The organism is Poseidonibacter antarcticus (assembly GCF_003667345.1).
Lineage (GTDB): Bacteria > Campylobacterota > Campylobacteria > Campylobacterales > Arcobacteraceae > Poseidonibacter > Poseidonibacter antarcticus.
In genome coordinates, this window is sequence record NZ_RCWF01000001.1 from 288,357 (window position 1) to 403,699 (window position 115,343).

114 protein-coding genes, 3 tRNA genes and 1 other RNA gene (2 of these 118 cut by a window edge) are annotated in these 115,343 nt (G+C 26.0%); 55 read left to right on the forward strand and 63 right to left on the reverse strand.

Annotation, left to right across the window (positions count from 1 at the left end):
* The 8 genes from D9T19_RS01395 to D9T19_RS01430 form a co-directional block, all read right to left on the reverse strand.
* Positions 1-970: the 5' portion of a Kae1-like domain-containing protein gene (locus D9T19_RS01395; RefSeq protein ID WP_228197940.1), read on the reverse strand. Its footprint begins 581 nt before the window's first position; 970 of the gene's 1,551 nt are visible here — the first part of the coding sequence; its start codon is at positions 968-970; the stop codon falls past the left edge of the window.
* Complete coding sequence (locus tag D9T19_RS01400; RefSeq protein ID WP_121626409.1) at positions 936-1,523, reverse strand: HyaD/HybD family hydrogenase maturation endopeptidase; 588 nt, start codon at positions 1,521-1,523, stop codon at positions 936-938. Before D9T19_RS01400 ends, D9T19_RS01395 begins: the two co-directional genes overlap by 35 nt.
* A gap of 46 nt (positions 1,524-1,569) precedes the next feature.
* A complete protein-coding gene (locus tag D9T19_RS01405) occupies positions 1,570-2,250 on the reverse strand; it encodes a cytochrome b/b6 domain-containing protein (RefSeq protein WP_121626410.1) in 681 nt (226 codons plus the stop codon).
* A 19-nt stretch (positions 2,251-2,269) separates the two neighbouring features.
* A complete protein-coding gene (locus tag D9T19_RS01410) occupies positions 2,270-4,012 on the reverse strand; it encodes a nickel-dependent hydrogenase large subunit (protein WP_121626411.1) in 1,743 nt (580 codons plus the stop codon).
* A 2-nt stretch (positions 4,013-4,014) separates the two neighbouring features.
* Positions 4,015-5,247 carry a hydrogenase small subunit gene (locus tag D9T19_RS01415; RefSeq protein ID WP_121626412.1) on the reverse strand — a complete coding sequence of 411 codons (1,233 nt, stop codon included), beginning with the start codon at positions 5,245-5,247 and terminating at the stop codon, positions 4,015-4,017.
* Between the two features lie 292 nt (positions 5,248-5,539).
* Entirely contained in the window at positions 5,540-6,904 is a 1,365-nt protein-coding gene (locus tag D9T19_RS01420; RefSeq protein WP_121626413.1) for a nickel-dependent hydrogenase large subunit, read from the reverse strand.
* A 2-nt stretch (positions 6,905-6,906) separates the two neighbouring features.
* On the reverse strand, positions 6,907-7,800 hold the full coding sequence (locus D9T19_RS01425; protein ID WP_121626414.1) for an NADH-quinone oxidoreductase subunit B family protein: 894 nt from the start codon (positions 7,798-7,800) through the stop codon (positions 6,907-6,909).
* The gene (locus D9T19_RS01430) at positions 7,790-8,386 is read right to left on the reverse strand and encodes a TetR/AcrR family transcriptional regulator (RefSeq protein WP_322900260.1); all 597 of its coding nucleotides are present in this window, start codon (positions 8,384-8,386) and stop codon (positions 7,790-7,792) included. The genes D9T19_RS01425 and D9T19_RS01430 overlap by 11 nt, the downstream gene beginning before the upstream one ends.
* 304 nt (positions 8,387-8,690) lie before the next feature.
* Between D9T19_RS01430 and D9T19_RS01435 the strand changes: the two genes are divergently transcribed.
* Positions 8,691-10,202 carry an alanine/glycine:cation symporter family protein gene (locus D9T19_RS01435; protein ID WP_121626416.1) on the forward strand — a complete coding sequence of 504 codons (1,512 nt, stop codon included), beginning with the start codon at positions 8,691-8,693 and terminating at the stop codon, positions 10,200-10,202.
* 57 nt (positions 10,203-10,259) lie between these two features.
* Here D9T19_RS01435 and D9T19_RS01440 read toward each other — a convergent pair whose 3' ends face one another.
* Together D9T19_RS01440 and D9T19_RS01445 are read right to left on the reverse strand one after the other, a co-directional pair.
* A complete protein-coding gene (locus D9T19_RS01440; RefSeq protein ID WP_121626417.1) occupies positions 10,260-11,606 on the reverse strand; it encodes a sodium-dependent transporter in 1,347 nt (448 codons plus the stop codon).
* A 167-nt stretch (positions 11,607-11,773) separates the two neighbouring features.
* Complete coding sequence (locus D9T19_RS01445) at positions 11,774-14,347, reverse strand: bifunctional aconitate hydratase 2/2-methylisocitrate dehydratase (RefSeq protein ID WP_121626418.1); 2,574 nt, start codon at positions 14,345-14,347, stop codon at positions 11,774-11,776.
* 327 nt (positions 14,348-14,674) lie between these two features.
* Here D9T19_RS01445 and D9T19_RS01450 point away from each other — a divergent pair, with 327 nt between their 5' ends.
* From D9T19_RS01450 to D9T19_RS01460, 3 genes are read left to right on the forward strand one after another with little or no spacing between them, the layout of a single operon-like run.
* A complete protein-coding gene (locus D9T19_RS01450; protein ID WP_228197941.1) occupies positions 14,675-15,118 on the forward strand; it encodes a YiiD C-terminal domain-containing protein in 444 nt (147 codons plus the stop codon).
* A 48-nt stretch (positions 15,119-15,166) separates the two neighbouring features.
* Complete coding sequence (locus D9T19_RS01455) at positions 15,167-15,421, forward strand: hypothetical protein (RefSeq protein ID WP_121626420.1); 255 nt, start codon at positions 15,167-15,169, stop codon at positions 15,419-15,421.
* A 1-nt stretch (position 15,422) separates the two neighbouring features.
* Positions 15,423-16,502: a YeeE/YedE family protein gene (locus D9T19_RS01460; RefSeq protein ID WP_121626421.1), complete on the forward strand. Its 1,080-nt coding sequence runs from the start codon at positions 15,423-15,425 to the stop codon at positions 16,500-16,502.
* A 17-nt stretch (positions 16,503-16,519) separates the two neighbouring features.
* Here the strand turns inward: D9T19_RS01460 and D9T19_RS01465 are convergent, their stop codons facing one another.
* Together D9T19_RS01465 and yddG are read right to left on the reverse strand one after the other, a co-directional pair.
* The gene (locus D9T19_RS01465) at positions 16,520-17,293 is read right to left on the reverse strand and encodes a TrmH family RNA methyltransferase (protein ID WP_121626422.1); all 774 of its coding nucleotides are present in this window, start codon (positions 17,291-17,293) and stop codon (positions 16,520-16,522) included.
* 14 nt (positions 17,294-17,307) lie between these two features.
* The gene (gene yddG / locus D9T19_RS01470; protein WP_121626423.1) at positions 17,308-18,198 is read right to left on the reverse strand and encodes an aromatic amino acid exporter YddG; all 891 of its coding nucleotides are present in this window, start codon (positions 18,196-18,198) and stop codon (positions 17,308-17,310) included.
* 155 nt (positions 18,199-18,353) lie between these two features.
* Here yddG and D9T19_RS01475 point away from each other — a divergent pair, with 155 nt between their 5' ends.
* A complete protein-coding gene (locus D9T19_RS01475) occupies positions 18,354-19,121 on the forward strand; it encodes a M48 family metallopeptidase (protein WP_121626424.1) in 768 nt (255 codons plus the stop codon).
* Positions 19,114-19,413 (forward strand): NINE protein, encoded by a 300-nt coding sequence (locus D9T19_RS01480; protein ID WP_121626425.1) that lies wholly within the window; start codon positions 19,114-19,116, stop codon positions 19,411-19,413. Before D9T19_RS01475 ends, D9T19_RS01480 begins: the two co-directional genes overlap by 8 nt.
* Before the next feature lie 50 nt (positions 19,414-19,463).
* On the opposite strand, the gene D9T19_RS01485 is transcribed toward D9T19_RS01480, so the two are convergent.
* Entirely contained in the window at positions 19,464-20,174 is a 711-nt protein-coding gene (locus D9T19_RS01485) for a YebC/PmpR family DNA-binding transcriptional regulator (protein WP_121626426.1), read from the reverse strand.
* Between the two features lie 113 nt (positions 20,175-20,287).
* On the opposite strand from D9T19_RS01485, the gene pgp3 reads away from it, so the two are divergent.
* The 5 genes from pgp3 to D9T19_RS01510 all read left to right on the forward strand — a co-directional run bounded on the left by pgp3 (position 20,288) and on the right by D9T19_RS01510 (position 25,740).
* Positions 20,288-21,139, forward strand: coding sequence for a peptidoglycan metallopeptidase Pgp3 (gene pgp3, locus D9T19_RS14765; RefSeq protein ID WP_121626427.1), 852 nt, complete (start codon positions 20,288-20,290; stop codon positions 21,137-21,139).
* Between the two features lie 161 nt (positions 21,140-21,300).
* Positions 21,301-22,026: an MlaA family lipoprotein gene (locus D9T19_RS01495; protein WP_438942772.1), complete on the forward strand. Its 726-nt coding sequence runs from the start codon at positions 21,301-21,303 to the stop codon at positions 22,024-22,026.
* A gap of 2 nt (positions 22,027-22,028) precedes the next feature.
* Positions 22,029-22,628, forward strand: coding sequence for a Tgt2/MlaC family protein (locus D9T19_RS01500; RefSeq protein ID WP_121626428.1), 600 nt, complete (start codon positions 22,029-22,031; stop codon positions 22,626-22,628).
* Entirely contained in the window at positions 22,629-25,127 is a 2,499-nt protein-coding gene (locus D9T19_RS01505; protein ID WP_121626429.1) for an efflux RND transporter permease subunit, read from the forward strand.
* A 202-nt stretch (positions 25,128-25,329) separates the two neighbouring features.
* The gene (locus D9T19_RS01510; RefSeq protein ID WP_121626430.1) at positions 25,330-25,740 is read left to right on the forward strand and encodes a ModE family transcriptional regulator; all 411 of its coding nucleotides are present in this window, start codon (positions 25,330-25,332) and stop codon (positions 25,738-25,740) included.
* On the opposite strand, the gene D9T19_RS01515 is transcribed toward D9T19_RS01510, so the two are convergent.
* The 9 genes from D9T19_RS01515 to D9T19_RS01555 form a co-directional block, all read right to left on the reverse strand.
* Complete coding sequence (locus tag D9T19_RS01515) at positions 25,737-26,366, reverse strand: HAD family hydrolase (protein WP_121626431.1); 630 nt, start codon at positions 26,364-26,366, stop codon at positions 25,737-25,739. The genes D9T19_RS01510 and D9T19_RS01515 overlap by 4 nt on opposite strands.
* A complete protein-coding gene (locus D9T19_RS01520; RefSeq protein WP_121626432.1) occupies positions 26,363-27,475 on the reverse strand; it encodes an aminotransferase class I/II-fold pyridoxal phosphate-dependent enzyme in 1,113 nt (370 codons plus the stop codon). Before D9T19_RS01520 ends, D9T19_RS01515 begins: the two co-directional genes overlap by 4 nt.
* A gap of 2 nt (positions 27,476-27,477) precedes the next feature.
* On the reverse strand, positions 27,478-28,065 hold the full coding sequence (locus D9T19_RS01525) for a TlpA family protein disulfide reductase (RefSeq protein WP_121626433.1): 588 nt from the start codon (positions 28,063-28,065) through the stop codon (positions 27,478-27,480).
* Between the two features lie 71 nt (positions 28,066-28,136).
* On the reverse strand, positions 28,137-28,430 hold the full coding sequence (locus D9T19_RS01530; protein WP_121626434.1) for a hypothetical protein: 294 nt from the start codon (positions 28,428-28,430) through the stop codon (positions 28,137-28,139).
* Between the two features lie 41 nt (positions 28,431-28,471).
* On the reverse strand, positions 28,472-29,653 hold the full coding sequence (locus D9T19_RS01535; RefSeq protein WP_121626435.1) for a hypothetical protein: 1,182 nt from the start codon (positions 29,651-29,653) through the stop codon (positions 28,472-28,474).
* 131 nt (positions 29,654-29,784) lie between these two features.
* Positions 29,785-30,435: a DsbA family protein gene (locus D9T19_RS01540; protein ID WP_121626436.1), complete on the reverse strand. Its 651-nt coding sequence runs from the start codon at positions 30,433-30,435 to the stop codon at positions 29,785-29,787.
* Complete coding sequence (locus tag D9T19_RS01545; protein ID WP_121626437.1) at positions 30,425-30,850, reverse strand: disulfide oxidoreductase; 426 nt, start codon at positions 30,848-30,850, stop codon at positions 30,425-30,427. The genes D9T19_RS01540 and D9T19_RS01545 overlap by 11 nt, the downstream gene beginning before the upstream one ends.
* Before the next feature lie 130 nt (positions 30,851-30,980).
* Positions 30,981-31,265: a hypothetical protein gene (locus tag D9T19_RS01550; protein ID WP_121626438.1), complete on the reverse strand. Its 285-nt coding sequence runs from the start codon at positions 31,263-31,265 to the stop codon at positions 30,981-30,983.
* Between the two features lie 59 nt (positions 31,266-31,324).
* A complete protein-coding gene (locus D9T19_RS01555) occupies positions 31,325-32,260 on the reverse strand; it encodes a methyltransferase domain-containing protein (protein ID WP_121626439.1) in 936 nt (311 codons plus the stop codon).
* A 189-nt stretch (positions 32,261-32,449) separates the two neighbouring features.
* Here D9T19_RS01555 and rraA point away from each other — a divergent pair, with 189 nt between their 5' ends.
* The 3 genes from rraA (at position 32,450) to D9T19_RS01570 (ending at position 33,878) form a co-directional block, all read left to right on the forward strand.
* On the forward strand, positions 32,450-32,935 hold the full coding sequence (gene rraA, locus D9T19_RS01560; protein ID WP_121626440.1) for a ribonuclease E activity regulator RraA: 486 nt from the start codon (positions 32,450-32,452) through the stop codon (positions 32,933-32,935).
* A gap of 181 nt (positions 32,936-33,116) precedes the next feature.
* Entirely contained in the window at positions 33,117-33,380 is a 264-nt protein-coding gene (locus tag D9T19_RS01565) for a hypothetical protein (RefSeq protein ID WP_121626441.1), read from the forward strand.
* Positions 33,381-33,524: 144 nt separating this feature from the next.
* Positions 33,525-33,878 (forward strand): DUF6172 family protein, encoded by a 354-nt coding sequence (locus D9T19_RS01570; protein ID WP_121626442.1) that lies wholly within the window; start codon positions 33,525-33,527, stop codon positions 33,876-33,878.
* Positions 33,879-33,905: 27 nt separating this feature from the next.
* On the opposite strand, the gene D9T19_RS01575 is transcribed toward D9T19_RS01570, so the two are convergent.
* Positions 33,906-34,784: an aldose 1-epimerase family protein gene (locus tag D9T19_RS01575; protein WP_121626443.1), complete on the reverse strand. Its 879-nt coding sequence runs from the start codon at positions 34,782-34,784 to the stop codon at positions 33,906-33,908.
* A 3-nt stretch (positions 34,785-34,787) separates the two neighbouring features.
* Positions 34,788-36,059 carry a DEAD/DEAH box helicase gene (locus D9T19_RS01580; protein ID WP_121626444.1) on the reverse strand — a complete coding sequence of 424 codons (1,272 nt, stop codon included), beginning with the start codon at positions 36,057-36,059 and terminating at the stop codon, positions 34,788-34,790.
* A gap of 236 nt (positions 36,060-36,295) precedes the next feature.
* On the opposite strand from D9T19_RS01580, the gene D9T19_RS01585 reads away from it, so the two are divergent.
* The 4 genes from D9T19_RS01585 (at position 36,296) to D9T19_RS01600 (ending at position 36,993) form a co-directional block, all read left to right on the forward strand.
* Positions 36,296-36,382, forward strand: a tRNA-Leu gene (locus D9T19_RS01585).
* Positions 36,383-36,397: 15 nt separating this feature from the next.
* A tRNA-Ser gene (locus tag D9T19_RS01590) sits at positions 36,398-36,486 on the forward strand.
* Between the two features lie 62 nt (positions 36,487-36,548).
* Positions 36,549-36,624 (forward strand) — tRNA-Cys (locus D9T19_RS01595).
* A gap of 150 nt (positions 36,625-36,774) precedes the next feature.
* Positions 36,775-36,993, forward strand: a complete 219-nt coding sequence (locus D9T19_RS01600; RefSeq protein ID WP_121626445.1) for a cold-shock protein — start codon at positions 36,775-36,777, stop codon at positions 36,991-36,993.
* A 280-nt stretch (positions 36,994-37,273) separates the two neighbouring features.
* Here D9T19_RS01600 and D9T19_RS01605 read toward each other — a convergent pair whose 3' ends face one another.
* From D9T19_RS01605 to lolA, 3 genes are all read right to left on the reverse strand, one after another.
* On the reverse strand, positions 37,274-38,026 hold the full coding sequence (locus D9T19_RS01605) for an acyl-[acyl-carrier-protein] thioesterase (RefSeq protein ID WP_121626446.1): 753 nt from the start codon (positions 38,024-38,026) through the stop codon (positions 37,274-37,276).
* 128 nt (positions 38,027-38,154) lie between these two features.
* An RNA gene (gene rnpB, locus D9T19_RS01610) (RNase P RNA component class A) lies at positions 38,155-38,485 on the reverse strand.
* A gap of 30 nt (positions 38,486-38,515) precedes the next feature.
* Positions 38,516-39,049, reverse strand: a complete 534-nt coding sequence (lolA, locus tag D9T19_RS01615) for a LolA-like outer membrane lipoprotein chaperone (protein ID WP_121626447.1) — start codon at positions 39,047-39,049, stop codon at positions 38,516-38,518.
* 57 nt (positions 39,050-39,106) lie between these two features.
* Here lolA and secA point away from each other — a divergent pair, with 57 nt between their 5' ends.
* Positions 39,107-41,737, forward strand: a complete 2,631-nt coding sequence (secA, locus tag D9T19_RS01620; protein WP_121626448.1) for a preprotein translocase subunit SecA — start codon at positions 39,107-39,109, stop codon at positions 41,735-41,737.
* A gap of 1 nt (position 41,738) precedes the next feature.
* Positions 41,739-42,944: an ABC transporter permease gene (locus D9T19_RS01625; RefSeq protein ID WP_121626449.1), complete on the forward strand. Its 1,206-nt coding sequence runs from the start codon at positions 41,739-41,741 to the stop codon at positions 42,942-42,944.
* Positions 42,945-42,959: 15 nt separating this feature from the next.
* Here D9T19_RS01625 and D9T19_RS01630 read toward each other — a convergent pair whose 3' ends face one another.
* The gene (locus tag D9T19_RS01630) at positions 42,960-45,794 is read right to left on the reverse strand and encodes a YhdP family protein (RefSeq protein WP_162984522.1); all 2,835 of its coding nucleotides are present in this window, start codon (positions 45,792-45,794) and stop codon (positions 42,960-42,962) included.
* Positions 45,795-45,807: 13 nt separating this feature from the next.
* Here D9T19_RS01630 and mltG point away from each other — a divergent pair, with 13 nt between their 5' ends.
* The 4 genes from mltG to D9T19_RS01650 all read left to right on the forward strand — a co-directional run bounded on the left by mltG (position 45,808) and on the right by D9T19_RS01650 (position 50,571).
* A complete protein-coding gene (gene mltG / locus D9T19_RS01635) occupies positions 45,808-46,929 on the forward strand; it encodes an endolytic transglycosylase MltG (RefSeq protein WP_121626451.1) in 1,122 nt (373 codons plus the stop codon).
* A 122-nt stretch (positions 46,930-47,051) separates the two neighbouring features.
* Entirely contained in the window at positions 47,052-49,244 is a 2,193-nt protein-coding gene (locus D9T19_RS01640) for an NADP-dependent isocitrate dehydrogenase (RefSeq protein WP_121626452.1), read from the forward strand.
* An 85-nt stretch (positions 49,245-49,329) separates the two neighbouring features.
* On the forward strand, positions 49,330-50,277 hold the full coding sequence (mdh, locus tag D9T19_RS01645; protein WP_121626453.1) for a malate dehydrogenase: 948 nt from the start codon (positions 49,330-49,332) through the stop codon (positions 50,275-50,277).
* A 15-nt stretch (positions 50,278-50,292) separates the two neighbouring features.
* Positions 50,293-50,571, forward strand: coding sequence for a heavy-metal-associated domain-containing protein (locus D9T19_RS01650; protein ID WP_121626454.1), 279 nt, complete (start codon positions 50,293-50,295; stop codon positions 50,569-50,571).
* A gap of 1 nt (position 50,572) precedes the next feature.
* On the opposite strand, the gene D9T19_RS01655 is transcribed toward D9T19_RS01650, so the two are convergent.
* The 3 genes from D9T19_RS01655 to D9T19_RS01665 are packed head-to-tail and all read right to left on the reverse strand — an operon-like array spanning position 50,573 to position 52,621.
* Positions 50,573-51,154 carry a hypothetical protein gene (locus tag D9T19_RS01655; RefSeq protein WP_121626455.1) on the reverse strand — a complete coding sequence of 194 codons (582 nt, stop codon included), beginning with the start codon at positions 51,152-51,154 and terminating at the stop codon, positions 50,573-50,575.
* 23 nt (positions 51,155-51,177) lie between these two features.
* The gene (locus D9T19_RS01660) at positions 51,178-52,302 is read right to left on the reverse strand and encodes an FAD-dependent oxidoreductase (RefSeq protein WP_121626456.1); all 1,125 of its coding nucleotides are present in this window, start codon (positions 52,300-52,302) and stop codon (positions 51,178-51,180) included.
* Complete coding sequence (locus D9T19_RS01665; protein WP_121626457.1) at positions 52,295-52,621, reverse strand: hypothetical protein; 327 nt, start codon at positions 52,619-52,621, stop codon at positions 52,295-52,297. Before D9T19_RS01665 ends, D9T19_RS01660 begins: the two co-directional genes overlap by 8 nt.
* 197 nt (positions 52,622-52,818) lie before the next feature.
* Between D9T19_RS01665 and D9T19_RS01670 the strand changes: the two genes are divergently transcribed.
* The gene (locus D9T19_RS01670) at positions 52,819-53,685 is read left to right on the forward strand and encodes a DnaJ C-terminal domain-containing protein (protein ID WP_121626458.1); all 867 of its coding nucleotides are present in this window, start codon (positions 52,819-52,821) and stop codon (positions 53,683-53,685) included.
* Between the two features lie 12 nt (positions 53,686-53,697).
* Entirely contained in the window at positions 53,698-54,090 is a 393-nt protein-coding gene (locus tag D9T19_RS01675) for a heat shock protein transcriptional repressor HspR (protein WP_121626459.1), read from the forward strand.
* Between the two features lie 15 nt (positions 54,091-54,105).
* Here the strand turns inward: D9T19_RS01675 and ftsZ are convergent, their stop codons facing one another.
* The 7 genes from ftsZ to D9T19_RS01710 all read right to left on the reverse strand — a co-directional run bounded on the left by ftsZ (position 54,106) and on the right by D9T19_RS01710 (position 62,084).
* Positions 54,106-55,236 (reverse strand): cell division protein FtsZ, encoded by a 1,131-nt coding sequence (gene ftsZ, locus D9T19_RS01680; RefSeq protein WP_121626460.1) that lies wholly within the window; start codon positions 55,234-55,236, stop codon positions 54,106-54,108.
* Positions 55,236-56,621 carry a cell division protein FtsA gene (ftsA, locus tag D9T19_RS01685; protein ID WP_121626461.1) on the reverse strand — a complete coding sequence of 462 codons (1,386 nt, stop codon included), beginning with the start codon at positions 56,619-56,621 and terminating at the stop codon, positions 55,236-55,238. Before ftsA ends, ftsZ begins: the two co-directional genes overlap by 1 nt.
* Before the next feature lie 3 nt (positions 56,622-56,624).
* Positions 56,625-58,088 carry a peptidylprolyl isomerase gene (locus D9T19_RS01690; RefSeq protein ID WP_121626462.1) on the reverse strand — a complete coding sequence of 488 codons (1,464 nt, stop codon included), beginning with the start codon at positions 58,086-58,088 and terminating at the stop codon, positions 56,625-56,627.
* A gap of 58 nt (positions 58,089-58,146) precedes the next feature.
* Positions 58,147-60,465, reverse strand: a complete 2,319-nt coding sequence (locus D9T19_RS01695; RefSeq protein ID WP_121626463.1) for an AAA family ATPase — start codon at positions 60,463-60,465, stop codon at positions 58,147-58,149.
* Positions 60,465-60,830 carry a hypothetical protein gene (locus D9T19_RS01700; RefSeq protein ID WP_121626464.1) on the reverse strand — a complete coding sequence of 122 codons (366 nt, stop codon included), beginning with the start codon at positions 60,828-60,830 and terminating at the stop codon, positions 60,465-60,467. The genes D9T19_RS01695 and D9T19_RS01700 overlap by 1 nt, the downstream gene beginning before the upstream one ends.
* Positions 60,827-61,177 carry an arsenate reductase (glutaredoxin) gene (gene arsC, locus D9T19_RS01705; RefSeq protein WP_121626465.1) on the reverse strand — a complete coding sequence of 117 codons (351 nt, stop codon included), beginning with the start codon at positions 61,175-61,177 and terminating at the stop codon, positions 60,827-60,829. Before arsC ends, D9T19_RS01700 begins: the two co-directional genes overlap by 4 nt.
* An 85-nt stretch (positions 61,178-61,262) precedes the next feature.
* On the reverse strand, positions 61,263-62,084 hold the full coding sequence (locus D9T19_RS01710; protein ID WP_121626466.1) for a hypothetical protein: 822 nt from the start codon (positions 62,082-62,084) through the stop codon (positions 61,263-61,265).
* A gap of 163 nt (positions 62,085-62,247) precedes the next feature.
* On the opposite strand from D9T19_RS01710, the gene D9T19_RS01715 reads away from it, so the two are divergent.
* From D9T19_RS01715 to D9T19_RS14715, 9 genes are all read left to right on the forward strand, one after another.
* Positions 62,248-63,897 carry a flagellar hook-length control protein FliK gene (locus D9T19_RS01715; protein WP_121626467.1) on the forward strand — a complete coding sequence of 550 codons (1,650 nt, stop codon included), beginning with the start codon at positions 62,248-62,250 and terminating at the stop codon, positions 63,895-63,897.
* Between the two features lie 4 nt (positions 63,898-63,901).
* Positions 63,902-64,195, forward strand: a complete 294-nt coding sequence (locus tag D9T19_RS01720; RefSeq protein WP_121626468.1) for an EscU/YscU/HrcU family type III secretion system export apparatus switch protein — start codon at positions 63,902-63,904, stop codon at positions 64,193-64,195.
* Between the two features lie 66 nt (positions 64,196-64,261).
* Positions 64,262-64,702, forward strand: a complete 441-nt coding sequence (locus D9T19_RS01725) for a hypothetical protein (RefSeq protein ID WP_121626469.1) — start codon at positions 64,262-64,264, stop codon at positions 64,700-64,702.
* Positions 64,699-66,477 carry a penicillin-binding protein 2 gene (gene mrdA, locus D9T19_RS01730; RefSeq protein WP_121626470.1) on the forward strand — a complete coding sequence of 593 codons (1,779 nt, stop codon included), beginning with the start codon at positions 64,699-64,701 and terminating at the stop codon, positions 66,475-66,477. The genes D9T19_RS01725 and mrdA overlap by 4 nt, the downstream gene beginning before the upstream one ends.
* Before the next feature lie 70 nt (positions 66,478-66,547).
* On the forward strand, positions 66,548-67,276 hold the full coding sequence (fliP, locus tag D9T19_RS01735; RefSeq protein WP_121626471.1) for a flagellar type III secretion system pore protein FliP: 729 nt from the start codon (positions 66,548-66,550) through the stop codon (positions 67,274-67,276).
* 195 nt (positions 67,277-67,471) lie between these two features.
* Positions 67,472-68,845, forward strand: coding sequence for a TolC family protein (locus tag D9T19_RS01740; RefSeq protein ID WP_121626472.1), 1,374 nt, complete (start codon positions 67,472-67,474; stop codon positions 68,843-68,845).
* Entirely contained in the window at positions 68,845-69,600 is a 756-nt protein-coding gene (locus tag D9T19_RS01745; RefSeq protein ID WP_121626663.1) for an efflux RND transporter periplasmic adaptor subunit, read from the forward strand. Before D9T19_RS01740 ends, D9T19_RS01745 begins: the two co-directional genes overlap by 1 nt.
* A gap of 8 nt (positions 69,601-69,608) precedes the next feature.
* Complete coding sequence (locus D9T19_RS14710; protein ID WP_121626473.1) at positions 69,609-71,180, forward strand: efflux RND transporter permease subunit; 1,572 nt, start codon at positions 69,609-69,611, stop codon at positions 71,178-71,180.
* Positions 71,177-72,835: an efflux RND transporter permease subunit gene (locus D9T19_RS14715; RefSeq protein ID WP_121626474.1), complete on the forward strand. Its 1,659-nt coding sequence runs from the start codon at positions 71,177-71,179 to the stop codon at positions 72,833-72,835. The genes D9T19_RS14710 and D9T19_RS14715 overlap by 4 nt, the downstream gene beginning before the upstream one ends.
* Positions 72,836-72,863: 28 nt before the next feature.
* Here the strand turns inward: D9T19_RS14715 and D9T19_RS01760 are convergent, their stop codons facing one another.
* From D9T19_RS01760 to D9T19_RS01840, 17 genes are all read right to left on the reverse strand, one after another.
* Complete coding sequence (locus D9T19_RS01760) at positions 72,864-73,697, reverse strand: SEL1-like repeat protein (RefSeq protein ID WP_121626475.1); 834 nt, start codon at positions 73,695-73,697, stop codon at positions 72,864-72,866.
* 261 nt (positions 73,698-73,958) lie between these two features.
* Positions 73,959-74,420 (reverse strand): N-acetyltransferase, encoded by a 462-nt coding sequence (locus tag D9T19_RS01765; protein ID WP_121626476.1) that lies wholly within the window; start codon positions 74,418-74,420, stop codon positions 73,959-73,961.
* Positions 74,410-75,012, reverse strand: coding sequence for a ribosome biogenesis GTP-binding protein YihA/YsxC (gene yihA, locus D9T19_RS01770; protein ID WP_121626477.1), 603 nt, complete (start codon positions 75,010-75,012; stop codon positions 74,410-74,412). Before yihA ends, D9T19_RS01765 begins: the two co-directional genes overlap by 11 nt.
* Positions 75,013-75,024: 12 nt before the next feature.
* Entirely contained in the window at positions 75,025-75,510 is a 486-nt protein-coding gene (gene lptA / locus D9T19_RS01775) for a lipopolysaccharide transport periplasmic protein LptA (RefSeq protein ID WP_121626478.1), read from the reverse strand.
* 13 nt (positions 75,511-75,523) lie between these two features.
* The gene (locus D9T19_RS01780) at positions 75,524-76,054 is read right to left on the reverse strand and encodes an LPS export ABC transporter periplasmic protein LptC (RefSeq protein ID WP_121626479.1); all 531 of its coding nucleotides are present in this window, start codon (positions 76,052-76,054) and stop codon (positions 75,524-75,526) included.
* Entirely contained in the window at positions 76,045-76,542 is a 498-nt protein-coding gene (locus tag D9T19_RS01785) for a KdsC family phosphatase (RefSeq protein WP_121626480.1), read from the reverse strand. Before D9T19_RS01785 ends, D9T19_RS01780 begins: the two co-directional genes overlap by 10 nt.
* Complete coding sequence (gene hisB / locus D9T19_RS01790) at positions 76,539-77,111, reverse strand: imidazoleglycerol-phosphate dehydratase HisB (protein WP_121626481.1); 573 nt, start codon at positions 77,109-77,111, stop codon at positions 76,539-76,541. The genes D9T19_RS01785 and hisB overlap by 4 nt, the downstream gene beginning before the upstream one ends.
* 9 nt (positions 77,112-77,120) lie before the next feature.
* Positions 77,121-78,008 (reverse strand): septal ring lytic transglycosylase RlpA family protein, encoded by an 888-nt coding sequence (locus tag D9T19_RS01795; protein WP_228197943.1) that lies wholly within the window; start codon positions 78,006-78,008, stop codon positions 77,121-77,123.
* Complete coding sequence (locus D9T19_RS01800; RefSeq protein ID WP_121626482.1) at positions 77,992-79,599, reverse strand: LysM peptidoglycan-binding domain-containing protein; 1,608 nt, start codon at positions 79,597-79,599, stop codon at positions 77,992-77,994. The genes D9T19_RS01795 and D9T19_RS01800 overlap by 17 nt, the downstream gene beginning before the upstream one ends.
* Before the next feature lie 36 nt (positions 79,600-79,635).
* Positions 79,636-80,427 carry a TatD family hydrolase gene (locus D9T19_RS01805; RefSeq protein WP_322900261.1) on the reverse strand — a complete coding sequence of 264 codons (792 nt, stop codon included), beginning with the start codon at positions 80,425-80,427 and terminating at the stop codon, positions 79,636-79,638.
* Positions 80,421-80,726, reverse strand: coding sequence for a hypothetical protein (locus D9T19_RS01810; protein ID WP_121626484.1), 306 nt, complete (start codon positions 80,724-80,726; stop codon positions 80,421-80,423). Before D9T19_RS01810 ends, D9T19_RS01805 begins: the two co-directional genes overlap by 7 nt.
* Before the next feature lie 61 nt (positions 80,727-80,787).
* Positions 80,788-82,116: an ATP-dependent protease ATPase subunit HslU gene (hslU, locus tag D9T19_RS01815; RefSeq protein ID WP_121626485.1), complete on the reverse strand. Its 1,329-nt coding sequence runs from the start codon at positions 82,114-82,116 to the stop codon at positions 80,788-80,790.
* A gap of 6 nt (positions 82,117-82,122) precedes the next feature.
* Positions 82,123-82,659, reverse strand: a complete 537-nt coding sequence (hslV, locus tag D9T19_RS01820) for an ATP-dependent protease subunit HslV (protein WP_121626486.1) — start codon at positions 82,657-82,659, stop codon at positions 82,123-82,125.
* Positions 82,660-82,663: 4 nt separating this feature from the next.
* Entirely contained in the window at positions 82,664-83,110 is a 447-nt protein-coding gene (gene rplI, locus D9T19_RS01825) for a 50S ribosomal protein L9 (protein WP_121626487.1), read from the reverse strand.
* A 113-nt stretch (positions 83,111-83,223) separates the two neighbouring features.
* A complete protein-coding gene (locus D9T19_RS01830; protein ID WP_121626488.1) occupies positions 83,224-84,417 on the reverse strand; it encodes an ArsS family sensor histidine kinase in 1,194 nt (397 codons plus the stop codon).
* Positions 84,414-85,076 carry a response regulator transcription factor gene (locus D9T19_RS01835; RefSeq protein ID WP_121626489.1) on the reverse strand — a complete coding sequence of 221 codons (663 nt, stop codon included), beginning with the start codon at positions 85,074-85,076 and terminating at the stop codon, positions 84,414-84,416. The genes D9T19_RS01830 and D9T19_RS01835 overlap by 4 nt, the downstream gene beginning before the upstream one ends.
* Positions 85,077-85,252: 176 nt before the next feature.
* The gene (locus D9T19_RS01840) at positions 85,253-85,894 is read right to left on the reverse strand and encodes a recombinase family protein (protein WP_121626490.1); all 642 of its coding nucleotides are present in this window, start codon (positions 85,892-85,894) and stop codon (positions 85,253-85,255) included.
* Between the two features lie 198 nt (positions 85,895-86,092).
* Between D9T19_RS01840 and D9T19_RS01845 the strand changes: the two genes are divergently transcribed.
* Genes D9T19_RS01845 through D9T19_RS01875 form a run of 7 tightly spaced genes read left to right on the forward strand, consistent with a single transcriptional unit; the run spans position 86,093 to position 92,232 of the window.
* The gene (locus D9T19_RS01845) at positions 86,093-86,647 is read left to right on the forward strand and encodes a UbiX family flavin prenyltransferase (protein ID WP_121626491.1); all 555 of its coding nucleotides are present in this window, start codon (positions 86,093-86,095) and stop codon (positions 86,645-86,647) included.
* A 2-nt stretch (positions 86,648-86,649) separates the two neighbouring features.
* Positions 86,650-87,141 (forward strand): pantetheine-phosphate adenylyltransferase, encoded by a 492-nt coding sequence (gene coaD, locus D9T19_RS01850; protein ID WP_121626492.1) that lies wholly within the window; start codon positions 86,650-86,652, stop codon positions 87,139-87,141.
* Positions 87,132-87,698, forward strand: coding sequence for a dTMP kinase (tmk, locus tag D9T19_RS01855; protein ID WP_121626493.1), 567 nt, complete (start codon positions 87,132-87,134; stop codon positions 87,696-87,698). The genes coaD and tmk overlap by 10 nt, the downstream gene beginning before the upstream one ends.
* A complete protein-coding gene (gene hisS, locus D9T19_RS01860) occupies positions 87,691-88,926 on the forward strand; it encodes a histidine--tRNA ligase (RefSeq protein ID WP_121626494.1) in 1,236 nt (411 codons plus the stop codon). Before tmk ends, hisS begins: the two co-directional genes overlap by 8 nt.
* Before the next feature lie 2 nt (positions 88,927-88,928).
* Positions 88,929-90,737, forward strand: a complete 1,809-nt coding sequence (speA, locus tag D9T19_RS01865; RefSeq protein WP_121626495.1) for a biosynthetic arginine decarboxylase — start codon at positions 88,929-88,931, stop codon at positions 90,735-90,737.
* Positions 90,727-91,491, forward strand: coding sequence for a serine O-acetyltransferase (gene cysE / locus D9T19_RS01870; protein WP_121626496.1), 765 nt, complete (start codon positions 90,727-90,729; stop codon positions 91,489-91,491). The genes speA and cysE overlap by 11 nt, the downstream gene beginning before the upstream one ends.
* A 6-nt stretch (positions 91,492-91,497) precedes the next feature.
* Entirely contained in the window at positions 91,498-92,232 is a 735-nt protein-coding gene (locus D9T19_RS01875) for a sulfite exporter TauE/SafE family protein (RefSeq protein ID WP_121626497.1), read from the forward strand.
* A gap of 124 nt (positions 92,233-92,356) precedes the next feature.
* On the opposite strand, the gene D9T19_RS01880 is transcribed toward D9T19_RS01875, so the two are convergent.
* Positions 92,357-94,831 carry an aconitase family protein gene (locus tag D9T19_RS01880; protein ID WP_162984523.1) on the reverse strand — a complete coding sequence of 825 codons (2,475 nt, stop codon included), beginning with the start codon at positions 94,829-94,831 and terminating at the stop codon, positions 92,357-92,359.
* A 121-nt stretch (positions 94,832-94,952) separates the two neighbouring features.
* Here D9T19_RS01880 and D9T19_RS01885 point away from each other — a divergent pair, with 121 nt between their 5' ends.
* The 5 genes from D9T19_RS01885 (at position 94,953) to D9T19_RS01905 (ending at position 101,721) form a co-directional block, all read left to right on the forward strand.
* Positions 94,953-96,314 carry a phospholipase D-like domain-containing protein gene (locus D9T19_RS01885; RefSeq protein WP_121626499.1) on the forward strand — a complete coding sequence of 454 codons (1,362 nt, stop codon included), beginning with the start codon at positions 94,953-94,955 and terminating at the stop codon, positions 96,312-96,314.
* A gap of 1 nt (position 96,315) precedes the next feature.
* Positions 96,316-97,047 carry an endonuclease/exonuclease/phosphatase family protein gene (locus D9T19_RS01890; RefSeq protein WP_121626500.1) on the forward strand — a complete coding sequence of 244 codons (732 nt, stop codon included), beginning with the start codon at positions 96,316-96,318 and terminating at the stop codon, positions 97,045-97,047.
* An 89-nt stretch (positions 97,048-97,136) separates the two neighbouring features.
* Entirely contained in the window at positions 97,137-99,950 is a 2,814-nt protein-coding gene (gene uvrA, locus D9T19_RS01895) for an excinuclease ABC subunit UvrA (RefSeq protein WP_121626501.1), read from the forward strand.
* Entirely contained in the window at positions 99,950-100,294 is a 345-nt protein-coding gene (locus tag D9T19_RS01900; RefSeq protein WP_121626502.1) for a DUF309 domain-containing protein, read from the forward strand. Before uvrA ends, D9T19_RS01900 begins: the two co-directional genes overlap by 1 nt.
* A gap of 50 nt (positions 100,295-100,344) precedes the next feature.
* Positions 100,345-101,721 (forward strand): transporter substrate-binding domain-containing diguanylate cyclase, encoded by a 1,377-nt coding sequence (locus D9T19_RS01905; RefSeq protein ID WP_121626503.1) that lies wholly within the window; start codon positions 100,345-100,347, stop codon positions 101,719-101,721.
* Positions 101,722-101,731: 10 nt separating this feature from the next.
* Here D9T19_RS01905 and D9T19_RS01910 read toward each other — a convergent pair whose 3' ends face one another.
* The gene (locus D9T19_RS01910; RefSeq protein ID WP_121626504.1) at positions 101,732-102,076 is read right to left on the reverse strand and encodes a hypothetical protein; all 345 of its coding nucleotides are present in this window, start codon (positions 102,074-102,076) and stop codon (positions 101,732-101,734) included.
* Positions 102,077-102,261: 185 nt separating this feature from the next.
* Here D9T19_RS01910 and D9T19_RS01915 point away from each other — a divergent pair, with 185 nt between their 5' ends.
* From D9T19_RS01915 to D9T19_RS01930, 4 genes are all read left to right on the forward strand, one after another.
* The gene (locus tag D9T19_RS01915) at positions 102,262-103,320 is read left to right on the forward strand and encodes a CNNM domain-containing protein (RefSeq protein ID WP_121626505.1); all 1,059 of its coding nucleotides are present in this window, start codon (positions 102,262-102,264) and stop codon (positions 103,318-103,320) included.
* Entirely contained in the window at positions 103,317-104,069 is a 753-nt protein-coding gene (locus D9T19_RS01920) for a carbonic anhydrase (protein ID WP_121626506.1), read from the forward strand. Before D9T19_RS01915 ends, D9T19_RS01920 begins: the two co-directional genes overlap by 4 nt.
* A 159-nt stretch (positions 104,070-104,228) precedes the next feature.
* A complete protein-coding gene (locus D9T19_RS01925; protein ID WP_121626507.1) occupies positions 104,229-106,619 on the forward strand; it encodes an ATP-binding protein in 2,391 nt (796 codons plus the stop codon).
* Positions 106,619-107,128, forward strand: coding sequence for a HugZ family pyridoxamine 5'-phosphate oxidase (locus D9T19_RS01930; RefSeq protein WP_121626665.1), 510 nt, complete (start codon positions 106,619-106,621; stop codon positions 107,126-107,128). Before D9T19_RS01925 ends, D9T19_RS01930 begins: the two co-directional genes overlap by 1 nt.
* A gap of 14 nt (positions 107,129-107,142) precedes the next feature.
* Here D9T19_RS01930 and D9T19_RS01935 read toward each other — a convergent pair whose 3' ends face one another.
* Positions 107,143-107,622 (reverse strand): ankyrin repeat domain-containing protein, encoded by a 480-nt coding sequence (locus tag D9T19_RS01935; protein ID WP_121626508.1) that lies wholly within the window; start codon positions 107,620-107,622, stop codon positions 107,143-107,145.
* A 94-nt stretch (positions 107,623-107,716) separates the two neighbouring features.
* On the opposite strand from D9T19_RS01935, the gene D9T19_RS01940 reads away from it, so the two are divergent.
* Positions 107,717-108,064 (forward strand): hypothetical protein, encoded by a 348-nt coding sequence (locus tag D9T19_RS01940; protein WP_121626509.1) that lies wholly within the window; start codon positions 107,717-107,719, stop codon positions 108,062-108,064.
* Positions 108,065-108,066: 2 nt separating this feature from the next.
* Here D9T19_RS01940 and D9T19_RS01945 read toward each other — a convergent pair whose 3' ends face one another.
* Positions 108,067-109,173 carry an AI-2E family transporter gene (locus D9T19_RS01945; RefSeq protein WP_228197944.1) on the reverse strand — a complete coding sequence of 369 codons (1,107 nt, stop codon included), beginning with the start codon at positions 109,171-109,173 and terminating at the stop codon, positions 108,067-108,069.
* 16 nt (positions 109,174-109,189) lie between these two features.
* The gene (locus D9T19_RS01950; RefSeq protein ID WP_121626510.1) at positions 109,190-109,780 is read right to left on the reverse strand and encodes an FUSC family protein; all 591 of its coding nucleotides are present in this window, start codon (positions 109,778-109,780) and stop codon (positions 109,190-109,192) included.
* A 112-nt stretch (positions 109,781-109,892) separates the two neighbouring features.
* Between D9T19_RS01950 and D9T19_RS01955 the strand changes: the two genes are divergently transcribed.
* Both D9T19_RS01955 and D9T19_RS01960 read left to right on the forward strand, forming a co-directional pair.
* The gene (locus D9T19_RS01955; RefSeq protein WP_121626511.1) at positions 109,893-110,552 is read left to right on the forward strand and encodes a tRNA-uridine aminocarboxypropyltransferase; all 660 of its coding nucleotides are present in this window, start codon (positions 109,893-109,895) and stop codon (positions 110,550-110,552) included.
* Between the two features lie 81 nt (positions 110,553-110,633).
* Positions 110,634-112,490: a L,D-transpeptidase family protein gene (locus tag D9T19_RS01960; RefSeq protein WP_121626512.1), complete on the forward strand. Its 1,857-nt coding sequence runs from the start codon at positions 110,634-110,636 to the stop codon at positions 112,488-112,490.
* Positions 112,491-112,512: 22 nt separating this feature from the next.
* Here D9T19_RS01960 and D9T19_RS01965 read toward each other — a convergent pair whose 3' ends face one another.
* Complete coding sequence (locus D9T19_RS01965) at positions 112,513-113,646, reverse strand: hypothetical protein (RefSeq protein WP_228197945.1); 1,134 nt, start codon at positions 113,644-113,646, stop codon at positions 112,513-112,515.
* A gap of 132 nt (positions 113,647-113,778) precedes the next feature.
* Here D9T19_RS01965 and D9T19_RS01970 point away from each other — a divergent pair, with 132 nt between their 5' ends.
* Positions 113,779-114,468, forward strand: coding sequence for an SDR family NAD(P)-dependent oxidoreductase (locus D9T19_RS01970; protein WP_121626513.1), 690 nt, complete (start codon positions 113,779-113,781; stop codon positions 114,466-114,468).
* On the opposite strand, the gene D9T19_RS01975 is transcribed toward D9T19_RS01970, so the two are convergent.
* Together D9T19_RS01975 and D9T19_RS01980 are read right to left on the reverse strand one after the other, a co-directional pair.
* Positions 114,465-114,842, reverse strand: coding sequence for a group III truncated hemoglobin (locus D9T19_RS01975; RefSeq protein ID WP_121626514.1), 378 nt, complete (start codon positions 114,840-114,842; stop codon positions 114,465-114,467). The genes D9T19_RS01970 and D9T19_RS01975 overlap by 4 nt on opposite strands.
* 91 nt (positions 114,843-114,933) lie before the next feature.
* Positions 114,934-115,343, reverse strand: the end of a protein-coding gene (locus tag D9T19_RS01980) for an L-lactate MFS transporter (RefSeq protein WP_121626515.1). 832 nt of this gene lie beyond the right edge of the window; only the last 410 of its 1,242 coding nucleotides appear in the window; its start codon lies beyond the right edge, outside the window; it ends in the stop codon at positions 114,934-114,936.

Here is a 115,343-nt window from a genome sequence, read left to right on the forward strand (position 1 = left end):
TAATCGCAATTGAACTACTATTACTTTTTAAAGAAAAATATACTCCTACAGTTGGCATTAATCTTTTTGCATATTGAGCAAGAACGGCTTTATAAACTCCACCATTATCATCAAAATACTCTTTTGATGAATTATATTTTTTATTTGCCGTATAATCAAACTTAGGGAATAAGCCCTTATCTCCACGGATTATTATATTTTTATCATTAAAATATGTAATTTTTAAACCATCTTGATATACCTCATCATTTATATACAATACATAGTTAATATCTTTTTGTTTTAAAGCATTAGCAAAAAGAACAGTTTCCTTATCATCAGGAATTTTTGCATAAATAAAGTTTGTAGAAGAAAACTCTTTTTTAGCATTTTTTAAAATCTTAAATTTTAGTTTTACCAAAGGTCTTTCAATAGAACAAATAAGTTGTAAATCTTTATTACTTACATCAAATATTTCACTTAACTTATTAATATTTGTTATTAAAAGTTTTACTTCATATCCCTTTTTCTCAAAATCTTCTCTTATATCCTTATTTGGTAAGAATATGTTTTTTAAACCATTATGTGTTTCAAATCTTGAAACTTCACCTCTTGAAATACTTACAATATCATTTAAAAAATCTATATCATTTGTATCAATAATATTTTTTATAGCATCATTTGTAAGTAAAGAAAGATTTTGTTTTACATCTTTTTCTTCTAGTTCTTCAATTGAATCATCAAATTTTTCAATCACATAAGATTTTCCAATAAATATAGAAAGAGGAAGTTTCTTTTCTAAAATAAAAAAGAAATTTTCTATTTCTTCTGCTTTTGCATTAAAAGTAAGTAATATAAAACCTCTATATTGCTTACATATTGCATCGATATTAGATATTTTAATCAATTTTTCTATGATTTTCTTAAAATATCCATTTGTTGAGTTAAACTCTATTTTATAAATTAATTGCATGTCTAATATCTTCTTCATTTGGAATTCTTGTTAAATGTTCACCATTATAACTACCTATCATACTTTTTACTATATCAGGTATTGCTATATTATCAACTTTTGTAACTTTTACATCTAATGATTGTATTTCTTTTATTGCATGAGCTATAAACTCTTCAAATTTGTCTTCCATAATTTTTGTTAAACCAATTTCAACACTCATTATATCTTGAGGAACTATTCCTAAAATTGTAACATCTGCATGGGAATTTAGAGCAGATACGATTTCTAGCATTTCAACTATTTCAACTTCATGTGCAGTTTTTCGATAACTTCCTAAACCAAGGAGTACATCAGAAGGAAGTCTATATATTTCTCCTGCTTTATCTTCAATAGACACAGTATCTAAAATAATAACATTTTCATAATCTTGGAAGTATGTCATTAGTTTAAACCCTAATGTTCCACCATCTATAATTTCAATATCTCCATCTAAACTATAATTTTGTTTTATAAACTCTGAAGCATAAATACCAATACCTTCATCTTTAAAAAGCATATTCCCTACACCAATTACAATACTTTTTTTCATACTTTCCTCCTAATTGATTGAAGCTTTAAAGCTTCAATCAAGATATTTATTTTTCTTCTTCTTTATCTTTTACAAATTTACTACCACCAACAACAATTGCAATATCACCTTCTTGCCAATAAATAGTTCTCCATATTTGATAATAAATATGACACATAACCCATGCAATAATAAAATACATAGAAGTATGATGGGCTATTCTAACCCCCATATTTCCACCAAATACACTTAGTGTCCAATCAGTTGTAAGATGAAGCATAGCAGGCCACCATGTTCCAATTGAACTTTCACCTGAAGCTAAACCATGTACATATAATTGTAAACCAGAAAAAAGCATAAATACAAGTAATAAGTGAAAAATTGTAAAATATACAATATTAAAAGAATCATTATGAGTTGAATCAAATTTCTTTCTTCTATTAAATGTAATTAAATTAAAAAATACTTCAAAAAATTCTACTATATTTTTCTTATTAGGAATTAATTTTTTATAAGATTTTTCAAATCTTGAGAAAAAATATAAATAGCCAATTAAAATAGATGTAACATCAAAAATAATAGCAACAATTAAATGTCCCCATCTATTCCAAGCCATAACATACTTATCAACAGCAGGATCTGCAATAAATGTTTGATAATAAGGATGTCCTATATATAAACCGGTTGCAACAGCTACTATCATACATAATGCATTAGTCCAATGCATTATTCTCATAGTAGCCGTCATTCTCTCAACCTTTTTTAATTTAGGCACGGCTAGTTCCTCCAATTGGGTCTACTTTATAAACCCCTAATTCTTTTCCATTTGTATCAATAATATGAACAGCACAAGCAATACAAGGATCAAAACTATGTACAGTTCTTAAAATTTCAAGTGGTTGATCAGGATTTGCTACTTTTGTACCAATTAAAGATGATTCATAAGCACCAAGTCTACCTTTGTAATCTCTAGGAGCTGCATTCCAAGTTGAGGGAACAACAGCTTGATAATTAGCTACTTTTCCGTCTTTTATTTTAATCCAGTGACCTAAACCACCTCTTGGAGCTTCTTCCATACCAAAACCTTGAGCATCAGCTGAAAGTGAATCAAAGTCAAATTCTGTCCAAGTTGATAAATCACCATTTGCAGTATTTGAAGCTAATTCATCACACCATTCCATCATAATATCAGCCATAATTTCAGACTCAATTGCACGTGCTGCTGTTCTTCCAACTGTTGAAAATAATACTTTTATTGGTAAATTCCCTTGTTTTAAGAATCTTGTTACATATTTAGTAATTCTTTCATCACCTTTTGCAACACCAACAATCATTCTTGCAAGTGGTCCAACTTCCATTCTTTCATCATCATAAAGTGGAGATTTAATCCAAGAATATTTATTTTCTGTATCTAAATAAGCAATATTGTCTTCTTTTTTACCAAAACCTGTATAGTTAGGTTTTGTTTCACCATCATAAGGATGTAAGTTTGTTTTACCTTCATACCATGAATGCGTAACATCTTCTGTAATTTTTGTTTGGTCTATTTCAAAAACTTTTGATAGATCTTTATTTTTTACAATTCCTGATGGGAATAACATAGAACCTTTATACATAGGTAAGTCATCAGTTCTAAAACCACCATAAGCCATAAAGTTTCCTAAACCACCACCAATTCCTTCTAGTGCTTCATCTGCATACATAGTTCCAGCCATATAAACATCTGGTAAATATGATTCTTTACAAAATTTTGTAGCTTTTTTAAGAAGTTGTTTAAATTCAGCAATTCTTGCAGGATTTTTAATATCTTGAACACAAGTTACACCACCTACAACAAATGATTGAGGATGTGGATTTTTTCCACCAAAGATTGCCATCATTTTCCCAAGTTCTCTTTGAACTTCTAGGGCATCTAAATAGTGAGATAAACCAATTAAGTTTTGTTCAGGAGTAAGTTTAAAACCTTTTGAACCCCAGTAAGCATTTCCAAAAATCCCAAGTCTTCCTTGTTTTACATATCTTGTAACTCTTTGTTGTACTTCTGCATAAACAGTTTCGCTTGCATTCCAAGGTTGATGTCCTGAAAGTCCAGCCCATTTATGAGCTTCTTTAACTGTAGCTTTTGGATCTGCTTTAAGTGCTTCTGTGATATCAACCCAATCAAGTGCATGTAAGTGATAAAAGTGAACGATATGATCGTGTAAATATAATGCACCTTGAACTAAGTTTCTAACAAGTCTTGCATTTTTTGGAATTGTTACATTAAAAGCGTGTTCAACAGCTTCAATACTTCTTTGATAATGTGTACCTGTACAAACACCACAAATTCTCATAGCAAGAAGTCCACAATCTCTAGGATCTCTTCCTTTTAAAATTTCTTCAATACCTCTAAACATTGTAGAAGAAGTATAAGCATCAGTTACAACATTGTTTTCATCAATTATAGCTTCAACTCTAAGATGTCCTTCAATTCTCGTAATTGGATCAATTACTAAGTGTTTTTTTGCCATTTTTATTCTTCTCCCTCATCTGATTTTTTACCAGCAACTGCACTTGCAATTGCATGAACACCAATACCAACAGTTGTTGCTGTTAATAATCCTAAACCAAATTCATCTACAGTTTTTTCAACTCCACCTGTTGGTGCTTTGATATTTGCATCAGCCATTGGTCGCTCATAAGCATATTTATCCCAGAAATCAGGTTCAGAACATCCAATACAACCACGTCCTACACCAATAGGCCAGTTTGTACCTTCGTTATAACGAACAATTGAACAGTTATTGAAAGTCATAGGACCTTTACATCCTACTTTATATAAACAGAAGTTGTTTTTAGCACCTTCATCACCCCATTCTTCTACGAATTCACCAGCATCAAAGTGTGCTCGTCTTTCACAGTTATCATGGATTCTATAACCAAATGCGAATTTTGGTCTTAGAAGTGAATCTAATTCTGGAATTTGACCAGTTAAAACATAATGTAAAATTACACCAACCATATTTGCAGGATTTGCAGGACAGGCAGGAATATTTACAATTGGTTTACCTTTTACTAAATCCATAACACCAACAGCACCAGTTGGATTAGGTGCAGCTGCTGGAATTCCACCAAATGTTGCACAAGTACCAACAGCTACAACAGCAGCTGAATCATTTGCCATTCTAATTAAATGATCATGGAAAGTTTCACCACTTGCACCAATTGTTCCAAATTGACCATTATTAGCCATAGGAATAGCACCCTCCACAAATAATAAATATTGACCTTTGAAGTGTTCAACTGCTTCTTCTAGTTGCTTATCAGCATCATGACCTGCTGCTGCTTGAAGAGTTTCTTGATACTCTAAACTTAATACATCAAATAATAAATCATCAACAGTAGGAGCTGCACTTCTTAAAAGTGCTTCTGAATTTCCTGCACAATCTTGTAACTCAATCCAAATTACAGGAACTCTATTCATAAGTTCAGTAGCTTCTGCAACTAAAGGAGCAAACATTGGAGGTAACATAAGTGTTGCAGTTGTTGCACTAACCCACTTCATAAAATCTCTTCTGTTTATACCTTCACTATCAATTATATCTATTAAATCTATTTCTTTAAGAGGTTCTTGTGCTCTTAAAGTTTTTAAACGTGACTTTGCTTGATTAAATAAGGTATTGTAAAAAGCTTCACCCTTATTTGTCTCTATTCTTCCTGATTTTTGGGTAAAAACTTTTTTTACCATTTCTGCAGAATCAATCATATATAACTCTCCTTTAAAAAATGAATGTTCATTTACTAAAAGCAAATTATCAAGTATAGACTTAACTAACACTTAAAAGATGAACGGTCATTCATAGCATAAACATAGCTTTTTAAGTATATGTATAATTTTATTTTTTAAGGAGTACCAAAGTTTGGTGTTTATAATGAATAAGTATTCATTTATATATAATTAATAATAGTAATTATCGGAATTAAATTTTATTTAATTTTTTTTCATAATGTTACTTTTATATACAATTATGTTTAATAATTAATAACTTAGATTCAAACTAATGTGTTGTACAAACAGAGCAAACATCAAAGCTTCTCAATATTATTTTGGCTATTTCAATATTTGGTGAACCAATAATTGCTTCTTGTGCTACGCCATTTTCATTTTTATTTTTAGGTCCTAGATTCCAAACTGTTGGGGTAATCACATCGTAGTTTTTTATTTTTCCATTTTGAATTATTACATTATGATATAAAGAACCACGACATGCTTCTACTACCGCTTTTCCTTGTCCATTTTCAATATCTTTTAATGAGTATTTTGGTTTTATAAAAGACTCTTCTGATATATCTACTTTTGAAATAAGATTTTTAGTACTTTCTAATAAATGGGCTAATTCATCCATTCTTGCTAGAACCCGAACCATTGCAGAGTCATTGTACTGCTTGTGTAATTCTTTTATAAACTTTCTATTTGACTCTTTAGAAATTAAAGCACGTGATAAAGGTCCTGTTTCAAAAAAAGAATTATTATAACTTACACTTTTAGACCAAGTTGTTTTTGAAGAGTTATTCTCTTCTTTATTTAAGCTAAAGGTATGTTCACTGCTCTCTTTTATTTTTCCTAAATCAATTTTATATGCGGTTCTTTGTCTAATTATTCCTTCATCAAATAATGAAGAGGAAGCTAATGAAATAAATCTATCGTGAGAAGTTCCTAATTTTTGTAAAGAATTAGTTATTGCAATATTTTTAAAATATTCTAAATCACCTTTTAATAAATCTAAATCTTTGATATTTGAAAAAGATAAATATGTATCAAAATCAACTCCACTTATAGAGTTTTCAAAAAATCTAATCGCATAATCCATATAGTTTTGAATTGAAGTGAGTTCCAATAATGTTGGATCACTCATAACACCACCTGGAATCATATATGAAGTATGAGGCCATTGTCCACCAATAAGTGCTAAACCTTTTATAGTTTCACTTGCAGTTTTTGAAGCTTCTAACCATCTGCTTCCTTTAAGCGGTGTATAAATTCCTAAATCAGAATTTTGCAGTTTTACAATATCTGGCATAATAAACATATAGAACCATTTTATATGAGAATCAATAATTTCAATATTAAGACCTATTTCTCTTAATAATAAAGATTTAGGAGTTAAAGTCAAAGGTTCATTTAAATTTTTATAAATATCTTCCAAAGCTTCAACACTAGCTTTTAAATGAGCTTGTCCGCAAATACCACAAATTCTTGGAGTATATACAAGTGCATCAAGTGGTGATTTTCCTTTTAAAATATATTCAAAACCTCTAAAGTTTAAAAAATCTATTGAAGCATCACAAATAACACCATTTTTCCAAGAACACGATAACTTTGCTTCGCCTTCAATTCTTTCAACTAAATCAATTGTTTTCATATTTATTCCATTAGCTTTTTATTTAATCTATCTATTTTAAAAGTTTTTGCAATTCCTGTAAGTGATAAATATGCACGTTTTGAAATACCTAAAGGTACATCTTGAGGTATTCCAATATTCTTCTTAGTTTCTAGCATATCATTTCTTGGAAAGTCATTTTCAGTACAGCCAATACATGGCATCCCTACTCTTGTTTTTGAGCTAATATCATTCCATAATATTTTATTACATGAACTATGTGTCATAGGACCTCGACATCCTTGCTCATAAAATAAGCAACCCTCTTTTTCTCCAAAAGAGCCTTCTATTTTCCATTCAAAGTATTCATTTCTAGTACATCCGTGATGTGCTAAAGTACTATATAATTCAATAGGTCTTTTTTCTTTATCTAAAGATATTTTTCCATAAGCTTTTAGGGTAAAAAGAGTTTGAAGTATCCATTCTGGATGAACAGGACAGCCATTTAGATTTATAATTTCGTGTTTTAAGTTTTTTAATATCTTTTCATTTATATTTTCTTTGATTCCAGAAATAGTTTTATCTTCTTCAAATTTTTTATGAATACCACCATAACAAGCACAAGAACCAACTGCAATAATATAATTTGCTTTTAATGCAAGTTTATTTAATAAGTCATTAGTTGTACTGTTTTTAAGTGCAAATATATCTTTATTTGAAGAAATAGCACCCTCAACTAATAAATAATCAATTTTTTCTTTTTGATTTAAAATATCTTCAAGTGTTTTATCAACAGTTAAAGAAGGATGATAGATAAGATCAAAACTATTTAAAAACAGTTCTAATCTTGCAGAATTTGCACTTAAGAGTGAGTGAGTATTACCATTACAAGTAATAGCTTGAAACCATACAATTGTAGGTTTTTGCTTATTCGTCATACTTTAATGCTCGATATATATTATCAGCAACAGCATCTGAATAAAAAAGTAACTCTTTTTCTAGTACTTTTTCACCACTTAAAAAAGCAAATCCACCAAGACAACCCATAATCATTGCAAAAGCAGGGAAAAAGTCTTGTTCTCTAAACTCTTTATTTTGAGCACCTTCATCTAAAAGAATCATAACTTCTGTTACAAATTCTCCTACACAAATAAAACCTTCACAACCTTGATTAAATACTTCTCTATTAGATAAGTATACTCTTAAAAAGTATTCAACTACCTCAGGTGATTTAGTAACATTTTGTAAGTATCTTCTAGTAAATAAATATATTTTTTCTTTTGAAGTTATTTCCATCTCATTTACATTTCTTAACTCTTTAGCTAAAACATTTGTAGAATATTTAATAGCATATTTAGCAAGTTCTTCTTTAGAAGAAAAATAATTATACATATTTCCAACACTCATTTTCATTGCTTTTGCAATATCTGGAATTGTAGTATTATAAAAACCTTTTGTAGAAAATAGTTTTAGTGAGTTTTCAATTATAGAGTTTTTTTTTATCTCTTTAGCTACTGAAATGATTTATCCTTGAGAATCTTATTTTACATATAATAGTACATTTCATATTAATAAAAAGTGAATTTTGCTTAATGTAATTAAATTATCAAAAGAGTAATTTTATCACTAAAATTTAACAAATTTGTTAATAACTAATAATTAATGAACAGATTTTATATATAAAATACATAAGTATCCAAAAAATTGCATATTATTTACACTATTTTATACTTATTCTGTCAAGTTATAAGTTACAATATAAGCTAACTATTGAACTTATTTACTTAAATAATAGTTATAACTATTAAACTAGCTAGAAAGGTCTAGAATGAAAGTATTAAAAAAAATACTATTTTACATAGTATTATTATGCTCACCAAGTATAATGTTTGCTGAAGAACTCGTGGGATTTGATCAAAAAGTTGATCAATTTTTCAGTAATTACTTAGGTTGGTTTGCAAATACCATTTTTTATGGTGTAAAAATCGAAGATGGTGTAACATTTCCCTTAATTGTAGGTTGGCTATTTGTAGCAGCTATTGTCTTTACATTTTATTTTGGTTTTATTCAATTTAAACAAATCAAATTATCTATAGATATAGTATCAGGAAAGTTTACAAATCCTGATGTAAAAGAAAAAGGTGAAGTTTCACATTTCCAAGCACTTACGACTGCATTGTCAGGTACTGTAGGTCTTGGTAATATTGCAGGGGTTGGTGTTGCATTAGCAATTGGTGGACCAGGGGCAACTTTTTGGATGATTGTTTGTGGTTTATTTGGAATGGCTTCAAAATTCACAGAGTGTACTTTGGGTGTAAAATATAGAAATGAACATGCAGATGGAACAGTATCAGGTGGTCCAATGCATTATTTAACAAAAGCATTTAAAGAAAAAGGAAGTCCAAGAATTGGTAGAATTTTAGCAGTTGGTTTTGCTATTATGACAATATTTGCAACACTTGGTGCTGGTAATATGTTCCAAGGAAATCAAGCTAATGCAATGATTGTTCAAACATTTGGATTAGATGCTGGGTATGGTTGGATTACAGGTGTTGTTATGGCTGTTTTAGTTGCATCGGTTATTATAGGTGGAATGCCTGCAATTGCTACAGTTACTTCTAAACTTGTTCCTTTTATGGCAGCTTTATACATAGGAATGGCAATTATTGTTTTAGCAGCACATTATGATCAAATAGGAAATGCTTTTGAGCAAATTTTTGTTGGAGCATTTACAGGTGCTGGTGTTGCTGGTGGTTTTATTGGAGCATTAATTCAAGGTTTAAAAAGAGCTACATTTTCAAATGAAGCTGGTGTTGGATCAGCAGCTATTGCCCATTCAGCGGTAAAAACAAAAGAACCAATTACAGAAGGTTTAGTTTCATTACTCGAACCATTTATTGATACAGTTGTAATTTGTACTATTACTGCTTTAGTTATTACTATTTCAGGAATGAATACAGGTGAATTAAGTGGAGTAAAATTAACAGCTGCTGCATTTACTGAAACTGCTTCTATTTTTGAATACTTATTAGCAATTGCTGTAATTATGTTTGCATTCTCTACTATGATTTCATGGTCGTATTATGGTTTAAAAGCATGGACTTATCTTTTTGGTAAAACAAAAATTACTGAACTTGTTTATAAAGCTTTATTTTGTATATTCGTAGTTATTGGTGCAAGTATTAGTTTTGGAGCTGTTATTGACTTCTCTGATGCTGCATTATTTGCAATGTCTATATTTAATATAATTGGGCTATATTATTTAATGCCTATTGTTAAAGCAGAGTTAAAATCTTTCCTAGCAAGAGTTGAATCTGGTGAAATTAAAAAATACCGATAGTAAAAAAATAAATTAAAATATCTTCAGTCTAAAAAGACTGAGGATATTTCTCTTTATTTAAAATTTAAATATTCCCGTCTCATTCAAAATTACTAAAATAAGTGCAATAGGAATAATATATCTAACCATAAAGAACCATACTTTTGTAATAGTTTTACCTAATAAAGGTATTAACTCAGCATTGATTTTATTTTCATCCATAAAGTGACCTACAAATACAACTACTAAAATTCCTCCTAAAGGAACTAAAACAGTAGAAGCTACAAAATCTAACCAATCAAATAGATTTTTACTTCCTATCATTAACATAGGTGAATAATCAGTAATATTTGATAATAATGCTGCAATACCTAATATATAAAAGAAAAGACTACAAATAAGTGCAGCTTTTAATCTTGTATAATTAAATCTATTTACGAAAAAAGAAACCATTGGTTCTAACATTGAAATAGCAGATGTGATACCAGCAAAAGCAATAGCTATAAAAAATAAAATAGCTAGAAATGTACCAATACTTCCAAACTCATAAAATACAGATGGAAGAGAAATAAATACAAGCCCTGCTCCTTTTGTAGACTCAGCACCTTTATCAAATAATAATGTAAAGATAATAAGACCAGCGATAATTGCAACTAAGGTATCAATAACTGCGATTATTAATGATGATTTTACAATATTAACATGCTTAGGAAGTGATGCTGCATATGTGATAATAATACCCATACCTAAAGATAAAGTATAAAAAGCTTGCCCAATAGCTACAATAATTGCTTCTGAACTTAACTTCGTAAAATCAGGATTAAACATAAAAGTTACAGCTTTTGAAAAACTTTCAACAGAAAGAGAATATATAAAAAGAATTGATAAAATCAATGCTAATAAAGGCATTAAAATCTTATTGATTCTTTCAATTCCATCCTTTACCCCATTTAAAATAATAGAAGTAACTAATACAAATACAATTGTATGATACATAAATTGAGTTTGTAAATCTGATGTTAGTAATGTCATAAAGATATTTTTTGATTCTTCAATATTTGAAGGTAAAGATTGAAAAGAAACTACAATATAATGAAAAATCCAACCAATTACAACAGAATAATAAGATAGAATAATCAAAGGAACGATTACCATAAAACCAGCATATTTCCAAAGATTTTTTTTCTTAGTTGCTAAATTTTCAAACATACTAACAGCATCGCTTTGACCTAATTTCCCAATTAAAAGCTCTGCAATTAATACAAATATCCCAATAAACAAAGCAGTTATTAAATATACTAAAACAAATGCACCACCACCATATTCTCCTGTAACATAAGGAAACTTCCAAATATTACCTAAACCAACAGCCGAACCAACCGCTGCTAAAATAAATCCAAACCTACTAAATCGTACTGTACTCATATATATCCTTAAAAATAAAGCTTAAATATTATCTAAAGTAGCTTTAAAAAAAATAATTTAAAAGGAATAATGAAAGTTAAAATTGAAAAATTGAAAAAAAAGTGTGGGGGAAAAGAGGAGAAGACGTAGATAAGTTAGGAGGACCTAACTTATCTATGAAATAGTTCTTAAGAGTGAACTAAGTTTGTTAATTGTTCTGGAGAAACTTGGTTGAAGTTTAAGTATTTATAAACACCCTCTTTGTTTTTCTCAGTAATTTTCTTAGGTACAATTTCCATGTACTCAGCTTTTGTTGGAAGTCTACCTAAAAGTGCAGTTACTGCAGCAACTTCAGCAGATCCAAGATAAACTTGAGAACCTTTTCCTAATCTATTATCAAAGTTTCTTGTAGATGTAGAGAATACAGCTGCACCTTCAGAAACTGATGCTTGGTTACCCATACATAATGAACAACCAGGAATTTCAAGTCTTGCACCCGCAGCTGCAAAGATTGAGTAATACCCTTCTTCAGTTAATTGTTCTTTATCCATTTTTGTTGGTGGTGCAACCCATAATTTAGTTGGAACTTCACCTTCACCTTTAAGTACTTCACCTAAAGCTCTGAATAATCCGATATTAGTCATACAAGAACCTACAAATACTTCATCAATATTTTTAATTCTTTTATCATCAGCTAAAATGTTAGTTAATGTATCAACATCATCTGGATCATTTGGACAAGCTAAGATTGGCTCAGTAATTGTATTTAAATCAATTTCAATAGTTGCAGAATATTGAGCATCTGCATCTGGAGTAATTAATTCAGGATTAGCAATCCATTCTCTCATTTTATCAGCTCTTCTTTGAAGTGTTCTAGCATCTTCATAACCTTCTTCAATCATTTTTTCGATTAAAGCAATATTTGAAGATAAGTACTCAATAATTGGTTCTTTATCTAATTGAACAGAACAAGCTGCTGCTGATCTTTCTGCTGCTGAATCTGATAATTCGAATGCTTGTTCAACTTTTAAGTCTGGTAAACCTTGAATTTCAATAATTGTTCCAGCGAATACATTTTTTTTACCTTTTTTCTCAACAGTTAATAAACCATCTTGAATAGCTTGGTAAGGAATAGCATTAACTAAATCTCTTAAAGTAATTCCTGGTTGCATTTCACCTTTGAATTTAACTAAAACAGATTCAGGCATAGTTAAAGGCATAGCACCTGTTACAGCTGCGAATGCGATAAGACCAGAACCAGCTGGGAATGAAATACCAATTGGGAATCTTGTATGAGAATCTCCACCAGTACCAACAGTATCTGGTAAACATAATCTATTTAACCATGAGTGAATAACACCATCACCTGGTCTTAATGTAACTCCACCTCTTGAAGAAATAAATTCAGGTAAAGTATGTCTTAATTTAATATCTGCAGGTTTTGGATAAGCTGCTGTATGACAGAATGATTGCATAACCATATCAGCACCAAATGATAATGCTGCTAATTCTTTAATCTCATCTCTAGTCATTGGTCCAGTTGTATCTTGTGATCCAACAGTTGTAGCAATTGGTTCAACATACATACCAGGTTTAACACCTTCAATACCACACGCTCGTCCAACCATTTTTTGTGCTTGAGTAAATCCTTTACCATTATCAGCAGGTTGTGTAGGAGCTATAAATGCAGTAGTAGGTTCTAATCCTAAAGTTTCTCTTGCTTTTACAGTAAGACCTTTACCAATAATTAATGGAATTCTTCCACCTGCTCTCATTTCATCTGTTAATGTATTTGGAGCTAAATCGAACTCAGAAACAGTTTTACCATCTTTAATGATTTCACCAGCATATGGTTTTAAAGTAATAACATCACCAGTTTCTAAAGCATCAACAGAAGCTTCAATTGGTAAACATCCTGAATCTTCTGCAGTATTGAAGAAAATTGGAGCAATAATAGAACCAATAACAACACCACCAGTTCTTTTATTTGGAACACCAGGGATATCTCTACCCATGTGCCATTGAACTGAGTTAATTCCAGATTTTCTAGATGAACCAGTACCAACAACATCACCAACATATGCTAATGGATTACCTTTAGCTTTAAGTTCTTCCATTGTTTCTAATGGATTTTCCATTCTTGATTGTAACATTGCAGTTGCATGTAAAGGAATATCTGATCTAGTAAATGCAACAGTTGCAGGAGATAAATCATCTGTATTTGTTTCACCAGGAATTTTATAAACTGTTAAAGTAATTTCTTCTTCTAATGCAGGTTTATTAGTAAACCATTCTGCATTTGCCCAAGACTCAATAACTTCTTTTGCTTTAGCATTTCCAGCATCCATTAAATCTTTAACATCATTAAATGCATCATATACTAAAATAGTATTTTTTAATTCAGTTGCAGCTGCTTCTGCAACTTCATCAATTTTAAGTGCTTCGATTAATGGAGTAACATTAAATCCACCCATCATTGTTCCTAAAATTCTTACAGCTTCAGCTTTTGAAATTACTGAACATGTAACATTTCCTTGAACAATGTCATTTAGAAATGCAGCTTTTACATAAGCAGCATCATCAACACCTGGATTGATTTTATTATTGAATAAATCTAAACAATAATCTGCTTCTTTAACTGGATCAGCTTTTAATAATTCAACTAACTCAGCAGTTTGCTCAGCAGTTAAAGCTAATGGAGGTAGTCCACCTTCATTTTGTCTTTCTTCTGTATGCGCTTTATAATTAACTAATAAACTCATATTATAATGTCTCCTAATTTGATTTAATTTATGGAATGATTATACCACAATGCTCAAAATAAGTATGTACAATTATTGTAAAGAGATGTACAGTTTTTATTTATGTAAACAAAAGTTACACAAATATCTTACAAAAATAAATATTGACTAAGAATAGCTAGTATAAGCTCTAGGAATACATCTTTTTATCTAATATATTATGACTATTTTTATTTTCACACTACTGTAAATAAACTATATTCTTATTTTGTACAATTTCTGTTCGCTATACAATTGTGTAATTCAAAGCTTTGTAATATTATAATTTAATTTAAATATCTACAAAGGATGATTTTGATTAAACAATTAGAAAAAAAGTTACATAATGAAATACCACTAACGAACTTAATGAAATTAAAAATACATAAGTATAATGATAAAGAACTTATTACAACTGCCCCTTTATCTATTAATATAAATGATAAAGGTACAGCATTTGGTGGAAGTTTAAGTACTATAACTATTATTTCAAGCTGGTGTATGTGTTGGTTAATATCAAAAGAGTTGAATATAGATAATAAAAATATCGTTGTTATTAAAAATGAAAACTCGTATTTAAAACCAGTAAGTAAAGATATTATCTGTTATACAAAGAAACCAAGTCTTGAAGAAATATTAATTGTAAAAGAAAAGATTCAAAGAAAAGGAAGTGCTTCTATAAAAATAGAATCAAAGATTATTCAAGACAATCAAATATGTGTAGAATTTAATGGTATTTATGTAATTAATTAATTTTTCTTATTTTATTTTGATATACTTTCAAGAAAAATAGGAATACTTATGAACAAAATTCAAGAACTTGAAAAACTATTAAAAGAAGATGTTTTAGCAGAACTAGATGAGAATATCGATGAATTATTAGATATTGTTGAAGGTAAAAAAAGTACAAAAGAAGATAAAGACGAATTAAAATATATGGAAGATATTAAACTATATTTTGATGAAGTTCTTCTTGATATTGAGAATAATAACTTAAAAGAAGATGATGCAATAGAAATTTTAGAAGTTTTAGAAGAAATGAGAATAGATAAATAATATGTTTGAATTAGAAATATTCGAAACAGTTAATCTTCTAGCTTTACTACTTGGGACTACTTTTGGGATGGTAGCACAAAAACAACAATTTTGTTTTAGTGGTTCAATAAAAGATTATATGCTTACAAAATCTACAAAAAGAGCTTCTTCTGTTGTAATGGCAATGATTGTTGCAATTATTGCAAGTACATTTATATCAAGTTATTTTGATATTGATTTAACAGATACTAACTTCTTCAAAGAAGATATAAACTATTTTGTCATTATATTTGGTGGTATTTTATTTGGTACTGGTATGATGTTAGCAGATGGTTGTGGAAATAGACAATTAATCAAATTTGCACAAGGTGATTCAAACTCTTTAATAACTATTATTTTTATAGCAATTTTTGCATATGCAACTACAAAAGGTTTATTATATGATGTATTTAGTCCAATTACTAATAATGAAACACTAATACATTTATCATCTTATATCCAAAATGTTCAAATGAATATATATGTAGTTTTAGCTGTACTTTTTGCTCTTTTATTATATTTAATTAAAAAAATTAAAAGAATATTTTCTCTTTGGGATGGTGTTGTTATTGGTATTTTAATTTCTCTTGCTTGGTTAATTACAGGAGTTATTGGTGAAGAAAGTATGGAAAGAATTATTCCACTAGAAGGAATAACTTTTGTTTATCCAACTGCTAAATCTCTTGAATTATTTATGTTTTATCAAGTAAATGAATTATCATTCCCTATTTCAATAGTTATAGGAGTTTTACTAGGAACATTTATAATGTCATTTATAAATAAAAAATACAGCTTTGGATGTACAGCAGCACAAAATATTAATAGAACAAAATATAATATGATAGGTGGAGCACTTATGGGAACAGGTGGTGTTTTATCAATTGGTTGTACAGTTGGACAAGGATTAACAGGACTTTCAACTCTTGCTTTTGCTTCAGCACTTGCAATCATTTCAATTATGGGTTCAGGAATTATAACTGCAATTATTTTGAATAAAAAGAATAAGTTACCAATGTGTTTTATTTTTGAATGGCAAGATAATCCTAATGATTATCAGATTTAAGTCTTAGATTTAAAAATCTAAGACTTAGCCATCTGAAAAAATACAATAGATGCAGCTATTGCTGCATTTAAGCTTGTAACTTCTTCACTAATATCAATTTTTAAAATTTCATCAGATAAATCAATAACTTCTTGCTGCGCTCCAAATCCCTCACTTCCTATTACAATTGCTGATTTTTTTGGGAATTCAAATTTGTGTAAAGATATTGCATTTTCATGATTTGCAGTTGTTAGTACTTTATATCCATGAGTTTGAAGTTTTATTAAATCACTTACTAAAGTATTCGTTTTATATACTTTTATATTAAATAAATTTCCAGTTGAGACTCTAATACATCTTCGTATAAATGGTGAGCAAGTTTTTTCATCAATAATTAAAGTATTAATATTAAAAGCTGCACAAGAACGTACAATTGAACCTACATTTTCAGGAGATGTAAGTCCATTTAGAACAACTACATTTCCTTTTATATCTTCAAAATTTATATATTTTGGTTTATCTATTAAAGCTAACATTCCTTGATGGATTTTATGCCCTACTATCTCTTTCATTACCTCATTATTTGCTGTGAATATTGGAAAATCAATATCTTTACAATTTTGTTTTAAAAAATCTAAATGCTCAAGCGTAGTAAAAACTTTATGTATTTTAATATTTGTTGAAAAAAGCTTTTTGAATACATTTTTACTCTCAACTACAACTTGATTTTCATCAACTAAAGATTTTCTCAAAGAGATAAACTCTTTTATTCTTACATCGCTTATATCGTTTATTTCGATTATCTCTTGCATTATTTCTAATGTCCTTATTTCTTAAAAAAGAAGTTTTTTATTGCTTTTAAATATTGTGCTGAACTTATAAAAGAACCTACAATAATAAATATACAAGCCAATGTTACAGCTGTTGTAAATTCTGCATATCCTAATACTACAAGTAAAAGTGTAGATAAAAGCGGTGTAAAATATGATATTGAGCCAAGTAGTTTAATATCTGCATTTTTAACAGCATAATCCCATAAATAAAAAGCCCCACCAACAGGTCCTAGTCCCAACATCAATATTCCAAATAATTCTGTACTATTAGGAATAACAGTAGTTTCAAATATAAAATGACAAATTCCTGCTAATATTGATGTAGCTATACAAAAACCAGTAACTGCAAAAGTTGGAATATGTGATAGTGTTCTTGAAATAACAGAATAAGATGCCCATATTAAAGCTGAAGTTACAGCAAATATATATCCCCACATATATTGTGTTTCAAAAGAAAAACTTCCACCTTTTGAAACCAAAAGAAATGCACCTATTAATCCTAATATTGCACCTAGAATATGAAACCATCTTAATTTTTCATTTGGTAAAAAAGATGAAAAAATCACTATTAATAATGGCCATAAATAATTTATTAAATTAGCTTCAACAGCAGGAGCATTTTTAATTGCCAAAAAGTAAAAGAAGTGATAACCAAATAATCCACTTATTCCAATAATCCAAGCTTTAGCAGGAATTTTAAATAATTGTTTTACATGTACTTTTTGTTTCTTTAATATCGCAAGTCCTACAAAAGATGCAACAAAAAAGGCCATTGATGTTAACTCAAATGCTGGAATATTTGTTGTAAAAATAGAAAAAAGTGCAAGAGAAGAATATAATAAAATAGTAATAACTCCGTTTATATTTCCTCGTTTAGCTTGCATTGATTACTCTTAATTTTGTATATTTCATTTTTATTCTTTATAATAATTTTTTGTAAGGATACAATATTTGTAATTATCTCTAGCTTTTATTAATTGTAGCTAATACTATAATTAGATACAATAAGCAAAATAATAATTAAGATAGGAAAAATATTATGAAAGAATTAAGAAATATTGTTTTAATAATTAGTACATTATTTATAATTCTAGGATGTACGCATAAAACACCTTATACAAATAGGTCACAAATGATTTTTATGTCAGCACAAGAAGAATTAGCTCTAGGGGAAAGTTCATATAAACAAGCATTATCTCAAGCAAAAGTTATAAATAATACCTATGATTCAAGAAGAGTAAAAGTTATTGGAGAGAAAATTGCAAAAGCAGCAAATAGACCTGATTTTAAATGGGAATTTAATCTAGTTGAAAATGAAGCTATGAATGCTTTTTGTCTTCCTGGAGGAAAAGTAGTTGTTTATACAGGAATTTTAAAAGCAGCTAAAAATGATGCTCAATTAGCTACTGTAATGTCTCACGAAGTAGCTCATGCACTTGCTCGCCATGGTGCTGAGAGAATGAGTTCAGCAAAAGTTCAACAAGGAATCCAATTACTTGGAAATGTTGTACTTTCTGCTACTGCTCCTGAATATACAAATACATTTAATCAAGCATATGGAGTAGGAACTCAATTAGGTGTTATGCTTCCTTATGGAAGATTACAAGAAAGTGAAGCTGATGAAATTGGTATCTATTTAATGGTAAAAGCTGGTTATAATCCAAATGAAGCATTAAAGTTTTGGAAAAATATGAGTGAAGGTAAAGAATCTCAAAACGAATTCTTTTCAACTCACCCTAGTTCATCAACAAGAATTCAAAATATAAAAAATACTATTGCTAAAATTAAAGGAACTAATAATGGATAATCTTCAATTAGAAAAAATAAAAACACAACAATTAAGTGTACTCTTAGCTTATCTTTTATGGTGGTTTTTAGGTATTTTTGGAATGCATAGACTATACACAAAACAAAGTTATTGGTGGATATATTTAGTTTTAGGAATAATTGGAATTATCTCTACTATTATATTTATTGGATATTTAATTTTATTAGGTTTATTTATTTTATGGATAATAGATGGTTTTAGATTAAATAATATTGTAAAAGACTATAATTTAAAAGTTCTAGAAGATTTTGAGAAAACATTAAATAAGTAATATTTAAAATTTAGTTGAAATCAATTTGATTGATTTCAACTAAAAAAAGTTTATATCATATTTGTATAAACAGCTTGAACATCATCATCATCTTCAAGTTTTTCTAATAACTTTCCAACTTCTTCTTGTTGTTCTTCTGTAAATTCTTGAGGATTATTAGATATTCTTTCTAATTTAGCTTTAGTAAGTTCAATACCCATTTCTTCAAATGCATGATTTAATGTACCAAAATCTTTATAATCAGCTGTTACAAGTACAATTCCATCTTCTTCTTCTATTTCTTCAAGTCCAGCATCAATAAGTTCTAATTCTAACTCTTCTAAATCCATATCTTCAGTTTTATTAAATTCAAAAAGTGCTTTTCTATCAAACATAAATTCTAAAGAACCAGTTGGTGCTAATGAACCACCATTTTTATTAAAATACATTTTAACATTTGCAACTGTTCTTGTATTGTTATCTGTAGCAGTTTCTACAAAAATCAATGCACCATGAGGACCTTTTCCTTCAAAGTTAACATCTGTATAGTTAAGAGAATCTTTTCCACTTGCTCTTTTAATAGCAGCTTCAATATTTGTTTTTGGCATATTTTCTGATTTTGCATTTAAAATTGCTGTTCTAAGTGCTGCATTCATTTCAGGATCTGGAACACCAGCTTTTGCTGCCATTTCAATAGCTTTTGCTAATTTAGGAAACAATCTTGACATTGCTCCCCATCTTTTTAATTTTGACGCTTTTCTATATTCAAAGGCTCTACCCATTATAACTCCAATAGTTTATTTTTCAAATTTTATTTGAATTATATCACGATTGTAATAATAGATAAATAAGTTACTAAAACTAATCCTTAAATATTTTTGGATAATATTAATTTATGAAAAGAATATTAATAATACTACTAATTCTAATTTACAATTTATTTGCATTAAATATAAGTCAAAATATTGTAAAAAATGCAAATACTGTTTTAGTGGAAATCAACAAAAAAAATATATCCGATGTCAAACTTACATTTGATAAACAAAATATAGATTTTTTTAAAAATAAATTTAAAAAAAATACTTATTCTGCACTAGTTCCAATTTCTTATTATCAAAAAAGGAAAGATTATAAAGTAATTGTTTCATATATTGAAAATAATAAAAGAGTCTTTAAAGGTTTAAAATTAAAAGTTATTGATGGAAAATACAAAAGTGAAGTTATCAATGTTTCAAGTAATAAACTTAAACCAAATCCTGCAAGAGTAGCAAGAACAAAAAAAGAGTACACGCAAGCTATGAAGGTTTATAATAGCAAAACACAAGAAATATTATGGAATGAGGATTTTATTTATCCTTTAAACACTAAAATAACTAGTGCATTTGGAACAAAACGAGTATATAATGGACAATTAAAATCATATCATGGCGGTACAGATTTTAGAGCTGCTAATGGAACTAAAATCATTGCTTCTAACTCTGGTATTGTACGAATTGCGCAAAATAGATTTTATGCTGGTAATTCTATTGTAATTGATCATGGTTTTGGTGTTTATTCTTGTTATTATCACTTAAGTAAAATGAACTTTAAAGAAGGTGATTTTATAAAAAAAGGTCAAGTTTTAGGTCTTAGTGGAAGTACAGGAAGAATAACAGGTCCTCATTTACATTTTGCTTTTAGAATTAATGGTATTCAAGTAGATCCACTTAATGCTATATTTGTATTAAATCAATTAAAAAAGCCATAAAACATACTTAAACATTGTTTTCACATTTTTCCTATATAATACAAAAAATATTAAGAAGGAAAAGTTTGAAAAATATTATTCTAATTATTTCACTAGCTTTATTTTTTAACGCCTGCGCTGTTAAAGAAGCTATAAATGCAAATAAAAACAATCAAAATAATATAAAAGTTGCACAAGAAACTAAACAATCTAAAGCTTTAGATTCTGATGATTTTGGGGATGAGTTTGAAGATGAGTTTGAAGATGAAAAAGTTGAAATATTCGATCCTTTAAGTGGATACAATCGAGTAATGACTTCTTTTAATGATAAAGTTTATATTTATGCTCTAGACCCAATTGCTACAGGATATACATATGTTCTACCACAAACAGTAAGAATTGGGATTTCCAATTTTTTTAGTAATTTACTGTTTCCATTAAGATTTACAAATAATTTATTACAATTAAAGTTTGCAAATTCTACTGAAGAATTAGGAAGATTTTTAATAAATTCTACTTTTGGTTTATTAGGATTTATGGACCCAGCAAAAGATGAATTAGGTTGGAATGAGCATAATGAAGATTTTGGACAAACATTAGGTTTTTATGGTCTAGGGGAAGGTTTTCATGTAGTATTACCACTATTAGGACCATCAAATTTAAGAGATATGATTGGCTTAGCTGCTGATTCATATATAAATCCATTAACAACAACTGGTTCAAGTGATATACAATATAAAATTCCTAATAATTCATTAGAGAATATAGGAATTACAACAGAAAAAACTATAAATTCAACATCACTAAGATTGGGACAATATGAAAATATAAGAAAAGATGCTTTAGATTTATATCCGTTTTTAAGAGATATTTACAACCAAGCTAGAAAAAAACAAATTGAGGAATAACAATGAGATTAAAAAATATATTCAAGATATTACTATTAATTACTTTTGCAATAACATCAGCAAATGCACTAAAAAAAGACAATTTAAAAGAAGAAATGGGAAATAAAATTAATGCAATTTTACTCGTTTTAAAAGATAAAAATATACAAAAAGATCAAAAAGGTGAAAAAATTGTTGAGATTATAGATTCCGTATTTGATTATAATACAATGTCAAAAATTGCCTTAGGTAAAAAAACTTGGAAATCTATTTCAAAAGAAAAAAGAGAAGAGTTTGTAAAAGTATTTGAAAGAAAATTAAAAAATTCATATATTGGTAAACTTGAATTATATACAGACCAGCAGGTAAAAATCATTGAGTTAATAACATATAAAAGAACTAGACTACAATTAGTAACTGAATTATTAGGAGAAGATGATACTTATGAGATAAACTATAATTTTTACAAGAACAGAAAAACAAATGAATGGTTTATTTATGATGTTGATTTAATAGGTGTTAGTATAATTCAAACATATAGAAAACAATTTTCTGGTTTACTAAAAGAAAAAACTTTTGATGAAATGTTAGAGACATTAAAAGAAGCAAATGAAAAAAACTAAATGATAAAAAAAATATATGATAATATAATCTTAAAATTTCCTATTGCAGTATTACTTGTATTATTTACTAGTATTTCTGTTTTAGGATACTATGCAACAAAACTTGAAATTGATGCATCTGCTGAAACATTACTTTTAGATAATGATAAAGATTTAAAATTTTCTCGAGAAGTAAATAAGAGATTTTATAATCCAAATTTTCTAGTTGTAACGTATTCACCAAAAAGTGACCTACTCTCAAAAGAAAGCTTAGATGGATTGAAAAAGCTATCAGATGACCTACTAAAAGTGGAAAATATTGAGAGTATTACTTCTATTTTAAATGTCCCTTTAGTTCAATCTCCAATTCGTCCAATTGCTGATTTAGTAAAAGGGGTTGAAACTTTAAGTACTAAAAAATATGATTTAGCTTTAGTAAAAAAAGAGCTTTTAACATCTGAACTTTATTCTAATAATTTAGTAAGTCCTGATTTTAAAACTACTGCTATGATGCTACATCTAAAAAATGACACAAAATATTCTGAACTTTTAGATAAAAGAAATAGTTTATTAACTAAAAAAAGAGCAAATACTATTACAAATAAAGAGTTAGTGCTCTTAAATAAAACGATAATTGAGTTTAAAAATTATAGAGATATAATAAGAAAAAAAGAAGCTAATGAAATTAAGAACATTAGAACAATAATTCATAAATATGATAATCAAAACGCATCTATTTTCCTTGGTGGGATAAATATGATAGCAAATGATATTGTAGCTTTTGTACGAAGTGATTTATTAATTTATGGTTCAACATTAGTATTTTTACTTATATTCATTTTATGGTATATTTTTAGACATTTAAGATGGATTGTATTACCTCTTGTTATATGTCTTTTATCAGTAGTCTCAACAGCAGGAGTCTTAGGTCTATTTAATTGGGAAGTTACTGTAATTTCTTCAAACTTTATAGCCTTACAGCTTATTATTACAATATCTATTGTTCTTCATTTAATTGTGCGATATAGAGAATTAAATGTTAAATATAAAAATGCAAATCAGTATAAATTAGTGATAAATACTGTTCTATCTAAAATGAATCCTTCATTTTTTGCAATTATTACTACTATTACAGGTTTTATATCATTAGTTTTATCAAGCATACAACCTGTCAAAAACTTAGGTTTAATGATGAGTACAGGTATTGCAATTTCTCTTATTATTTCTTTTTTAGTATTTCCTATTATTATGATAATGTTAAAGAAAAAAGATGAACATGAGAAAAAAATAAATTCTAGATTCTCATTAATTTCAAAAGCTTCAAATTTAGTTGAACATAGAGGAAAATCTATTTTACTAGGTTCTTTAATTGTTATTATATTTTCCCTTTCGGGCGCTTCACAATTATTAGTTGAAAACAGTTTTATTAACTATTTTAAACAAAGTACTGACATTTATAAAGGAATGAAAGTAATTGATGAAAATTTAGGTGGGACTACACCTTTAGATGTAATTATAAAATTTAAAAATTATGAGGAAGACATAAAAACTAAAGTTTTAGATGAAAATCTCGAAGATGATGAATTTGATGATTTTGAAGATGAATATCAAGAAAGTGAAAATGATAAACAATATTGGTTTTCTCAAGATAAAATGAAGACCATTAGCAAAGTTCATAACTATTTAGATTCTTTAGAAGAAGTTGGAAAAGTTCAATCCTTAGCTTCTATTTTAAAAGTTGGAAAACTTTTAAATAATAACAAAGAATTAGATGGTATTACATTAGCACTTTTATATAAAGAACTTCCAGAACAATATAAAGATTTAATTTTAGCACCATATATTAATATTGATTCTAATGAAGCTAGAATTACCATGAGAATAATTGATTCAAATCCTAATTTAAGAAGAAATGAATTAATTAATAAAATAAAAAAAGATTTACGTGATGTTATAGAAAATAAAGAAACAACATATCAACTATCAAACTTTATGGTTTTATACAACAATATGCTACAGTCATTATTTGATTCTCAAATCTCAACATTAGGTTTTGTAATAATTATTCTTTTCATAATGTTTTTAATTTTATTTAGATCTATTAAAATAGCATTAATTGCACTAATTGTAAATGTTATTCCTATTTCTTCAATTTTTGGAATTATGGGTTGGTTACATATTCCTTTAGATATTATGACTATTACAATTGCTGCAATTTCTATAGGAATTGGTGTTGACGATACAATCCATTATATTCATAGATTTAAAGAAGAATATAAGTTTGATCATAATTATTTAGAAGCAATGAAAAGATCACATAAAAGTATTGGTTATGCTATGTATTATACTTCATTAGTAATTATTGTAGGTTTTTCTATATTAGTTTTATCAAATCTAATTCCTACAATTTATTTTGGATTATTAACAGTTGCAGTAATGACTATTATTTTAGCTGCTGATTTACTTCTTCTTCCAAGATTAATTATGATATTTAAACCTTTTAATAAAATAAGTAAATAGGATAGAATTCAACCTATTTACTAATGGTTAACTTTTTATTTAAAAAAGGTTAATATAAACATTTTATAATACTTTTATGAGTTAGGTTACACGGTCCTAATAAATAAAATAATTTTCGATTTGAATTCTCCTACAAATATACAAGTTAATAAATAGAGTGTCTTCTCCTTTCACTCTATTTTTTTAAAGGCCATAAAAATTAATGATTAAATTAGATTCAACACAAACAAACTTAATTTTAACTAACCTAGATGAAAATGGTGCATTATCATGTGTAAAAGCTTTTAAAGTTGCTAAATTAATTGGGATGAAACCTAGAGATATTGCACAAATTACTCGTGAAATGAATATAAAAATCACAAATTGTGAACTCGGTGTATTTGGAAATCTTGAATTTACAGAAATAAATGATGAAATTTATGATATGTTAAAAATGCGTAATGAAAATCCTAAAATTGAATGTAAAGTTGCATGGAAAATAGCACAAGAAAGAAATCAATCTATTAATAAAATTGGCTCTACTATTAAAAATTCAGATTTTAAAGTAACAAAATGCCAGATTGGCTGTTTTGAAGATGAAGAAAGTTATGGTTTTGTAAGAGCAAAAGACTAAAGAATAGTATTTAACTCTTTTAGACTTTCTATTTTATATTTTGCTTTTGAAAAATTATGAGTTAATGTAAATTCATTTTTAACTACAACACAATCAATTCCTGCATTAAATGCTGATGTTAAACCTCGTTGTGAATCTTCAACTACTATTGTTTCCTCTTTTAAGGCTTTAAACCTATTTAAACCAGCTAAATAAGGATCTGGATGTGGTTTTGCTCTTTCGTAATCTTCTACACATAAAATAAACTCCATAAACTCTGTAATACCTGTATTTTTATGAATTAATTCAAAATCAACTCTTCTTGATGTTGTAATAATTGCCATTTTATAGTTTTGTGATAATTCTTTTAATATTTCTTTTACATTTGGAATTGCAGTATTTCTAGTTTTGATTAATTCTTGGTAATAAATATCTCTTTGAAATCTTTTCTTATCTATTACATCTTTTGTGATTCCAGCTTCAATTGCTACTTCCCAAGCAGTTCCACCTCTTGCCATAATTTTCATATATCGCTCAAAAGTAAGTGTAATTCCTAACTCTTTTAAAGCTTTTACATTTGCTTCAAAATATAAAGGTTCAGTCTCAACTAGTACACCATCATTGTCAAATAATATGAATTTTCTCATTTACTCAAATACTCTTTTAACCTTTTAATACCCTCTTGCATATGTTTTATGTCTCTTGTATATGCAAATCTTATATATTGATTGGTTTTATTAGAACCAAAATCAACCCCAGGTGTTGTTGCTACGTGAATATTTTCTAAAAGTTCTTTTGCAAAGGCAAAACTATCATCACTATATTTTGAAATATTTGCCCAAAGATAAAATGCGCCATCAGGTTTTGCATCAATTTGGAAAATACTACTTAATTCATCATATAAATAATCTCTACGTTCTTTAAAAGTATTTTTTATCTCGTCTAAGTACTCTTTATCAAAAGCTTCTAAGGCTGCGTATTGAGAAAGTGTTGGTGCTGAAATAAAAATATTTTGAGCAATTTTTTCAGCTTCTCTTGATAAGTTTTTAGGAACTATAATCCACCCTAACCTCATACCTGGCATACAATAATATTTTGAAAAACCATTTATAACAAAGACATCATCACTAAACTCCAAAGCTGTATGTGCATTTTCTTCATATGTTAATCCATGATAAAGCTCATCAGAAATAAAAGATATTTTTTTATTTTTACAATAAGTGATTATTTCTTTTAGGTTTTTCTTTGAATATAAGTTCCCTGTAGGATTTGAAGGCGAAGAAATTTGAAGGGCTTGTATATCTTGCTTTTCTAAGTGATTTACAGTTAATTCATAATTTGTTGATTTATCAATATTCATAAAACAAGGATTTATATCTAGCATATTTGCAAAGTTTTTATAACAAGGATATGAAGGATCACTTAAACCTAAACTTTGCTTATATTTTAAAGTTAATGTATAAGCTACTAAAAAAGCTCCAGAAGTCCCAGGAGTTAGTAATATTCTCGAAGGTTCAACATCTACATTGTAATTTTCTTTATACATTATAGATATTTTATTTCTAAGCTCTAATAAACCTAAACTTTCTGTATATGAAAATTTATCATTTTCTACTGCTTTTTGAAGTGCCTTTTTAACCTTTGGACTTGGATTTAAATCTGGTTGACCTATTTCAAAATGTATTGTATCTTCATACTTTTGTGCTTCTCGCACAATGTCCATTACAATAAATGAACTAATGTTTTCATATCTCAAATTTATTTCTTTCCTATTGCTATATCAATATATTTTTCATACTCTTCTACATCAGATTCACCTATGAATTTTTTAATAAAAGTTCCATCTTTTGAATATAAAAATAACTCAGGAATTTTTTGAACATTACCTAATTCTTTTGCTAATTCAAAATTTTCTTCACCAAGTGTAATAGGATAAGTAATTGAATGTTTTTTTATAAATTCCAATACTTCAGATTTAGGTTTATCTTCCTCTTTTTCAAACAATACTGAAACAATTTCAAAATCATCTTTATATTTCTCTCTTACTTCTTTTAAAACTGGAAGACCTTTAATACAAGGTGGACACCAAGTTGCAAACACATCAACTAAAACTGCTTTTTTACCTTTAAAATCTTTAAAATCTAAGCCATTTTTTGTAGTTGTAAGTTCAATAGTTTTACCATCTGTAGTAGTTAATTTAAATGTTTTAGCTTTAAATTCTTCAATTATTGGATTATTATTTTCAGTATTTGCGATTAAACTTTCATCAATTTCTGATTTAGAATCACATCCTGTAAATAAAAAAAGTGATGTAATTAAAGTAGCAAAAAAATATTTTGTATTCATGTTTATCCTATTATGTTTAGTTTTATTATTTGAGATTATAGTAAATATAAGTTAATAAATCATAAATGATATTAACTTAAACTTGAGAGCTCTTTTAAAAGTTTTGTAGCTTCTTCTTTTTCAAAAAATAAATTCATTGATAAGTCTTGATTTATTTTTTTTAGAAGTTTAATCTTTTCTCTTGTTTGTGTCTTTTTATCATTTTCATACTTTTTTAAAAGTACTTTCATTTCATTTCTATATGACTGTATTAATTCCTCTTTTTTTACAGTAGGAGGTTTAATATTCTTTTTTTTATTAAAATTAATAAATAAAAAAATACCAAAAAATACTATGAATATTAAAATAAGTGTTAGTGTGTCCATTAAATTATCTTTTTTACATAAGGTGTATTAACACCTTATATTTATTTTTGTTTTGCTAATTCTTTAGCTTCTAGTGCAATTTCTTCTGCACGTTTTGCAGTTTCAAGTGCTTCTGTAATAATTGAATTTGTTTCTTCATCTTTTTCTAATCGCTCAATTCGCTCAAGAACACTTCTATAACTAATATGTCCTATTGCATTAAGAACTCTTGGTGATTTAATAACATAATTAATAAGCTTTAAATTTCTCCAATTATCTGTAATTATACAGTTAATATGCTCTGAATAATCAGATGATATTTTTGTTTCATTTGCAACAAATGCTAAATCTAAATCAATATCTTCCGTTTTTGCAAAATATGCATAATATAAATCTTGTAAATATATAGCTGATTTAAGATTAGTAATATAATCATAAACTCTTTGTTTTTCATCATTTTTTAACATATAAGATAGAATCACATTTGAAATTCTATTTTCTTGACTTGATAATGCTTGATTTAATTTTTCATTACAGTTTTTATATACTTGAAGTGATTTATCCTCATCTAAAGCTCTTGTAAATTTGAATAAATCTAAATTATAAGAATAAGAAAATCTATTAATTTCTTTAATTAAAGGATTTAAAATTACTTCTGGTTCATTTCTAGTATTTGCATAAGAAACAATACTATTTACAAATTCAACATCATTTTCATTAAAATTTGTATTTTTACTATATTCATTGATTTCAAAAGCTAGATTATCATCTAATAAAGTTTTAGATTTCTCATCATAAAAAGATGTTAATTCATTCATTTTATATTTTTTAGAGTTTTTTGCAATAAGTGCATATTGAGAAGAAATTTGTCTATATTTATTGATTTTATCTTTGATATCAAAATCTTTTAAAAGATTTAATTCTCTTTGTAATAAATCATTTTTTTGAGAATTAATACTATTTGCTAATTTTAGACCTCTTTTAGGTAATTCTGTTGCTAATTTTGTTAATTTCGTGTCATATTCATCAAAATCATTTAAGTTTTGTATATTTGATACTAATTTTACAGCTGAAGATATTTTTATTGATCTTCTTATAAAAAACACAATCATTAGTACAATTACTAATACTACTAAAATTGTAGCATATACACCATTTGGATCTTGAGCATAAATTTGTGCAATATCAAAATTTACCTGTTTTGCTAAGGCAAAAAACTCACTAATTTTTTCTAGAAATGACATTAAAATTCCTTTTTAGTTCTACTTCATATATTTAATACATAGTATACATTATTTTTCTTAATATTTTATCTATATAAAATAGGTATAAGTTCTAATTTATACCTATTTTAAAAATCTGCTACAAAATTAAACTATTTATATATCTCAGATTCAATTAACTCAGTCAATGTTGCATAAGATAAAACAGCTAATCTTCTTCCGTTTACGAATATTGTAGGAGTTCCTCTTACACCCAAAACTGTTCCATCTTGAGAATCTATATCCATCATTTTATCAAATAAAGGATTATTCATATCTTCTTTAACTTTTTTCATATCTAAACCATCAATTTGACTTAAATAAGTCCATAATAGTTCAGGTTTAGGATCACTATGTGATGCCCATTTATCTTGAGTTGTAAATATAATTTCTAAAGCTTCGTTATATTTATTTTGTAATCTTGAAGCTTCAAGTAATTTTACAACAAATCTTGAATTCCTATGATTTGGTAGATATCTTAAAACTAATGTAATATCTTCATAATTTTCTTTATACACTTTTTTCATAATTGGATGGAAAGCTGCACAAGATTCACATTCAGGGTCTAAAAACTCTACAACAATAACACCTTTTTTATTTTCTCCAAATTTTGGAGAATGACTTCTTGTAAAAGGAGCACCTGTGTCACTTGTAGCAATATTTGCTATTTTTTTTGTCTCATTATTTTTATAAGCATAAGTACCAATTATAAAACCAAGTACAAGTATAATTAAAGATATAACAACTATTTTTTTATTTTTCATTTGAAGAAATTCCTTTTTTAATAATTAATAATAAAATCAAAATAATAGAATATGCAAGAAAAGAAAGAAATGGAATAGTGATAAAACCAAACCAATTTATGTATTCAGTAGAACATGGAACACCTTGTACACAAGGAACAATACTCTCTGGAATTATATCAAACATTAATAAATTATGATAGATAGAAAAAGCCCAGCCAATTAAAACTATAGGCATAGCATATTTAACAATTTTATCATCAGGATATAACATATTTACTAAAAATATAAGTACCAATGGATACATAAATATTCTTTGATACCAACACATTGAACAAGGTATAAACTCCATTATTTCAGAAAAGAATAAACTTCCTAATGTAGCAATAGATGCTGTAATAAAAGATAAAAATACAAAGACTGATGTTGTTTTCAAGATAATTCCTATTAAATTTTTGAAAAATTATATCAGAAAATATTGTTATTTAGATTAGATTTTTAGATTATTTTAGTAGAGATTTATTTAAATATAAGTAAAGCTTATAAAAGATGAGTGTACTCATCTTTTATGCTCCACCACCAATGGAAGCGTTTAACTCGTCATGAATATTGTTTCTTGGAATTGAATCACAAAGATCAACTGACTCATGTAATGCTTTTAAAAACTCCTCAAGATTTTCATATGGAATTTCTACTTCTGACGTTTTAGTTTTACCTTCTGAATAAATTGCAATACTAATCACAGGACTACTATACTCTCCATAAGGTTTTTCAACATGTTGTATTTTAACAGTATCATTTGTTGAATGTGCTAGCTTAAATGTTTTAACTTCTATATGTCGACATGGCATAATATACTCCTTATTTTTTTATACGAATATTGTATCATAATAAAATTAAAAAAGTTATTTTAATGTTTTTTAATAGATGTTGCAGTTAAAAATAGATAATTTTTACCTGTAAGCGTAACTTTAAACTTTTTTTGTTGTAAATATTTTTTACAAAAATATACATCTTTATATAATAGTGACTGTTCAGGATAAGAATAAGTAGGATTTTTAGCTCCATATATCATATCAGATTCAATCCATCTACAATTTGGAAAACCTAGAATAATACTTCCACCTACTTCTAAATAATTCTGAATTAAAGACATAAATACTAATTTGAAATCTATATTACTTGATTGTAAAGTACCTATTGAAATAATTAAATCTGATTTAGCTAAATTTAATTCATCTAGTTTATTTATATCATAAGAATAAAATTCAAAATTTTCACTTGGGAACCTTTTTGTAGCTTCTTCAATTGCACTTTTTGAATAATCAATACCAATAAATTTTATCTTTTCAAATACTTCTGGATAAACAATATTTTTTATAATTTCAAATTCATCTGCTCTATTTACTCCCAAATTCAAAATTTGTTTTTTTTCGTAAACTTTAGTATGAATAAGTGCTTTTTGATATGGAAAAAGAAAAGCTGGCTCTTCATTTTTATTTATTTTAGAGAAATCTGATTCAACACCATATTTTTCATTTTTTTCATCATTTAAAGCTTTATGAAAAGAATTACTTATATCTAATTTTTTAAACTTTAAACAAATAGTATTTTTTGTAATTATAGTTGGCGTATACATTTTACAAAACATTAATTCTGCTAAATCAGTCCAAGACTTATAAGAGTGATAGATATATTCTTCTTCCAATTGGATTTTCTTTCCTGAATAGTTATCAATACCAATATCAGGATTTAATACTTCAAAACTAACTATTTGATTGTTTTGTAAAAACTTTTCTAAATAATCAATAATTTCAAACATCGATTCATCTGTGAATTTTTTCATATATTAATCTTTATTTTTTGTGAAATTATATACTACTTTAGTATTTATTTAGTTTTAATTATTATATTTATTTACTTATTTATAAATATTAATTTATTTATTTAATATTAATTTAATATTTACACTTTTTTTACATTTATTTATACTATTATTACTATCTTAAATTTATAATTTAAGAAAGGGAGAAAAATGAAAAATATACATACAGCAGATTTATGTGATGATAATCAAGATAAAGATATAAAAGTATTACCATCAAAATTTAAAAATTATGGTGCTTTAAAAAGATTTTATGGACAAATCGAAACTATAAAATTAGATAAAAGCAACTGGCGTTTATTAGAAATGCTAAGAGATGAAGATGGTGAGGGGAAAATAGTTGTTGTGGATAATGCTCAAGAATTCTTTGGAGTTGTAGGAGATAGGTTAATGGCCTTTGCTGCTAAGAATAATTGGCAAGCAATAATAGTAAATGGATATGTAAGAGATACAGATGAAACTCAAAATATTAATATAGGATTATTTGCAATTGGAACTTGTCCTCTAAGAAATTTTGAGAAAAATTCTTCAACAAGAGGACATGAAATAACTTTTGAAGGAATCACTTTTAATCAAGGTGATTATATCTATGCAGATAATGATGGTGTCATAACTAGTAAAACTAAACTTATTTAGTATATAATAACAAAGAAAATAAAAGTTTTATTAAAAAATTAAAACGCGAACTTTAGTTTTTTAATACTTTTATTTCTTTATCTATTCTTTTATAAATCAAATATTTATTAAAACTTACTCTATGTCTAAGCTAAATCAATATTTTTCATTATATAATTAGACTTTAATTTAAGGAAAATATATGTCAGAAATAAAAGACAAACTAAAAGATCTAATAACAGATGGAATGATACCAGAAGTCGAAGCATATCTTGAAGAGTTACACGAACTTCTAGAGCAAAATAAACAAACAAAAGATGATACATTAGCAATAAAAGAAATGGAATCATTTTTAGTAGAATTACAAAATGTATTAGCAGTAATTGAAGAAGATAAAACTGAAGATAGTGAATATCAAAGAATATATAACTATATTACTGAAAATCTAGAATCAGAAGAACACTAAGAATCCAAATGGAAATAATTTATCAAATATTTGAAATAGCAGTATTAATATATTTTATCTATATGTTATATAGATTTCTTAAATGCAAATTTGGAAAATGTAATATCGAATAATGTTCAGATATAATTCACTCAAAGGAAAATAATGAAAAAAACATTCAAATTAAAAGTTGAAAACAAAAACCCAGATAGACAAGTAGAATCTATCAAACATGAAATTAGAAAATATATAAAAAGAGAAAAAAACAAGCCAAAACCAGAAGGCGTTGATTTTTGGAGATTTAATTGTAAATTTGCTAAAGATACAAATGAACCTGTAGATATAGATTTTAATGATATTACAAAATTAATTGATGAAGCAGCTAGTGAAAACTGTGAAACTATTTATATGGAACTATTAAGTGTTGCAGGTAAAAGAGAGCCTAAAGTTGAAACTACTGACACAGTAGAGAGTACAGAAAATAGTGAAGAAGTAGAAACAAAAGAAGAAGATAATTAAAATTATCTTCTTTACCCTATAAAATTTTTAAATCTTAATAAAATAAGAACTAGAAAAAGTATCATTTTTTTCTAATATATTTATTCCCACTTTATCTTCTAATTTTTTATTTGAATCAATAAAATCAGCAATACCACACCAAGGTTCAATACAAACAAAAGGCGCACCACTTGGTTTTGACCAAAGACCTAAATAAGAAGAAGCTTCAAATTTCATTTCGATAAATCGTTTATTAATACTATTTTTTAATACAATAATATTTATATTGTCATTTTTGAAAATTAATGCATCATTTCTAAAAATATCTTTAGAAATTGCTAGTTTTTTATCTTCTAAGTTAACACTTTCAAGATTATTTGAAATTCCATTCTCTTGTAATGGAAATCTATTTAAACTATCTTTTTCAAAATCTTCAAATTCAAAATAATAATCTTCTTGCTTTTCTTGATTCTTTTCTAAAGGCCAATTAAAAGCAGGATGAGCTCCAATTGAAAAATACATTTTATCATTTGATTTATTTATAACTTCGTATGAAACTTTTAAACTTCTATCTTTGATTTCATAAGTAATATATAATTCAAAAACAAATGGATAAATTTTCAAACTATCTTCATCATCTTTTAGTAAAAACTTTAACATAGTTTTATTTTGTTTAACTAATAAAAACTCTTTATCTCTTGCAAAACCATGTTGTGACATAGAATATTCTTTGTTTTCATAATCATAATTATTATCCAATAGTTTTCCAACAATAGGAAATAAAACAGGCGAAGATCTATTCCAAAATTTTGGATCACCTTGCCATAAATATTCGATATTTTCATCAAGTGATATTAAACTTTTCAATTCAGCACCAAAACTATCTATCTTTATTTTTATTTCATTGTTTTCTAAACTATAAATCATTTTTTAACTCTGTTTTCTCGTATTTGCTCTTGGATTTCGTCTTGGATTATTTTTCTTAGTTTCTTGTTTATTTCTACTGTTACTTCTATTATTGTTATTTCTTGGTGTTCTTTTCTTTTGAATTGGTTCTGCTTTGATTCTAGAATCAACTTCAAAACCTTCAATTGGTACATTATTGATTGTCTTTTTAATTAACTTTTCAATATCTTTTAATAAATCTAACTCATCAATACAAACAAGTGAAATAGCTTCACCTTCATTTCCAGCTCGCCCTGTTCTACCTATTCTATGTACATAATCTTCTGCAATATTTGGTAACTCATAATTTACAACATGAGGTAAATGATCAATATCAATTCCACGTGCAGCTATATCAGTTGCTACTAAAACTCTGATTTCAGAAGATTTAAAATTTGCTAAAGCTCTTGTTCTTGCACCTTGACTTTTCCCACCATGAATAGCAGCTGCAGAAATTCCATCTTTTCCTAATTGTTCAGCTAATCTATTTGCACCGTGTTTTGTTCTAGTAAATACTAAAACTTGTTTCCATTTACCTTTTTTAATAAGAGTTGATAAAAGTTCTCTTTTTCTTGCCTTATCAACTGAATGAATAACTTGAGAAACAATCTCTGAAGATGTATTTCTTCTTGCTACTTCAATTAAAGTTGGTTTATTTAATAAATTATCTGCTAGTTTTTTAATATCATCTGAAAAAGTAGCTGAAAAAAGAAGATTTTGTCTATGCTTTGGTAATAAAGCTAAAACTTTTTTAATATCATGGATAAATCCCATATCAAGCATTCTATCTGCTTCATCTAATACAAAAAATTCCACTCTACTTAAGTCTAAACAATTTTGATTAACTAAGTCTAATAATCTTCCAGGAGTTGCAACTAAAATATCTAAACCTTTTCTAATTGCTGCTTTTTGTGGATTGATTCCAACTCCACCAAAAATAACTGCTGATTTGTAAGGAAGATATTTACCATACATAGCAACACTTTCACCAACTTGCGCAGCTAATTCTCTTGTTGGAGTTAAAATTAACGCTCTTACATAAGGTTTCCCTTTTACTTGTTTTTCCGTCATTCTTTGTAATAATGGAAGTGTAAATCCTGCTGTTTTACCAGTACCTGTTTGAGCACCTGCTAAAACATCTTTTTTTGTTAAAATAATCGGAATTGATTGTTTTTGAATTGGAGTTGGAGTTGTATAACCCTGCTCTTTAACTGCTTTTAAAATAGAATCGTTTAATCCTAAGTTTGAAAATGACATATTGTCCCTTATAAATTGTTATTGTTATTGATTTAAAATCATTGATAGTTTAAAACATAGTTTCTTATATATATTTGTCTACTTATATAAAGATATTATAGCCTATTTTCAATAAATATTATACTTTTTTCAAAATTTATTGAAATTTGTCATTTGTTTAAATAAATTTTAAAGTTAATTTTATTATAATGCTACTCCAATTTAAGAAACAATGTTTTTTAAATTCTACCAATAGTGCGAGTGTGGCGGAATAGGTAGACGCGTTGGACTTAAAATCCAATTCCGGTTTCGGAGTGTCGGTTCAATTCCGACCATTCGCACCACTAATTTATAAAAGTAGAGAGTTGACAGAGTTGGTCGAATGTACCGGTTTTGAAAACCGGCGAGGTTCACGCCTCCGAGGGTTCGAATCCCTTGCTCTCTGCCACTTTTATATTCTTACAAAAAATCATCTAACTTGTATCATTGTTAATGATTTTCCTAAACATTGGAGCTATAGCAAAGCTGGTAATGCCCCGGATTGCAAATCCGGTATGCGTTGGTTCGAGTCCGACTAGCTCCTCCAATTTTTTAATCTTAATTTTTATATCTTTAAATTTATATTTTTTGCAATTTTTGTCATGAATTTGACTGGAATTTGTTAGAGTTATTTATGTATACTGATTTTAGACTTATGATTTTGATAATATATATTTAACATAACAAAGGAAAGAAAATGGCAACATTAGTAAACGGAACAGTAAAATGGTTTAACAGTGAAAAAGGTTTTGGTTTTATTGAACCTGAAGACGGTGGAAAAGATTTATTTGTACATTATAGACAAATAAACAGTAATGGTTACGATAGAGTTTCTTTAAACGACAACCAAAAAGTAACTTTTGAAGTTGCACAAGGTGAAAAAGGTCCTCAAGCGGAAAACGTTACAGGTCTGTAATCTCCACTTTAAAATTAGGGTAGTATTTATTTACTACTCTTTTTTTTGCTTTTAAATAGTATCTCTCCCTCTCTCAATTCTTTAATTGAACAATCACTAAATTTTTAAATTTAATATCTACTATAAATCAGGCATTTATGAAAGAAGTTAATAAAACAAATACTTTCAAAAGAGTTATAGAAATACTAAAACTATTAGTAATAAATGAATTAGCATCGATAATAACATCAAATTTATCATTTTTATACTATTTGGTTTGAAATAGGCATTCTTCATATTTTTATTCTTTTATTGGTTTCCATATTGTTTTTGCTGTAGCACAAGGCTTATTATTTCCCTCTATATAAATATTATGAATAAAAGAGTTTTCATAATCACATTTATTTGTAAATGATACAATACTATCCCCATACTGTGCCTCTGATAGAAAACGTCCATCAATAGAATGTAAATAATAGTTATCTATGATTTCTTGAGGAATTGATTCTAATAGCCAATAAAGATAACTAATATTGTTTACATGTTTATTAGTATCAGTATCATATATATTTACATTAAACTTTTTTAGATATTGAGCAGACTTGATGACATCTATTTTACTTGATATATCATGATCTAAAGATGTTTCTTCCCAAGATAACCAATTTTCTTTAAAATAATTTGGAATTTTAGTAGGTTTTCTTTTTTCTATATCAAAAAAGAGCCATAAACCTTTTGCTTTTCCTATAATATTATAGTCTTCATCATAAATAATATTTTCTCTAGTTCCTCGAATTGATTTGTATTTGGAGAGCCATGTTCGAATAATAATTTTCTCTTTATACTTCGGATATCTATTCATTTTCATCATTCCAGAGAGTAATACCCATCCAAGATTTTCTGACATAAGAGAAAATAAACTATGTCCAGCATAATAACAGTGATCAGCAGCTGTCTCTTGAAGTAATGTCATCATAGTTATGGGTGAGGCTTTTCCTGATTTATCCATTTCAAAATATCGTAGTTCAAACTCTTTATCAAAATAGTTTTCCATTTAAATTCCTTTAATTTGGAGTGATAAGTGTATTTTTTAATAATATACATATTTAAAGGTTAAATCTTTATATATTTTGCTTGATAAAGCTAATAATAATTGTAGTTTAATTGTAAGTAGTTATAAAATAAGAAGGTAAGCTAATAAGCCGAGTTTTGTTTTTAAGACAATAATTTATCTAGCTACTTAAATTACTTTAGTAGTCAAGCAAAGACCAAAAATGTGAAGTTTTTACCAGGTCTTCTTGCTGCAAGTTGGGTTTACAAAGCACTTAAGATTACTCAAAAGTCTGGTAGGCTCTTACCCCACCGTTTCACCATCACCAAAAAATTGGCTGTCTATTCTCTGTTGCACTATCCCTTAGGTTACCCTAGCCATTTTTTAAATGGAACCATACTTCACTGCAGCCCGGACTTTCCTCTTAAACTTTTAAGTTCAAGCTATCGTCTAGCTTACCTTGCACGTATTATATCTAAATTTACTAAATTTTTACTTTCTTATAATATCATAATATGAAGGAGCTGTAAATTTGAAAATATCATCTTCTATTACTTTATTAATTATTTGATTGTTAAATTTAATTTCTACTTTATTATCTAGTTTATCTTTATATTTAATCTGTTCAATTTTATCAGTACTTTTTGAAGTTTCTATTAAATAATCTACAGCATCAATATTTGCTATAAAATTATTCTCATTTATTTTTTTTGATGTTTGTAATAATTTTATTATATTTATTTCACTTTGAAGTTGCGTATAAATAGCTTGTTCTAATTCTGGTTCGTCAATAATTGCAAAATCATTTGTAATATATACATTTTTTTCAATTGGAGTTTTATATTTCCATAAAATTTTTCCTGTATTTTTAATAAAGACTTTGCCTTTGTATTCAATAACTTTATTGTTTATAGACGTAATACTTTGTGTGAAATCAGCCTCAAAACTCTTTAGATTTTTAATATCAGCACTTGCATTCGTTGTAATAAAAAAAACTATAATTGTAAATATCATTTTATAAAACATATTTTAACCTTTTTTTCTATATAATCGTAACGATTATAACAAAAAGGAATTAATTTTATGTTAAATGTTTTTTCAAAAATTTTTGGTACTAGAAATGATAAAGAAGTAAAAAGATATAGGAAAAGAGCTCTAGCTATAAATGCACTTGAAAGCAAATATGAGTCAATGAGTGATGATGAATTACAAAATAGTTTTAATGAATTAAAAAAACAAGTACAAAATGAAGAAAAATCTTTAAATGACGTATTAAATGATTCTTTTGCTATTACTAGAGAAGCTAGTAAAAGAGTTTTAAATATGAGACCGTATGATGTTCAATTAGTCGGTGCTATGGTTCTTCATGATGGAAGAATTGCAGAAATGAAAACAGGTGAAGGTAAAACACTTGTAGGTTCATTAGCAGTATCTCTAAATGCATTGACAGGAAAAGGTGTTCACGTTGTAACAGTAAATGATTATCTAGCTTCAAGAGATGCAGCTGAATTAGAACCTTTATATAACTTCTTAGGTTTTAGCGTTGGTGCTATTGTTGGAAATATTAAAGATGATGATTTAAGAAAAGAACAATATGCTTCTGATATTACTTATGGAACAAATAATGAATTTGGATTTGACTTCTTAAGAGACAATATGAATTATGATATCGAAGAAAAAGTTCAAAGAGAACACTCTTTTGTAATTGTTGATGAAGTAGATTCAATTTTAATTGATGAAGCTAGAACTCCTCTTATTATTAGTGGACCAACAAATCAAAAAAATTCAAATTATCAACAAGCTCAACAAATTGCAATGAAGTTAGAAAAAGGTACTTTAACAGAACCTAAAAGAGCAGATGAAAAACCAATTACGACTGGAGATTTTATTGTTGATGAAAAAAATAAATCAGTAATCTTAACAGAAGATGGGATTAGTAATGCAGAAAAATTATTTGAAGTTGATAATCTTTACTCATTAGAAAATGCATCTTTATCTCACAATCTTGATCAAGCATTAAAAGCTAACTATATTTTTGAAAAAGATGTAGATTATGTTGTAAATGATAATGAAGTAGTTATTGTAGATGAATTCACAGGAAGATTAAGTGAAGGAAGAAGATTCTCTGAAGGTTTACACCAAGCCCTAGAAGCAAAAGAAGGTGTTTCTATTCAAGATGAATCACAGACTCTAGCAGATATTACATTCCAAAATTATTTTAGAATGTACGATAAACTAGCTGGTATGACAGGAACTGCTCAAACTGAAGCTACAGAGTTTGCAGAAATATATAACCTAGATGTTGTATCAATTCCTACAAATGTACCTGTTACTAGACTTGATAAAAATGATTTAATTTATAAAAGTGAAGCTGAAAAATTTGAAGCTGTTTGTAATAGGATTAAAGAATTAAATGAAAAAGGTCAACCAGTTCTTGTAGGTACTGCTTCAATTGAAAAATCTGAAGCCTTACACAAAATATTAAAAGATAAAAAAATACCTCATACAGTTTTAAATGCAAAACAACATGAAAAAGAGGGAAAAATTATTGAAGATGCTGGTCAAAAAGGCGCAGTTACAATTGCTACAAATATGGCTGGTCGTGGAGTTGATATTAAATTAACACAGGAAATTCTTGACCTTGGTGGTTTAGTAATTTTAGGAACTGAAAGACATGAATCAAGAAGAATTGATAATCAATTAAGAGGTCGTGCTGGACGTCAAGGTGATGAAGGTGAATCTCAATTTTATTTATCGTTAGAAGACAATTTATTGAGAATTTTTGGTTCAGATAAAATCAAAGGTATCATGGAAAGACTTGGTATTGAAGATGGTGAACATATTGAATCAAAAATGGTTACACGTGCAGTTGAAAATGCACAGAAAAAAGTTGAGCAAATGCACTTTGAATCAAGAAAACATTTACTTGAATATGATGATGTGGCAAATGAACAAAGAAAGGTTATTTATAAATTTAGAAATGATTTATTAAAACCTGACTATGATATTCATAGTAAACTAACAGAAAATAGATTAGAGTATGTTCAAACTACACTTTCAAATGCAGAAATTATTGATGGTATGGCAACAGAAGATTATAATTATGATTATATAATTACTAAATTTAAAGAAGAACTTCATTTAATTATAACGTTAGAAGATATTAAATCTGATTCTTATGACGAGTTAGAAGAAAAACTTAATAATATAATTACAAATGTTTATACTAAAAAAATGGAAATGGCTGCACCTGAACAAAAAAGTGAAATTGAAAGAATATTATACTTACAAATTTTAGATAATGCATGGAGAGAACATTTATACTCTATGGATTCATTAAAAACAGGTATAGGTCTACGAGGTTATAACCAAAAAGATCCACTAGTTGAGTATAAAAAAGAATCATATAATATGTTTATTGATTTAATTAACAATATTAAACATGAAATTATCAAAGTTTTATTTACAATTCAACTTCAAAGTCAAGATGATGCACAAAAAGAACAAGAAGCATTAGAAAAGATGAAAGAACAAATGGAAGAACAAATGGAAGAATCAACTGAAAATATTGTTACAAATATTGATCAAAAAGAAGTAATGGCTAGTGATAAAAAAATTGCTAGAAATGATATATGTCCATGTGGTTCTGGGAAAAAATATAAACAATGTTGTGGGAAAAGTGGACCTAAAAGAGGTTTAGCAGCAGGAAACTAATTTGAATAAGCAATTAGTTAATTTTATTGTAAAAAAATATTTACGATTTGATAAAAAAAATCCATTTATATCTATAAGTGCTATTTTAGCATTTGTAGGTGTAGCAATTGGTGTTATGGTTTTAATACTATCAATGGCTATTATGAATGGTACTGCAAAAGAGTTTGAGAAAAAACTTTTTACTATGAATTATCCTTTAACAATTTATTCGAAATTTAATAATGCAATAGATAAATCACTATTAGATGAACTTCAAATAAAATATCCTAACTTAAAATTTTCTCCTTATATTTCTTCACAAGTTATTGCACAAAGTGGTGAAGATATGAATGGTGGTATGATATTTGGAGTAATTCCAAACAAAGAAGCCTCTATAAATGATATATATAAAAAAGCTCTTGGAAATTTAAAACTTAGTAAATACGATATTATTACAGGTGCGGGTATCTCATCGAAATTATTTTTAAATCCTGGAGTTAAAACAACTCTTTATTTTACTTCTTTAAATCCTACAGGCTTTTCAATGATTCCTAAAATGAAGAGATTTACATTCCAAAATTCATTTAAATCTGGTTTAAATGCTTATGATCAAGCTTATATGTATACGTCAATTGAAGCCTTGCAAACATTGCTAAAAAAACCAAAGGATACTTATGATGGGATACATATTTATTCAGATAATGCATTTGATGATATTAAAAAATTAAGAGAAGATTTAAAAGATACAGGTGCTGGAGTTTTAGGTTGGTGGCAACAAAATGGAAACTTCTTTGCAGCTATGAAAATGGAGAAAACTGCCCTATTTATAGTTTTGATGTTAATTATCTTAGTTGCTTCGCTGAACATCATATCATCGCTTCTTATGACTGTAATGAGTAGAAGAAAAGAGATTGCACTACTCTTATCTATGGGTGCATCAAATAAAGAGATTAAATCAATCTTTTTAAGAGTTGGTACAATTATCGGTTTTTCTGGAATATTAACAGGTATTGCATTAGGATTCTTTGGTTATTGGATTTTAGATACTTTTGATATTGTATCTTTACCTGCAGATGTTTATGGGACTTCTAAACTTCCACTTGACTTAGCACTTAGTGATTTTATATCCATTGTAATTGGCGCAATTATTATTGTTTTAGTATCATCATATTACCCCGCTTCAAAAGCTACAAAAATTGATGTTATCGATGTTTTAAGAAATGAATAAACCTAGACTTTAGGTTTATTCTTTAAGTTTATCTTTTTTTAATGGTTCTTTCTTCAAATCTTTTAAGAAATCTACAAATTCAGAAGGGGAATTTAGAACTCTTTTTGCAATATTAACAGGAACTGAAAAAGCATCTTTTGTTAGATTTGTAGATATTTTAGGGTTATTTAAAGGACCAAAAATATTAACTTTAGTTTCAACTCTCTTATCTTTTCCTAATAAAACATAATTTATAATTGGAATTGCTCCAACAACTTTTGAATAATTTTTAAAAAAGATTAAATTTATTTCTGATTTTAAAGTTCCTGTATTTATATCTATCTGTCCTTTTCCATCAAAATCTATCCCATTTCCAACTGTAACTAATTTTTTAATATCTAAAAGCTTTTTATCTTTATAATATTCGAACTCCATTAATCCATCAACTACTCTATAACCAGTTAAGTTAAAACCACCATTTGTCGCCATACCAACAACAGAAGGAATAGCAAGAAGTGGATTAATTAAAGCAGGAGATGTATTTATAAATAAAAGTAAATTATTTATAATTGCTAAATCTTCAATCTTTACATTTTTTAAAATCATTTTCCCACTTAATGCATCTGCTGTTCCACTAGCTAAAAATAATATATTATCACCTTTTAAAACTTTTTTATTGAAAATTGTATTTATAAATGTGTCATTTATATCATTTGCAAAAATATCTATTTTTTTATCTTTTGATTCTTTAAAAGTAAAATCTGTTTTTTTATAATTTAAATGAAAGTATTTACTATGATCACGCAATCTTAAAGAAAACTTATCAGCTAAAAACTTATATTTTTCATTTATAATAATGCTTGAATTTTTACCTTCAATATTTAAATCTTCAATTTTACTCTCTTCTTCATTATTTGTATTAACTAAAACATCATAATCATTTATATCAATATCTAATTTATTATTAGCAGAAAATTTTAACATTATTTTTTTATCTAAAGTTTCTATTATCGTATTATCTTTACTATATGTACCTTTTATATCAAGTTTATTTACCGCTTTTCCTAATTGTTGTAAAGGTATATCCAAATCTTTTACTCTTGCATTAAAACTTATAGAAGATGGATTTATTTTAGCTTCTGCATTTTCTAAAGTATATATTTCATCATCTAATTTTAATTTTGTATTTTTTACATCAATATTTAATATTGGTAATTCCTTATGACTAGAACTTTTTGTATCAATAACAATATCAGTATCTTTTAATGATAAATAAATATCTTTATTTTTTATCTCAATTTTTATCTTTTCATCAAGAGTATTAATTTTTATATAATCTTTATTTATCGAACCTTCTATATCTAAAGAGTCAATTTTTTTATTGTTTCGTTCCAAAGGAAAATCTAAATTTGAAATAAAAGATGTAAATGATATATCATTTTCATCTTTTATTTTTAAAGATATATCTCCATTTTTTATATTAATATCTTGTAATAATTTAGAATATTCATAAATAGATGATAGCTTATCAATATCAACATAAATATAATCTGCAATCTTTATATTTGTATTTAATGCATCTAGTTTTATATTTACATCATCTTTATAGGAAAAAGTTAATGGTGTTTTTATATTTTTAATATCAATGATTTTATTTTCTTCATCCTCAATCAAAAAAGATTTAATTAAAGCATTTCCAGTAGCACTTGATGTTTTAGTATCAATAACAAAATTTAAATTTGCAGCTATCATATTTTTATGTTTTATATCTGCATTAACAATTTTCACTTTATTATTATCTAAAAGAACTGTAGCTTGATTAGTATTAAATTCAAAATTATTTAATGAAATATTTGATTTTCCAATAATAAACTTCCCTTTTGTATTCATCTTTTTACTTGATAAATATGGAATTTCTAAATTCACTGATGCATCTATAAAACCACTTTTTTGAACAAGTGGTAAGTTAATATTATAAGCTTTTAATATTCTTAATATTCTTTTATCTAATTTAGCTTTTGAAGCTTTAATATTTACTACAACTTCACCTTTTTTTTTGCTTGTAAGATTATTTATATGAACCCAACTACCATCCATTTTTATTTCTTTGTACACTGGTTCAATTAAATCTAATGTTAATTTATCATCTTGAAAAGCTACATCAATTTGTTTTGTAGAAATTTCATCAATTTCTTTATGAAATCTAATTTTTGCATCATTTATTACTGCCTTTGCATATAATGATTTCTCTATAATTTTATTTTTTTCTAAATCAAAACTTCCATAAAATTCTTTTAATTGTAATTTTCCTTTTACATTATTATACATCCACTCTTCTGCAATAGGCGATAATCTAAAGAATTTTTTTAAAAACTTTAGACTTTTAAACTCTTCACTATTTAAATAAAAGTTAGCTTGTTTTCTATTCATATCTAAAGTAATATCACCTGATAAATCATCATAATAATATTTACCAAATAAATCTAGTTTCTCCTCAAAATAATCAACTTTAGCTTTACCAATAAGCATTAAATCTACATCTTTTAAATACAAAGAATAAATATTAAAAATTACTTCCTTCGAACGAAAATCTAATTTTGATGAAATATTAATAAATTTATTATCTAAATATAAAGTTTCATCATTTAATGCAATTGTAAATTCATTACCATCAATTATTAATCTTCGTATATCAATTTTTTTAAAGATTTTTAAGATTTGTGGGAATAATTCAATATTTTTCTTTAAATCTTCATAAGAGTTAGAAACTTGAGATTTTTTAGATTTTATTTTGATATTCTCAATGTCTACAATGAGCTTTTTATCTAATTTTATATAAAATTGCGAGACTAAAACATTTCCAAAAGACAAAGAGTTTATTTTTATGCCAGAAAACAATACCGAAGATATCAATATTATAATAAATAAAAAAGAAAAAAATAGAAGTTTAATTGCCTTTAACATTATCGAGTTATTCCTTGTAGCTTGTATTATAATTTTATTTTATGTAACTATTCCAATGAGTTCAACAAAAGTATTGTTTATCCCAAAAGGAGGTACTAATAATACAGTATCTTACCTAAATAATACGGGCTTTGAATTAAATATTATTGATAAAATTATATTAAGATCAATGGGTTTTATCCAAAGTGGTTGGATAGATGTAAATGAAAATAGACTTACAAAAATGGATTTTTTATATAAACTTACTACATCAAAAGCTGCATTAAAAAATATTACTTTAATTCCAGGAGAAACATCATATATATTTATTAAGCAACTAGCAAAAGATTTAAATTTATCAGAAGATAAACTTCAAAAAATATATAAAAAACATGCATATAAATTAGATGGAAATATATTAGCAGATACTTATTCTTTACCATATGGAATGAATGAAGATCATTTAATATTTTATTTATTATCACAAAGTAATAAAAAATATGAAGAATTTTCAAAAAAGATATTTGGTTTTTATGATAAAAAGAAATGGTATCACTACTTAAGCTTAGCTTCTGTAATTCAAAAAGAAGCTGCAAGTGTTGAAGAAATGCCAATTGTTTCAAGTGTTATTCATAATAGATTAACAAAAGGAATGAAATTGCAAATGGATGGAACTTTAAATTATGCTGAATATTCTCATGTTAAAGTAAGTGCTCAAAGAATTAAAGAAGATACTTCTTCATATAATACATATAAATATAAAGGTTTGCCAAAAAATCCTGTATGTGCTGTTAGTTTAAATGCAATAAAAGCTGCAATATTTCCTGTAAAAAGTAATTATTATTATTTTGTAAAAAATAATAAAACAGGTTTACATAAGTTTTCTACTTCTTATAAAAAACATGTTAGAAATATTAAAGCAAATATAGGCGTTAAAAAGACTTATACAAAAGTGAAAATTAAAGAAACAAAAATCGATAAAGAGGCTAAAGCTATTATGAAAACAGATATAAAAGAACAAAAAGCAACTTCTATTAAGTCACTTTGGGATAATGTAAACTAAATTATTGTGCAAATTTGAAACACACGTTTTTTTGCAATAAAATTACCCCATACTTTAAATAGTCCTAAATTGAAATGTTGCTATTATAGCTTCAGTATAAAAATTCAAATTTAGGAACAAATATGTCAAAGATTATTTACACAAAAGTTGATGAAGCGCCAGCTTTAGCAACATACTCTTTTTTACCAATTATTAAAGCTTTTACAAAAAGCTCAGGTATTGAAATGGTTACAAAAGATATTTCATTAGCAGGAAGAATTTTAGCTGCCTTCCCTGAAAACTTAAAAGATGATCAAAAGATCAGTGATGATTTAGCTGAACTTGGAGCATTAACTCAAGATCCAGATGCTAACATCGTAAAATTACCAAATGTTTCAGCTTCTGTTCCTCAATTAAAAGCAGCAATTGCTGAATTACAATCAAAAGGTTACGATATTCCAAATTTTGATGCTAGTGAAGAAATTACTGCTAGATATTCAAAAATTACTGGTTCAGCTGTTAATCCTGTATTAAGAGAAGGAAATTCAGATAGAAGAGCTCCAAGTGCAGTAAAAAATTACGCAAAAGCTAACCCTCATAAAATGGGTAAATGGGAAAAAGATTCTAAAACTGACGTTGCTTGTATGAGCGAAGGTGATTTTTATGGTTCTGAAGTATCTAAAACTTTTGATGATGAAAATGATTTAAAAATTTCTTTCTTTGATAAAAATGGAAAAGAAACTGTATTAAAAGCTTCAACTAAAGTATTAGCTGGAGAAATTATTGATGCTACAGTAATGAGTGCAAATGCATTAAAAAAATTCTATGCAGAAACAATTGAAAGAGCAAGAGAAGAAGATGTATTATTATCTTTACACTTAAAAGCAACAATGATGAAAAACTCAGATCCAATTATGTTTGGTTTTGCAGTAAAAGTTTATTTCAAAGATTTAATAGCTAAACATTCAGCTTTATTTGATGAATTAGGTGTTAATTTCAATAATGGTTTAGGTGATTTATACTCTAAATTAGATCAAGTTGATGCTGACAAAAAAGCTGAAATAGAAGCTGATATTGCAGCTGTTTATGCTAAACAACCAAGACTTGCAATGGTAAATTCTGCTAAAGGAATTACTAACTTACATGTACCTTCTGATGTTATTATTGATGCATCTATGCCTTCTATGATTAAAGGTGGCGGTAAAATGTGGAATGCACAAGATAAAGAAGAAGATACAATTGCAATGATCCCTGATAGAGCTTATGCAGCTAGTTTCAAAACAGTAATCGATGATTGTAAAGAAAATGGAGCATTAGACGTTAAAACTATGGGAACTGTTCCAAATGTTGGATTAATGGCTCAAAAAGCTGAAGAATATGGTTCACATGATAAAACTTTCCAAGCTAAAGCTGATGGTCAAATCAAAGTTATTGATAAAGATGATAATGCTGTATTTACTTTTGATGTAGAAGATGGTGATATTTTCAGAATGTGTCAAGCAAAAGACGCACCTATTCAAGATTGGATTAAATTAGCAGTTTCAAGAGCTAGATTATCTAATACTCCTGCTATCTTCTGGTTAGACCCACAAAGAGCGCATGATGCACAAATGATTGCAAAAGTAAATAAATATTTACCAACACATGATACAGAAGGATTAGATATTTCTATTATGACTCCTGTTGATGCAACTAAAAAATCTTTAGATAGAATGAGAGCTGGACTTGATACTATTTCTGTAACTGGAAATATTTTAAGAGATTATAATACTGACCTTTTCCCAATTTTAGAATTAGGAACATCTGCAAAAATGTTATCAATCGTGCCATTAATGCAAGGTGGTGGATTATTTGAAACAGGTGCTGGTGGATCTGCTCCAAAACACGTTCAACAATTCGCACAAGAAGATTACTTAAGATGGGATTCTTTAGGTGAATTTATGGCTTTAGCTGCTTCATTTGAACATTTATCAAATACTCAAGCTAATGCAAAAGCAAAAGTTTTAGCTGATACTTTAGATAAAGCAACTGGTACTTTCTTAATCAATGATAAATCACCAGCTAGAAAATTAGGTTCAATTGATAATAGAGGTTCACACTTCTATTTAGCTATGTATTGGGCACAAGAATTAGCAGCTCAAAATGATGATGCTGAGTTAAAAGCAGAATTTACTCCAATTGCTGAAGCTTTAAGTGCTAATGAAGAAAAAATTGTTTCTGAATTAGTAGCTGGTCATGGTAAAGCTATTGATATGGGTGGATATTATTTACCAGATGAAGAAAAATTATCTAGTGCAATGAGACCATCACCAACGTTAAATTCAATTATTGGATAATTGTTACTTAACATGTTGATATAAAAGGCAAGACTTAGGTTTTGCCTTTTTTAATTTAAAGATATTAAACCCAAAAGGTATTGTTTTGTTTACAAAAAAAGTTGGAATAGTAGGTGTTGGTAACGTTGGTTCTACCCTTGCATATGCATTAGCATCAAAAGGTATTTGTTCTTCAATTGTATTAAAAGATATAAGAGAAGATGTTGTTCAAGCTATGGCTTTAGATATATCACAAGCTGCTAATGCAGCTAAATCACATACTATCGTAACTGCAGCAAAAGATGGAAGTGATTTTAAAGATTCTGACATTATTGTAATTACAGCAGGAATACCTAGAAAACCTGGTATGAGTAGAGATGATTTACTTCTAATAAATGCTAAAATTATGAAAGATGTTATTGATGATATAAAAGATAATGCTCCAAATTCTATTATTATAATAGTTTCGAATCCTTTAGATGCAATGGTTTATGCAGCTTTAAAATGTTCAAATTTTCCAAAAAATAAAGTAATTGGAATGGCTGGTATTTTAGATTCTGCAAGAATGAGTCATTTTATTTTTGATAAACTAGGATATGGTGCAGGACAAATCCAAGCATCAGTTATGGGTGGTCATGGAGATGCTATGGTTCCTCTTCCAAATTATTCATCTGTTGCGGGAGTTCCTATAAGTGAGCTATTATCAAGTGAAGATATTGAGGATATTGTAACTAAAACAAAAAATGGTGGTCTTCAAATTGTTAAACTACTAGGAACAGGTTCTGCTTATTATGCACCTGCTCATTCAACTTCTTTAATGGTTGAAGCAATATTACATAATCAAAAAAAGATTTATCCTTGTGCTGTACTTCTTGAAGGTGAATATGGATATGAAAATATTGTTGGTGGAGTTCCGGTTATGTTAGGAAGTAATGGAGTAGAAAAAATTATTCAATTAGATTTAAATGATACTCAAAAAGAACAATTTGATAAATCAATATCATCTGTAAAAGAACTAACAAACACTTTAGATAGTAAATTTTTTAATAAATAAAACAAAGGAAATACAATGAAACAAACTTTAGAAGTAGAAAATGTAAAATGTGGTGGATGTGCTAATACTCTAATCACTTCGTTAAAAGAAGAGTTTGGGAATGTTGAAGTTGATTTAAATGTAAATCCACGAAAGATTACTTTAGATTTAGAGGATAATAAAAAAGAGGCTCTAAAATTAAAATTAAGAAGCCTAGGTTATCCTTTATCTAGTGATGAGCTTTCTGGATTTCAAAAGGCAACAACTACTGCTAAAAGCTTTGTTTCTTGTGCCATAGGTAAAATGAATTCATAATTTATTTTAAGTAGCTTAGTAGAGTAGAAATTTCTTTATTTATTTCTTCTTTACTTAAGCCATTTTCTAAAGCACCCTCTTTTACATTTGACTCAGCAATTTTAACAATACTATTATCAAGATTTACTTTATACACAAAATATTTTGTTTGAGTATCATCAAATAAATTTAAAGCTTTAATCATTTCTCCATTTGTATCATTTATCATTGCTATACTAGAACCTTGATTTAGTTCTTCTAATTTTCCATTTACAGCTAATTTTTTTATAAACCATGGAGTTTTAGAAATATTTGCAACTAAGACTATATCTTTTCTTTTATTTAATTTTAAAGTTTCAACTAATGACAAAGTATCGTGATTTAAAACTATTATATATTTTTCTACATCCTTCTTAAATAAATCAGTTTTCTTAACATATCCTCCAACACCTATAACTTCAAAGTGACTTGGTAATAATGAAGTGTTTAATTTGGTATTCTTATTAATTTCATTTTTAGCTTTTGGCTGTTGTGGTGCTGTTAAATATACTAATAATCCAAAACCTATTATTCCTAAAAAAACTATCTTTAAAACATTTGCCATTTTTTATATTCCTATTACTTCTATTATTTATTTTTTTGTTTTTTAGCCCATCTTTTAAATAAGCGACATGTTGTTATTGTTTCAGCAATCTTCTTATTATTTATAATGTTTTCTACTAGCTCATTAGCAAGATATGGTGATAAAACAAAACCTCTTCCTCCAACTCCATTTATTACATAAAGATTTTCTATTTTTTCTAACATATCATCTTTTATATGTGTTCCATTAATTAAATGTGGGAATTTTTCAAAACTCTTTTTTGAATCAATTAAACTTCCTACCATTGGAAAATAATCAGTACTAGAAGCTCTTGCACCAAGTTTTATATCAATAATATTTACATCTTTTAGTTTTATAATATCATTTGCTAAATCAATTAATTTTAAAGAATCCTCATTGATTATATCTTGCGTATAAGCCTCTTTTGAATCAAATCTATGATGAGTGGCACCAATAAATACTTTATAAATATTATCTTTTTGTGTTTTTACAGCTTTTGATACTGAACACTCTTTATGATAATTGAATTTTACATTTGTACTTGTTAAAACATCTATTTTTTGACCCCAAACAGCTCTTATATCAAAATATTTTTCTTTTATAAGTTTTGTGTTAGCTCCAGTACAAAGTATAAGATTTTTTGTTTTTATTTCATCATTTAAAATCCAGATATTATCTTTTCTTTTTATTGAATCAATATTATAATTTAACTTTTTGTTAATTTTTTGTGTTAATAAATCACAAATTTCAGAAGGATTTACCCAAGAACCAACTTCAAAAAAATAACCATCTTCTAAAATTTTGTATTCAAAATCCATAAAAGGTTTATATGATTCAAATTTTTCTCTATAATCATCATTTTTAGGAATTCTACATACACCCTCATTTTTAAATGACTCAGTATTTAATTCTTTGTAAAATGAAGTAGAAAATCTTAAAGCAGTACTTATTAAATCTTTAAATTTATTAGGCTTACCTAACAATGGAGATAAAAAAGCACCAGCTGCACCACTAGCTCCTGCTGAAACATTTTCATTTTTATCAATAAGTAAAATTGATTTCGAATATTTACTTAAAAAATATGCTGTACTACAACCTGCAACCCCTGCTCCAATAATTATATATTCATACTCTTTTTGCTTAGTCATTTTTATCCGATTTTTCAAATAGTTGGTAATTAGGACGCCAATATCCTCTTCCACCTCTTAAGCTAATACATTTATAATCAGGGAATTTCTTTTTATAAAATTCTAATCTCTCTTTTGTAGTTTTCCCTGTGTCACAATAAAATACAAAAACAGTACCTTTAGGCATTAAATTCATTTCAAAAGGATTATAGGTAATTGTTTCAATCCTATCTAATGGTTTTAATATAGTATCAACTAAAAGTACAGAAATATTCTCTTTTTGTAATTGTTTTGAATATCTATATAACTCTTGTTGTGTCCATTCATCTTTTCCAAACATTGTAATTATCCATTTGTTTTAATTGCTAAAATCCTAACTAAATACTTAACAAATAAGGCTTAAACACTAAAGTTTTTGATTAAAATTATCAATTAAGTACTATAATTGCTAAAATTGTTTTAAACCTTGATTGACTTAGACTCAAGTTTTGGGTATAATTAGTACAAAAAAAATAATATAATTTTATAGGAAAGACAATGGCAAAAAGTTTATATGAAACACTAGAAGTAAATGAAAATGCAACTGCAGATGAAATTAAAAAAGCATATAGAAAATTAGCAAGAAAATTTCACCCAGATGTTAATAAAGATCCAAAAGCTGAGGATAAATTCAAAGAAATTAATGCAGCTTATGAAGTATTGAGTGATAAGGAAAAAAAATTACAATATGACCAACATGGGGACTCAATGTTTGGAGGTCAAAATTTCCATGATTTTGCACAAGGACAGGGACAAAATGTTGATTTAGATGAAATGCTAAGACAAATGTTTGGTGGCGGTGGCGGTGGCTTTGCTAGTGGAGGATTCTCACAACAAGGTGGATTTAGTGGTTTTAATGAACCTGATTTAGATACAAATGCACAAATTACTATTGCTTTTGATGTATCAGTTCTAGGTGGAAAACAACATATTTCTATAAATAATGATTCTTTTGATATTAAAATTCCAGAAGGAATTAAAGATGGTCAAAAAATCAGAGCAAAAGGAAAAGGAAAATCATACCAAGGACAAAGAGGTGATTTAATTTTAAAAATTAATGTTGCTCCTAGCCCTGAATATGAAAGAGATGAAGATACATTAACTAAAACTTTTGATATACCTTTAAAAACAGCTTTATTTGGTGGAAAAGTAGAGATTAAAACAATTCATAAAGATATAACATTAAAAGTTCCAAAAAATACAAAAGAAAACCAAAAATTTAGAGTTAAAGAACTTGGTGTTTTAAATAGAAAAGCAGGAGTAAAAGGTGATTTATACTTAAAAGCAAATATCATATTGCCTAAAATTGAAGATTTAGATGAAGACTTAGTAAAAATATTAGAAGAGAAACTTCCGGAAAATTAAAAGGATTGAATAATGGAAACAAATAGTTATATTGAACCAGTATTTTTAATCTCAGCGGTATCTGAGATTTTAGATATTCATCCACAAACATTAAGGCAATATGAAAGAGAAGGTTTGATTAAACCTTCTCGTACAAATGGAAAAATAAGACTTTATTCACAAAAAGATATAGATCATATAAAATACGTTTTAACATTAACAAGAACACTTGGAGTTAATTTAGCTGGTGTTGATATGATTTTACAATTAAATAAAAAAATAAGCTTATTAGAAGAAGAAATTCATACATATAAAACAAAGATTAAAAATATAAACAATTTGGCAGTAGTTCCAGATACAAAAGCATTAGTAGTACAACAAACATCTTTTGATATTGTTGTTATAGAGAAAAATGAAGAAAATTAATTCTTCACTTTTTCTTTAAAATTGATATTGAACTATATAATCTCTCATTAAAGGTGGAATATCTAAATAATTGTGATCATCAGTAGAAATAGCATTATGAGTACCTTCTTCAGCATTTTCACTTGGTTCTTCATATTCATCATTTTTAGATTCAAATCCAGTTGCTACAATAGTTATTTTAACTTCATCTGTTTCTAAAGTTGCATCAGATGTTGTACCAAATATTATTTCAGCATTAGAATCCATTCTATCATTTATAGTTCCCATTACATCATTAATTGCAAATAAGGATACTTGAGGATGAATATTAAAATGTATTAAAATACCTTTTGCACCATTTAAAGATACTTTATCAAGTAAAGGAGAATCAATAGCATCTTCTAAAGCTTTTTGAGCAGCATTTTCACCTTTTGCTTTACCAATTCCCATTAATGCCATACCACGATGTTGCATAATAGTTTTAACATCAGCAAAATCCGTATTAATATCTGAATTACCAGGATTTAAAATAACCTCTGACATTCCATTAACTGCTTGGAATAAAATATTATCAATAATTTTAAAGGCATCTTTCATACCAACATTTTCATCAATAATCTCTAATAATCTATCATTAGGTACAACTATAATTGAATCTGATACTTTTTTAAGCTCTTCTAAACCTAGGTTTGCAAGCCCTGCTCTTTTTTTACCTTCCCAAGTAAATGGTTTAGTAACAACAGAAACTGTTAAAGCTCCAATTTCTTTTGCAGCTTTTGCAATAATAGCAGCAGCACCCGTACCCGTACCACCTCCAAGTCCAGCAGCAATAAAGATAATATCAGCACCTTGAAGAGCTGATTTGATTTCTTCATAAGATTCAACTGCAGAATCTCTACCAATTTCTGGTTTCATTCCAGCACCTAATCCCTTAGTAAGCTTTGCCCCTAATTGGATTTTTCTTGGTGCTTTTGAAATATGAAGCACTTGTAAATCAGTATTAGCTGCGATTAAATCAATTTTATGAGAACCTTCTTTAATCATGTGGTTAATCATATTACAACCACCACCACCAACACCAATTACTGCAATTTTAGCTACGTTATCTGATTTAACTTTATTAGGCATATCCACTTTTATATCATCCACTTTAAATAAATTATCCATTAAAACCACTCCGATATTTTACTCCAAAATTTCGAAACACCCGTTTTCTTATCTTTTCTTAACGGTGTTAAAATTGTTGGGTCATCTTTTAAGTTTAAATCTGATTTATCATTAAAAGATGCAGATTTAGTATTAATTGAACTGTTGTTTATTGCCTTTTCTTCAACAATAGCCTGTTGCTTTTTGACTGGTTTCATTAATTTTTTACTTGAATCTAATTCATAACTTCTGTTAATTCCTAATGAATACACTAATAACCCAACAATAGTTGACATTTTTGCATCATCAAAACTCATATATCCATTTTCAATATTCTTTGGATTTGATATAGCAATAGGTATACCATCAAAGATTTTATCTGCTAAAACTTTTATACCTTCTAAATTACTCATCCCACCTGTTATTACAATACCTGAACCAACATTATCTAAAATACCACTTTTTTTTAACTTATTTTTTACTAATATTAGTATTTCTTCAATTCGCGCATGTATAATAGTTTGAATATGATCTAAGGCGATTTCAGAATAAGTTTCTTCATCTCCAATTCTTGGAATTTTTACTTTTCTAACACCTAATTCATTTCCAGATGAATAATTTTTTGTTAGAGAACCATATTCTGTTTTAATTTTCTCAGCAGCTGCTGGAGGTGTATGTAGCATAACAGATAGATCATTTGTAATATGATTAGAGCCAACAGGAATAAAACCATTATAAATTAATGAATTCCCTTTATAAGATACAAATTCAGTTGTAGAAGAACCAATATTAATTACTGTTGCTCCAAATTTCTTTTGTTGATCATCTAAAATTGAAATAGCAGAAGCATAACCATCTAATACAAATCTAGTAATATCAACACCTGATATTTTAAGAGCTGATTTTATATTTGTAAGGGCTGTTCTTTTAGCAGTTACAATATATACAGAAACTTCAAGTCTAGAACCATTCATGTTAAGAGGATTGTCAACATCAACAGAATCATCAACTTTAAAGAAAATTGGAACTACATGTACAACTTCATATTCTGGAACAATAGTTGCATTATAAAGTGCCATTTGCATTACTTGATTAATCTCAGTTTCTGTAATTAATCCATTAGGGACATTAACAGAACCTGAACTTCTTATACTTTTAGTATAACTACCTGAAATAGAAACAACACAAGTTTCTATAACTTCTGTTGTACTTCTTTTTGCTATATTAATTGCATCTTTTATAGCTTTAGAAGCCTCTTCAATATTTATAATTATACCCTTATTAACACCCTCACTCTTTTGTAAACCAGTACCAAGGATATTAATATTTGATTCTAAATCATGTTTAGCTATAACAGCTGTTATTGTAGATGAACCAATATCAATTGCTAAAAGAGTATTATTCAATTTTTACTCCTTTACTTCAATAGATGATTTAATTTCAAAAGTATTTTCTAATCTTTTTACAAGATTATTCATTAATTCTTCACTTTCTAATTGAATAAGTGTACTTTTTACTGATTCATCTCTCGTTTTATCATAAGTTCCTAATTTAGAAGCATTAATTCTGTATAAAACAACTTTATCATTTAATTCAATAATTCCAGATTTTTTAGTTACTGAAAATAACTGATTTAGAAAACTTGCAGCTTCTTGTTCTTGTAAACCCAAAATTTTATCAATTGATTCTCTTGTTACATTTTTAGCTTCAATACCCATAAAGTTTTCTAACTCTTTTTTTGCAACTTCATTAAGTTTTTTAGTTTTTGCAACTTTTTCATAGGCTATTTTTACAGCTGGTAATGCTTTATTAAAAGAAAGAGGTTTAGCTTCATTCTTACTTATAACTTTAACAATAATATATTTATCTTTTTCTAAAAAAGGTTTAATTAAATCACCTTCTTTTGAAGATATGATTTTTTCATTATTTTCTACGCTAAAAGGAAGTTTACTTTGATCTAGTAAAGTTGATGCTGATAATTTTTCTTCAGCTTTTTTTATTTTTAAGTATTTTTTTAAAGCTTCTTTTTTTGTAAATTTAGCATTAAGTTCTCTTACAATTTCATCTTTTGCTTCATCAAATGATTTAATTTTTCCATCAACTTTTTTATAATCAGTTTTAAATCTATCATAATGTTTTTTTATCTCTTCTTCTTTTGAATTAGCTGAAATTACAGGAACTTCACTTGTTTCAATAAGATAAGAAATTTCTGACATATAAGCATTTTTATTTGATTCCCAATATTTTTTTATCTCTTCATCGCTAGGAGATACAGTAATATCTTTTGTTTTTAAAATTTTATAAGTAATATCATCTTTTAAAAATAATAACTTATTTAAATTTTTAACTTCAACGCTATTTGGTTGAACATCAAATAATGATTGAACTTTTTGTAATAATATATTTCTTTTTAGTGAATCTTCAAATTTAACAGGAGTCGTTCTATTTTGTGATAAAACTTGAATATATGTAGGTTTATCAAATTTTCCATCTTTTAAAAATGCATTATATTTTAATAATTCTTTTGCAATATCTTCATCTGTAATATCTAAACCTAAAGTATCAGCATATGCTAAAATCAAATTCTTTTGTAATACTTGCTTATATGCAATATCTTTTAAGTTTAATTTATTAGCCATTTCCTCATTGAAAGTTTTTCCAAATAGTCTTGCATATTGATCATAAAGATTTGAATATTCTTGTTGATATTCTTCAATAGAAACCTCTCTATCTCCAACAACTGCTACTGTTCCACCTTCTTTTCCATAATCATAGGAACCCCAGCCAACAAAACCTGCTCCTACAAACGCGATTGTACTAATCCAAATAGTAATCACAAGCCATCTTTTATGTCTTTGCATCCACGTAATCATTAAATATAATCCTCATAAAAATTTTATTTATACTACTGAAAATTTGCTTGAATTTTAGTTAAATATCTATAAGATTATTTTTAATGTCTGGCTTACTTAATAAATCATTTATTACAGATTCCCTAATCGTAATTTCTAATTTTTTACATGCACTTACAAAAGCTTCTTCTTCACCAACAATAAAACACATTTTTTTTGCTCTTGTAATAGCAGTATAAAGTAACTTTGTATTATGCATAATATAATGAGAAAAACTCATAGGGATCAGAGCATTTTCATACTCCATCCCTTGTGTTTTATGAATTGTTAAACAATAAGCAAGTGATAACAATGATGAAACATTGTCAAAATCATAGAATACTACCATATCATCATTTGGGTAAAGTACAATACATTTATTTTCTTCAAAATCAAGTTTTATAATTAACCCTAATTGACCATTAAATACTCTTTTTTCTAAAAAATCACTAGAACCATTTTTGTACATACTCATAGTTTGAGCTCTCATATTCTCATTTTTTATATGTATTACTTTATCTGTAATTTTGTACTCATAAAGTTTTGTTGCATAAGCTTTTCCTTTTGTATGATTAAAAAGTTTTTGTAATTGCATATTTAGATTTTCAACACCTAATAATCCACCTTTCATAGGTGTAATTACTTGGAATAATGTTAATGCAGAATTTATCTTCTTTTCTTTTATTAAATCAAAATATTTTTGTATATAAGTAGCTGAAATATTTAATATATTATTCAAAATATACTCAGAGTTTTCAACTCTAATATCAGCAAATTCATTTGATGAGTTAGAATTTTTTTGTGCATAATAGTTTGAAATTGAAACATTTACAAACTTAAAATCATCATATTCTTCATTATATTTAGGAACTTCACCTTTTCTTATATCATTTGCTATTAATGCTATTGCTTGATTTTCATTTTGTCTATAAATTTTTGTTAATTTACAAATTGGTGCTAAATCATGTTTTATCGAATCAGCTAAAATATTTCCTGCACCAATTGCAGGTAATTGTCCATCATCACCCACAATTATAAAAACTGTATCATCATCTATTTTTGAAATAATTTGATAAAAAGTTACAGAATTTACCATTGAAGCTTCATCTAACAAAATAACTTTATAAGGGAAAAAATCTTTTTCTTTATGCTTCATTAATAATGATTGAATAGTTGCACTATTATATCCTGTAGTATCAGAAATTCGCTGTGAGGCAATTCCACTTAGTGCAATTGTAATAATGTCATCATAAGAGACTACTTCTTCTAATAGTTGAAGAAGTGCTTTACTTGAAGTTGATTTACCTGTTCCTGCATAACCAATTAAAAAAAGTGTTTTATGCCCATCATTTATCAATTCAACTGCTTTTTTTTGCTCACTACTTAATTCAAATCCTAAAGTTAATTGTTTTTTAACTAAATAATTATCAAAATCTGCAATAATCTTACGATTTAAATCATTTTTACGACGATTGAAAAAATCCAATATTTTTTTTTCTGCATAATAAAGCATTGAAGGAGCATAACGATTTTCTTTTGTTACAAAAATCTCTTCATCTACTAGCATTTTAGTAAGACATTCTTCATAAAGTGCATTTTTATCATTGAATCTTAAAGAATCATCTAATAATTTATATAAATGGAATTTATCAATTGAAGAGTTTCCATTATTATCACAATACTCTTTTAATGTATAATTTAGACATGCCATAATTCTAAATTCACTTAAAGGATCTATCCCTAATGCTTTTGCAATTTCATCAGCACGTTTAAAACCTATTCCTTTTATATTAATTAAAAGATATGGATTTTCTTTGATTTTTTCTATTAAATTATCTATTTCACCTAAAGATGAATAAATTCTTGTAATTAAATTTGAAGTTACACCAAACTTTGCAAGAAAAGAACCTAGTTCCCTTAAATGTTTGAATTTTTGCCAAGAACTTACAATCATTTTAAGTTTCTTTTCTTTTATACCTTTGAATTTTAATAACTCTTCTGGGTTTTCATTTAATATTTTTACAAGCTCTTCTTCTTTATATTTTTCTAGTAATTCATGTGCGAATTTTTTACCAATACCTTTTACAATTTTTGTAAGGAAAAAGAATATTTCTGCTTCTTTAAGTTCTAAAGTATCAAATTCAAATTGAACTCCATATTTTTTATGTGTTGTCCAATTTCCCGTTAATACAACTTCTTCACCTACAATTTTTTCAATTTCAGTATCAAAATACGCCCCACAAACTTTTTGATTATTTTCTAAAACTGCAATTACGTATTTTGTTTCTTCATTGGTATAAAGAACTTTCTTTATAACTCCTGTAAGTTTGAAACTTTTATACTCTTCTTCTTTTGCCATTAGTATTCATCATTAAATTTTTGATTTTTATGCTTGTCTTTTGTATAAGAATTTTTGTTTTTTTCTTTTTGCAATAAATTTGCATCTTTTAAAAGTGTATTTCTTTCATTTTCAAAACTATCACTATGCTCATTTACATACATCATAGTTTTATTTATGAAATCTTGAATTAAAGAATAATATGGAGAATAGAGTTCAATAAATTTTGCTTTTTTTAATTCTTCATAATTTTTTAAAGTTCTAACTTTAAATAACTCGTAATTAAAATTTTCTAATTTTAATAATGAGATAGTTCGTGTTAAGAATTTTTCTAAAACTCTTATATATCGTATTCTTAGCTGTTTTTGATGTACTTCTTCATTCATTTAAGTAATTCTTCTAAATTTTCAATTGGTCTTGCTATTACTGCTTTATCACCTTTAATAATAATTGGTCTTTCAATTAATTTAGGATGTAAAAGCATTGTATCAATGATTTTTTCTTCATCATTTTCAGCTTTAAGATTTAATTCTTTATAAATATCTTCACCAGTTCTTAATAATTCTTTTGCCGAAATTCCTAGTTTTTTTAAAACTTCTTTTAGTTCTTCTTTACTTGGAGTACTGTTAAGATATTTTATCACATTTGCTTCAATACCTTTTTCTTCTAATAAATTAAGTGCATTTCTTGATTTTGAGCATCGTGGGTTGTGCCAGATTTGAATGTTTTGCATATTTAAAACCTCTTTTTTTATTAAGATTATTATATCTAAAACTTTTTTAGTGTAGATAAAATATTACAAAATGTAATATTTTATGTTAGAATGTAGTAGAGATTCCTATAGTTGGCCCTTTAAATTCTAGTTTTAGATCATCATCAGATTCTATTGTTCTATTTTTATATCCTATATTAAATATTAAATTATCATTATCAAATATTTTATATCCCAAGTTTAAATAGTATTCATATGCATGTTTAATCTTATTATAATCTTTTCCATAAAAGCCACCATATTCAAGAACTAAATTATTTAATGTATTTTTTAAATGAAGTTCTAAAGTTGGAAATTTTGCACTGCCTTTCTTATTTATGTCTAAATATAATAATTTTTCTCGTAAATCATTATAAGCAAATCCAATATTTACATTATCATATTTATATAAATATGATAGTCTATACCATTTTGAATCAAGTTTTGCTTCATTATCAAAATTTGCATTTACATTAAAATAATCAACTTTTAAAGTATGATCTTTATATACAAAAGAAACTTCTGGCACAATTTCATGTGTTTTATCACTATAACCTTTAACATCTGTAGTTATATACATATAAGTAAGTTTTGGAGTTATTGAAAAGTCTTTAGTAAAAGAATTTTCACTATATTTTAATTCATCTTTTATAATTTCTTTACTTTTATACTCTTTTAGAATCTTTTCATTATTTTCTAATTTAATTATTTCTTTATTATTATAATGAATACTCTTCTTATTTTCTGTCCCAATTTCTTTTGTAGTTTTATTTTTTTCTACAAAATTATACTCTTTTTTCTTATTATCAGGTAACTGACTCAAAGGTACATAATCACCACTTGCTAGTAAATATAAACCCAAAGAAGATAAAATCATTATTTTTTTCATAAAATTCTCCAATTCCAATTTTAAAAACATAATATCTAAGATTTAATAAATACTTCTTAAAATTATTTAGATTATTATATTATTAATTTTTCTTTTATGATTCGTAACTCTAAATGAATTGATATATATAATCAGTAAATCTATTTTTATGTTATACTTTTAAATGTTAGTATCAAATAATTCATTATTAAATATACTCTTACCAAATGATAATAAAGCTTTAAAAGATGTATTAAAGCAAGCAGACTCTTCTACCTTGGAACAAATGGTAAAAAATAAGTCTATAAGCGTAAATGATATATTAAAAAACTTATTTGATGATGTTAAAACAAGGAATAAATCTAATTCAACTATAGAAAATATATTAAAAAATTCTCCTATATTTAAAAACTTGGGTTCATTTTCAAGTTCTCTTTCTTCTATGATTAAAAATATTGATGAAGATTCAAATTTACAAAAATTCAAACCATTACTTGAAAATTTTTCAAAAAATATACAAAATTTAGATGCAAATAGCCTAAAAGAACAGTTATCTAAATCTGGAGTTTTTTTAGAATCTAAAATTGCACAAAGTAATAATCAAAATAGTAACTTAAATACAAACTTACAAAAAGTATTAGCTCAAATTCAAGACTTAGTAAAAGATATAAACACTCCTCAAGCAAAACAAATAAATGAATTAATACAAAAAGTTCTTCAAAGTTCTGATTCAATACAACAAACTATAAATTTAAAAAATCTTTCAACTTCATTACAAAATCTAAATAATAGTTTAAGTACTACTCAAACTACAAATTTATTAACTTTAAAAAATCAATTAAATTCTATAATAAATGATGGCAATTTAGTAGAATCGAAAATTGAAAACAACTCTAATAATACAAATACAAATTTAAAAGATCAAATTAATACTCAAATAAAAGATTTATTAAATCAAATTAAAAATGAGTTATCTCAAAATCCCAGTTTACAAAATAAAAATATTTTAAATGTAATAGAAACTCTCTTAAAAACCAATGATTTATTTACTCATGATACAAAGTCAATGGATGTAAAAAGTTCTTCCTTGAATAATTTTAGTAATTTATCGACATTTACAAACAATTTATCTACAAATTTAAATTCTCTTGTTTTAGCCTTAAAAGACACTATCTCAAATTTAGAACCTAAACAGAATAATGTAGATTTACAAAATAATATTTTAAAAAATATTGATAAGTTAGAAAATATCATAAAAGAAGCAGTACTAAATCCAAGTAGTCTAAAAAATGAACCCTTATCTATTTCAAATGATATAAAATCAATTTTATTACAAATGCAAGATGAAATATCATCTAAAATAGACCCAAAATCTCAAGAAATATTAAAACAAGTTGATAAACTATTAACTCAAATTGAATATCATCAATTAACTTCTTTTACATCAAATTCAAATTATGTTTATTTACCATTTTTTTGGGATATGCTAGAAGATGGAAGTATAAATATGAAAAAATCTGAGGATGAAAAGTTTTATTGCCAGATTAACTTAACATTAAAAGATTTTGGAAAAGTTGATTTAATGATGTCAATGTATGATTCAAATAAAATAGATTTAACAATTTATGCACAAAGAGAACATTTTAAAATAGCAGTAAGAGACAATCTTCAGAATTTAAAAAAAGCTCTTAATGATATTGATTTAATTCCTGTAAATATTAAATTACTTGATTTAAAAGAAGACAAAGAAAAAACTGATATTGATAAAAAAACTGATGCTTTTGTAAATCCATATTCTGATCAAATAACAACAAATATTGATATAAGAGCTTAATAATATGGATGGAAAAGATACTAAACAAACAAATAATACAATATCTAAAGCTGTAGCACTTAAATATGATATCAAAAAAGATAATGCACCTAGTGTTATTGCTAAAGGGAAAGGGCAAACAGCTTCAAATATAATAAAACTTGCTAATGAACATGATATCCCTATAAAAAAAGATGAGGATTTAATCGAACTTTTATCACAAATTGATATTGATAAAGAAATACCTGGGGGTATGTATAAGGCTGTGGCAGAGATTTTTTCATTTATTTATGATTTATCAAACAAAAACAAAATATAACTTGATATAGCTATAAGATTTTTTATAATATAATCGCGATAAATTAATCAAAAGTATTATAATATTATGACTCGAAACAATTTAGATAATCCTATTTTTCTATTTACTCTTTTATTAACTATTATTATGATTAATACAATATCTTCAATTCATTTTTTATTAATTATGTTAGCTGGAGTATGTTTTATAGCATTTTATACATGTCTTAAAAGAAAATATTTATACTCTTTACTTTTTGTAATATTAACATTTATGTTTATAGAAATTAATTCAGGATTAAAACCTTTAACGTTAACATTGCTATCACTATTTATTTATATTTTTATAATTCCAAGTATTCATCGAATAATGTCATTTAAGGCATTAAATGAATATATATACATATTAATATTTTATTTAGGTCTTTCCCTTATTTGGGTTATGACAATTGGAATGTCAGATAATTTTATAACTGTAATATTTGTTAATATTATAATAGATTTAATATTTTTTGGAGTATTTATTTGAAAAACAGACTAAACATCATATTTTTATTTATTTTTATAATCATGATTACCCTTTTATCAAGAGTATATTTTTTAAGTATTAAATCAAATACTTATTACGAAGAGTTATCTAAAAGAAACTATATCAGTAGAATTCAAAAAATTCCTGTTAGAGGTGTAATTGAAGATAGAAATGGTAAAAAACTAGCCATAAATAAAATGGGGTTTTCAGTTTTAATTAAGCCTCATTTAAAATCGAAGAAAAATAGAGAAAAACTTAATGAGGCAATTGATTTAATAGTAGAAAATTTTCCAAATCTTGAAAAGGAAAAACTATTAAAAATCTATAAGAGAAAAGATTCTCCTTACAATCATGATTTTGTAAAAATTGTTGATTATATTCCATATCAAGATTTTTTCTCTAAATATACACTTTTTTCATCAAAAGATACTATTAAAATAGAATCTGCTGTAAAAAGATTTTATCCCTATAGAAAAGCAGCATCTCATGTAATCGGATATGTAGGAAAAGCTTCAAGATTAGATATATTAAAAAATGATTTATCTGCACATAATGGAATAATAGGGAAAAATGGTTTAGAAAAATTTTATAATGATAAACTTCAAGGAAAACTTGGTTACAAAGATATTAAAGTAAATGCATTAAATAAAGAAATTGAAGTCTTAGATGAAAAAGAACCATCAATAGATAACAGTATTAAAATATCTATTGATATTGAACTTCAAAAATATGTTCAAGAATTATTTGGTGATAGTAGTGGTGCTGTTGTAGTTATGAATGCTAAAAATGGAGAGTTACTAGCTGCTACGTCAATGCCCGAATTTGATAATAATATTTTTGCATCAGGAATTTCAGTAAAAGAATGGAATGTAATGAGAAATGATTTAAATCATCCATTTACAAACAAACTTGTAAATGGTTTATATCCTGCTGGGTCTGTTATTAAAATGGGTGTTGCATTATCATTCTTAGAAAATGGTGTAGAAGAAAATTATACTGTAAATTGTTCTGGGTCAATTAGAATAGGAAATAGAAATTTTAGATGTTGGAAAAGATATGGTCATGGAAAAGTTAACTTTAGAAAAGCAATAAGAGAAAGTTGTGATGACTTTTTCTATAAAGGAAGTTTAAGAATTGGTATAAATAAAATATCAAAAACTTTAGATAAATTTGGATTTGGACAACAAACTGGTGTTGATCAAGTAAATGAATTTTTTGGGGTTAATCCAAATAAAACTTGGAAACAAAAAAAATACAAGCAACCTTGGTATGTAGGAGAAACAGTTATTACTGCTATTGGACAGGGTAATACACTTGTAACACCAATGCAAATGGCTAGATATACAGGTTATATAGCAACAGGTAAACTTCCTAAACCTTATTTTTATAAAGCAAATTATGAAGAACCAAAAGAGCTTGATATACCAAAAAGATATTTAGATATTGTAAGAAAAGGTATGTATGATGTTGCTCATCACCCAAAAGGGACTGCAAGCAAACATATTAAGTCAAAAGTTTCAATTGCTGCAAAAACAGGTACAGCTCAAGTTGTTAGTATCCCTCAATCAGAAAAAGTAAGAATGAAAGAGAGTGAACTAAAATATTTTCACCGTTCACACGCTTGGCTTACAACTTATGCGCCATATAAAAATCCTCAGTATGTAATAACTGTTTTAGTTGAACACTCAGGACATGGTGGTCTTGCAGCTGGTAATATTGTAAGTAAAATCTATGATAGACTTTATGATGATGGATATATTACAAGTAAGGATTGATTTGCTTTTTAAAATCATGACTTAATTGTTTTTTTGATATTATTATTTTAATTTTTACATAGGATTCTTTTTGAAATTTTTATTAACTCTATTATTTTTTGCTGTACACATCTTTGCTGCTGATACAGCTCCTATTGTAAATCTTTCTGTTGCAGCATTAGATGATCCTGCACAATTTGTAAAAACAATTAATATAGCTATTATTTTAACTCTTTTTGTTCTTGCCCCTACTCTTATTTTAATGGTAACTTCTTTTACAAGAATAGTAATCGTATTTTCTCTTCTTAGGCAAGCAATGGGTTTACAGTCAACTCCTCCCACTCAAATTGTTATTTCACTTTCTTTGATATTAACTATTTTTATTATGGAACCATATGCCAAAAAATCTTGGGAAGATGGAGTATCTCCATATATGGAAAAAAAGATTGGTTATGAACTTGCATTTGAACGTGGGATTAAACCTTTTAAAGAGTTTATGATAAAAAATACAAGAGAATCAGATATTGCCCTATTTTATAGAATAAAAAAAGAAGCAAATCCTAAAAATATTGATGACGTACCTTTGACATTATTAATGCCTGCATTTATAGTAAGTGAGCTTAGAACAGCTTTTGAAATAGGTTTTCTAATATTCTTACCATTTTTGGTAATTGATATTATTGTAGCATCTATTTTAATGTCTCTTGGAATGATGATGCTACCACCTGTAATGATATCATTACCTATTAAAATTATATTTTTTATAGTAATTGATGGATGGGCACTAATAATTGGAAATCTCGCACAATCCTTTAAATAATAAATTATTACTTCTGATTACTTCAACAATATTTGAAACATCTAATATCTTTTAATAGGCATATTTAAACCTTTTTATTATAAATTATAAAAACAGAGTATAATTTACACTTATAACTAGATATTATATTTCTAATTACTTTTTTACTTTATTAATGTATAATTCTATTAAAAATATATTAGGAACTTAATTAACATGTATAAGTTATACTTATCATTATTCATAATTTCATCAGCTTATTCACAAACTATAGATTTTAATGAAGTTTTAGACCTTACTCTTAAAAATAGTAAAGATTTAAAAAATCAAAAATTAGATATAGATTTATCTAAGCTAGATATAAATAAAGTAGACTCAGTCTCATATGGGAAATTGTCATTTGAAGAACAAATAAATAGAACAAATCACGCAGGATATGTTTTTAATTCAAAACTATCTTCAAGAGAAGCAACTTTTAATGATTTTGGAGCAGCACAATATACAGGAGCAAATAGTTTATATATTCAACCAGAAAATCTAAACTATCCAAAAGATAGAAATAATTTTGATACTAAATTAAATTATGATATACCCCTCTTTACTGGATTTGAATTAACAAATCAAAAAGATGTATTAAAACTTAAAAAAAAAGTATATGAATTAAAATACAATCTAAATAAAGATCAATTATCATACGAAGTTTTAAAAGCATATAATGCAGCAGTTGTTGCAAAAGAGTTTATACAAGCAGCAAAAAAAGCAAAAGAGTCTATTATTTATGTAAAAAAAACTGCAAATGCCTTTCATAAAGAAGGTTTAGTTACAAAAATAGATGTAAAGCAAGCAAAAGTTTATGAATCAAATGTAAATTCTAAGCATATTGATGCACAAAATAAATTTGACTCGGCCTTGGCATATCTGAAATTTCTAACATCAAATGATAAAATTACAGATGTAAAAGAACTAAAATATATAAAACTAAAAAGCTTAGACTTTAATACTTTATATAAAAATGCATTAATAAATAAAAATAGTTTAAAAATGCAAAGTTTAAATAAAAAAATCACAAAAAAGAATATTGATATTGCAAACTCCAAATATTACCCAACAGTTTATTCTCATTTAGAATATGGATTTAATGATAATAAACTAAGCTTATCTGATGATAAGGATTATTACAATGCAATGATTGGTTTAAAATATACACTTTTTGATAATACAAGAAATATAGACAAACAAAAAAGTCAAATCCAATATCAACAATCTTCTTTAAACTATGAAAAATTAAAAGATTTTACTAAACTTGAATTAAAAAAAGCACTATTAGAATTAAAATCAAAAGAGAAAATATTAAAAGAAAAAAAAGAAGCTCTTAATTTATCAAATGAAATTTATAAACAATCGCAACTAATGTATAAAAATCACCTAATTGCTATGACTAATTTATTAGATCAAGAAGCAAAATTAAGAAATAGCCAAGCAGAATTAATTTTAGCTAAATATGAAAAATCTTTAGTACTTGCTAATATAACTTTGATAGCTGGAGATTCTTTTATACAAAATAGCACTAACACAAAGGAAACAAAATGATAAAAACTTTACTATTAATTTGTATTACATCAATTTATATTTTTGCAAATGATATTGAATTATCAGGTTCTGTAATTTCAGATAATGAAAAAGTAATTACAAGTAGAAATATGGGCTTTATAAAAGATGTTTATGTAAGTGAAGGTTCTTTTGTAAAGAAAGGTCAAATACTTTATGAAATTGATTCTTCAAGCATTGATTCACAAAAACAAGAAGCAATCTTAAATACAAAAATGCTAGAAAATCAATTAAGTAATATACAAATAAATTATAATAGATTCAAGCGTTTATACAAACAAGATTTAGTTCCTAAATATGATCTTGAACAATTAGAATTAAATCTTATAAATACAAAAAATATGATTTCAATTGCAAAAGCAAAATTAAAAGAGGTTAATTTTCAATATAACTATTTAAAAATAAAAGCACCAAATGATGGGCTTATTATAAAAAAATCTATAAAAGCAGGAGAAATGGCAATGCCAAGTTCACCAGCTCTTATTCTTACTGATCTTTCAAGTTTAAAAATAAAAACAGATATTTCTGAAAGTAATTTAAATAAAATAGAAATAAACCAAGAAGTTAATGTATTAATTCCTTCAATCAATTTAAAAACAATAGGAAAAATTGAAGCAATTATTCCAAATATAAATGCAGTTACTCACTCTTTTATTTTAAAAATTTCATTTGATAAGAAAGATTCTAGAGTTTATCCTGGTATGTATTCCAAATTACTTATCAAACCTTTAAATTAGGCATAAAAATGGAAAACATAGATAATAAAAATTTAAATATAGCAGGAAAATTATCTCTTGCATTTATAAATCACCCTTTAACACTTATCTTTGGCGTATTTATTTTAATCTTAGGTTATATCTCATTAGTATTTATGCCAAGAGAAGAAAATCCACAAATAAAAGTAAGTGGTGGTGCTGTTATTGTTGCACTTCCAGGTGCAACTCCTAGTGAGATACAAAAAGTAATTATTGAACCATTAGAGAAGAAAATAAAAGAGATAAAAGGTGTTGAACATATTTACTCATTTGCTAAAGATTCAGTAGGAATTGTTCAAGCACAATATTATATAGGTGAGGATAAAGAAGAATCAAATCTAAAACTTTACGATCAAGTTATGAGAAATATGGATTTAATGCCAAAAGGAGCAATGCCTCCTATTATAAAAACAATGGATATTGATACGGATATTCCTATTGCAACAATTGCATTTTATTCTATGAAAAAAGATGGGAAAGATTTAATATCTCAAACACAATTATATAAAGAAGTAAATAAAATCACACGGCAAATAAATAAAATTGATAATGTTGCTTTAGTTGATTTAAAAGGTGAGAAAAAAGAACAATACAATATTTTAATAGACCCAAATAAAATATCTGCTTATAATCTCTCACTAGCACAAGTTATGAAACAAGTACAATCACTATCTTTAAAAATTCCTGATATACAAGGAAATACAAAAGATAAAAGTTTAGTAGTTTTTGGAATAAAAGAAGCAATTGAAAATACAAAAGATATAGAAAATATTATTGTTTCATACAATAATAATGTTGCAATTTATTTAAAAGATATAGCAAAAGTCCAAAGATCTTTCGATATTCAAAATAATAAAGAAGCTTTTCTTTATAAAAAAAATGAAGCTGGAAATTATGAAGAAATAAATCAATTAACGATGAGTGTATCTAAATTAAAAGGTTCAAACTCTGTAAGTATAAATGAAAAAATATTTGAATATATGGATTCACAAAAAGAAAACTTAATAAAAAAAGATATTGCTTTTCTTATTACAAGAGATGATGGATATACTGCAAATGAAGCTGTAAATTCACTTGTTCAAAATTTACTTATTTCAATAGTAATTATTGCCATACTTCTTATTTTTACTTTAGGATTCAAAGAAGCAATGATTGTTTCTCTTGCTGTTCCTATGATTTTATCGCTTACACTATTTTGTGGTTTTTTATTAAATGAAACAATAAATAGAATTACACTTTTTGCACTTTTAGTATCTCTAGGAATGCTAGTTGATGCAGCAATTATTGTAATTGAAAATATACATAGACATAGAAAAGAAAACAAAGATATAGATATTACAATAGTTTCTATAAATGCTACAAATGAAATAGGAAATGCTACAAATATAGCAACACTAGCTATTATTATGACTTTTATGCCAATGTTTTTTGTTGGTGGAATGATGGGTCAATTTATGCACCCTCTTCCAGTTTTTGTATCAATATCACTTGTAATGTCGCTTTTTATTGCCTATGCTTTTACACCATATTTAATCAAAAAAATTTATAAGGCTAAAAAATGAAATTAGAAAAGTTTATTTATAATATTCTACAAAGTCGTTCTAAATCACTTTTGGTTTATTTAATTGCATTAGTTTTATTTATTTTAAGTATTGCTATGTTTCCTACTGAAATTATTAAAGCAAAAATGCTTCCTAGTAAAGACTCAAATACTTTTTCTGTTTATGTAGATTTAAAAGATGGTTCAAGTAAAGTTCAAACAAAAGAAGTTACAAGATGTATTTCAAAAAATCTTCAAAAAAATGAACTAGTAACAAATATTTCAGTATTTATAGGTGAAGGTCAACCATTAGATTTTGCAGCATTAGTTAAACAAAGTGCATTAAAAGATAAACAATCACAAGCAGAAATAATGGTAAATATTAAAAAAGCCCAAGAACGTGATATTACAAGTTACAATCTAATAAGTAATATAAGAGAAAATATTCAAAAAAACTGTTCTTTATATGATGCAAATATTAAATTTATAGAACTACCAGCTGGTCCTCCTGTACTTGCATCAATTGTTGCAGAAATATATGGAGGAGAAACTTTTGAAAGTAGAAGGGAGTTTTCAAAGAAAATTGCAAAAATATTAAAAGATCAAAGTACATTAGTTGATATTGATATTATGGCAGACAAGGATTATATAAAATACCAATTAGAATTAGATAATAATAAAATTATAAAAAGTGGTGTTAGTCTAGAGCAAATAAAAAATATACTTTATTTAGCCTATGAAGGTATGGAAGTTTCAGTAGTAAATGAAAACAATGCTGAAAACCAAATTCCTATATTTTTAAGACTTGATGATTCAAGATTATTAGAAGACTCAAGTAAAGAAAGCTTAGAAAACAAACTTCAAAATTTAAAAGTAGTAAATAATCAAGGATTAATGATAAATATAGCTTCATTTATAACAATTAAAGAAGTAATAAAAGAGCCAACACTAACTTCAAAAAATTTAAAAATGATGATAAATGTTATTGCAGAAACTGACAAAGATAGTCAGATATATCCTTTACTTGATGCAAGAAAGCAAATGTTTGATGAGTTAAGTAATGATTATAAAATTTCTAAAACAAATATGTTAAACCTATCATTTATAGATAAAAATACAAATGAAAAATTTGATTTGATTTTTGATGGAGAATTAAAAGTAACAATTGATACTTTTATTGATTTAGGTGGTGCATTTATTATTGCACTAGTGTTAATATTCTTTTTAATGGTAATGTATTATAAAAGTTTTGCACTATCAGGAGGAATTGTTCTTTCAAGTTTTATATCAATAGTAGGAGTTATTTTTGCTCATGTTATTATGGATATGATGACTAATGATACTTTTTATTTAACAGCCACTTCTTTAATTGGATTTATTGGATTAATTGGAATAAATTCTAGAAATTCAACTTTGATTATAGACTTCTCAAAACAATTAGTTATAGAAAAAAACTTAAGTATAAACCAAGCAATTGCAAAAGCTACTGCAACACGTTCTAAGCCAATTATACTAACAGTTCTAACAATGGTTTTTGCTTCTTCATTACTTGCTACTGATGCAGTATTTGGTGGATTAGGGGTTGCTTTAATTGGAGGAACATTGATTTCATATATTGTATCAATGTTCTTTGTTCCTGTGATTATAAAAAATCAATTACATAAGATATTAAATTAATTTTAAAGTAGATAATTTAATATCTACTTTAAAAACCTTCATTTTTTAAAGTTTTATAACGATTACAAGCTTTTTCATATCCATAATCGCAAGCCTTTTTATATAAATTCTTAGCCATAGTTTTATTTTTAGAAACACTTCTTCCTTGATAATAAGATAAACCAAGATTCATGCAACTATTAGCAATACCACCATCACAAGCAATTTTGTATAACCTATTAGCATTGTTATAACTTTTTGAAACCCCTAAACCTTTTGAATATAGTAAAGCTAAATTATGACAACTTAATGAAACGCCTGCCTTACAAGATTTTTCATAAAGAATTCTAGCTTTTACATAATCTTGTTTAGTACCTCGCCCATTTTTATACATTACACCCAAATTCATACAAGATTCAGCTATACCATTATCACATGCTTTTGTATATAGATTAAGTGCTTTAAGATAATCTTTATTTACACCATCACCTTTTTCAAATAAATATGCAGCATTATGACAACTTCTGTAAACCTTAGCATCACATGCTTTGGAATATAGTTGGGTAGCTTTTTTATTATCTTTTTTTACACCATGACCTTTTGAATAAAGTAAAGCAAGATTATAACAACTATTGTAAACATTAGCATCACATGCCTTTTTATATAAATTTACTGCTTTTGCATAATTTTGATTAACACCTTTCCCTTCTTGATATAAAAGAGCTAATTTATAACAAGCTACATATTTATTGTTATCACATGCTATTTTATATAATCTTTTAGCTTCTTTATAATTTTGCTTAAGATATTCATCATTTCCTTTAGTTAAATTACTTGCTTGTAAAGTAAAAAGTAAAAGTAAACTTAGTATTATTATTTTCATAACTTTCTCCTATTAGTATAAATATAGAATCTAATAGTACAATAATTATTTAATTATTTTAATTAGAAAAATTTATTTTAATTATATTTATATAAGAATATAAATTATTATTACTAATCTACACAAAGGAAAATTAAATTAATATATATAATGTACAAGTTTATGAGCTATAAAAATTATAAAATACAAGAATAATAAGAGGATAGAGGATAATACATTTAAGAATTAGGAAATTTAAAAAAATCCTAATTATATATTATTTTAAAGATCAAAAACCATTGCAATTTCATCACATATTGGAAAATGTTTACATCTTATGCAATCTGCCCAAATTTTATGCTCTGGAATTGCTTCTTTCTGAATCATTCTAAAACCAGATTTTTCAAAAAAACCTTTGGCATATGTTAAAGATAATATCTGTGCTAACTTATATTTTCTTCCTTCTTTTATACACTCTTCAACAAGTTTTTTTCCAAGATCTAGACCTCTAAATTTTTTTGAGACTACAAGACTTCTTACTTCTGCTAATCTTTGAGAATGTATGTATAAAGCAGTAAAACCAGCCATTTCACCATCAACTTCAACAACTATATAAGATCTAATTGTATTAGCCATTTCATCATCAGTTCGTAAAAGAATATTTCCGTTTTCCACTTCTTCTTTTACTACTTCTTGCATAGATGTAATAAACGTTACATCTGGCTTTAAAAATTTAATTTCCAAACAAATACTCCGTAATTTTATTTTGAAGGTCAATTACCCCTTGTTTTTTTAAGTTTGAGATGAAAATACCATCAGGATTTTCTCTTTTTAACTTTTGTAAATCATTTTTCTTTAATTTATCTATTTTGGTAAACGCATTAATAATAAGTTGATCACCTCTTTTAATTGTATTCAAAAACTCATCAACATTTTTATCAATAGCTAAATCTGTATGTCGTGCATCAATTAAATGTACAAAAATTTGTAAACAAGGTCTTTTTTCTAAATACCCAGTTAAATTACTATTCCAATCCCTTTTCAAACTTTTTGATACCTTTGCATAACCAAAACCAGGTAAATCTACAAATCTTCCATATAAAAATGGTAAATCTTCTTTATCTGTTTTAAATTTTATATTAAAATAATTAATTAACTGTGTTTTACCAGGGGTAGAAGAGGACTTTGCTAAACCTTTTCTATTTGTTAATGTATTTAATAATGATGATTTACCTACATTTGATCTACCTAAAAAAGCTACTTCAGCTTTATCAGGACTTGGTGAATCTTGTATGCTTTGAGCTGATTCCATAAAATTTGCTTCAACTATTCTCATTTAATACCTTCCTTATTCTTCTGAACCACGTTCAATATTTATAATAAATCTAACTGGTTTTTTATCACTACCACTAACTCTAGCCTCACCTGAAAGTTGATTTACATAAATTTTATCACCGTAGATTTTTCTATCATCATTTTTTTCTTGTAAAAAACCATTTCCTATTACAGTATACTCTTGTTTAATAGGTGAATATATAATTTTATCACCATTACCCACATAATGTTTTAGTTCTGTAACAATTTCAAAATTAACTTTTCCAGTTGCTATATATTTAGATGGAACTTTATTTTCGCTACCTTTTTTATTAACAAAAAATATTTCAACTTTCTGTGCATTTAACTTATCTTTACCCATTTTTATTTTTACATCACCTGTAAAGATAGAAATACCCTTTTTATCATCTGCTTCAAAATTCTTTGCATCAATTACAAGTTGTTGTACTTGAGCTAATAAAAATGTTGATAATATTAATAGACTCCCTAAGATCTTCATTTTTTACCTTTTATTATTTATTTTTTACTTCAATTTCAAAATGAACATTATTTGATTTCATATAACTATTTATACCATCTAAATATAAATTTGTACCTTTAATATAATTGTTATAATAATTACCATTATAAGCTACGTTATTCTGAGCTAATTTAGTTTTTAAATTATAATCTAATGAATTAGTATTTAAATTTATAAAATCATCTCTTTTGTATTTTACATCTCTTCTTAAGTTTAGTTCATCACCTTTTTTAATAATAACTTGAGCTTCTAAAGTTTCAATTTTAAAATTTTTATTTTTTAAATTATTTCTTAAAAGAATATTTGCATTATACATTTCATCTCTTGTTTTATATCTAATGACATGACTCGCACTTACAGTTCTTGAAACATTTTGTTCATTTAAGGTATGCATTAATGGCTTTTCAAATATTACCAAAGCAATATCTTTATTTGCATCATCTTTTTTTATATTTTCAACAGGAATAAAATACGCACTTATTGCCAAAATCAATAATACATAATTAAAAAATCTTATATCCATGCGTTTAAAAATTCCTCTTCTAAACTATCCTCTTTACAAATATGTTCAATCATTTCACGAACAGCTCCACTTCCACCCTTAGCTTTACAAATTACATCTACAAAATCTTTTAAATGTCTTGTACCATTTGCAGGAGTAAATGAAATTGCAGCTTTTTTAAGCATTCTATAATCATTTAAATCATCTCCAATACATGCAACTTGATTCCAAGCAAGACCTTCTTTGTCTAAAATGCTTTGAAGTACTTCATCTTTATTATGAACACCTTGATGTAAATGTTCAATTTTTAAATCTTTTGCACGTTTCTCAACTATTAAAGAATTTCTTCCTGTAATAATAGCAGCTTTCTTTCCAAGTTTTTTTGTCCATGTACTAATTGCTAAGCCATCAGCTACATCAAATGATTTTATTTCATCACCACTATTTGAATATGTGATTTGTCCATTTGTTAAAGTACCATCAACATCTAATACTATTAATTCAATCATAAAATACCTTTAGTACTAGGAATTCCTAATCTTTCATTTTTAACTAATGCACGTCTTAAAGCAACTGCAAATGCTTTAAAACTAGCTTCTAAGATATGATGTTTATTTCTTCCTCTATCTTGAATAATATGTACAGTTAATCCAGCATTTCCAGATACTGCATGAAAAAATTCTTCTGCAAGTTCAACATCAAACTCACCTACTTTACCCTCAACATTCACTTCATAAACTAAATAAGGTCTATTTGATAAATCTAAAGCACAAGTAACCGCTGCTTCATCCATTACAACCGTTGCATTTCCATATCGTTCAACTGCATGGATTGGAAATATTTCACTTTTAAGAGCTTTTCCTAAAACAATCCCACAATCTTCAACTGTATGATGTGCATCAATATGTAAATCTCCATTACAAGATAAATCAATATCAATTCCACTATGTTTTGATAATGCTTCAAGCATATGATCAAAAAAACCTACACCTGTATTAATATTAGATTTACCATTACCTTGAATATCTAATTTACACTTAATATCAGTCTCTTTTGTTTTTCTATTTTCTTCTACCATTTTCTAACCCTATTTTCTAATTATAATTGCACTAGTTAAGCCATTTAAATCTTTAAACATTTCTGCTTGCTTACGTGAATTAAAGCCTCTAATAAATACTTTATGTAAAAACCTATTATTTGAGACAACTTTTACAACATCAACTTTATATTGATTATTGAACATATTTTCATATTTTCTTTTTGTTATCATTGCACCATTCAATTTACTAAAAGCACCTATTTGTAAATTATAATTATCATAAACGATAGTTTTTTCTTCTATTTTTATAGGAGACATGGGCTTTATAACTTGTGTAATTTCTTTTGGTTTTGTAATTTCTTTATGTGCTTGTTTTACAGGAGCATTATAATTCTGTATTTCGCCATTATATCCTAAAACTGTTATTTTTACCCTTGCTGTACCTTTTCTAACCATATCAATTTTATGGGCTGCAGTATTTGATAAATCAATAATTCTACCATCAACAAAAGGACCTCTATCGTTAACTCTCACAATAACACTCTTACCATTTTCAAGATTATCAACTCTCAATACTGTATTCATAGGAAGTGTTTTATGAGCAGCTGTCATATCATACATATTGTAAGTTTCACCATTAGAAGTTTTTTTAGCATGAAAGTTTGGACCATACCATGATGCTATTCCTGTAAATTGATCATTTATATTTGCAATAAAAGGATAATATCTTTCTCCAAATACAGAGTAAGGACGTAATGTCGCTCTATGCATTGCTTTTGAATTTCTTATATTGTTATTTGATGTACTTTTATATATTCTATTTATATCTGAAGTATTTACACTTCCTTTTTTTGAAGAACAACCAGTTATTAATAATACAATTATTAAAAAACTGCTTGTTAAACTATATTTAAGAAATTTATTTATATATTGCAATTTTATCTCCGACTTTTATTTTATCTGTGTTTAAATTATTATCTTTTTTTAGTTTTTTTACATCAACTCTAAATTTATGGGCAATACCACTTAATGAATCACCATTTTTTATTTTATATATTTTTTTAGCAATTATTCTTGTAGGTTTTTTCATAAAAGAAACTTCAATTATAATTTTATTCCCAATTTTTACTTTATCTGTTTTTAACTTATTGTCTTTTTTAAGTTTTCCTATATCAACATTAAATTTATGTGCAATACTTTTTAATGTATCTCTATTTTTTACTTTATATATTACTATTTTATATACTCTTCCCTCTATTTTTTTTTCTCTTTTTATAATATTATTTCTTATAGACTTATTACTAACTTTTTTTATTTTATTATTAACTATTGGAATTACTAATTTTTGTTTTAATCTTAATTTATTTGATTTTAATTCATTAAAGTTTTTAATTGAACTATATCTAACATTAAATTTATTTCCGATACTTGATAATGTATCACCTTTTCTAACATGATATATCTTAAAAGTATTGTTTACAATTTTATTTTTATTTTTATTATATATAGCTAATTTTGAATACGGAATATTAACATCATATTTTTTAACATCTGAAGGTGTTATATATTGTTTAATATGCATATTCATTTTAGATAATGAACTGAATTTCATTTTTAAAATACTTGCAATACTTCTTAAATGTAGACCACCTTTTACTTTTACAGTTGTAAGTGTTGAATTTATATCTCTATCAAAAATATACCCTTTTTTTAAGAAATTTCTATTTGCAATCATTGAAAGGACTACAATTTTCTTTAAATAAGCACGACTCTCAGATGGTATATATTGTCTATCTAGATTTTTTTGTATTTTTAAAAGATCTCTTGCAGTTATATGAACATTTAATTTTTTAATTTCTTTATATATTTTATTAACTTTACTAAAACCTTTTTTAGTTGTTAAATATTCTTTTATTATTCTTCTATATTCTTTTATTTTTTTTGTATTTTTTTTATTTGGATAGAGTAAAATATATTTATCTAAAGTAGCTCTTGTAATTCCTTCAATTACTCTTCCTTCACCACAATTATAGGCAAGTATAGCTATATACCACTTACCAAATCTATCATAATGATAACTTAAATATTTAGATGCTGCATGTGTAGATTTAACATAATCTAATCTTTCATCAACATATTCATCATTTCTTAATTTATACACTTTAGCAGTACTAGACATAAACTGCCACATTCCTAAAGCTTTTGATGAAGATTTCGCATCTAATTTGAAATTTGATTCTGCCATAGGTAAATATAGAAAACTTGTTGGTAAACCTTCTTGATTTAATACTTCTTTAATTTTAGATATATAAACCGAAGCATCTTTCAAATTCTTTTTATAAGTACGAAAATGATTTTTTGCTGATAATTTATCATATAAATCTTGAAGTTCTTCATCATGTGAGAAAGATTTCTCAATATTTAAATCTTTTAGAACTTCATAATCTTTTTTATTAAACTCAAATGCATTTAAATTACTAAAAAAAGAGCTTAATGATAAAAATACAACTAATAATATTTTATTCAAGTAAATTCCTATTTTTAGTATATATAGATATTTTATCTAAGATAGACTAGAAAACTCATTAAATAATTTTATTGCATTTTTACTTGTAAGATTTTCAATATCTTCTCTTGAGATTTCTAATATTTCAGCCATTTTATCAGCAACTAAAGTAGTATAAAAAGGTTCATTTCTTTTTCCTCTAAAAGGATGAGGGGTAAGATAAGGTGCATCTGTTTCAATAATTAATTTTTCTTTTGGGATTTTTGGAAGAATATCCACAAGTTTTTTTGCATTCTTAAAAGTTATCACCCCACCAATTCCAAAATAAAAATTATGATCACTTAAAGGAAGAAGATGTTCACTTGCATTAAAACAGTGTAAAACACCACCTACTTCTTTCGCATTATAATCCATTAAAATTTGTCGTGAATCATTTGAAGCTTCTCGTACATGAACAATTAAAGGCTTATTAACTTTCTTTGCAAATTCAATTTGAGCAATAAAAACTTCTTTTTGTTTTTTAACATTTGCTATTTTTTCTTCTTCATCTTCAGGTAGTCTAAAATAATCTAAACCACACTCCCCTACTGCTATACATTTTGGATGATTAATATACTTTTCAAAAATACTTTCATCATACATATCTATATCATAAGGATGAATTCCAACTGCAAAAAAGACTTCATCGTATTTTTCAGCAAGTTTTATTGCTTGAGGAAGATCATTAAAATCAGCACCAGGAATTAAAAAACCTTTAACTCCATTTGATAGTGCTTTTTGTATTACATCATCAATATCTTCATAATATTGTTTGTTGTCTAAATGACAATGTGTATCTATAATTATGATAAAATCCTTTTTTCTACAAGATTTAGTAAACCATTAATCTCAGAAAGATCAGAAGATTTAATCCAAGCATCAATTCCAAAATTTTTGAAAGCATCATAATCACTCTCATCTTCAATTATTGCAATTGAAACAAATTTATCTTTACTATTACTACTTTTATTTTCTTCGAATTCAAAAATAGAATCAATATCAATAATAAATATATCAGCTTTATTTGATACTCCATTATGAAAATACTCTACTTTATGTTCACTATTAAATATCTTATCATCTAATTCACAAAATGTAATAATATCCATTTAAAATCTCCCATTTGATTCATCTGTTTTCATTCTATCAAAAAAATTATTTATTTACAAATTATAATATATATCTTGCTGTATCAACATTATCAACAATTTCGTCTAACTTTTCAGATACAAGCTTTTCAGTAACAATAACTTTTTCGCCTTTTTTTTCATCAGCATCAAATGATATATCTTCAATAACTTTTTCAATAACTGTATGAAGTCTTCGTGCACCAATATCTTCAGTCATTTCATTTGCTGTAACTGAATACTTTGCAAATGCTCTAATTGCAGAATCATCAAATTCCAATTCTACTTCTTCAACTGCTAATAATGCTTCATATTGTTTTAATAATGAGTTTTTAGTATTTGTTAAAATTTTATATAATGCTTCTTCATCTAGTGATTCTAATTCAACTCTTAAAGGAAATCTTCCTTGAAGTTCAGGTAATAAATCACTTGGTTTAGAAACATGAAAAGCACCAGCTGCTATAAAAAGGATATGATCTGTTTTTACTTGACCAAATTTTGTTTGAACGCTACTTCCCTCAACAATTGGTAATAAATCTCTTTGAACACCCTCTTTACTTGGGTCTTGATTTTGATTTGTTTTACCTGATGCAATTTTATCAATTTCATCTAAAAATACAATTCCACCATTTTGAGCTCTTTTAACTGCTTCTATTTTGATAGCTTCTTCATCCAATAAAGATGAACTAGCTTCATCTCTTAATAAAATTTTTGCATCTTTAATTGTAACTTCTTTTTTGATTTTATCTTTATTCAATCCACCAAGCATTTTATTTAAGCTTTCTTGCATTGAAGACATATCCATTGGCATATTGGAATCTAAAATTTCTACATGAGCTTTTTTAGGTACTTCTATTTCAATTTTTTTATCATCTAAAGAACCATCAAGAAGTTTCTTTTCCATCGTATTATAAGTTTTAATAAACGATTCTTTTGCATTTTCACTTGCAGTTTCAGGAAGAGGAGGAACTAAAATTTCAATAATTCTTTTATGAACTTCTGCTTCTATTTTATCTTTTATTTTATCTTCATATTCACGTGTTACGATATTTATTGATTCATAAACTAAGTCTCTAATCATAGATTCAACATCACGACCTACAAAACCTACTTCTGTATATTTACTAGCTTCAACTTTAACAAAAGGCAAAGACATCATTTTTGCTAATCTTCTTGCAATTTCAGTTTTACCAATACCTGTACTACCAATCATAAGAATATTTTTTGGCATAATTTCTTCTTGAAGAATTGGCTCAACTTTCATTCTTCTATATCTATTTCTTAGAGCTAATGCAATTGTTTTTTTTGCATTAGCTTGCCCAATAATATAATCATCTAAGTATGCAACAATTTGCTTTGGTGTTAAATCCATACTTTTTTAATCCTCTATTTTTAATAATTTAATATTTTTATTTGTATAAATACATAATTCTGCGGCAACAAGAAGAGATTCTTTTACAAGTTCTTCCTCATCTAAGTTTGCATGTTTAGCTAATGCACGAGCAGCTGAAATAGCAAAGTTACCACCTGAACCAATTGAAGCAATAGCTCCATCTTCTGGTTCAACAACATCACCATTTCCACTTAAAATAAAAATATGCTCTTTATTTAAAACTATCATCATAGCTTCAAGCCGTCTTAAAACTTTATCTTTTCTCCACTCTTTTGAAAAAGAGATTACTGCTTTTAATAAATCACCTTTTGTAATTTCTAAATGACTTTCAAACATATCATAAAGATTAAAAGCATCAGCAGTGCTTCCTGCAAATCCTGAAAGAATTTGACCTTTATAAAGCTTTCTAATTTTTGTAGCATTACCTTTTAAAACAGTATCTCCAAAAGTAACTTGACCGTCACCTCCAATTACTGCTTTATTCTTACCTTTATACGCAAGTATAGTTGTAGCATCAAACATTTAATTATTCTCCAATAATTATAATTTCTAGTGTGGCGTGAACTGCATAACCTAATTTACAATCAACGTTAAATGTACCTTCTGATTTAATCTTTTTATCTAATGAAAGATTCTTTTTATCAATATCAATTGAGAATTGTTCTTTTAATTCTTCTGCAATTTCTTTATTTGTTACAGAACCAATTAAATGACCATTAGCACCAATTTTGTGTTTAACTGTAAGTTTAGTAGCATTTAATTTTTCTGCTAATTCTTCAGCTTCTTTTAATTCTAAAGCTTCTTTTGCTTTTTTTCTTTTTTGCTCAGCTCTATATTTTGCTAATACATCATTTGTTGCATGTAATGCTAAACCTTTTCCAATTAGAAAGTTTTTTCCATATCCATCTTTAACATCTTTAACTTCACCAGCTTTTCCTGTACCTTGTACATCTTTAATTAATAAAACTTTCATATTTACTCCATATATCTAAATAGATGTGATTTTACTATAATTTGTATGAAGTAAATATAAATAAGGCAAAGAAAAATACTAATACTTTAATTATGAGTAATATAATCTTCTTATTAAGTAATTATTCTAAAAATATTTTTATCATTTTGATGTTCATATTTAAAATCAAAATCATGCATATCTAAAATTGATTTAACTATATAAAGTCCTAATCCCATACCATGATTTTTTGATTTTACATCATTATGAAAAGGTTTAAAGTATTCTTCAAATTCTTTTTCTAGTTTTTTTCCATTAGAAATAAATAAAAGTTCATTATCTTTTTGTTCAATTTGTATTTTACCATCATACGAATATCTCAATGCATTATCAATTAAATTTTTTACTACCATTGATATTAAAGATAAATCCGCATTGATTTTGTCTTTTGGATTGATATTTAAAAGAATTTTTTCTTTTTGATTATCCAATAATAAAGTATTAAGTGCATCATCGAGGATTAATGATAAAGAAACATTATGTTTTGCTATTTTATAATTTTTTGAAACAACTTGTTCCACTTTTGAAAAATCATTAATTAAAAAATCGAGTCTTTTAAAAATATCAATCATTCTATTTTTTTGCTTTTCATTATCTATTAATTCACTTACAATTCTACCTTTTGCAATTGGTGTTTTTAATTCATGCATTATTGTTCTTAAAAAAAGTTGTCTTGAATTAAGCAATAATTCAATCCTTCGAACTGCTTTATCAAATTCATTTGATACTTCTGCTATCTCATCTTTTTTATTACTTTTACAAGAAATTGATAAATTCCCATTTGAAACACTTGATATATTATTTTTTAACTCTTTTAATGGTTGTAAGCTTTTGATTAACCATAAATATAAGAAAATCAAGAATAAAAATAAGAAAATAAAAATAAGATACGGGGAATATGAAGGATTAAAAATTCTAGGATCTTTGAATAATACTCTAAAAAAAGGATTTGCTATATGTAAATAATAAGATTTTTTATATACAAATAATTCAAAGCCTCTTTTTGAGAAAATTACTTCTGCATTATCTAATATTTTTTCATGATTATTTTCTAATGTAAAAGATAAACGTTGTAAATATTTAATAGTATCTTTTCTATCCATCTTTTTATCTCTTAAATAAGATGAGATATTTACATAATAATTTTCTATTTTTTTATATTCTTGCTTCTTTTCATAATCAACGTATAAAAAAAATAATGCAAGTAAAATTGAAATAAAAAAAAGAAATATTAAAGAAATTTTGGTTGTAATTGAGTTTATATTCATTGTGCTAATTTGTACCCTAAGTTACGAATTGAAAATAAATATTTAGGATTTTTTGAATTATCATCTAATTTAGATCGAAGTCTTCCAATAATTACATCTAAACTTTTACTATAGCTATCACTTAAACTTGAACATTCATTTACAATTTGTTCTCTTGAGACAATTGCATTCTTATTTTCAAGAAGAGAACTTAAAACTTCATATTCTGCTTGAGTTAATACTAAATGATTATTCTTAAATACTATTTCTTGTTTAGATTTAATTAGAATAAAATCACTTTTACTTTCAACTTTTGAAACTCTATTTACACGTCTTAATAAACTTTGAATAACTGCATACATTTCTTTTGGGTCATAAGGTTTAGGAAGATAATAATCAGCTCCAATTTGTAAACCCATAATTTTATCTGTAATATCACTTCTAGCACTTGAAATTATAATTGGGATATCATATTTTGAGGATATTTCTTTACAAACATCTAACCCATCTATTCCAGGAAGAGTTAAATCAAGTATCAATAAATCATATGAAGATATACCAGCACTTAATCCTAAATATGGATCTTCATAGTTAGTTATTTTAATATTATATTTTTCTAAATATTCCCCTAAAAATAATGAAAAATCAGGATCATCTTCTATCATTAAAATATTAATCATATATTACCTTCGTATATTTATTTTATTACTCACTTCATTAAAATTATAGCTTTAGAAACTGAAGATATCAATAATTAATAAAAAGTATAAAATATCAGTTTAAATAATAATTTAATAAAAAGTAAATGAAAGTAAACATAATCACATAAAGATACTTACAACTTTTATTTTATATATTAACTAAGAACGTCAATATTATTAGCTAAGTTTTGTCTAATATTTCTTTTTTTTACATAATTATTTAAGCCAATGTGATTATTATATCCTAGAAGTTTAGCTATTTTTCTTACAGAAAGACCAACTGAGAGTAACTCTTCTATCTTGTCTCTTTGTTTATCAAATTTAGATTTTTGAATTGTACCAACTGGTTTACCTAAGCTAACACCTGATAGTTTTTTTGCTGTTAATGCTTCTTTGGTTCTCAAACTCATAAGATCTTTTTCTAAACTAATTGTCATAGATATCATTCCTAAAATCATTTGAGTTAACATATCTTTATCATCAACTAATTCAAGATTTTGATTAATAACTAGTATTCTAATTTTATTTGATAAAAGAAACTTTGTAATCTCTAAAATCCTTTCAATTGTTCTTCCAAAAACATTTAAGTCATATACTATAATAGTAGAATTTTTTTCACAATTTCTAAGTAATTCTAATATATTTTTTTCATCCTTTGGCATACTTATATCTATCTCTATATTTTTATAAACATCAATATTATGTTCTTTTACATAATTATTTAATATGTTTTTTTGATCCTGTGTATATTTTTCATTATTTTTATTTATTCTAATATATGTAAAAACATTTAACATTTATAATTCCTTAACAATAAGTATAATATTTATACAAAATGTTATCAGGTTAACCTTAAATATTTCTTAGTATTATCTCAAGAATAGGCTTTTTAAGGTACTTTATCTATATGTGTTAACACATGTAGTTATACAATTTGAATTAAAAGTCTTTTTTTGATATTATCTTTTTAAACAAAAAAAATTAAAAGGCATCTAGTGAAAATTACAGTTGCGATATCAGGTGCCAGTGGTGCTAGTTTAGGACTTAATTTTGTTAAAAAAATCCCCTCAAATATTGAAGTTTATTTAGTACTTTCTAAGAGTGCAAAAATTGCATTAAAATTAGAAAATGGAATTACAGTAAAAGATACATTTAAAGAATATAAAAATGTAAAAATATTTCAAGATTCTAATATAAGTGCTCCCATTGCATCCGGTTCATTTAAAGTAGATAAAATGATTATTATTCCATGTTCTATGAATACTCTTGCAAAATGTTCTGTCGGAATTTCAGATTCTTTAATTACAAGAGCTTTTACAGTTATGTTAAAAGAAAACAGATGTATAATTCTAGCGCCAAGAGAAATGCCTTTTAATTCAATTGCATTAGAAAATATGCTAAAATTATCAAAATTAGGAGTAACCATTGCACCTCCGATTCTTGGATACTATTCAAAACAACAAACATTAGAAGAAATGGAAAATTTCTTAATCGGCAAATGGTTCGATTTACTAAAAATTGATAATAACTTATATAAAAGATGGGAATAAAAATGCCTAAAAATATTAAAGAGAAAGAATGTTATAGAAGAGCCATATATAGTGGTACGTTTGATCCAATTACAAATGGTCATTTAGATATTATTAGACGTGCTGCTAATATATTTGATGAAGTAATTATTGCTGTTGCAAAAAGTGAGAGAAAAAAACCTATGTTCACTCAAGAACAAAGAGTAGAATTTACTCATGTAGCTACACATCATCTTCCAAATGTTAGAGTTGAAGGGTTTGACACGCTTCTAGTTGATTTAGCAACACAATTAAAAGTAAATACTATAATTCGCGGTTTACGAGCAGTTTCAGATTTTGAATTTGAACTGCAAATGGGTTATGCCAATGCTTCTATTAATAATAAAATTGAAACTTTATATCTTATGCCAACACTAGAAAATGCTTTTGTTTCTTCAACAATTGTACGAGAAATAATAAGATTTGATGGTAAGTTCCAACACTTAGTACCTAAAGAAGTTGTAGAATGTATGTAGTTGTTGAAGGTATTGATACAGCTGGAAAATCAACACAATTAAATTTATTACAAAAAAAATATACAAATGCAATTTTTACTAAAGAACCAGGTGGAACACAAATTGGTATAAAATTAAGACAAATGGCCTTAAATGGTGAAGCGAAATCAAAAATTGCTGAGATGTTTTTATTTTTAGCAGATAGAGCTGAGCATATTGAAGAAGTTATTGTTAAAAATAAAAATAAACTTGTAATATCTGATAGATCATTAATATCAGGTATTTCTTATGCTTCAACTTTTCCATTAACAAAAATGATTGAACTTAATTTATTAGCTACTAATAATATATTACCAAGTCACGCAATACTTCTAGAATTAACGCCCAAAGAGTTAAAATTTAGATTATCTCAAAAAGAAAATGATGCAATTGAATTAAGAGGAATTGAATATTTAATAAATATTCAAAATAGAATGAAAGAAACAATACTTAAACTTGGAATAAATCATCTATTTATAGATGCCAGTTTAAAAATAGAAGAAATAGAAAAACAAATAGAGGATTTTTTAAATGAGTAAACAAGAGAATAAAGCAACAATTCAAAGCCTAAGAGGGATGAAAGATATAGTAAATGATGAAAGTACACTATTTACATATTTTGTAGATAATGCATCTGCTATTGCTAAAAGATATGGATTTTCATATATGGAAACACCTATTTTAGAAGAAACTGCTTTATTTAAAAGATCAGTTGGTGAGAGTTCTGATATTGTAAACAAAGAAATGTACAACTTTACAGATAAGGGTGGTCATGAAGTTTGTTTAAGACCAGAAGGAACAGCAGGAGTTGTAAGACACTTTGTTGAAAAAAAACTAGATCGTGCTGGTGGAACTCAAAGATGGTACTATTATGGACCAATGTTTAGATATGAAAGACCTCAAAAAGGACGCTTAAGAGAGTTTCACCAATTTGGTTGTGAAGTATTTGGAGTAGATTCTGTTTATGAAGATGCCAATATTATAATGATGATAAAAGATATTTTAGACTTCTTTGAAATTGGTTTTAAATTACAGTTAAACTCTTTGGGTGATATGAATTGTATGCCTCAATATAAAGAGAAACTTATAGAACACTTAAATGGTTTTAAAGATGAACTTTGTGAAGATTGTCAAAAAAGAATTCTTACAAATCCGATTAGAGTATTAGATTGTAAAATTGAATCATGTCAAGCAAAACTAGTAGATGCTCCAAAAATTACTCATAATTTATGTGAATCTTGTAATACTGATTTTGAAAAATTAAAAGAAATATTAGACTTTAATGATGTTGAATATGAAGTTGACACTAATTTAGTTAGAGGATTGGACTATTATTCAAAAACAGCTTTTGAATTTGTATCAAATGATATTGGTGCGCAAAGTGCAATAGCAGGTGGTGGAAGATACGATAGATTAGTTGAATTTCTAGGAGGTCGTCCTACTGCTGGTATTGGTTTTGCTATTGGAATTGAAAGATTATTAGAACTTGTTAAAATGAAAGAGAGTAAAAAAGATATTATTTATATTGGTGCTTTAGATGAAGCTTCTTTAAATACTGTTTTAAAAGTTGCAAATACAAAAAGAAAAACAACTAAAACAATTATAGAATATACTCCAAGAGGTTTCGGAAAGCATTTTAAACTTGCTGAAAAAACAGGAGCAAATATAGTTGCATTAATTGGTGAAAAAGAACTAAATGAAAAAAGTATCTATATTAAAAACATAGATACAAGAGAAGAAAAAACTATAAAGATAGAGGAATTCTAAATTTGAATAATTATGGAATTGATATTTGGGATGATGGAAATTTTTTAATAGAAAATGGATTAGCAAAAGTAAACTATGAAAATAAACCTTCATTATTATCTATTGTAAAAGAAGTGCGAGAACAAGACTTTAAAGGACCACTTCTTTTAAGATTCCCTCACATAACAAAAAAACAAATAACTACTTTATACAATACTTTTAATGCAAGTATCCAAGAGTATAAATATAAAGGAACATTTAATGCAGTGTTTCCTTTAAAGGTAAACCAATTACCCTCTTTTGTTCATCCGCTTGTTCAAAGTGGGAAAGAGTTTAATTATGGTTTAGAAGCAGGAAGTAAAGCTGAGCTTATAATTGCAATGACATATAATAATCTAAATGCACCTATTACAGTTAATGGTTTTAAAGATAAAGAAATGATACATTTAGCTTTTATTGCAAAAGAAAAAGGTCATAATATAACACTTATTATTGAAGGTATAAATGAGCTTGAAACAATAATAGAAGTACAAAAGCAAACTTCTTTATCTTCACCAAATATTGGACTAAGAGTTAGACTTCACAGTGGAGGTAGTGGTATTTGGGCAAAAAGTGGTGGAATAAATTCTAAATTTGGATTAACATCAACAGAAATACTTGAAGCTTATGAAATGATAAAAGAACATGATATGATTAATTATTTAACTATGATTCATTTTCATATTGGTTCTGCTATGAACTCTATAAAACCTTTAAAAAAAGCTCTTCGAGAATCTGGACATATTTATGCAGAACTTAAAAATCTAGGTGCTAATAATCTTAATGCTATAAATATTGGTGGTGGATTAGCTGTTGAATATAGCGCATACGAAAGAAGTAGATTTTATTCACTTCAAGAGTTCGCAAGTGATGTAATATTTACATTAAAAGATATTGCAAAACAAAAAGGCGTTGAAGAGCCAAATATTTTCACAGAATCTGGGAGATTTATATCAGCTTCTTCAAGTGTTTTAATTACACCTGTACTTGAACTTTTTTCATCTGAATATGAACTTGAACATTTAAATTTAAAAGAAAAAAATCCTCCATTAATTGAAGAACTAAATGCACTTTATACAGATATGGCAAAAAGAACATCTTATGAATATATGCATGATGCTATTGATTATATGGAATCATTATTAACACTATTTGATTTAGGTTATATTGATTTACAAGATAGATCAAATGCTGAGATATTAACTCATCAAATTATAAAACAAGCTATTAATAAACTTGAAGTTGAAGACTATGAAGAGTTAAAAAAACTTGATGAAAATATACAAGAAAAATATTTATTAAATTTTTCTATGTTTCAATCATTACCTGATTATTGGGGAATAAATCAAGAATTTCCTATAATGCCTCTAACACATTTGGATAAGAAACCAACAAGAAGTGCTTCATTATGGGATATTACTTGCGATAGTGATGGAGAGTTACCATTTGATTCTAAGAAACCTTTATATTTACATGATGTAGATTTAAATAAAGAAGATTATTTTATAGGATTTTTTAATGTTGGTGCATATCAAGATACTTTAGGTATGAGACATAATTTATTTTCACATCCAACTGAAGTAAATGTTATTTTTAAAAATGGTCAAATCGTACTTGATAAAATTAATGAATCACAAACAATTATTGATATACTTGAAGATATTGATTATGATACTTCAGATATTGAGAAAAGACTTAAAGAGAATTTAGATATAAATACATATAAAATATTAGAGAAATATTTAAATGAAAATAATTATTTAAAAACAATTTGGAGTTATAATGATAAATGAAGATGAGAAGACAGAAGAAAAAGAAGAAATTAAAGAAAGTATTTCTTTTTGGGCTCAAATAAAAGAAGACTTCAATGTCCCAAAACTAAATGATCCTGCATTAGATTCAACTGTTGAACTATTTTTTAACTACCCAGGTGTTTGGGCTATTATAAATCATAGAATTACAAGTAAATTGTATTGTAAGGGATGGAAAAGAACAGCTAGAATTTTAGGTGGATTAGCTTCAATTTTAACAAAAACTGATATTCACCCAGCTGCAACTATTGGTAGACGTGTATTTATAGATCATGCTATTGGTGTAGTTATTGGTGCTACAACAATAATTGAAGATGATGTTTTAATTTATCAAGGGGTAACACTAGGTGGTGTAAGTCTTGATAAAGGTAAACGACACCCTACTATTAAATCAAATGCGGTTATAGGAAGTGGTGCAAAAGTTTTAGGTAATATAACAATTGGAAAGAACTCAAAAGTTGGAGCAAATTCTGTTGTTGTTTGTGATGTTCCAAAGAACTCAACTGCTGTTGGAGTTCCTGCAAAAATTATCAAAAAAGATTCTAAAAACTGTAAATTAGCTCATAATGATTTACCTGATATTAATAAAGAGATGTTCAAATATCTAATTGAAAGAATTCACGTCTTAGAAACAGCTATTAAAGAAGAAGATGGAATTGATGTAAGTCAAAAAGATAAAAAACTTGAAGAAGATTATAATAAATTCATTAATGCAATGAATTCTATAAAGAAGTAAATTATAATGTTTGAATTAGCTGCTTTTGGAGTTATAACTGGTTTTATATCTGGTTTCTTTGGTGTTGGTGGTGGTATGATTTTAGTACCATTGCTTTTAGTATCAGGATATGTAATGAAAGAAGCAGTTGCTATTTCAATTATGCAAATGGTATTTTCATCAATTTATGGTTCTTTCTTAAACTCTAAAAAAGCAAAAGGAGTTTTAAAAGATGGAATTATTATTGGAATTGGTGGTTTCGTAGGTGGCTTACAAAGTGGTTATATTGTAACAAATGTATCAAATGAGTTTTTGCAATATTTATTTGTATTAATTTTATTTTATTCAGTTATAAAAATATTTATAACTCCAGCTGAACACGAATGTGAACAAAAATCCAAAAATAAATTAACATTATTTATCATAGGTTTCTTTACAGGTTTAATTGCCATGAGTATTGGAGTTGGTGGTTCTGTTATATTAACTCCTATTTTAATAGGCTTTTTGAAATATGATTTAAAAGCAGCTACTGCACTTGGGTTATTTTTTGTAATATTCTCATCTATTGCGGGATTTACATCTTTATCATTGAGTGGACATATGCTTTTTACTGAAGGTTTAATTGTTGGTATAGGTTCATTAATTGGTGTTTATTTTGGAATTATACTTAAAAATAAAGTTCATTCAAAATCATATAAAAGATATATTTTAATTCTAAATACTATAATTTTAGTAATAATGTTATATAAAACATTTTTGTAACCACTTTGTAATTAAAATAGTTTACAATTACTTTATCAGACATTAGTTAAAATAAAAAAGATTACGCGACGGTCTTTTTTATTCTTTTTAAATACAACTGCAATTGTATTTAAAAAATTTCTTCCTATTTTATAATGTCTTTTAATAAATACTCCATAATTCCACCATTTTTATAATACTCTACTTCCATAGGATTATCTAATTTAGATTGAACAGTAATAACTTTTGAATTATTATCTTTAATAATCTCTAAATCAATTTTATCATTTACTATTATTTTATTACTTTTTATATTTATAATTTCAAAGCCTTTTAATTTTAAAGAATCTATATCATCATCAATAAATTCTAACGGTAAAATACCAAGCTTTATTAAATCATTTTTATATTTCTTAGAAAAAGATTTTGCAACTATTACTTTTACTCCTAGAATCTTTAAACCTTTTACTGACCAATCATTTATTTTTCCACGTCCAAATCTATTTCCTGCAAAAATTATTAATGGTGTATTATCCGCTTTCATTCTTAGTGAAAAATCATATATAGAAATAATCTCACTTGTTTGAAAATCTTTTGTATATCCACCCTCTTTAGGACTAACTATTCTATTTTGTAGTTTAATATTAGATAGTATTGATCTTATCATTACTAAAGCATTTGCATGTCTATTTTCATAAGTATCAAATTCATCAGGTCTTAATCCAAATGATTTAAGAAATAATGCACAAGGAGAATATGAAGTTATATTCCCTAAAGGAGAGATATCTTCTGTAGTTATATTGTCATCTAATAAAGCTACAATTTTTGCATTTTTTATATCAATTTTTTCTAAATTTTTAATATCAAAAATATCTATTTTACTAATATACGTAGAATTTTTATCATACATATAACTTGAAAAATCTTCATATTCTAAAGTTTTCCAATATTCATCACCTTCAAATATATTTTTATATAAGTCTTTATACATAGAATAATCTATTTTTTCTAAATATTCATTAACTTCATTCATACTAGGCCAAATATCACCTAAATATAAATCTTGAATAATATTTTCTTTTGTAATATCAAAATTTATATTTCCTTTTAAAGTATATGCAATTATTAATGCAGGAGATGTCATCCAATTAGATTTACTTAAATTATTAATTTGATTTTTTATATTTTTGTCAGATGAGAATAAAGAAGATACATTTAAATTAAATTTTTCAATATCTAAACTAATACTTTCATTTAATTTAACATCTTCTTTTTTTACAATTTTGAAACCTAATTTTTCCATATATTTAAGTAAATCAAGTTTTTCTAGAAATTGTTTTTGTATTAAAGAATCAAATATTATATATCTATTAATATTTTTATTTATACCTATTCCAATTTCACATGCCTTTTTAGCAACAAGTGATGCTTGAATTAATAATGATGGATTTGTTTTATTATCACATATATCAATAATTGCTAAGACAATATCATTATCTTGTACAAAGCTACCTTTTTTAAATGTTTTTAATTTACTTGTTAATACATTTGCAGAAATTTCTTCATCAATAGGTTTTAATGCAATTAAAATAGGTTTTACTAATGATAAATCAAGCTCTAAATATTCATCATATTTCATTATCTTATCTGTTAAAAACAAACCTTGTTTTTCATAATATGTTTTTATAAGTGTTGCATTTACACCTCTTGTTTGTTCAATAAAAAAAATAGTATTCTTATCAACAGGAAAATATCCACATTTCCCTTTACACTGTAGCACTAAATTTGATAATACTGTTCTATCTTCTAAAGATATATTTTTTAATCCATCACCATAAAATTCTACTATTTTCCCATTAATTCTACTATTTATTAAAATATTTTTTAATTCAAAAAAAACATCTTTAAAACTTGTACCTTGACCAAGAGAACCTTTAATTTCAACCCCGATAATAGAAGGAAAGTCTATACTTATAAATGAATCAAGAATAGCTGCTTGTATTTCAATTCTTCCAATATTTAAACCTAACATTCCTAAAGAATTTATCATTGTACTATGAGAATCTGTTCCAACTAAAACTTCAGGGCAAAGAATATCTTTATTATCACTATGGCATAAAGATACTACTGTTGATAAATATTCTAAATTTACTTGTGATATAATATTTTTATTTGGTGGAATAATAGAGATGTTCTTATATTTATTACCAATATATTTAAGAAAGGTATATCTTTCTTTATTTTTTTGTTCATTTTTATCAAAATTATCAACTACAACATCAATCATTACTTTTGGATTAATTAATTCAGTGTTATTATTTATCTTATGTATATGCTCATTCATACAATTAAAATCCAATAAAACTGGTACAGAGTTCAATTCATTCATAATTATTCTATTTGAATAAAGTTTAATTTGATTTAAACTACTTCTATTAATAAAAATATTAATTACATCATTAATCTCGTTTTTATTTGTATTTCTTATATTTTGTTCTAATAATATTTTTAATGTATATGGTAAGCTTTCTAGTTCAGGATAGTTTTCAATTATTTTTTTTAAATTATAATAATTGTAATTTTTATCATTAAATTCGAAATTATTTATAAATTTATTCAAACTATCTCTTTTCATTTTTTGTTAGTTAAACCTATCTAAATTCACTTTAATAATTAATTATTTAAATGAATAAAATAGAAAATAGTGTAGAATGTTATATTTTATTTTTTAAAGGAACTTTTTGAATATCGAATTCTCAAATATTATTATTTATATACTTCTTTTATTACGAGAATTTACTGTTATGCTAGTTCTTATTCATATGGTATATAAAAGAAGAGAACCATCTACAATGATAGCTTGGATTTTATTTGTACTTCTAATCCCATATTTAGCAGTTGTTTTATATTTTATATTTGGAAGTAGAAAAAGAAGAAATAAATATAAAAATGAAAATATCCACATAAGAAAAATTCCAAAAAATTCTAAAACACAATACGATGGTATTTTCAAATGTCCTACAGCTGGTGAATTAGAAATTTTTACAGATTATGTAAAAGTATATAATGAATTTATATCTTCGATAAAAGAAGCAAAAAAATCTATATTTATTAGTACTTATGTATTCAAATACGATAATCTTACTAATGAGATTATAGAACTCTTAGAAGAAAAAGCAAGACAAGGTGTTGAAATTAGAATTTTAATTGATTCATTAGGCTCATTGTCAGTATATTTATTTCAAAACAAATTAGAAAGATTAAGAAATCTTGGTGCAGAAATAAGATTCTTTATGCCTATTCTTAGAATACCATTTAGAAATTATATAAATCTAAGAAATCATAGAAAAATATATATTTTTGATAATAAAAAAGTATTAAGTGGTGGAATAAATCTTACAAATGAATATTTTGGAAAAGAGTATAATGACGCACAATGGGAAGATATTCTTTTTTCTTGTAAAGGTGATTGTGTAAGAGATTTTTTCACAATTTTTGCATCTGATTGGTTTTATGCATCAAAAGAAAAATTGAATTTCAATACTAAAATTGAAGAAACAAATAAAGATACACAAATTAGAGTAGTCCCAAGTGGACCTGATGTAAAAAGAGATCCTTTGTACGAAATTATATTAAATTCAATATTTTTAGCAAAAAAAAGAATTTGGATTGTGTCTCCATATTTTGTTCCAAATGAGACTCTATCAAAAGCTTTAATTATTGCAAAACATAAAGGTATAGATATAAAATTAATAACTCCAAAGAAATCAAATCATTTTATTGCAGATATAACAAGAAGCTCTTTTATGAGAGAATTACAAGATAATGATATTGAAATAAAACTATATAAAGGTTCAATGCTTCATGCAAAAGCAATACTTTTTGATGATAATTTAGCAATGATAGGAAGTGTAAATTTAGATAATAGAAGTCTTTTTCTAAATTATGAAGTTGCAACTTTTGTATATTCTTCTAAGGTGATTTTAAATCTTGAAAATTGGATGGAAAATCTTTTAAAAAATTCTACAGGAAATATGAAAAGTGCTTCTCATATAAGAATATTCTTTGAAAACTTTATGCGAATAATCGCACCACAATTATAATATGTTAAAACCGACTCAAACAATTAGTTATCTAAAACATCAAGATATTAAAAATAAAGATAGTTTAAATATTTTATGCTGGAATGTAGCTAAACTTACACAAAAAGATATTTTTAAAGATTTTTTTAAAGAATTAATAAAAAAAGAAAAACTAAACTTTTGTGTTTTACAAGAAGTCAAAGGTAATATTAATTCTTGTAATAAAATATTTGAAAACTTCTCTTTTGTCTTATCTCCAAATATCCAAACAAAGAAAAATATTTATGGTGTTGCAAATATTTTTAATATTTCTTGCCTAAGTAATGAAATATTAATTACAAAAAAAAGAGAATTAAAACTAGCTACATATAAAAGTATTTTAATTACAAAACATATATTAAATAACAAAAATATAACAGTTGTAAATATTCACGCCCTTAATTTTGTTGGATATGAAGATTTTAAATATGAATTAGAAATTCTAAAAGAACATTTAAAAAATTATGATGATGCTCTAATAGTTGCAGGAGATTTTAATACATGGAATAAAAAAAGAGTTTTATTATTAAATAAATTTTGTAAAGAATTATCCCTAGAAGAAGTTAGTTTTAATAATGATAAAAATATAAAAAAAGTATTTAACAATTCTCTTGATTATATATTTTTTAGAGCTTTAAAATTAGAATACTCAAAAGTAATTAATATAAAGTCAATTTCAGATCATAATCCAATAATTGCATCATTTACTATTTGATACTTTTGTTTATTTTAGTGTATCTTTAATAAACAATTAGCTAACACTATAATATAATATTAGCTTCAAAATTTAAAGGCTATATAATTATGACAGATACTATTAAAATTTTTAATGCTAAAGAAAACAACTTAAAAAATATAAATTTAGAAATACCAAAAAACAAACTTATTGTATTTACAGGACTTTCAGGATCTGGGAAATCAACTCTTGCTTTTGATACTTTATATGCAGAGGGTCAAAGAAGATATATCGAATCTCTTTCTTCTTATGCTAGACAATTTTTAGATAAAGTTGGTAAACCTGATGTTGAAAGAATTGAGGGCTTAACACCAGCAATTGCAATTGACCAAAAAACAACTTCAAAAAATCCACGTTCAACTGTTGGGACTATTACAGAAGTATATGATTATTTAAGATTATTATATGCAAGAATAGGAAAACAACATTGTCATAAATGTGGTAAACCAATCTCACAAATGAGTGCTTCTGATGTAATTAATCAAGTATTAACTCTTCCAGAAAATTCAAAAATAATTATGTTGGCACCCTTAATTAATAGAAAAAAAGGAACATTTGTTGACCTTCTTGAATCTTTAAGAGGGAAAGGTTACGTAAGAGCTATGATTGATGGAGTTATGGTAAGACTTGATGAAGAAATAGAACTAGGTAAATCAAAAATGCATACAATAAAAGTCGTAATTGATAGAGTTGTAGTAAAAGAAGAAAATAAAGAAAGAATCGCACAAGATGTTGAAAAAGGTTTAAAAGAGAGTTTTGGAGAATTAGAAATTGAAGTATTAAACCATGAAGAATTAGGAATTGAAAAGCATATTCATTATTCTGAACATATGGCTTGTTTTGATTGTAAAATTTCATTTGAACCCTTAGAACCTTTATCTTTTTCATTTAACTCACCAAAAGGTGCTTGTCCTTCATGTGATGGACTAGGTATTAGATACGCGCTTGATATGAAAAAAGTTATAAATGAAGAGTTACCAATTGAAGAAGGAGCTGTTAGAGTAATCTATGGCTTTAATAAAGGCTTTTACTTTAAAATGCTTATTGCTTTTTGTGAAGCTGCCGATATTGATATAACAATTCCATTTAAAGAATTACCCCAGTATCAAAGAAAAGCTATTTTACACGGTGGTGTTGAAGAAGCTAAATTTGTATGGAAAAAACATTCATTAAAAAGAAAATGGGAAGGTGTTGTAAAAATAGCCTATGATATGATTAAAGATGAAAAAGAAATGGCTGAATATATGACTGAAAAAGTTTGTGATGATTGTAATGGAAATAGACTAAAACCATCATCTCAAAGTGTTTTCGTTGCACAAAAAACAATTGGGGATATTTTAAATATCCCAATAGAAGATGCTCATGCTTTTTTTCAAGATGAAAAGAATTTTAGCTACTTATCAGAACAAAATAAACTAATTGCAACACCTATTTTAAAAGAAGTAAAAGAAAGAATTTATTTCTTATATGATGTTGGTTTAGGTTATATTACATTAGGACGAGATGCTAGAACTATTTCAGGTGGAGAAGCACAAAGAATTAGAGTAGCTTCACAAATTGGTTCAGGACTTACAGGTGTATTATATGTATTAGATGAGCCATCAATTGGTTTACATGAAAGAGATACAAGTAAACTTATTAAAACCTTACGAGCTTTACAAGAAAAAGGAAATACTGTAATTGTAGTTGAGCATGATAAAGAAACAATTGAAGCTGCTGATTATGTAGTTGATATTGGACCAAAAGCAGGAAAATATGGTGGTGAAATCGTATTTGATGGAACATTAGAAGAAATGTTCAAAGCCAAAACATTAACTGCACAATATTTAACAGGTGAAAAGAAAATAGATTATGTTCACAATCGTCCACAAGAAGAATTTATAAAAATAAAAAATGTAACTTTAAATAATATTAATGATTTAAATGTTCAAATTCCTCTTAAAAACTTATGTGCAATTACAGGTGTTTCAGGAAGTGGGAAATCTTCATTAATCTTGCAAACATTATTACCTGTTGCAAAAGAGCTTTTAAATAATGCAAGAAAAGTAAAAAAAATTGATGGTGTAGAAATTGAAGGTTTAGAAAGTTTAGATAAAGTTATATATTTAGACCAAAGCCCTATTGGAAGAACACCAAGATCAAATCCAGCTACATATACTGGATTAATGGATGAATTAAGACTATTATTTTCAAAAACAAAAGAAGCAGAAATAAGAGGTTATAAAATAGGACGTTTCTCTTTTAATGTAAAAGGTGGAAGATGTGAAAAATGTCAAGGTGAAGGTGAAATTAAAATAGAAATGCACTTTTTACCAGACATTATGGTTAAATGTGATGATTGTCAAGGTCAAAGATACAATGCCCAAACACTTGAAATTTTATACAAAGGAAAAAATATTTCTGATGTATTAAATATGAGTGTAGATGAAGCATTAGAATTTTTTATAAAAATTCCAAAAATCCATGCAAAACTTCAAACACTTAGTGATGTTGGATTAGGATATATTACATTAGGACAAAATGCAGTAACATTAAGTGGTGGTGAAGCACAAAGAATTAAACTAAGTAAAGAATTAAGTAAAAAAGATACAGGAAATACTCTTTATATTTTAGATGAACCTACAACTGGACTTCATTTTGCTGATGTTGATAGACTTACAAAAGTTTTACATCATTTAGTTGATTTAGGAAACTCTGTTTTAGTAATTGAACATAATCTAGATGTTGTTAAAAACTCTGATTGGGTTATTGATATGGGTCCTGAAGGTGGAAATAAAGGTGGGTTAATAGTTGATGAAGGAACTCCCGAACAAATAGCTTCAAATCACAAAAAATCAGGTTCGCATACTGGTTATTATTTAGATAAAGAGATAAATCAATAATGTATGATAAATCGAAATTTACACAAGATTTAGCTATTGATAGATTTATTTATGCAGTTGAAAATAATTTTTATGTTGAAGCTCATGAATTATTAGAAGATGATTGGAATCTTTATAAAAAACAAGGCCAAAAGAAAAAAGCCTTGGTTTTAAAAGGACTTATCAATGGAGCAACAGCCCTAGCTTTGTACTTTGAGAAGAATAGACCAGCTGGATATAAAAAAGTCTGGCCAGTTTTCTATAAATATCTACCTTTATTAGATGAAGTAACATTAGATAATAAAGATAGATTTTATTTTGCAAAAGAATTATTAATTAAGAAAAATAATTTAATTAACATCTAAACTTTATAAAACTATGTTATAATCGAAAATTATACTAAAGGTTAACATAGATGAATAAAAAGATAGTTATATTTATATTTCTAATTCTTTATAACTTTTTAATTGCGAATGATTCAGTAAATCATATACAATTAACTCCCAAAGAAGATAAATTTCTAAAAGAAACAAAAATAAAAGTAATTATATCAGATAAATGGGCACCAATAAGCATTAAAAATGATGAAAAAGAAGTAGTTGGAATAGCTATTGATTTTTGGAACTTAATAAAAGAACGAGCAAATATTAATTCTGAAATAAAAAATTCTGAAGACTGGAACCTTCTTCTAAATAGTATAAAAAATAAAGAAAATGATATTACAATTAGTACATCTTATGATAAAAATAAATTAAGTTATGCAATATTTACAGATCCTTATATCTCTTTTCCTATTGCATTTGCAACACTATTTAATAAAAGATTCATTCCTGATGCATCATTTTTAGAGAATAAAAAAGTTGCTGTTGGAGATAACTTTAGTGCATATAACATTTTAAAAGAACATTACCCTAAAATCAATTTTGTAATAGTAAAAAATACTAAAGAAGCACTAGAATTATTAAGTGCAGGAAAAGTAGATGCTGCAGTTGATATTTTACCTTCACTTGCTCATTTGATTTCAGTTAATGGTTATTATAATCTTAAAATAGCAGGAACAAGTAAATATGAAGTTCCTATATCTTTTATGATTAGAAAAGATTATAAACTACTTCAATCAATAATAAATAAATATATAGCACAATTAAGTCAAGAAGATAAAAATAATATAATAAAACAATGGCTAGTTGTAAAATTTGATAAAAGTTCGCAATCATATAAATATATAATTCAAATATCACTAGTTATATTAATATTACTTATTATTTTATTTTATTTTTTTAAGCAAAAAGATTTAAAAAGATACAATAAAGAATTAAAAAAATTAGCAATTACAGATACTCTTACAGAACTTCATAATAGAAGAAAATTAGATGAACTTTTAAATAAAATAAAAAATAAAAAATTCTCATTGATTCTCTTAGATATTGATCATTTTAAAGAAATAAATGATACATATGGACATCTAGAAGGAGATAAAGTTTTAATAACTATATCTAAATTATTAAAAGAAAATCTAAATAAAAATGACGAAATTGGAAGATGGGGAGGAGAAGAGTTTCTAATAATTTGTAAAAATACTACTGAAAAAGAAGCCTCTATTATTTCTTTAAGACTTAAAAATATCATTGAAAATCATGACTTCAAAATTAGAAAAATCACTGCATCATTTGGAGTTAGTGAAGCAAAGAAAAATTTAGATATTAAAGATATACTTTCAAATGCTGATATCGCACTATATAAAGCTAAAGAACTAGGGAGAAACCAAGTGGTACTTGGTTCTAGTTTATAATTTGATGAGATTAATCCATTCTCATTAAATAAGACTTTAATCTCATCATATCTTCTGTTGGATATTGATTTTCTGCAGTTCCTCTTGTTGCTTTTACAAAAAAATCTTTTGAAGAATCATTAAATCCAAAATTTGTATTAGTAAGCACAACTTCATGATATTGTTTTGTAGATTTATTCATTGTTATTTCGGTATTTGAAACAGCTTGCGTATTTAAAAATTCTTCTTTTTGAACTTCTTTTAACTTATAATCTTCATTTATTTTTGAACTTGTATCAATTGACTGTATTTGTTGTTTTTGTAAAACTCTATTATCACTAAATTGATCAAGATTAGACATCAAATTATATTCCATAATAAGCCCCTTTTTCCTAAAGTATTTACCTTTTAATGTAATTATACATTATTTATAAATATTTTGTCAAAAAAAATTATATTATTAAGTTTTTTTTGATATTATTAGCTATAAATTTTAAAAATAAAGGAGTCCTTATTGGAATATAATTCCCAGAGGTATATTTTAATTAAAAGTGAGAATAAATGGACATTTTAATCTTACTATTCATTGCTGTTATTGGGGTATCATTTTTATGTTCTGTTTTAGAATCAATATTACTTTCTACAAACTTATCCTATATATCTGTTTTAGAGGAAAAAGATAAAAAAGCGGGAAAACTACTCAAAAAGTTAAAAACTGACATAGACATATCAATTGCTTCAATTCTAATTCTTAATACAATTGCAAATACTTTAGGTGCTACTGCAATTGGAGTTCAGGCTCAAAGTGTATTTGAAGGTGATAAAACTCTTGTAATGTTTGTTTCTATTGTTTTAACATTTATGATTCTATTTTTTGCAGAAATTATACCTAAAACAATTGGTGCAGTTTATTGGAAACAATTAGCTCCATACGCAACAAGAATAATTAATCTATTTATTTTTATCACATATCCAATTATTATAATTACACAATTTGTAACTAAAAAAATTGGTTCAGATAATAATGATACAATTTCAAGAGAAGAATTAATTCATTCAACACTATTAAGTGAAGAAGAAGGTGTTATTGGTGATCTAGAATCTGATATTATTGAAAATACACTTACTTTAAATAATATAAAAGTAAGTCAAATTTTAACACCTAGATCTGTTATGTATGCTATTGAAAAAAATACAGCCGTAAAAGATATATTAGAAGATAAAAGAACTTTTAGATATTCTCGTGTACCAATATATGAGGGAAGTATCGATAATATTATTGGAATTATCCTAACAAAGAAATTATTCAAACATGCTCTTAAAAATCCAGAATTGGAATTAGAAACTATTATAAAACCTGTATTTACTTTAAATGAGAATATTCCAGTTGGTAAGGCTTTAAGTATGTTTATTCAAAAGAAAGAACATATGTTTATAGTTCATGATTCTTATGGTCAAACAGAAGGAATTGTAACACTTGAAGATTGTATCGAAACACTTCTAGGATTAGAAATTATGGATGAATTAGATACAACAGCAGATCTTAGAAAACTTGCATTAAATAATATGAAAGCAAAAAGAAAAGAAAGAGAAAAAAAAGAAATAAAGGTAGAAAAATGAGTATGAAAAACACTGTTATTAGTATATTTATTGTGTTTGTTATTGCCCTAACGTTAAGTAGTAACAAGGAAGAAGCAAAAGGTGCACACTGGGCATATAATGAAGATTTAGGACCACAAGAGTGGGCACAACTTGATGAGAAATATAGAATGTGTGAAGATGGATTAAACCAATCTCCAATTAATATTACTAATGTTATTTCAGCAGAATTAAATCCATTAACATTTCAAAGCAAAACAAAAGCCACATCAATAGAAAATAATGGACATACAGTAAAAGTTAATTTTAGAAATTCTAATTCATTAAGTATTGATAATCAAAAATACTATTTAAAACAAATGCATTTTCATACACCAAGTGAAAATAAGATTGATGGGAAATCATATCCAATGGAAGCACATTTAGTTCACACAAATAGTGCAGGAAGTATTGTTGTTGTAAGTGTTATGTTTGAGATAGGAAATGATAATATCGTTTTAAATAAACTATTAAGAAACTTACCTGAAAATGAAGGTGATAAATATGATCTTAAATCTGATGTTTTTGCATATGATATTTTACCAACAAACAAAGATTATTATAGATTTAATGGTTCTTTAACAACTCCTCCTTGTACAGAAGGTGTTAAATGGTTTGTATTAAAAACTCCAGTTTATCTTTCAAAAAGTCAATTAGCTGATTTTGATGCGGCAATGCCTACAAATAATCGACCTATACAGAATATTAATGCTAGAACTATTCTAGACTAATATTAAAAATATATACAGATTCATTCTGTATATATTACTTCAAATATCAAAACTTTTTTATTTTAATTCAAACCGTTATAACGTAATATTTTTTAATTAGCTTCACTTTTTTTGCTATAATATTTTCAAAATATTGATTTAAAACTTAAAAGGCTTATTATGAGTAGCACTATAGATTATGAAAAACTAAAACTTTTTTATATTGGGAAAGAAAAAATAGATGAAGATATTAGTATTCCACTAGTTTATAAAAACAAAGATTTAAGAACACATGCTGCTATTATTGGAATGACAGGAAGTGGAAAAACTGGTTTAGGAATCTCACTATTAGAAGAAGCTGCTATTGATAATATTCCTTCAATTATTATTGACCCAAAAGGTGATATGGGAAACTTACTTTTAACATTTCCAAACTTAAAAGGTGAAGATTTTAAACCTTGGATTGAAGAACAAGACGCTATTAATAATGGTCTAAGTCTTGATGAACAAGCCCAAAAAACTGCTGATATGTGGGAAAAAGGAATTACAGGAGATTTTCAAAGTAAAGAGAGAATTGCAAAGCTAAAAAATTCTGCTGATTTTTCTATTTATACTCCAGGAAGTACAGCAGGAATTCCTATATCTATTCTTTCTTCATTTAAAGCCCCAGGAGAGAAAATACTTGAAGATTATGATCTTTTATCATCTCTTATAAATTCTACTGTTTCATCAATTTTATCTCTTGTAGATATTAAAAGTGATTCTTCTTCAAAAGAAAATATTTTACTTTGCTCAATTTTTATGAACTCTTATACACAAGATAAAAATTTAAGTTTAGAACAACTAATTACATTAATAGTGACACCGCCTTTTGAAAAGGTTGGTATTTTCGATTTAGAAACATTTTTTTCACAAGATGAAAGATTAAAATTAGCTCTAAAATTAAATACTATTATTGCAAATCCATCTTTCAAAAATTGGATTGAAGGTGAGCCTTTAGATATTTCAAATTTATTATATGATGAAAATGGAAAAGCAAAGGTATCTATTTTTTCGATTTCTCATTTAGATGATGCTCAAAGAATGTTTTTTGTATCACTACTTTTAAATGAAATGCTAACATGGATGAGAAGACAAGAAGGTACTTCATCTCTTAAAGCCCTACTTTATATGGATGAAATTTTTGGATATTTTCCACCTTCTAAAAATCCTCCATCAAAACAACCAATGCTTACACTTTTAAAACAAGCTAGATCATTTGGAGTAGGAATAATACTTTCAACTCAAAATCCTGTAGATATTGATTATAAAGGTTTGTCAAATATTGGAACATGGTTTATAGGACGACTTCAAACAAAACAAGATAAAGAAAAAGTAATTGATGGATTATCTTCAGCAAATGAAGGAAATATTGATAAAAAAGAGCTATTAAATACAATATCAAACTTAGAAAAAAGAACATTTATTATGAAAAATATAAATGAAGATGGTATTAAAATATTTCAAACAAGATGGGTTTTATCATATCTAAAAGGTCCTATTTCTAAAGATGATATAAAAAAATTAATGAGTGAAAAAATTGCGAAATTAAAAGAAAAAATCACACCTTCAAATCTTACAAAAAAACATATTGAAAAAAAAGAAACTACAAGTAATTCAAAAAGTTCAAATGATTATATAAAACCAATTATTCCAAATATTATTGAACAAAAATATTCATATTATTCACAAAGTGATGAATATTCACTTCAGCCATATTTATTATGTTCAAGTAGTATTAACTTTGTAAATACTACAAAGAATATTGATAAAAAAGAAGATATAATTTATAAAATATATTTAGATAAAAATATAGATGAAATAAATTTTGAAGAAAAAGAAGATGTTCAAAATAGTATATTTGAACATAAAAGTAGAACAAACTCATCTTTTTATGAACTTCCAAGTTTTTTACAAAATGAGAGAGAAATTAAATCACTGCAAAAAGAGTTTTCTAACTATATTTATAGAAATGAAAAATTAAATTTATTTAAAAACACTTCACTAAAATTAACATCAAAACAAGATGAATCTTTAAATGACTTTAGAACAAGATTACAAGATAAACTAAATGAAAAAATAGATGATGAAGTAGAAAAACTAGAAGAAAGATTTGAAAAAACTCAAAAATCATTAGAAAAAAAGCTTGATAAATTATATATAAAGTTAGAAAAAGAGAAAGAACAAGCAAGTGCAAAAACTACAAATACACTAATATCTATTGGAACTTCTATTTTAGGTGCATTTTTTGGAAACTCAATTTTAAGTAAAACTAATATGACAAAAGTTGCAAGCAGTGCAAGAGGTGCTTCTTCAGTATTAAAAGAGCGTTCTGATATAAAATATGTAGAAGCAGATATACAAAATCTAGCAAAAGAAATTGAAGAACTAGAAGAACAATTAATAGAAGAAATTGAAGAAATTAATAAGAATTATTCAATTTCAAATTATAAAATAGAAGAATTCAGCATAAATTTAAGAAGAAAAGATATATATAATACAAAAATACAAATTTTATGGGAAGAAATATAATGGCAAAAGATTTAAACGAGTTTTTAGAAGATTTTAAAAGTGTTAATATTAGTACATTAGATGAAAAAGGTAATCCATTTTCATCGTATGCACCTTTTATTAAAGTAGAAGATAAATATTATGTATATATTTCACAAATGGCAAAACATACAAGTAACTTACAAAGAAAAGATATTTGTAGTTTGTTTTTTATTGAAGATGAAGCAACATGTTCAAATATATTTGCAAGAAAAAGAGCAATGCTTCAATGTTCTTCAATTATTATAAAACAAGATTCTCAAGAAGAAACAGAAAAATTATCAAACTTTAAAATAAAATTTGGTGATAAAATGATTGATATGCTAAAAAGTATGCAAGATTTTTATATTTTTGAATTCACTCCATTTTATGGTGAAGCAGTTTTTGGTTTTGGAAAAGCATACAATTTAGGTGGAAAAGATTTTAGTGAATTTGTAGAAAGAGAAAGTACAAATTCTGGTGGTCACGGTCACGGACATATAAAAAAATAGCAGTTTAAATACTGCTATTTTTTAGATTTTAAAGCAATATTTTCAAATAAATCAATTAAATATTGTATTTTTAACTCTCTTGCTAAAGAGAATGCACTATTTCCTAAATTGTCTTCATAAAAGATTTGAGCACCATTATTAACTAGATAATTTATACTTCTTAATTTATTATAAAGTACTGCATAAATTAAAGGCGTTGATTCAATAACATCAAGTTCATTAATATCTAAACCAGCTGTTCTTAAATATCTAATTAGCTTTACATCATCTTTATAAACTGCATAATTCATAGCAGATAAATTATCTACAACATTAGTGTCAATTCCTTTTTTTATTAAAAAACTGATTAATTTATAATCTTTGTTATGCATAGCCCAAAAAAGTGCATTTCTACCTTTTTCATCTCTTTTATTTATATCTTTTTCTTCAAATAGTTTATTTAATAAATAATCATTTTGATAGATTCCATTTCTTATAAGAATATTGTCAGACATTGTTCTTCCTTACTTTAATATTGATAATTGTTATCATAATAAATACAAGCTTAATATCTTATTAATTATAATTTTAAATTTGATATAATCTTTTATGAAAATATCATATCACCGCAGACGAAAAATGAAAACTAGAAGAATTGCTATAAATAAATTATTATTAAATGGAATTGATAATCCAAAAGACTTAGCAAAAGAATTAAAAGTAACAGTTCCAACTATCAAAAGAGATTTAGAAGCTTTAAAAACTATGAGTGAAGAAGACTTAACTTTCCAAAAGAAACAAACATCAAAAGAGATACTTGATAAAAAAGATATTATATTAAAAATGCTTGATAATGAAGAGTATTACAATGTCAATGGTGAGTTAAATATGACTAAGATAACAAAGGAGCTTAAAACAAGTAGAACAACTGTTCTATCTGTCTTAAATGGAGAATAAAACTATATACTATTATTGGAATAAATTTTTCCATCTCCTGATATTATAATAGCCATTCCTTTTGTATTCTCAAATTGAGATAAAATAATCATCAATATCACCATCATAGGTACAGATAAAAACATCCCAACAGTACCCCACATAGCACCCCAAACAACAAGAGATAAAATTACGATAAATTGTGATATATTTAATCTATTTCCCATTAATCTTGGATAAATAATATTACCTATTGTAAATTGAATTACTACAAGTGAAACTAAAACTATTAAAACATCTGAAAGTTCAGAGAATTGAACAAGTGAAAAAAGTGTTGGAATAATAACTGCAATAATACTTCCAATAGTAGGAATAAAGTTTAATATAAAAGCTAAAAATCCCCATAATACTGCCCCTTGTAAAGATAAAGCCTCACAAAGTAGATATGTTAAAAAACCAGTACTTAAACTAATAATAGTAGTAATTGAAATATACATTCTAATACTTTTTGAAACACTACTTAATACTTCTTTTGCTTTTGATCTGTTTTCATAATTAGGGAAAAGTGCATTTATTTTTGCATTAAAAAATCTTTGGTCTAAAAGAAGAAATAAAACATATAATAAAATTTGCATAATATTACTAACTATTGAACTAAAAGCTGCTATTACTTTATTTATCAATGAAGCTATACTAAACTGCTCAAATAATTTCTCAAATTTATCTGAAAAATCAAAGCCCGTCATAGTCGAAAGTTTTTCAATTGTTGAATAAAATTTATCATCAAGTTGAGCAATAGTTGAACTTAATTCAACTATACTAGAAGCTATAAAACTACCAATTTGAAGCATTGAAACTACAATAATAATTAAAGATAAAGGAATTGAAATAAATTCTCCAAAATTTGAGTTCATAAAAGGGAGTTTTTTTATTTGATTTGCAAGAGCATTAATCAAAAACCAAATAAGAATTGCAATAGCAATAGGAGTTAAAATATTACTCAAAGTAGAAAAAGTAAATACAACTAAGGATAAAAAAGCAAAAAAATAAAATGCTTCTGCAAAATTTGTATTATATACTTTAGGTTCTGAAGTGTTTTTTGTAACTATATTTTTATTTAAATGATCCAAAATTTACCTTTTTAATTTATTTGATTTTATGTTTATTAAAAAATATCTCAATCTCATTTTTCATAGTATTATGATAACCTTTGGAACTTGTATATAAATAAAACATAGATTGAATCATAAAAAAATAATAAGCATTTACATATCCTATATATACAAAAATAACATCAGCTACAAAAAAACAAATAAATGCATATGATCTAATTATATGCTTAGGACTAGACAATAAAAAACTTCCAATTATTGCAATAAAAGATGCGATAAAATCAATGATTAATATATTGAAATCTATGTCTTTAATATTAGGGAAAATTGTAAATACAAAAAATAAGATATAAATAAATAAAACTATAAAAATTATACTAACATCTCTTTTTTTATTTTTCGTTAACTTATATATTCCGATTACTGCAGTTATAAAAAATAGAACCATCTGAATAATTACAGGAACTTTTCCATTTAAAGTGAAAAAAGTAAGTAATGCAAGATTTGAAATAAAAAAACTAATAAATCCAAAATACAAAGGTCTTGTATTATCTTTAGTACTTAAAGACATTAAATACGCACCAATTATAGAAAATATAGCACCAGTTACTTCAAGAATTATCATATATAATCTCACTTTTTATTAAATTTATGCAATTATAATCATTTAATCAAAATTTTTTATGAATATAATAAGTATTTCACTATAATTTCAAAAATTAATTTGAAAGATATTTTTGCAAGAATTTAATACAAGAGAAAAATGCTATAAATGCTACAGACCAAAAACTTCATGTATGTGTAAACATACAATAGAACCTTTAAAAACAAATACAAAATTTGTCATATTAATGCATCCAAAAGAGTTCAAAAAAACAAAAAATGGAACAGGACACTTAACAAATAATTCACTTGAAAATTGTGAACTTCATATAGGAATCGATTTTACACATAATGATAGAATTAATTCACTTATTAATGATGAAAATTATGAAGCTTTTGTTTTATATCCAGATGATAATGCGATTAAACTAAATGAAGAAAAATTATCTACAAAAAAGAAAAGCTTGATTTTTATTATTGATTCTACTTGGCCTTGTTCAAAAAAGATATTACGACTTAGTAAAAACTTATCTACCTTAAGAAAAATAAGTTTTGTACATAATAAATCATCTCAATTTATGATTAAAACTCAACCAAATGTTCATTGTTTATCAACAATTGAATCTACACTTTGTGTTTTAGAACAATTAAATACTCAAAATATTGAGAATATTGAACAATTATCGCTTGATAATTTTTTAGAGCCATTTAAAAAGATGGTAGCATATCAAATTTCTTGTGCAAGTGTAGATGGTAAATTTATTAGATTTAAGAAAAATTCTTATCAAAAATAGATTATATTTCATAATTAAAGGCTAGTTTCTTCTTTTTTCACTATAATTAGCCAAAATAAAAATCGTTTGGAGATATAAAATATGTATAATTTAATGTTTATATTTACTGCATTGTTTTTTACTAATATATTATTCGCTTCAACTGATATTAAAACATCAAATATACAAATAGAAGTACTTAATGAAGAGTATGACGCAGTAAAAAATATTGAACCCACTGAAAAAGAGATATTCAAAGAAAATAGTAAAGAAACTATTAAATATCTACTTTCTTTAAAAAAAATACCCGATTCATTTTTAAGTAAATTATCAATTAAAAGTTATTATAAGAATTTTGATAATCAGTTAATATGGAGTAATAAAAATGGAATTAAAGATATTTCAATATCATTATTAGAAACAATTAAAAATGATCCAGTATTAAAACCTAATGTAAAAAGAGCATTTAAACTTGACAAGATTCTAAAAGAATTAAATAATTTAGAAAAGACAAATGATAAATATATAGAAAGTATGGCAAAAATTGATTTTATGTTAACTAGTATTTATGATAAATATATGAATTACTTATCAAAAGGTTATATAAATTGGAAAGGTTTCAAAAAAGAACTTAGAAAACTTGATAGAAAAGAAGAAATTATTGCAGATTGGGAAAAATATAGTGTAAATAAAGATCCAAAAAAACTTTTAAAAAAAGCATTAATTGGAAATGATTTAACACTTGCATTTAAAGAAGTTAACTTTACTTATCCCAAGGCACAAGAACTATCAGAAAAACTAAATGAGTTAGAAGTATTGGCAACTCAAGGTGGTTATATAAAATTACCCAACTTTAAAACTTTAAGAGAAGGTGATATATCTCCTATTGTTGAAATATTAAGAAAAAGATTATTACAAAGTCATGATTTAAAAATTGATAATTGTCTTTCACAAGAGTTTGTAAATAACTGTTATACAACTTTTGATAAAGATTTAAAAGATGCAGTAATATCATTTCAAAAAAGTCATGGATTAAAACCTGATGGAGTAGTTGGAGCTTCCACTAGAAGACATTTAAACTTATCAATTGAGAGTAAAATTACAAAAATAAGATTAAATCTAGAAAGAATGAGATGGCTTCCTAGAACATTAGGAAATAAATTTCTTTTAGTTAATATTCCTGATTTTAAATTAAAAATGTATGAAAATAATAAAGTAAAACTTGATATGAAAATCGTAGTTGGAACGAGAAAAAACCCTACTCCCATATTCTCAAATAAAATGTCTTTTATTGTTTTAAATCCTTATTGGAGGATTCCCCCTAGAATTGCAAAAAGAGAAATTATTCCTAAACTAATAAAAGATCCTACGTATTTAGAGGGGAAAGGTATTAATCTTTATGAAAACTGGGATCATAAATCAACTCAATTTGATGTAGATTCAATTGATTGGAGTTTATATGATGAGAATAGAATTGCAACTACAAATATTACAACTTCTATAGTAAATGGAGAAAGAATACAAATTGAAGAAAAAATACAACCACCTAAAGGTCCTACTATAAGATTTATTCAAATGCCTAGTAATCATAATCCTCTAGGAAGAATGAAATTTATGTTTCCTAATAAATATGCAGTTTACTTACATGATACACCAGCAAAAAGATATTTTAATTATACAAGAAGGGCCTTATCTCATGGATGTGTAAGATTATCTAAACCAAAAGAATTATTAAAAGCTATTGCCTCAGAAGATGAAAACCTAGATTTTGAAAAAGCCAATGATATTTTAGCCAATATTGAAAAAACTCAAATTGGATTAAAAAGAAAGATACCTGTGCATATGGTATATTTAACATCATGGGTTGATGAACACAATAATTTACAATTTAGAGATGATATTTATAGATATGATAAGATTCAAAAAAAGTTTTTATATAAATTTAATAATTATATGTAAAATAAAAGGAGTTAAACTCTTTTTATTTTATAAGATTCAAATTATCTCTTATATGATTAATATTAGTTACATTTAATACATGTTTTTGTGTTAAAATTTTCATAAAAAATCTAACTTCAGCATTTGTAAAACCATCCAATTCTTTATCTTTTATAGACACATCATTTTCTTGAAGTCTTATTCTTTTTAATTTACCATTCTCTTCTTTAGCATAATAAACTATATCAAGTTGAGTTTGATTTACTTTTTCAATAGTTACAATTATTCTATTTGTTCTTATCTTTAAATTAAACTCAGGGTATAAAATTAAAAAGTCTTCTGTTGAAACATATCCAATATAAAGCTTTGTATAAATATCAAAAAATAAACCTAACTTAGCAGATGAAAAGAATTTTAAATCAACTATAAACTTTGGATTAGATCGTGATTGATTTAAAATCCATTCTAAGGTTGGGAAATATTGAAATTTCTTATACTTAACTCTATAAGTTTCAATATATTTTTTATGTCTTTGTGCTCTTAATGTAGTAAGATTTTTTTTCGTTTTTTTTGCAAAGATAATTCTTTTGATTAACTTATCATCATCTAAATCTTTCGTTACCCATACAGTTGCATAATCAGGAAAGTTTCTAAGTCCTATTGAACCTTCAGTAACAATGATTAATGCTCTTATTATTAATGTAGGGAATATCATCTTTAAAAGTGCATATTTTTTAACTAAACGTTTGTTTAAACTTGCAGTTTTTTTAGATGTACTCATCTCTACAAAGTAAACAGAATCTTTTGTAAAAAATAGTGCATCAAACTCACTAATATCTTTATACGCTGATTTATAAACTATTTGAGAACTTCTATCTATTAAAAGACCACTTTTAATAAATGTATTCTCTTTATCTTGATATGGACCTTTTAATATAAACCTAGTAATTAAATCTTCACTATATGCATATTGTAATAATAGTTCATATACTACATTTTCATAAACTTCTCCCCTAAAACTACTATAAGAAGATATGTATGCAGGATCATCATTTGAAATGTTATTTCTAAATAATGATTTTAAACTTTTACTATCGTATGAATAATGAAATAAATTCTCTTGAATGTCATCTATATCTAAATTTTTTATTTTTTCTGTAATATTAAATTCTTGCAAAATTATTAAAGTAAATAAATACCTTTTTCCTTTATATATAAGTAAATAGATTATAGCCAAATAAATATTAATCAAGTTTAATTTATAGTATAATCTAAGTAAATAATAATTTATAAATAAAGGAATTTATCTATGACTAAAAATATTTTAATAACAGGTTGTAGTTCAGGATTAGGATTAGCTCTTACTAATTTCTATCTAAACAAAGACTATAAAGTATATGGAATTAGTAGAAATAAACCAAATATTAAAAATGACAATTTTATATTTAAAGCCTTTGATTTATCAAATACTCAAGAAATAAAAAGACAATTAAGTGAATTTATTATTTCAATAAAAGATATTTATCTAGTTTATTTGAATGCAGGGATGTTAGGAGATATAAAAGAAACAAAAAAAACTAGTATTAACAATATGAAAGAAGTTTATGAATTAAATGTTTATTCAAATAAAGAATTGCTAGATATATTGTCTATAATTAATATTAAGAATATTATTGCAATTTCTTCAGGAGCATCAAAAAAAGGCTCAAAAGGTTGGGCTTCTTATTCTTTATCAAAAGCTGGAATAAATATGCTAATAAATCTTTATTCAAAAGAATTAACGAATACAAAACTACTTGCTGTTGCACCAGGAGTTATTCAAACGCCAATGACTGATTATATACGATATGAAGTTGATGATAATATTTTTACTTCAGCAAAAGTTTTAAAAGCAGGAACAATACAAAAACCTGAGCAAGCCGCACAAAAGTTAGAAAATGTAGTAAACAGAATAGATGAATTTGAATCAGGTTCATTTATAGATGTACGAGAAATTTAGATTCCTAAATTTCTCATAAAATTACTAGCGATAATAGAACTTCTTTCTTTAAATTTATTTGCAATATCTTCAACATAAATTTTTTCAACTGTAGAAAAAAACAATTTTAACCAAGTCTGAAAAGCTTCTTGATTTAATCCTGATATTTGTAAATGTGGAGCAAAGGGTGAACCATTGTATTCTCCTCTTCCATGAGAAATTGTATACCAAAAGTTTGTAAGAAGTGTAATATGTTTTTGCCAAGGTTCTGACTTCATATCTTTTCCAAGTTTTTCTATAAAAAATGGTGATATTTTTTCATCTTTTAAAACTTTTGTATAAAAAGTAACTACTAATTTATTTAAGTTCTCTTTTGTAATTTCAGTATCTAACATTAATTATCCTTAATCCTATTTATTTTATAAAATAGGACTATATAGGAAATAGCCTTGAATTTTCTTGATTAAAGTCAAGAAAATTCATATCTTACTTAGATTTACTTTTTTGAATCTGTTTTATATTTATTAACATTAGAATCGAAACAATTAATGCAACAATAAAGAAAGCCGCAAAAACATATAATGTTTGAGAATAAGAACCAGTTGAATCTTTAACCATTGAAATAATTAAAGGTCCAACTAAACCAGCAGCAGCCCATGCAGTTAAAATATAACCGTGAATTGCACCAAGTTCTTTTGTTCCAAAAATATCTCCAATATATGCAGGAATTGAAGCAAAACCACCACCGTAACAAGTCATAATAAAGTATAAAACAACTTGGAATACTACAATTTCTTTAATTGAAGGTAACATATAAAAAGCAATAATTTGTGTAAGAAAAAATATCACATAAACAATAGGTCTTGTTAAATAATCAGATAAAGAAGCCCACATAA

Bases quoted from the DNA above. Each gene is read 5' to 3' on its own strand.
- D9T19_RS01555 (WP_121626439.1), bottom strand. From the start codon at position 32,260: ATGAAAAAATTCACAGATGAATCGATGTTTGAAATTATTGATTATTTA.
- rraA (WP_121626440.1), top strand. From the start codon at position 32,450: ATGAAAAATATACATACAGCAGATTTATGTGATGATAATCAAGATAAA.
- cysE (WP_121626496.1), top strand. From the start codon at position 90,727: ATGATAAATGAAGATGAGAAGACAGAAGAAAAAGAAGAAATTAAAGAA.
- pgp3 (WP_121626427.1), top strand. From the start codon at position 20,288: ATGAAAAGAATATTAATAATACTACTAATTCTAATTTACAATTTATTT.
- D9T19_RS01675 (WP_121626459.1), top strand. From the start codon at position 53,698: ATGGAAACAAATAGTTATATTGAACCAGTATTTTTAATCTCAGCGGTA.
- hslV (WP_121626486.1), bottom strand. From the start codon at position 82,659: ATGTTTGATGCTACAACTATACTTGCGTATAAAGGTAAGAATAAAGCA.
- D9T19_RS01710 (WP_121626466.1), bottom strand. From the start codon at position 62,084: ATGAAAAAAATAATGATTTTATCTTCTTTGGGTTTATATTTACTAGCA.
- D9T19_RS01920 (WP_121626506.1), top strand. From the start codon at position 103,317: ATGAGTATGAAAAACACTGTTATTAGTATATTTATTGTGTTTGTTATT.
- D9T19_RS01935 (WP_121626508.1), bottom strand. From the start codon at position 107,622: ATGTCTGACAATATTCTTATAAGAAATGGAATCTATCAAAATGATTAT.
- D9T19_RS01415 (WP_121626412.1), bottom strand. From the start codon at position 5,247: ATGATTGATTCTGCAGAAATGGTAAAAAAAGTTTTTACCCAAAAATCA.
- D9T19_RS01835 (WP_121626489.1), bottom strand. From the start codon at position 85,076: ATGATTAATATTTTAATGATAGAAGATGATCCTGATTTTTCATTATTT.
- D9T19_RS01650 (WP_121626454.1), top strand. From the start codon at position 50,293: ATGAAACAAACTTTAGAAGTAGAAAATGTAAAATGTGGTGGATGTGCT.
- D9T19_RS01725 (WP_121626469.1), top strand. From the start codon at position 64,262: ATGACTCGAAACAATTTAGATAATCCTATTTTTCTATTTACTCTTTTA.
- tmk (WP_121626493.1), top strand. From the start codon at position 87,132: ATGTATGTAGTTGTTGAAGGTATTGATACAGCTGGAAAATCAACACAA.
- D9T19_RS01740 (WP_121626472.1), top strand. From the start codon at position 67,472: ATGTATAAGTTATACTTATCATTATTCATAATTTCATCAGCTTATTCA.
- D9T19_RS01600 (WP_121626445.1), top strand. From the start codon at position 36,775: ATGGCAACATTAGTAAACGGAACAGTAAAATGGTTTAACAGTGAAAAA.
- D9T19_RS01535 (WP_121626435.1), bottom strand. From the start codon at position 29,653: ATGTCATTTCTAGAAAAAATTAGTGAGTTTTTTGCCTTAGCAAAACAG.
- D9T19_RS01540 (WP_121626436.1), bottom strand. From the start codon at position 30,435: ATGAAAAATAAAAAAATAGTTGTTATATCTTTAATTATACTTGTACTT.
- coaD (WP_121626492.1), top strand. From the start codon at position 86,650: ATGCCTAAAAATATTAAAGAGAAAGAATGTTATAGAAGAGCCATATAT.
- D9T19_RS01460 (WP_121626421.1), top strand. From the start codon at position 15,423: ATGTTTGAATTAGAAATATTCGAAACAGTTAATCTTCTAGCTTTACTA.
- D9T19_RS01410 (WP_121626411.1), bottom strand. From the start codon at position 4,012: ATGGCAAAAAAACACTTAGTAATTGATCCAATTACGAGAATTGAAGGA.
- D9T19_RS01690 (WP_121626462.1), bottom strand. From the start codon at position 58,088: ATGATTACGTGGATGCAAAGACATAAAAGATGGCTTGTGATTACTATT.
- D9T19_RS01515 (WP_121626431.1), bottom strand. From the start codon at position 26,366: ATGAGAAAATTCATATTATTTGACAATGATGGTGTACTAGTTGAGACT.
- ftsZ (WP_121626460.1), bottom strand. From the start codon at position 55,236: ATGGATAATTTATTTAAAGTGGATGATATAAAAGTGGATATGCCTAAT.
- D9T19_RS01975 (WP_121626514.1), bottom strand. From the start codon at position 114,842: ATGTTAGATACTGAAATTACAAAAGAGAACTTAAATAAATTAGTAGTT.
- yddG (WP_121626423.1), bottom strand. From the start codon at position 18,198: ATGCAAGCTAAACGAGGAAATATAAACGGAGTTATTACTATTTTATTA.
- D9T19_RS01665 (WP_121626457.1), bottom strand. From the start codon at position 52,621: ATGTTTGGAAAAGATGAATGGACACAACAAGAGTTATATAGATATTCA.
- D9T19_RS01580 (WP_121626444.1), bottom strand. From the start codon at position 36,059: ATGTCATTTTCAAACTTAGGATTAAACGATTCTATTTTAAAAGCAGTT.
- D9T19_RS01810 (WP_121626484.1), bottom strand. From the start codon at position 80,726: ATGGATATTATTACATTTTGTGAATTAGATGATAAGATATTTAATAGT.
- secA (WP_121626448.1), top strand. From the start codon at position 39,107: ATGTTAAATGTTTTTTCAAAAATTTTTGGTACTAGAAATGATAAAGAA.
- D9T19_RS01500 (WP_121626428.1), top strand. From the start codon at position 22,029: ATGAGATTAAAAAATATATTCAAGATATTACTATTAATTACTTTTGCA.
- D9T19_RS01900 (WP_121626502.1), top strand. From the start codon at position 99,950: ATGTATGATAAATCGAAATTTACACAAGATTTAGCTATTGATAGATTT.
- D9T19_RS01530 (WP_121626434.1), bottom strand. From the start codon at position 28,430: ATGGACACACTAACACTTATTTTAATATTCATAGTATTTTTTGGTATT.
- mltG (WP_121626451.1), top strand. From the start codon at position 45,808: ATGCCAGAAAACAATACCGAAGATATCAATATTATAATAAATAAAAAA.
- D9T19_RS01910 (WP_121626504.1), bottom strand. From the start codon at position 102,076: ATGGAATATAATTTGATGTCTAATCTTGATCAATTTAGTGATAATAGA.
- D9T19_RS01905 (WP_121626503.1), top strand. From the start codon at position 100,345: ATGAATAAAAAGATAGTTATATTTATATTTCTAATTCTTTATAACTTT.
- D9T19_RS01925 (WP_121626507.1), top strand. From the start codon at position 104,229: ATGAGTAGCACTATAGATTATGAAAAACTAAAACTTTTTTATATTGGG.
- D9T19_RS01970 (WP_121626513.1), top strand. From the start codon at position 113,779: ATGACTAAAAATATTTTAATAACAGGTTGTAGTTCAGGATTAGGATTA.
- D9T19_RS14710 (WP_121626473.1), top strand. From the start codon at position 69,609: ATGGAAAACATAGATAATAAAAATTTAAATATAGCAGGAAAATTATCT.
- D9T19_RS01435 (WP_121626416.1), top strand. From the start codon at position 8,691: ATGAAAGTATTAAAAAAAATACTATTTTACATAGTATTATTATGCTCA.
- rplI (WP_121626487.1), bottom strand. From the start codon at position 83,110: ATGAAAGTTTTATTAATTAAAGATGTACAAGGTACAGGAAAAGCTGGT.
- D9T19_RS01875 (WP_121626497.1), top strand. From the start codon at position 91,498: ATGTTTGAATTAGCTGCTTTTGGAGTTATAACTGGTTTTATATCTGGT.
- D9T19_RS01420 (WP_121626413.1), bottom strand. From the start codon at position 6,904: ATGAAAACAATTGATTTAGTTGAAAGAATTGAAGGCGAAGCAAAGTTA.
- D9T19_RS01720 (WP_121626468.1), top strand. From the start codon at position 63,902: ATGGATGGAAAAGATACTAAACAAACAAATAATACAATATCTAAAGCT.
- D9T19_RS01950 (WP_121626510.1), bottom strand. From the start codon at position 109,780: ATGATAATTCTTGAAGTAACTGGTGCTATATTTTCTATAATTGGTGCG.
- D9T19_RS01640 (WP_121626452.1), top strand. From the start codon at position 47,052: ATGTCAAAGATTATTTACACAAAAGTTGATGAAGCGCCAGCTTTAGCA.
- D9T19_RS01575 (WP_121626443.1), bottom strand. From the start codon at position 34,784: ATGATTTATAGTTTAGAAAACAATGAAATAAAAATAAAGATAGATAGT.
- D9T19_RS01485 (WP_121626426.1), bottom strand. From the start codon at position 20,174: ATGGGTAGAGCCTTTGAATATAGAAAAGCGTCAAAATTAAAAAGATGG.
- D9T19_RS01465 (WP_121626422.1), bottom strand. From the start codon at position 17,293: ATGCAAGAGATAATCGAAATAAACGATATAAGCGATGTAAGAATAAAA.
- D9T19_RS01565 (WP_121626441.1), top strand. From the start codon at position 33,117: ATGTCAGAAATAAAAGACAAACTAAAAGATCTAATAACAGATGGAATG.
- D9T19_RS01550 (WP_121626438.1), bottom strand. From the start codon at position 31,265: ATGCCATGTCGACATATAGAAGTTAAAACATTTAAGCTAGCACATTCA.
- D9T19_RS01400 (WP_121626409.1), bottom strand. From the start codon at position 1,523: ATGAAAAAAAGTATTGTAATTGGTGTAGGGAATATGCTTTTTAAAGAT.
- D9T19_RS01605 (WP_121626446.1), bottom strand. From the start codon at position 38,026: ATGGAAAACTATTTTGATAAAGAGTTTGAACTACGATATTTTGAAATG.
- D9T19_RS01480 (WP_121626425.1), top strand. From the start codon at position 19,114: ATGGATAATCTTCAATTAGAAAAAATAAAAACACAACAATTAAGTGTA.
- arsC (WP_121626465.1), bottom strand. From the start codon at position 61,177: ATGCAAAACATTCAAATCTGGCACAACCCACGATGCTCAAAATCAAGA.
- D9T19_RS01830 (WP_121626488.1), bottom strand. From the start codon at position 84,417: ATGAATATAAACTCAATTACAACCAAAATTTCTTTAATATTTCTTTTT.
- D9T19_RS01930 (WP_121626665.1), top strand. From the start codon at position 106,619: ATGGCAAAAGATTTAAACGAGTTTTTAGAAGATTTTAAAAGTGTTAAT.
- D9T19_RS01660 (WP_121626456.1), bottom strand. From the start codon at position 52,302: ATGACTAAGCAAAAAGAGTATGAATATATAATTATTGGAGCAGGGGTT.
- hisS (WP_121626494.1), top strand. From the start codon at position 87,691: ATGAGTAAACAAGAGAATAAAGCAACAATTCAAAGCCTAAGAGGGATG.
- D9T19_RS01425 (WP_121626414.1), bottom strand. From the start codon at position 7,800: ATGACGAATAAGCAAAAACCTACAATTGTATGGTTTCAAGCTATTACT.
- D9T19_RS01655 (WP_121626455.1), bottom strand. From the start codon at position 51,154: ATGGCAAATGTTTTAAAGATAGTTTTTTTAGGAATAATAGGTTTTGGA.
- D9T19_RS01700 (WP_121626464.1), bottom strand. From the start codon at position 60,830: ATGAATGAAGAAGTACATCAAAAACAGCTAAGAATACGATATATAAGA.
- D9T19_RS01670 (WP_121626458.1), top strand. From the start codon at position 52,819: ATGGCAAAAAGTTTATATGAAACACTAGAAGTAAATGAAAATGCAACT.
- D9T19_RS01405 (WP_121626410.1), bottom strand. From the start codon at position 2,250: ATGACGGCTACTATGAGAATAATGCATTGGACTAATGCATTATGTATG.
- lptA (WP_121626478.1), bottom strand. From the start codon at position 75,510: ATGAAGATCTTAGGGAGTCTATTAATATTATCAACATTTTTATTAGCT.
- D9T19_RS01440 (WP_121626417.1), bottom strand. From the start codon at position 11,606: ATGAGTACAGTACGATTTAGTAGGTTTGGATTTATTTTAGCAGCGGTT.
- D9T19_RS01960 (WP_121626512.1), top strand. From the start codon at position 110,634: ATGTATAATTTAATGTTTATATTTACTGCATTGTTTTTTACTAATATA.
- D9T19_RS01455 (WP_121626420.1), top strand. From the start codon at position 15,167: ATGAACAAAATTCAAGAACTTGAAAAACTATTAAAAGAAGATGTTTTA.
- D9T19_RS01525 (WP_121626433.1), bottom strand. From the start codon at position 28,065: ATGAATACAAAATATTTTTTTGCTACTTTAATTACATCACTTTTTTTA.
- D9T19_RS01780 (WP_121626479.1), bottom strand. From the start codon at position 76,054: ATGGATATAAGATTTTTTAATTATGTATTATTGATTTTGGCAATAAGT.
- D9T19_RS01940 (WP_121626509.1), top strand. From the start codon at position 107,717: ATGAAAATATCATATCACCGCAGACGAAAAATGAAAACTAGAAGAATT.
- D9T19_RS01450 (WP_228197941.1), top strand. From the start codon at position 14,675: ATGATTTTGATTAAACAATTAGAAAAAAAGTTACATAATGAAATACCA.
- uvrA (WP_121626501.1), top strand. From the start codon at position 97,137: ATGACAGATACTATTAAAATTTTTAATGCTAAAGAAAACAACTTAAAA.
- D9T19_RS01475 (WP_121626424.1), top strand. From the start codon at position 18,354: ATGAAAGAATTAAGAAATATTGTTTTAATAATTAGTACATTATTTATA.
- D9T19_RS01785 (WP_121626480.1), bottom strand. From the start codon at position 76,542: ATGATTGAATTAATAGTATTAGATGTTGATGGTACTTTAACAAATGGA.
- D9T19_RS01840 (WP_121626490.1), bottom strand. From the start codon at position 85,894: ATGTTAAATGTTTTTACATATATTAGAATAAATAAAAATAATGAAAAA.
- D9T19_RS01695 (WP_121626463.1), bottom strand. From the start codon at position 60,465: ATGGCAAAAGAAGAAGAGTATAAAAGTTTCAAACTTACAGGAGTTATA.
- D9T19_RS01890 (WP_121626500.1), top strand. From the start codon at position 96,316: ATGTTAAAACCGACTCAAACAATTAGTTATCTAAAACATCAAGATATT.
- D9T19_RS14715 (WP_121626474.1), top strand. From the start codon at position 71,177: ATGAAATTAGAAAAGTTTATTTATAATATTCTACAAAGTCGTTCTAAA.
- hslU (WP_121626485.1), bottom strand. From the start codon at position 82,116: ATGGATTTAACACCAAAGCAAATTGTTGCATACTTAGATGATTATATT.
- D9T19_RS01570 (WP_121626442.1), top strand. From the start codon at position 33,525: ATGAAAAAAACATTCAAATTAAAAGTTGAAAACAAAAACCCAGATAGA.
- D9T19_RS01445 (WP_121626418.1), bottom strand. From the start codon at position 14,347: ATGAGTTTATTAGTTAATTATAAAGCGCATACAGAAGAAAGACAAAAT.
- D9T19_RS01760 (WP_121626475.1), bottom strand. From the start codon at position 73,697: ATGAAAATAATAATACTAAGTTTACTTTTACTTTTTACTTTACAAGCA.
- D9T19_RS01915 (WP_121626505.1), top strand. From the start codon at position 102,262: ATGGACATTTTAATCTTACTATTCATTGCTGTTATTGGGGTATCATTT.
- lolA (WP_121626447.1), bottom strand. From the start codon at position 39,049: ATGTTTTATAAAATGATATTTACAATTATAGTTTTTTTTATTACAACG.
- yihA (WP_121626477.1), bottom strand. From the start codon at position 75,012: ATGAGAATAGTTGAAGCAAATTTTATGGAATCAGCTCAAAGCATACAA.
- hisB (WP_121626481.1), bottom strand. From the start codon at position 77,111: ATGGTAGAAGAAAATAGAAAAACAAAAGAGACTGATATTAAGTGTAAA.
- D9T19_RS01510 (WP_121626430.1), top strand. From the start codon at position 25,330: ATGATTAAATTAGATTCAACACAAACAAACTTAATTTTAACTAACCTA.
- D9T19_RS01715 (WP_121626467.1), top strand. From the start codon at position 62,248: ATGTTAGTATCAAATAATTCATTATTAAATATACTCTTACCAAATGAT.
- D9T19_RS01505 (WP_121626429.1), top strand. From the start codon at position 22,629: ATGATAAAAAAAATATATGATAATATAATCTTAAAATTTCCTATTGCA.